Consider the following 113,232-nt stretch of genomic DNA (forward strand, 5'->3'; position numbering starts at 1 on the left):
CGCCAGAACCTGACCCAGCAGCCGCGCACCGCAGAGCAGCTGGCGAACGTGTACCGCGGCGGCTACGTGCTGAAAGACTGCGCGGGCACGCCGGACGTGATCCTGATTGCCACCGGCTCTGAAGTGGGCATCACGGTGGAAGCGGCGGACAAGCTGACCGCAGCGGGCCGCAAGGTGCGGGTGGTGTCGATGCCGTCGACCGACGCGTTCGACAAGCAGGATGCGGCGTACCGCGAGTCGGTGCTGCCGGCGGCGGTGACGGCGCGTGTGGCGGTGGAAGCGGGTATCGCGGACTACTGGTACAAGTACGTGGGGCTGAACGGCGCCATCGTGGGCATGACCACCTTCGGTGAGTCGGCGCCGGCGGAGCAGCTGTTCGCCGAGTTCGGCTTCACCGTGGACAACGTGGTGGCGAAGGCGCAGGCGCTGCTGAAGTAAGCGGTCTGGCGCAAGCCGATAAAAAAGCCGGTCATCATGACCGGCTTTTTTTATGGGCGGAAATCGCGCTTACGACGCGGCATTGGCGCTTTCGACGCCGCGCAACCGGTCGTAAGCCGCCGCCAGCAACAGCACCAGCAGCGTAGGCTGCAGCCAGACCAGCCCCTGTTCGGCCAGCGGCAGCTTATCGAACCAGGCGGGCAGCAGGCCGCTGAAGCTGGAAGCCTTCAGGCCGTCGGCCAGGCCAAACACCAGGCTGGTGGCGATCACCGGCGCGAAGACGCGCCTGGCGCTGCGCCAGCGGTTCTGGCTGAAGCTGAGCAACACCAGCGCGATGCAGGGCGGGTAGATCGCCGTCAGCACCGGCAGCGAGACCCGGATCAGATTGGCCAGCCCCATGTTGGAGACCAGCATGGCGAAGAGGGCGAGGATGACCACCAGCGTGCGGTAAGAGAGCGGCAGGTAGCGGGAGAAGAAGTCCGCGCAGGCGCAGGTCATGCCGACCGCCGTCACCAGGCAGGCGATGAACATCAGCACCGCCATAAAGACGCTGCCCAGATCGCCGAAGGTGTGCTGTACATAGGCGTGCAGGATTGCCGCGCCATCCTGAGCGCCGTTCTCGATCAGGCTACCGCTGCCGGCGCCGAGTTTGAACATGCAGATATAGACCAGCGTCAGGCCGACGCCGGCGATCAGGCTGGCCCACAGCGTATAACGCAGCAGCAACCCGCTGTCGCTGACGCCGCGTGAGCGGGCGGCGGTAACGATAATCGAACCGAACATCAGCGCCGACAGCGTGTCCATGGTTTGATAACCCTGTACGAAGCCGGTGGAAAACGCCGAGGCTTGATAGCTGCCGACGGCGGAGAGCGGCGCGCCTGCGGGCCAGACCAGGGCGGCGATGCCGAGCGCGGCCAGCGCCAGAATTTTCAGCGGCGCCAGAATATGGCCGACGTTATCGAGCAACCGTCCGGGATAAAGCGACACAATCATCGCCAGGGTAAAGAACAGCAGGCTGTAGATGAACTGCGGCAGGGCGCCGTCGCCGGTGAAAGGCGCAATGCCGAGGGCGAAAGAGACATTGGCGGTTCGCGGCGTGGCGAATAACGGGCCAAGCGCCAGATAGCAGACGGTCGCCAGCAGCAAGCCGGCGGTGCGGCCGATGGGGCCGGTCAGCAGGCTGATGCTGCCGCCGACGCGCGCCAACGCGATCACGGCGATCACCGGCAGGGCGACGGCGGTCACCATAAACCCGATAGCGGCCGGCCACAGATGTTCGCCGGACTGCAGTCCCACCAGCGGCGGGAAGATGATGTTGCCGGCGCCGACAAACAGGGCAAAGGTCATAAAGCCCAGGGCGATAATGTCTTTCGGGGATAAACTCTTGGTCATAACGGTATGGCACTGCCTGTATTCATGAAATAAACGGCCTGCCTGCAGAGGGCTGGCGCGTGGGGCAGCGAGCGCCCGCAAAAATTTTCGTCCGGCAGGATATAATAATTCGGCGACAAAAACCTGATTAATCCAGCGCTGTTTATCCTTGCGTGAACCGGCCGCACAGATGAATCCTGGCGGCCGGCCCGGCAGCGCGTTAGCTCGCGCGCGCCACCATGTCTATCGACAGCGGGATTTCGATATGCGGTTTAAAAGAGTCATACGCGAAGGAGACGTGGCCGTCTTCGACCGGTTTTCGGGTGAAAAAGATCAGCATATCGCGGGTTGAATTCTTACGTTTGTCCTGCGCTTCCACCGGTGAGAGGCTGTGTTTGCGTTCATGGTCGACAATCAGCAGGGTATCGAGGAAATGCCGATGCTGTATTGCGCCCAAAATCCATTCCGGCCGGGCCCGATCGAATTTGATCCCGCTGGTTTCGCGCATATCGTGAATAAAGGTCTTGGCGCTGTCGTCGGTCATGTTGTCGCAGCCGAGGAAGGTCGTCATGGTGTGGTCGACGCCGTCGCTGTGCACGCCTTCCAGCGCCGGTTCGCCCAGCATCTGCGGCGTGGTGACGGTGCGCAGGTTGAACACCGTGCAGACGAACTTGTTGATCTCCTGATTAAGCCGGGGGCGCGGCGTCACGCTCACGCCATCGATCACGTAGGCTTTGAATTTCATCAGCGCCTGAAATGCCGTATTCAACTGCAGATCGTCGTTGATGCCGCGGAAATGGCGCACCTTTCCCGAATCGTAGCGGATGAAGTCTTCCTCGACCGAGAGCACGAAAGGCTGGAACTCCAGCCGCTCAATCCGGGCGCGATCGAAGTCGAAACAGAAACGGCCGTTTCTGGACTTGCGGAAAGGCAGCGTGGGATCGTCCGCCAGATTGGCGCTGACCTGCTGCAGCCTGGCGAAATCTTCCGGCCGCGCGCCCAGCGCCAGCAGGATTGCCTGCATGGTAGCGCCGGGGATAAAGGCTGAACGGTGTTCCTGGTATGCCTTCTTAACTTCATCAAGCAGAGATAACTGTCGCATTTCTCGGAGGCCTCACGAATGATGGGGCGATTATAAAATCTTGCTGCCGATCTCCACGTCGAAATCGGGTTTCAGCAAGACGGTGCCTTGATCCCTGGTGACCGCGGCAAGAACCAGCACTTCGGATTTAAATCCGGCAACCCGCCTGGCGGGGAAATTAACGACGGAGATGACTTTTCTGCCAAGCAGATCATCTTCCTGATAGTTTTCGCATAATTGCGCCGAACTGTTTTTAATGCCAATTTCCTCGCCGAAATCAATGCGCAGCTTATAGGCGGGTTTTAACGCCTTGTCGTTATATTCCACGGAAATAATTTCGCCAATACGCATATCCAGTTTCATAAAATCAGTGATTTCGGCCATGAGTCAGTCCCGTTAATTAAATGGCTTCAGAAAGGCTAGCAAAGGGGAATTATCCCGACAATGTCGCCGATAGGGGAATATTTATACCTGATGTAGCAATTAATTTACATTATCGTAACGTAGCGCAATTAATTATAAGCTCGATGAATTATATGAAATTGAAACTTCATTATTCACCGGTAATTATGTGCGCCACCTGAACTTGGGCGTTCGCTCGGCACTGTTAAGCCCGTGTTAAATTGGTTAGTATGCCCTCATTCATCAACCGCATTCTTTCAGGTAGTGATATGGAAATAACCCCGCGTGAAAAACGCGATCGGCGAAAGGCATTTATCGCGCCGTTTTTCCTGATATTAATTTGGTCGACGGGTTTTATTGCCGCGCGTGCGGTGGCGGATCATGCCGATCCCAACCTTTTCCTGACCTTTCGCTTTTTGATCGCCGCCGCGGTATTCGCTTTGCTGGCATTGCATTGCGCCTGGCCCAAGGGGCGGCAGTTCGTGATGCACCTGCTGACCGGCATGTTGATGAATGGCGTTTATCTCGCTGCAAGCTGGTGGGCGGTGGCGAACGGCCTGGCGGCCGGGGTGATGTCGCTGATCGGCGGATTGCAGCCGTTGTTCACCGCGCTGATTTTCGCGTTGGTGCTGCGCAAATCGATAGGGTTACGCTCCTGGGCCGGGCTGGCGGTCGGTTTTATCGGCGTTGCGCTGGTGCTCTCCCCTCGACTGACCGGTATCGACGTCGGCAATATGGCGCTGTTGCCGATCCTGATGGGGTTTGGCAGCATCGTCGCGCTGACGATCGGCATCATGGTGCAGAAGTCTTCGCTGGCGGCGGCCGATCTGCGGGCGGCGGGCGCCATTCAGCACCTCGGCGCCGCGATCGTGACCGGCGCGTTGGCGGCCGTGATGGGCTCCGGCGCCTGGGACAATTCGCCGACGCTGTGGTTCTCGCTGCTGTGGTCGGCCGGCGTGTTGTCGCTGGGCGGCACCGCGCTGTTTATCTGGATGGTGCGCCACGGCGATTTGACTCGCATTACCGCGCTGATGCTGCTGGTGCCGCCGGCGGCGGCGCTGCAGGCTTACGCGCTGTTTGGCGAGGCGCTGTCGCTGGTGCAGTTGGCGGGGTTTGCCCTGACCCTGCTGGGGGTCGCCATCGTACAGCGAATTCGCCTGCTGCGGCGTTCTCGCCTGGCCGAATAGTTTGCGACAGGAAGCGCCGTAAAGCCCGCGCTGCCGGGCTTTTTTATTGGCTGAAAAACGTCCAACCTCACAAAACCGAAAGATAACAAAGCAACGCCGTTGCCTCGTCACAGTTATTAACTATATGTTAATTTTTAGTTTATTAAATGTGATCAGGGGATGGATGATGATGATGAAAAAAATCAGCGCGACCGTAGCGGCAATCACTTTGCTAGGCTCCGTTTCCGCCTATGCGGCCTTCCCGGCGGGCTACCCCGCCGACTACCAGAAACTGGTCGACGGCGCGAAGAAAGAAGGCAAGGTGGTGATTTACTCGACCACCGACACCAAGGCGGCGGCGCCGCTGATCCAGGGGTTCGAGGCGTTGTATCCGGGCATCAAGGTCGAATACAACGACATGAACAGCACCGAACTGTATAACCGCTTTATCAGCGAGCAGGCGGCCGGCGGCACCAGCGGCGACGTGGTGTGGAGTTCGTCGATGGACACCATTTTGAAACTGGCGGGCGATTACGCGCAGGAATACGCCTCTCCCGAGCAGGCTCAACTGCCAAAATGGGCGGTATGGCAAGATAAGGTGTATGGCACCACCTATGAGCCGGTGGTGTTTATCTATAACAAACGCCTGATCCCGCAAGGCGATGTGCCGGATTCGCATGCGGCGCTGGCCAAGCTGATCGCCGGCCAGACGGACAAATTCAAGAAGAAAGTCACCACCTACGACATCGAAAAATCCGGCGTCGGCTTCATGCTGTCGGTGCAGGACTTCAAGGCCGATCCTAACTACTTCAAAACGTTGGCCGACGTGGCCAAGGGTGGCCTGGCGGTGCAATCCTCCACCGGCACCATGATGGAACGCGTTTCCTCCGGTGAAAACCTGATCGGCTTCAATATCCTCGGTTCATACGCCGAGGCCCGCGCCAAGAGCGACTCGTCGCTCGGCATCGTCTATCCGAAAGACTATACCCTGGTGCTGTCGCGCGTGAGCTTCATCGGCAAAGAGGCCGGCAACCCTAACGCCGCCAAGCTGTGGTTTGACTATGTGCTGTCGGAGAAAGGGCAAAATATTCTCGCCAATCAGGCGGATATCCCCTCGATCCGCAACGACATCGAAGGCAAGAACGACATCGATGGCATGACCAAGCTGTTGGGTAACGCGCTCAAACCGATCCCGGTCGATGACAGCCTGCTGGAATATCTGCAGCCGGCCAAGCGTCTCGACTATATCAAACAATGGCGCGCCGCCGCGGCGAAATAACAGGGACTGCATTCGGACGCGCGCCTGTCGCACGGGCGCGCGCCCTTTGGTCGTCGTTTACAACCATAGGGAGCATTTATGCAAGCATGGCGCAGAAAGTGGCAGAGTCTGCCGCGCGGCCTGGTGGTGTTGATAACCGCGCTGGTTATCTATGTCCCCCTGTCGTTTATCATCATTCAAAGCTTCCTCTCGGCACCGTTTTTCTCTCCTTCCAAGGTTTTCAGCCTTGAGGCCTTCGAGTTCATCTTTACCGATCCGGATTTCTACAAGGCGCTGAAAAGCGGCTTTATTTTGGCATTCGGCCTGGTGATTATCGCCATCCCGCTCGGCGGTGTTTTGGCCTTCCTGATGGTGCGCACCGATCTGCCGGGGCGGCGGATCATCGAACCGCTGATTCTGGTGCCGATCTTCGTGTCGCCGATGGTGCTGGGTTTCGGTTACGTGGTGGCGGCGGGACCGGTAGGTTTCTTCTCGCTGTGGGCGGAGGCGCTGCTGGGTTTCGTGCCGTGGAACATCTACTCAATGGCCAGCATCGTGGCGATAGCCGGATTGACGCACGTGCCTCACGCGTATCTGTACATCTCCTCGGCGCTGCGCAGCGTGGGCTCCGACGTTGAAGAAGCGGCGCGCACCGCCGGCGCCACGCCGCTGCAGGTGATGACCGCCGTCAGTCTGCCGATGGTGCGGCCGTCTATCTTGTACGCCGGGGTGCTGTTGTTCTTCCTCGGGCTGGAAGTGTTCGGCCTGATGCTGGTGTTGGGCGATCCGGAAGGCAACCTGGTGCTGGCGACCTACCTGTACCAGTTGACCAACAAGCTGGGCACGCCGTCTTACCATCTGATGGCGGCGGTGGCGGTGGTGCTGATTTGCATCACTATTCCGTTGGTGATGCTGCAGCGCCGGCTGATGCGCACCGCCAATCGCTTTGTCACCGTCAAGGGCAAAGCCTCGCAGGCCCGCGCGCTGCCGCTCGGCAAATGGCGCTGGGTGGCTGGCGCGGTGGTGGTGTTCTGGCTGACCGTGACCATCGGCGTGCCGCTGATCGGCGTGGTGCTGCGCGCCTTTATCTCTAACTGGGGCGTGGGCGTGTCTGTCTGGGACGAGCTGTCGATCAACACCTTCCGCACCATCTGGGCGCAGCCCAACCTGCTGCGCGCCATCGTCAACTCGATGGCGATCGGGGTGATCGGCGGGGCGCTGGCGGTGGCGTGCTACCTGTTTATCGGCATCGCCATGCACCGCAAGCCGGATGGCGCCACGCGCTTCCTCGACTACAGCGTACTGGTGCCGCGCGCGGTGCCGGGGCTGTTGGCCGGTCTGGCATTCCTGTGGGTGTTCCTGTTCTTGCCGATGTGGCTGGACAAATCGCTCAAGGAGGGCTGGCTGTCGGCGTTGCCGATGGCCGAGTGGCTGCGTGCTAACTGGATTGTCTGGCTGCGTTCGCTGCGCAGCACTATCTTCAGCGTCTGGCTGGCTTACACCGTGGTATGGATGGCCTACGGCCTGAGGCTGATCTCTTCCACGTTGCTGCAGGTGGGGCCGGAGCTGGAGGAGGCGGCGCGCAGCGCCGGCGCCAGCCGCGGCCAGATCACCCGCCACGTCACCATTCCGCTGTCGCGCTATGGCCTGATCGGCTCTTGGCTGCTGATGTTCCTGATTTTTGAACGCGAATATTCCACCGGGGTGTATCTGCTGTCTCCGGGCACGGAAACCATCGGCTCGATGCTGGTTTCTCTGTGGGCCGCGGGCGCTATCGATATCGTCGCCGCGCTGTCGTTCATCAATATCCTGCTGGTGGTGCTGGGGTTGGGGATCGCCTTGCGCTTTGGAGTGAAATTACATGATTGAACTTTCGGTAGAGAATCTGCATTTGACCTATGGCGACAACCCGGTGCTGAAAGGGGTGTCGATGGATCTGAAACGGGGCGAGGTGGTCTCGCTGCTGGGCCCGTCGGGCAGCGGCAAAACCACGCTGCTGCGGGCGGTGGCCGGGCTGGAGAAACCGAGCCAGGGGCGGATCGTCATCGGCAATAACCCCGTGTACAACGGCAGCGCGCGCAGCGAAATTCCCGCCGAAGAGCGCAACCTGGGGCTGGTGTTTCAGTCCTATGCCCTGTGGCCGCATAAAACGGTGTTTGAGAACGTCGCTTACCCGCTGAAGCTGCGTAAGACCGCCTCGGCGGAAATCGCCCAGCGGGTGCAGGCGGTGCTGGATCAGCTCGGGTTGGGGCATCTGGCCAAGCGGCACCCGCACCAGCTTTCCGGCGGCCAGCAGCAGCGCGTGGCGATCGGGCGTGCGCTGGTCTACAACCCGCCGGTGATCCTGCTGGATGAGCCGCTGTCCAATCTCGACGCCAAGCTGCGCGAAGAGGCGCGGGTATTCCTGCGCGAGCTGATCATCAAGCTCGGTCTGTCGGCGCTGATGGTGACCCACGATCAGAACGAGGCGATGGCCATTTCCGATCGCATCCTGCTGCTCAATAACGGCAAAATCGAACAACAGGGCACGCCGCAGGAGATGTACGGTTCACCCACCACGCTGTTCACCGCCGAGTTCATGGGCAGCAACAACCGCTTGCCGGGCAAGGTTGTCGCGCGGGAAGGCGACCGGGCGCGCATCGAAGGCAAGGATTGGGCGCTGTGGGGCAAAGCGGGCGCCGGCGTGCAGGTCGGGCAGGAGGGCACGGCGGTGATCCGCGTGGAGCGCGTACGGTTGGGCGAAGATCCGCAGGGCAACCAGCTTGAGCTGCCGTTGCTGACCAGCATGTATCTCGGCGATCGCTGGGAATACCTGTTCCGCACCGTGGCCGAAGATTTCGTGGTGCGCGCCTATGGCCAGGAGGCGCGCGATCGGGCGCTATGCCGGCTCTCCCTGCCGGCCGATCATCTGTGGATATTCCCGAAAGCCTAATCAGGACGCCCGCTGATGCGGGCGTTCCGTTTACAGAGTTAAACCGTTAGCGGCGATCTTTTCCGAACTGTATACGTTTCCCGGCTGGCAACGTCGGCGAAAGTGCGGGTGACGGTCGAATTTTTGCGCGACTATTTCCGCGAGCACTACGGCGAAACGGGGCCGGCGAGCGAAAATCCACCGCGGCCTTAAGGCCAAAAATGTGCGCCAGATCATCTTATGCTCGTAAAACTCCCCTCCGTTACCTGAGGAACTGTTGCACCTGTTTCTTTTGCCAAAACTTTGGTTTATGCTCAGCTGAAGCGTTTCAGTTGAAGCACTCTTCGACAGAAATGCCGATGTGACGGCGGCGAAAAGCCGCTGAAGCGCGGGAATAATGCAAACTCGGCGATTCACAGCGGGCGGTGCGATCCACTACTCTATGCGGGTTAGTGAGACAACCAGTCAGCGCCGGGCGGCGCCGGTGAGTCACCCGGCGTGGACGGCCCTTTTTCAGGAGCAGCATGACCATCCGCATAGCGATAAACGGCTTTGGCCGCATCGGCCGCAGCGTATTGCGCGCACTGTACGAATCGGGACGACGGGCGGAAATCTCCGTGGTGGCGATCAACGAGCTGGCGAACGCCGAAGGCATGGCCCATCTGCTGAAGTACGATTCCAGCCACGGTCGCTTCGCCTGGGATGTGCGGCAGGAGTGCGACACGCTGAGCGTCGGAGACGACGCGATTCGCCTGTTGCACCAGCCGGCGGTGGAGCAGTTGCCCTGGGGCGAGCTGGGCGTCGACGTGGTGTTGGACTGCAGCGGCGTGTACGGCAGCCGGGCGGATGGCGAAGCCCATCTGGCGGCGGGGGCGAAGAAAGTGTTGTTCGCCCATCCGGGCGGCAACGATCTGGACGCCACCATCGTGTTCGGCGTCAACCATCAGACGCTGCTGGCGGAACACCGCATCGTGTCCAACGCCTCGTGCACCACCAACTGCATTATTCCGGTGATCAAGCTGCTGGATGACGCCTACAGCATTGAATCCGGCACCGTGACCACCATTCACTCGGCGATGAACGATCAGCCGGTGATCGACGCGTATCACGCGGATTTGCGGCGCACCCGCGCGGCGAGCCAGTCGATCATTCCGGTCGATACCAAGCTGGCTGCGGGCATCACCCGTATCTTCCCGCAGTTTTGCGATCGCTTCGAGGCGATCTCGGTGCGCGTGCCGACCATCAACGTGACGGCTATCGATCTCAGCGTCAGCGTGAGCGCCGCGGTGAAGGTGGCTGAGGTCAACCAGCTGTTGCAAAAGGCCGCACGGGAATCATTTCGTGGTATAGTTGACTACACGGAATTACCATTGGTCTCGATCGATTTTAACCATGACCCGCACAGCGCTATCGTCGACGGTACGCAGACTCGGGTCAGCGGGCAGCACCTGATAAAGACCTTGGTCTGGTGCGACAATGAATGGGGCTTTGCCAATCGGATGTTGGATACAACACGGGCAATGGCCGCCAGCGGTTTCTAGTACGGCGGCGCCGGCGTGATTGGCGCGCTGCTCAGGCAATTTTATAGAGATTCAATAAAGAGGGTTCACCATGTCTGTAATTAAGATGACCGATCTGGATCTGGCGGGTAAACGTGTACTGATCCGCTCCGATCTGAACGTGCCGGTAAAAGACGGTAAAGTGACTTCCGACGCGCGTATCCGCGCTTCCCTGCCGACTATCGAAGCTGCGCTGAAGCAAGGCGCCCGCGTGATGGTAACCTCCCACCTGGGTCGTCCTACCGAAGGCGAGTACAACGAAGAATTCTCCCTGCTGCCTGTGGTCAACTACCTGAAAGAACACCTGAAATCCCCAGTGCGTCTGGCGAAGGATTATCTGGATGGCGTCGACGTCGCCGAAGGCGAACTGGTGGTGCTGGAAAACGTCCGCTTCAACAAGGGCGAGAAGAAAGACGACGAAACCCTGTCCAAGAAATACGCGGCGCTGTGCGACGTGTACGTGATGGATGCATTCGGCACCGCGCACCGCGCGCAGGCTTCCACCCACGGCGTGGGCAAGTTCGCGCCTGTCGCCTGTGCCGGTCCGCTGTTGTCCGCCGAACTGGAAGCGCTGGGCAAAGCACTGGGCAACCCGGCCCGTCCGATGGTCGCCATCGTGGGCGGTTCTAAAGTGTCCACCAAACTGACCGTGCTGGATTCCCTGTCCAAAATCGCCGATCAGCTGATCGTCGGCGGCGGCATCGCCAACACCTTCGTGGCGGCGCAGGGCAACAACGTGGGCCAGTCCCTGTACGAACCTGACCTGATCCCGAACGCGCAGAAACTGCTGGAAACCTGCGACATTCCGGTGCCGACCGACGTGCGCGTAGCGACCGAGTTCTCCGAAACCGCAACCGCGACCGTGAAGCAGGCCAACGAGATCCAGGACAACGAGCAAATTCTGGATATGGGCGACGTCTCTGCCGAGCGTCTGGCCGTTATCCTGAAGAACGCCAAGACCATTCTGTGGAATGGCCCGGTTGGCGTATTCGAGTTCCCTAACTTCCGTAAGGGCACCGAAATTGTCGCCCGCGCGATCGCCGATAGCGACGCTTTCTCTATCGCTGGCGGCGGCGACACTCTGGCAGCCATCGATCTGTTCGGTATCGCTGACAAAATTTCCTACATCTCCACCGGCGGTGGCGCATTCCTGGAATTCGTTGAAGGGAAACCGCTGCCTGCAGTCGTGATGCTGGAAGAGCGCGCTAAGCAGTAATTCAGACAACGGGAGGCGAAAGCCGCCCGTTTGTTTTATACCGCGCGGCTAACGCTGCGCGGCGTGAAAACATCGATTTACATCCATCTACGGCCGACGAAACAGGACAAAGTAACATGTCTAAAATTTTTGATTTCGTAAAACCGGGTGTCATCACGGGTGATGACGTTCAGAAAGTCTTCGCAGTTGCTAAAGAGAACAACTTTGCGCTGCCAGCGGTAAACTGCGTGGGTACCGACTCCATCAACGCAGTGCTGGAAGCCGCGGCTAAAGTGCGCGCGCCGGTCATCGTTCAGTTCTCCAACGGCGGCGCCGCGTTCATCGCCGGCAAAGGCGTGAAGACCGATGTGCCTCAGGGCGCAGCGATTCTGGGCGCCATTTCTGGCGCACACCACGTTCACCAGATGGCTGAACACTACGGCGTGCCGGTGATCCTGCACACCGACCACTGCGCGAAGAAACTGCTGCCATGGCTGGACGGCCTGCTGGACGCCGGCGAGAAGCACTTCGCCGCTACCGGCAAACCGCTGTTCTCTTCCCACATGATCGATCTGTCTGAAGAGTCTCTGGAAGAAAACATCGAGATCTGCAGCGCCTACCTGAAGCGCATGGCCAAAATCGGCATGACGCTGGAAATCGAACTGGGCTGCACCGGCGGTGAAGAAGACGGCGTGGACAACAGCCATATGGACGCTTCCGCACTGTACACCCAGCCGGAAGACGTGGCTTACGCGTACGAAAAACTGAACGCCATCAGCCCGCGCTTCACCATCGCAGCTTCCTTCGGTAACGTGCACGGCGTGTACAAGCCAGGCAACGTTAAGCTGACTCCGACCATCCTGCGCGATTCTCAGAAATACGTTTCCGAGAAATTCAACCTGCCGCATAACAGCCTGAACTTCGTGTTCCACGGCGGCTCCGGTTCCAGCGATGCGGAAATCAAAGAGTCCGTCAGCTACGGCGTGATCAAGATGAACATCGATACCGATACCCAATGGGCGACCTGGGACGGCATCCTGCAGTACTACAAAGCGAACGAAGCTTACCTGCAGGGCCAGCTGGGCAACCCGAAAGGCGCCGATCAGCCAAACAAGAAATACTACGATCCACGCGTATGGCTGCGCGCAGCGCAGACCAGCATGGTGACGCGTCTGGAGCAGGCTTTCAAAGATCTGAACGCGGTAGACGTTCTGTAATCTTCGGCACCTGTTGCACGATGCAAAAGGCTCCCTGCGGGGAGCCTTTTTTGTTTTCAGCCCAGCAGGCCGGCGCCGACGTTGATCGACAGGCCCAGGATCAGCATGTTGAACACGAACGAAATAACTGACTGCACGAGTGCGATTTTACGCACCTCCGCGGCGCCGACCGCCACGTCGGCGGTTTGCGACGCGACCGCGATGGTGAAGGAGAAGTAGGCGAAGTCCAGATAGGTCGGCTCGGTGAGATTGCCGGGGAACAGCAGCGGCAAAGGATCCCGCTGTGCGCCCTGACGATAAAACTGATGGGCATAGTGCATGGTGAAGGCGGTCGGCAGCAGCAGCCAGGAGACTGCCAGCGTTGCGCCGGTTAACGCCAGATGTAGCGTTTTCAGCGAGTCGCTGGCCTGTTTGGCGCTGCTCAATTCGAACAGGATCGCCAGAATGCTCACCAGACAACCGAAACTGACCAGCGCTAACACCGTGCTGGCGCTTTCATCCTGTCGCCGGGCGATCTGGCGAATGTGCTGCGGCGTGCTGACCAGCATCAGCCGCCAGAGAAACAGCAGATAGAGCCAGGCCAGCGTATTCCAGCCGATCATCAGGCGCTGCAGCAACGAGAGCTGGGCGGGCAGCAGCAGAAAGCACAACAGCCCCGCGCCGACGGAAAACAGCAGCCTGGGCCGCACTTGCCAATAGTGTTTGAGCGAAGAGCGAATGTGCATGAAGAACGGATCTCTTGTCGTGAAATGGCCAACGCGCTGTTTTCAGCATAGAAGAAGCGGCGGGCGGTTTCGGCTATTTTTAACGCTGACGGTTGGCATGAGCCTTTAATGTTGGTTACCCTTAGGCGGTGGTTTCCTACTGGCTGCCGAAGCCAGTGTATTTTTGCGAGTTTCTCCCGTTAGGGACTGAGTTAGGACGACACGAATGAAAGATTTGAATGTAGTAGACGGCATCAACGGTGCCGGCGACTGGTTGGTGAAGAACCAGGATCTGTTGATCCAGTACGCGGTGAATATCGTCGCCGCCATCGTTATCCTGATCATCGGTTCGATCGTGGCCCGCGTGGTCGGCAATGCGCTGAACCGCGTGATGAAACTGCGCGGCATCGACGCCACGGTAGCTGACTTCCTGTCGGCGATCGTACGTTACGGCGTGCTGGCGTTCACCTTCATCGCGGTGCTGGGGCGCGTCGGCGTGCAGACCACCTCGGTGATCGCCGTGCTGGGTGCCGCCGGTTTGGCCGTCGGTCTGGCGCTGCAAGGCTCGCTGTCCAACTTCGCCGCCGGCGTGCTGCTGGTGATCTTCCGCCCGCTGCGCGTGGGTGAGTATGTCGATCTGGGCGGCGTGGCCGGCACCGTCGATCAGGTGCAGATTTTCTCCACCACCCTGCGCACCGCAGACAACAAAACCATCGTGGTGCCGAACGGTAAAATCATCGCCGGCAACATCATCAACTACTCCCGCGAACCGAACCGCCGCGTGGATATCGTGGTAGGCGTGGCCTACAACGCCGATATCGACGTGGTGAAAAAGGTGTTGGGCGACGTGATCGCCGCCGACAAGCGCATCATGCACGCTAAAGGCGTGACCGTGCGTCTGAACGAGATGGCGCCATCTTCCCTGAACTTCGTGACCCGTTCCTGGACCACTAACGCGGAATACTGGAACGTGTACTTCGATCTGATGGAAAACTTCAAGCGCGCGCTGGATGCCCACAACATCGGCATTCCGTTCCCGCAGATGGACGTGCACCTGTATCGCACCGAAGACGCTTCCGCCAAGGCGGAATAACACAGAAGGGGGCCTTGGCCCCCTTTTTTATTGCGGGCCGAGACGCTACCGATGGCGTCTCGGCCTTTTATTTCCGCGAGTTCAGATGCCGGCCGCCGGTTCGGTCAGCGGCGCGCGGCGGCGCAGGCTGAGGCGATAAAGCAGGAAGATGGCGGCTGCGCCCAGCAGCGCCGGCAACGCCAGCCAGAGGAAGAACACTTCTGGCGATCCGGCGGCGGTCATCATCCAGGCGCCGAGCATCGAGCCGACGATCGAGCCGAAGCGGCCATTGGCCATGGCCCAACTGACGCCGGTGACGCGGGCTGCGGTCGGGTAAAGGGTGGCGGAAACCAGGTTCAGGCCGTTCTGCGCGCCGGCCACGCCGAAGCCGATAAGGAACACAATGGCGGCCAGCGTGTAGACGTCGCCCATCAGATACCCGGTCGCGCCGATCACCAGCGCGGCGCCCAGGTAGGAGACGGCCAATACGCGGTAGGGCCCGACCCGATCCATCAGCAGCGCCATGAGGATGGCGCCCAGAGTGCCGCCGAGCGGCACCATGGCTCCGATGCGCGAGGCGTGGGCGATATCGTAACCGGCGTCTTTGAGTATCGTCGGCAACCAGCTGGTGAGCAGGTAGAACACGAACAGCGAACAGAAGAACGCCGCCCACAGCAGCAGGGTGCGCACGGCGCGCCCTTCGATAAACAGATGCGAGATCGGCGATTTGACCTGCGCCGGACGCTCGTCATCGACAATCGTCACACCGGCCCAACGCTGGCCGGTGATGCGCTCGACCACCCGGCGCAGCCGATCGGCATGTTTGGCGCTGGCGGCCATAAAGCGTACTGATTCGGGCATCTGCCAGGCTAACAGCGGCAGCAGCGCCAATGGCGCAATGCCGCCGACCACCAGCAGGCCGCGCCAGCCAAATGCAGGAATGATCTGCCCGGCCAGCAGGCCGCCCAAGGCCAGCCCGGCGGTAAAGCCGCTCCAGCTCAGGGTGACCATCAGCATGCGCCGGCGCGCCGGTGAGTACTCAGAGCTGAGGGTGATGCAGGTCGGTATCGCGCCCCCGAGGCCAATGCCGGTGATGAAGCGCAACAGGGTCAGGGATTCGATCGAATGCGCATAGGCCGAAGCCAGGGTGCAGCCGCCAAACACCAGCACCGCGACGAGCAGCACGCGTTTGCGGCCGATGGCGTCGGCGAGCGGCCCGAACAGCAGGCTGCCGATCAGCAGGCCGAACAATCCCGCACCGAAGGCGGGGGAGAGCTGCGCTGGCTGCAGGCCCCACTCTTCGCGCAGCGCCGGGGCGATATAGCCGATGATGGCGGTATCGAAGCCGTCCAGCAGGGCGATCAGGAAACACAGGGCGAGGATGAGAATTTGATAAGGCGAGATCTTGGCGCGATCGATAATTTCGCTGATGCGAGCGGTATCTGGGCTCATGAGGGTTCCACTGTTATTAAGCCGGTGTGGGCTGGCTGAGGGGCCGTTCAGGCCGCTTTGGCTGGCATCGCGTAGAAATCCGAGTATACACCAGAGCGGGAGCGTTGCGGGGAGGGGGAGTCGATGATAATCGCCCGCCGCAGGAGGCTACTGCGGCGGGCGCTGGCGCGGTTATTTGGCCAACAGTTCTCGGCGCACGATTTCGGCGCCTGCGCTTAAGGCATTCAGCTTGCCGCTGGCGACCTGACGGGGCAGGGGAGCCATGCCGCAGTTGGTCGACGGATAGAGCTTGTCGGCATCGACAAACTGCAGCGCTTTGCGCAGCGTAGCGGCTACTTCCTCCGGCGTCTCAACGGCATGATTCGCTACGTCGATGGCGCCGACCATCACTTTTTTACCGCGAATCAGTTCAAGCAGATCCATCGGCACGTGCGAGTTATGGCACTCCAACGAGATAATATCGATAGTCGACGTTTGCAGCTTGGGAAACGCCTCTTCATATTGCCGCCACTCAGAGCCCAGCGTCTTTTTCCAATCGGTATTGGCCTTAATGCCGTATCCATAGCAGATATGTACGGCCGTTTCACACTTAAGCCCTTCAACGGCTCTTTCCAGGGCGGCGATGCCCCAGTCATTCACCTCGTCAAAGAACACATTAAATGCGGGCTCATCAAACTGAATAATGTCGACGCCGGCGGCCTCAAGCTCTTTGGCTTCCTGATTGAGGATCTTGGCGAACTCCCAGGCCAATTTCTCGCGGCTTTTATAGTGGTTGTCATAAAGCGTGTCGATCATGGTCATCGGCCCCGGCAGGGCCCATTTAATCGGCTGCTTGGTCAGCTGGCGTAAAAATTTGGCGTCTTCAACGAAAACGGGTTTTTGGCGCGAGACCGCCCCCACAACGGTTGGCACGCTCGCTTCGTAGCGATTGCGGATTTTAACCACTTCGCGTTTCTCGAAATCGACGCCGCTGAGGTGCTCGATAAACGTCGTGACGAAGTGCTGACGCGTTTGCTCGCCATCGCTGACGATATCGATGCCGGCCTGTTGTTGCTCTGCCAGCGACAAACGCAAGGCGTCCTGTTTCCCTTCGATTAATTCTTCATTCTGCAATTTCCAGGGCGACCACAGGGTTTCCGGTTGGGCCAGCCAGACAGGTTTGGGCAAGCTGCCGGCGGTCGACGTAGGGAGCAATATTTTCATGATAGATGACCTGTATTTGAGTGAATCAAAGCGCGTAGTGAGCAGACCATTGCTCAAGAAGAGGTTTGTAGGGTTTGATAAATTGCTCTTCCGTAAATTTCCCCTGCTCAATCGCCAACTGGCTACGCTCTTCGCGATCGTAAACAATCTTGGTTAATGAATGATCCTGGTTATTCAGGCTGGGCTGATAGCATTGCCCCGCCGCCGAGTTGGCATTGTAAATTTCAGGCCGATAAATTTTCTGGAAGGTCTCCATCGTGCTGATGGTGCCGATCAGTTCCAGATCGGTGTAATCGCTCAGCAAATCCCCGGGGAAATAAAACGCCAGGGGCGCGACGCTATTTTTCGGCATGAAGTAGCGCACCTGCAGGCCCATTTTTTTAAAATACCGGTCGGTCAGCGAAGCGCCGTCTTGCCGATACTCGTCGCCCAACACCGGGTGTTGATTGCCCGTCCGATGGTAGGTGTCTTTGCTGGACACGCTGAGGCAAATCACCGGCGGTTTGCTGAAATTTTCATGGTATTCGTTTGAATTGACGAAGTGCTTAAAGATATTGCCGTGCAAATCGCCGAAATCATCCGGAATGGTAAATTCCGCCGTGTTTTTATTGTGCGCCGGCAGCAAGACGCTAAAGTCGTAATCGCGCACGTAAGAGGAGAAATTGTTCCCAACGATGCCCTCGATACGCTTTTGCGTTTTTTTATCAAGGATGTTGGTTTTCAGGATTTCGATCACCGGGAAGCTGGCGCCCTGATCTTCAATGCGCATCTCAACCGAGATGATTTCAAGCTCGACCGAATAGCGATCGGCCTTGGGGTTATCCCAATGCGCCAACGTATTGAAGCGATTGTTAATCATCACCAGCGTATTGCGCAGGTTCTCCCGGCGATTTTCCCCTCTGGCCAAATTGGCGAAGTTGGTGGTGATACGCGTACTTTCAGAAGGGTTATAATCTTCATCGAAAGAACTGCTCTTAATCGTAAAGGTAAAGTCTCTATTCATCGTCTTATAGCATCCTGTTATATGATATGAAGGCTGTATTTATCCATTTATTTCAATGGTTTGTTTTTCTCTTTTTTCATTCAGCCGATTTCATATTGTCTGTCGTTAATGAGGTCTATTTTTGCCAGAGTCCCGGTGGGAGTGAAAGAGACTTAATTTCATTACCACATGAGCGGTATTCATGATCTGGCGTTCGGGGCGGTTTACCGCCGTTGCCCTGCGGCGCAAACCGCCGGTGGGTTGGGCCGGCAACCTGGTGCAGCCTGAAAAATTACGGGTATAATCCCTCCATGATCCCACGGCTTCAGACACGAACATGACAAAACTCACCTTACAAGAGCAGATGCTCAAAGCGGGCTTGGTAACCAGCAAGAAAATGGCCAAAGTCCAGAGAACGGCTAAAAAATCACGCGTTCAGGCCCGCGAGGCCAGAGAAGCGGTGGAAGAGAATAAAAAGGCGCAGCTTGAGCGCGATAAGCAGCTGAGCGAGCAGCAAAAGCAGGCCGCGTTGTCCAAAGAGTACAAGGCGCAGGTGAAGCAGCTGATCGAGATGAACCGCATCGTCCTGGCGAAAGGCGATATCGGTTTCAACTTCACCGACGGCAACCTGATTAAAAAAATCCTGGTGGATAAGGCGACGCAGACGCAGCTGATCAATGGCCGCCTCGCCATTGCCCGCTTGGTGGTCGAGAATCGGGAAGAGTGTGAATACGCGATTATCCCCGCGAGCGTCGCCGATAAAATCGCGCAGCGCGATGCGGCCAGCATAGTGCTGCACAGCGCGCTGAGTCAGGAAGAACAGGATGAAGACGATCCGTACGCCGACTTTAAAGTGCCCGACGATTTGATGTGGTAAGCCGCGTTCAGAACGGCGCTGCGTGACGAGCGGTTATCCGCTCTCCGCTGATGGGGTGCACAAAGTCCAGCTCGCTGGCGTGCAGCATCAGCCGCGGCGTCTGTTCGGTACCCGGCAGCAGGCGCCCGCCATACAGATCGCAACCTAAAATAGGATGGCCCAATTGCCGGCTGTGAATACGCAGCTGGTGGGTGCGTCCGGTCTCCGGGGTGAGCTGCACCCGCGTCAGCGGCAGCGAGATCCCGCCTTCCATTTCACGATAAAAACGTTCGACGACCCGATAGCGGGAGCGGGCGGGCTTGCCGTGGAGGGCGCAAATCGACATCAGCGGGAACAACGCCGGATCTTTGGCGATCGCCGCGTCTATTACCCCTTCGTTATCCGCCAGATGGCCGCAGAGCAGCGCGCTGTACACTTTGCCGACGGTGCGTTCGCTGAACTGCCGACAGAGCGCGGCGTTGACGGCCTTGTTGCGGGCCACCACCATCAAACCGGACGTGCCGAAATCCAGGCGGTGCGCCAGGGCGCAGCCGGGGAACCTCTGTACCAGGCGGTGGTGTACCGAATCGAGATTCTGCGGATTCTTGCCCGAGAGGCTGAGCAGCCCGGCCGGCTTATTGATCAGCGCCAGATGATCGTCCTGATAGAGGATCTCTATCTGGTCATGGCATGGCGGGGCGATAAAGGTATCGGTGATCGTAGACATCGGGCGGCCGGCTGGAGGGTGGGTGCGGATGATAGCGAATTTTTCGCCGATGGGCGAATGCGGTTTTCGCTACACTGCGCCTTATGCCCGTTGGCACCCGATGCGGCAAAGCATCGGGTGCCACGGTTAAAGCCCCGGCGCGCTACTGCCCGTAGTAGGCGTGTTGGCCGTGTTTGCGCAGGTAGTGTTTGTCCAACAGTTCGCGCTGCATGCTGTGAATGCCCGGCGTCAGCTGGCGCGAGAAAATGCCCATGTAGGCAATTTCTTCCAGCACCACCGCATTATGCACCGCATTGTGGGCGTCTTTGCCCCAGGCGAAGGGGCCGTGGGCGTTGACCAGTACCGCCGGGATCGCGTTGGGATTGATATCGCGCCGGCGGAAGGTTTCGATAATCACGTTGCCGGTTTCCAGTTCGTAATCGTGCTCAATTTCATCCTGGGTCATCAGGCGAGTGCAGGGGATCGCGCCATAAAAGTAGTCGGCGTGGGTGGTTCCCCAGGCGGGGATGTCCAGCCCGGCCTGCGCCCAGATGGTGGCGTGGCGCGAATGGGTGTGCACGATGCCGCCGATATCGGCGAATTCGCGGTACAGCGCCAGATGGGTGGCGGTGTCCGACGACGGTTTTTTTACCCCCTCGACGGTGCGGCCGCTGGCCAGATCGACCACCACCATATCCTCCGCCGTCATATGCTCGTATTCAACGCCGGAAGGTTTGATCACCACCAGGCCGCGTTCGCGATCCACCGCGCTGACGTTGCCCCAGGTAAAGGTCACCAGCTTATGGCGCGGCAGATCGAGATTGGCCTCCAGCACCTGTTGTTTTAACTGAGTCAGCATGTCATGCCCCCTTGTTGCATTTTCTGTTCGATCCAGCGGCGTGCCTGAACGATCTCGGCCACCGGCTCCTCGGCTTTTTCGGTCCACATCTCAATCAGGAATGCGCCGCGGTAATTGAGGCGCTGCAGCGTGCGAAACACCTCGACGAAGTCGACGCAGCCTTCGCCAAACGGCACGTCGCGGAATTGTCCCGGCGAAACGGCGGTGACCGGGTAGGTGTCTTTCAGGTGAATGGCGGCGATGCGGTCGATGCCCAGCTCCAGCTCGCGCGGCACGTCATTGCCCCAGGCGCTGAGGTTGCCGACGTCCGGATACACCGTGAACCACGGCGAGGCCAGCAGGGCGTCCCAGGCTTTCCATTTACCGATCGAGTTCATAAAGGCGGTATCCATGATTTCCACCGCCAGCATCACCTGGGCGGCGGCGGCACGCTCTACCGCCCACTGCATGCCTTCGCTAAAGCGCGCCAGCGTCCCCTCGTCCTGCTCTTCGTAATACACGTCGTAGCCGGCCAGCTGGATGGTGCGGATACCGACGTCTTTGGCCAGCTGAATGGCCTGTTCCATCACGTCGAAGGCGCGCTGGCGCAGCGCCGGATCGTGGCTGCCAAACGGAAAGCGCCGGTGGCCGGAGAGGCACATCGACGGGATGCGGATGCCGGTTTCCAGCATGGCGTCCACCAGCGCCAAGCGCTGCGCCTTGCTCCAGCTCAGGCGCGCCAGGCGTTCATCGCTTTCGTCCACCGACATTTCGACGAAGTCGAAGCCGCAGGCCTTGGCCAGCGCCAGGCGCTCGGGCCAGCTCAGGTGTTTCGGCAGCGCTTTCTCGTAAATTCCCAACGGGTGCTGACGCATATCATGATCTCCAGATGTCATCGATGGCGGCGCGGAACTGCCTGGCGGCCGCCGGCGGATCGCCGGCCTCGGCCAGCGAGCGGCCGGCGATAAAGGCGGTGACGGCGATCTCTTTAAACAGCGGCAGGTCGGCGGGCGTGATGCCGCCGGTCACCGACAGCGCGATGCCCAGATCGGACAGCGCCTTCATCCGATCCAGATCCTGCCGGCCCCAGGTTTGCCCGCTGGCCTGCGCGTCGCGGCCGCGGTGATAGATCGCCTGGCGAATGCCAAGGCCGCGCCATTGCCGCGCATCCTCCAATGTCCAGCGGCCGAACAGTTCGATCTGGATTTCGCCGCCGTGACGCTCGGCGACCTCCCGCGCGCTGGCCATGGTGGCCAACGGCGCGGCGCAGATCACCGTCATCCAGTCCGCGCCTTGGCCGAAGGCCTGCTCGGCCAGCGTCGCACCGGCGTCGGCCACCTTGAGATCGGCCACCAGCGTGTGCTGCGGACAGCGCTCGCGCAGCGCGCTAACCGCCTGAATGCCGGCGCTGATGCACAAAATGGTACCGGCCTCGATGATGTCCACATGGGGGCTGAGGGGCTCGGCGGTGCGCAGCGCCGTATCCAAACGGGTTTGATCGAGCGCCAGCTGCAGGCGCGGTTTCGTGCTCATGGGGCCTCCTTGTTGGCGGGCTGCAGATTTTGCAATGCAGCAATCAGCGCCTGATAACGTTGGTGTTTGTGGTTGTAAGCTTCGGCGGCGGCCGCATCAGGCAGCAGCCGCTCGATACGCGGCGCCAGCCGGCGCTGGGCGGCGGTAAAATCGCTGAAGACGCCGCTGCCGACCATGGCCGCCATCGCCGCGCCCAAACAGCCGGTTTCCTCCACCTGCGGCAGCTCAACCGGCAGGCCGCTGACGTCGGCGAACATTTGCATCCAGGGGAGGGATTTGGCGGGACCGCCGGTCACGCGCAGCGCCTGCGCCTCAGGGAAACGCCGGCGCATGCGGTTAAGGTGCGTCATGTGGCAGAACACCACGCCTTCGTAGATCGCCTGCACCAGGTGCTCGCGTTGGTGGAAGGCCTGCAGGCCGTAGAAGCTGGCGCTCAGCCCCAGGCCGGCGTTGGAGCCATACAGGAAAGGGGCGAACAGCAGATCGCCGGCGGCTTTCGGCAGGGCGGCGACCCAGCGGTTAAGCTGGTCGTAGTCCTGCAGCCCCCATTGGTGACAGAACCATTCCAGGTTGGCGGCGGAAGTGGGGCTGGCTTCGTGCACGATGTATTGGCCGTTTTCGGCGTGGCGGCCATAGACAAAGGGATGATCGAAACCCTCGACGATGGCGTCGGTGATGCCGCTGGTGACCGACCAGGTCCCCATCACCGCGTTGAGCCGGGTTTCGTCCTGCAGGCCGGCGCACAGCGCGGTGGACACCACGTCGAACAACCCGCCGACCACCGGGGTGCCGATTTGCAGGCCGGTAATGGCCGCGGCGTTTGCCGCGACGCGTCCGGCGATGTCGGCCGAACCGACAATCGTCGGCAGGGCGGGCATGATGTCGCCGATGCCCAGCAGCTGCGCCAGCGCCGGGTCATAGCGTCCGCTGCGCATCTGATACAGGTTGGATTCGGAGATATTGGTTTCTTCGCAGGCCAGCTCGCCGGTCAGGCAATAGCGCAGGTAGTCGTGCGCCATCAGCACGCTGCCGATGCGGGCGTAACGTTCAGGCTGATGCCGCTTCAGCCAGCGCAGCAGTGAGACCGGGTGCCCGGTCCACAGCGTTTGGCGCGTTTGCGGATACAGCGCCTGCGGCACGCCCTGCTGTTGCCATTCCTGCACCAGCGCCAGCGCGCGCTGATCGGAAGAGAGCATGGCGTTGCCCAGCGGCTGCCCCTGCTTATCCAGCAGAAACGCGCCCTTGCCCTGCGCCGAGATGCCGATGGCCTGGATGGCGCCGGCGGCAACGCCGCTGGCGGACAGCACTTCACGAATCACGTCGGCGGCGGTGCGCCACAGCGATGCCATATCGCGCTCGGCCCAGCCGGGATGCGGCGCGACGATCGCCAGATTGCGCCGCGCAACGCCGTGTTCATGGCCCCTGCGGTCGTATAAACCCGCCTTGATGAAGGTGCCGCCGCAGTCGAGCCCCAGCCAATATTCCATCATTCGCTCCTCGTACTGTGGTCGCATTTATTGGGCAGCATCAACGCCAGCACGGAGGCGATCGCCAGCGAGGCAGCCAGGCTGTAGACACCGACATCCTTGTTGAACAGGCTGATCAGGACGCCGACCATATACGGGCCGCAAAAGCCGCCGAGGTTGCCCAGCGCATTGATCACGCCGCGCGCGCCGCCGGCCACTTCGGCGTTGAACAATTTGGGCGGGATGGTCCAGAACACCCCGGCCGCCGCCTGAATAAATACGCCGCAGCCGACCAGCGCAGCGTAAGACCACCAGACGTGATCCTTCAGCAGCACCGACAGCGCCATGCAGGCCGCAAAGCAGGCCAGCGGCAGGGCGACGAAGATTTTGCGCTTGCCGGTGCGATCGGAGAGGGTGGAGATGATCAGCATGCCGAAGATGGCGCCGATATAGGGCAGGATAGCCAGCAGGCCCACTTGCTCCATATCGCCGTGGGTCAGCCCTTTCAAAATGGTCGGCAGCCACAGGGTGTAGCCGTAGATACCGGTCTGGTAGAAAAAATTCACCAGGATCAGCTGCCACATGATCCGGTCGCCCAGCACCCGGCGCAACGAGGCGTTGCGCACCGTTTTTCCTTTGATCAGCAGTTGTTCGTCGTGCAGGGTCTTTACCAGATACTCTTTTTCCGCCTGCGAGATCCATTTGGCCTCCTGGGGGCGGTTGCTGATGGTGAAGTACCACAGCGCCATGACTACCAGCGACAGAGCGCCCTCCACCAGAAACAGCATGCGCCAGTCCCAGGCGGTGATGATCCAACCCGACAGCGGGGCGGTGAGAATGCCGGCGATCGGCACGAACATGATGACGATGGCGTTGGCGCGGCCGCGCTCCTTATCCGGGAACCAGTTGCTGATCATGGTCAGCACCACCGGCAGCATGCCGCCTTCGGAAACGCCGAGGGCGAAGCGCAGGAACAGCAGCTGATACTGGTTGGTGACCAGCCCGGTCAGCACCGAGATCACCGCCCAGGCCAACAGTGACCAGCCGATGAATTTCTTGCCGTTGCCGTATACCGCCAGCTTGCCGCCGGGCACCTGCAGAAACAGGTAACCGATGAAGAAGATGCCGCCGGCCAGCCCGGCCATCGAGGCGGTGATGCCGAGTTCGTCATCCATGCCGCCGGGCATGGCGAAGGCGATGTTGACCCGGTCCATGTAAGAAATGATGCAGGTGATGAGGATCGGCGGCACGATCCTCAGCCAGCGGAGCTTGGGGATCGCCTGGCTTTGGCTGACGGAAACGGAGGCTGTATTCATAAGGACCTCTTTCGATGTTCGCTTTTTTGTAGGGTCGGGCGTTATTGTTTTGCTTGATTTGGGCGCAGGGGCGCCCGCACAGGCCCATGGACCGGTGTTGTTATCGTTACGGGTGTGGCGGCTATCAGGCGCTAAACGACGCCAGCGGTATCTTCACCACCACCTTGCGTATCGCGCTGGGGCGTTGGTTAATACAGGCCGGGCGATGCACGTCCTGTGGGAAAAATACCGCGAAGTTGCCGGGCCGCATCGTGAGCCAGGATTCGTCGGCCACGTCCTGATAAAACAGGATGTCGCGCTGCGCCAGCAGCTCCTGATGAACGACGTTGTCGCCGTTGTCCGCCGCTACGCCGATAAGTTCGGTGCCGCTGACCAGAAACTGCACGTCGACGTTTTGCCGGTGGACTTCCGGGCGCAGCGCGTCCGGTGGTTGGGTATGCAGATCCAGCACCTGCACCACGTAGCCGGTGGCGGGATCTTCATAGCGCCCTGCGGGCAAGACGCTGAAATCGGTGCGCTGCAAATAGGCGACGGCGTTGGCGACCGGCGTCGGGTACTGCTCGGGCGCGGTGTTGGCGATGTGGCCGAATATCATGATGATCCTCCCGTTACAGCGCCTGAATGCGCGCCCAGACTCGTTCGTCGACCGGAATGCCGTCGCGCAGGTTCTCTGCCAGAATGCGCGGGAACTTGTGGCCTGGCAGGCGAATGGCGACGTCGGGGTTGTCCCGTTCGGCGCTGGTGACGTAATCCATGATGCGCTGCAGTTTTTGATCGCGGCTGTCGCCGTCGATCAACCGGTCTATCTCAATCGCGATGAACACCTGCGAGATGCCGTATTCGTCGCGGTGATCTTCCGTCACTTCCGCCACCGAGGCGCCGCCTGACAGCAGGGTGGCGATCATGTCCAGCACGATCGACAACGCCGATCCTTTCCAGTACCCCATCGGCAAAATGCGCCGATTCTCTTCGATGGTGGCCGGATCGCGGGTCAGATGGCCGTCGTTGTCGAAGCCGCCGTCCACCGGCAGGGTTTTGCCCGCAAGCCGGTTCAGCTCCAGCGCGCCGTAGGAAAACATCGACATCGACATGTCCACCATAGTGATCGGGTTGCCCGGCACGGCGACGATCAAAGGGTTGGTGCCGATACGGCACGTTTTGGCGCCCCACGGCGGCATCACGGCGATCGAGTTGGTCCAGCAAATGCCGATATAGCCTTTCTCCGCCGCCTGCCAGCCGTAACCGCCGCCGCGCATCCAGTGGTTGGCGTTGCGCAGCGCCACCAGGCCGATGCCATGATCGTCGGCCAACTGCATGGCGCGATCCATCATGCGGCGGGCGGTAAGGTTGCCGATACCCTGGTGCGCATCCCATTGCTCGATCGCCCCCAGAGACAACAGTTTGCTGGGTTCAGCGTCTGGCACGATATCGCCGGCGTCCAGCTGCTGAATAAAGCGCGGAAAGCGGTTAACGCCGTGGGAGTAAACGCCGCTGGCGGTGGTGTCGGCGAACATGCCGGCGCAGTCGTCGGCGAGATGTTCCGCCACGCCGCGCGCCAGCAGCACGCGTTTGAATTGCTGTTTTAATTCGCTGTAACTCACTCTCATGCCGGTTCTCCGCCTGTGCGAATCGTCTGTTTTTGGTTCGCTAAATTTCAATATGCGAAATTGCATTTCAAATAAATGCTATCCCGGCGATTCAGGGAAGTCAAAGCAAGGGGGAGTAAAATTATTCATGAAAAACATGACGTTAAAATTGAGTGGTGATTTTGTGATCGTCGCCACATTTTGGTGGAGATGGCGTGCTTCAGACGTGGCAAAGCAGGGCGGGTCGAAACCCACCCTGCGTCTTGCAAGACCCCGGCTAACCGCGGGTGTTCAACACCATGCGGTAGAGCGAGGTGGTGGCGGTGATATAGAGCTCATCGCCGTTCGGGCCGCCGAAGGTGCAATTGGAGACGCGTTCCGGCACGCTGATTTTGTCGATCTGTCGCCCCTCTGGATCAAAGACCAGCACGCCGTCGGCGCAGCTGCAAAACAGATTGCCGGCCCGGTCGACGCAGAACCCGTCCGGGAAACCGGGCTCCACCGTGGCGAAACGGCGGCCGGCTTCCAGCTTGCGGCCGTTGACCGCATAGACGCGCAGCTCGCGGCGGCCCAGCGTCGGAAAATCCACGATCGACATGTCCGCCACGTACAGCCATTTTTCATCCGGTGAAAACGCCAGACCGTTCGGGCGCTGCAGGTCGCAGGCGGCGATGGTCAGCGAACCGTCGCGCGGATCGAAGCTGTAGAGGTAACAGCCGATCACCTGGCTTTCCGATTTGTAACCCTCTTCGTCGCCGATGATGCCGTAGGGCGGATCGGTGAACCACAGGGTGCCGTCGGAACGCACCGCCACGTCGTTCGGCGAGTTAAAGCGCTTACCGTCGACGCGGTCGATCAACAGGCGCACTTCGCCATCGCTTTCGGTGCGGCTGATGCCACGCCGCCCGTGTTCGCAGCTGACCACGCGCCCCTCGCCGTCGCGCGCATTGCCGTTGGCGTAGTGCGACGGCGAACGGTATAGGGCCAGCTCACCCCGGCGTGACCAGCGGAACATGCGATTGCCTTTCACGTCGCTGAACACCACCGCATCCTCCTGCGGTAGCCAGACCGGCCCTTCGGCCCAAATCGCCGGTGAGCACAAGCGCTCGAGCTGAGCGTGCGTGCGCAATGAATGCCGAATGCCGCCGTTCACTTCACGCCCCAGATCGCTTTGTAATGGCCCTGATAATCATTTTGCGGGTCATACAGGTTATTGGCGCCGCCGTCGGCGGCGATATTGTCGCGTGTCACCAGGTGCGCCGGCGTGACGTAGCCGGAAGGCGGCTGCTTGGCGAAGGCGCGGTTGAATTCGTCCAGCAGTTGCCAACCGTGCAGCTTCAAGGGCTCCGGCACCGTCGCCGACTGGCTGTCGCCTGACCGGATACGCTGGTAAGCGGAGATCGAACCGTCGCCGGCCGACACGTTGTAAGGCGCGTTCTTGCCGCCTTTGCCGGCGGTCTTCAGCGCCGGGGCCATAAAGTCGAAGTACAGATCGTTGATCGCCAGCGCATATTGGAATTTGTCGCCGTACTTCTGCAGCAGGCTGAAGGTCATCGCCGGCATGCGGTTGGCGGTATCGGCCAGCGGCGTGTCGATGAATTCCAGCAGCGTGCAGCCGCTGCATTTGGCGATCTCTTCTTTCATGACGTTGGCCTTGTCCAACGCGATTTGGTACAGCGAGTCGGTGAAGATCAACACGCTCGCCTTGCCGCCGGACTGAACCACCGCGTATTGCGCGGCGATGCGCGCCACTTCGTTGGAATCCGACGTGACGTTATAGAACACGTTGTATTTGGCGATGGGGCCCGGTTCCGGCACCGCGTGCCAGGCGGTCAGCACGATGCCCTGCTGTACGGCCTTTTTCAGCGGGATCTTGGCGACGTTAGGGTTCCAGCCGCCGATCACGATGCCGTCCGGTTTCTGGGCGATGGCCTGATTGAGCGATGCCAGCTGATCTTTCACCGAGCCGCCGCCGTCGAGCGTTTCCAGCTTCCAGCCGGCGGCTTTCGCCGCTTCGCTCAACCCCTGTTGCACCCCTTGCACGCCGCCGTTCTTCATGTCGGAGGCGATAAAAATGATCTTCTTGTTGGCCTGCAGCTGCGGGCCGCTGGTGGGGCCGTCCCACTGGGTGGCGCTGGCGGTGGCCTTCGCGACGGCGGCGGTGGCCTGATCGAGATAGGCGTCGGCCCAGACCGGCGATGCGGCGAGCAGCAAGGTCGTGAACCCCGGTAACAGCCAAATGCGTTTCATGGTGTGCTCCTGGTTTAAGGGTGGGTCGCTGTCTGATTGTTGTTGTCAGCCGGCGTCGCCTGGCTGCGTTGTACCGCTTTCTGATTGAGCAGCCGACGGCGTTGGGCATAGCCGGCCAGGGTGATCGACAGCAACAGCGTCGCGCCGTTGAACAGCGGTTCGACCCAGAATTCGCCGCCGAACTGCTGAATGCCGGCGATGCCGATTGCCAGAATGGCGATGCCGACCACGGTGCCCCAGACGTTGACGCGCCCTGGGCGAATGGTGGTGCTGCCGAGGAAGGCGCCGACCAGCGCCGGCAGCAGATAGTCCATGCCGACGCTGGCCTGGCCGACGCCCTGTTCGGCGGCGATCAATACGCCGCTGAAACCGGTGAGCACGCTGGAGGCGATGAAGGCGCCGATGGTAAAGCGATTGACCGAGATGCCGTTCAGGCGCGCCGCCGCCGGGTTGCCGCCCACCGCATACATGCAGCGGCCGAGCGGGGTGTGTTCGGTGATGAGCCATAGCACCACCGCGACGATCAGCACGTAAAATGCCACGATCGGAATGCCGGCGATCTCGGTGTGGTGCAGCGCGATGAAGGCATCCGGCAAGTCGCCGACGATCTGCCGCCCGCCGGAGTGCCACAGGGCAATGGCATACAGTACGGTGCCGGAGCCGAGGGTGGCGACGAAGCTGTCGATATCGGCCAGCGCCACCAGAATGCCGTTCAGCAACCCGTACAGCGCCGAGATCGCCAGCACCGTCAGCACCGCCATCTGCCAGGAGAAGCCATATTCCACCTGCAGCGTGATCGCCAGAATGTGCCACAGCACAATGCCGAAACCGACGTTAAGATCGATCTTGCCCACGATCATCGGGATGGTCGCCGCCAGCGCCAACAGGGCGATTTTGGCCTTGCTCGACAAGATAGCCTGCAGCGTCAGCATCGATGCGAAGGAGGGGGTGAGCAGTGAGAAGAGCACGACCAGCGCGATGCACAGCAGCAGCAGGCCATAGCGGGTGAGAACCTGCATCAGCCACGGGCCGGCGCCGTCCTGCGCCAGACTGACGCGCTGCTCCAGCGCGGTTGATTTAACGGATGTTTTAGACATGGCCTACCTCGGATTCTGACGTGATTGCGACGCTTTCCCCGGTGCTGGCTGAGGCCAGCTCCAATAAATTGGCGAATGACACCTGCTGATTTTTCAGCTCGCCGACCACTTTCCCGCGGTTGAATACCAGTGCGCGGTTGCAAATATGGGCGATCTCCTCGAAATCGTTGGAGATAACCAGCACCGCCACGCCTTCCGCCAGGGATTTATTCAGCAGGTGGTAGATTTCCGCTCGCGCGCCGACGTCCACGCCGGCGGTGGGATCTTCCAGGATCAGCAGCGGCGCCCCCAGATGCATCCAGCGCGCCATCACCACCTTTTGCTGGTTGCCGCCGGACAGTGCGCTGATATCGATATTGACGTCCTTGGGGCGTACGTCGAACAGCTGCACCTTCCACCAACTGGCGCCGATCTCCGCTCGCCGTCCGTAGCGGGAGAGCAGCCGGTGGCCGCTGGCGCAGGGGTTGATAAACAGGTTTTCACGCACGGTCATCGACATCACCAGGCTTTCGCCGGTGCGATCGCCCGCCACCAGCGAAACGCCGCAGGCCATCGCCTGCTGCGGGGTGCTCGCCTGATAGGGTCGATCGCGAAACCGAATCGTGCCGCCGTCGGCCTGGCGCAACCCGAACAGCAGCCGGCCAATTTCTTCTTGTCCGGCCCCGCGCAGGCCGGCCAGCGCCAGCATCTCGCCCGGCTGCAAGTCGAAGCTCACCGGGCCGATATCGCCCACCGTGACGCTATCGAGCTGCAGCACCGGCGGACGATGTTCCGGCAGCGGTTCGCGCTGGTCGTCCGCCATCGCTTCGCCGACGATGGTTTGCACCAGATCGCGCAGCGAGTAGTCGGCGGTGCGGCCGCCGGCGACATAGCGCCCGTCGCGCATCACGCAGATCCGGTCGGCGATTTCGATCACTTCGTCCAGGCGGTGGGTGACGTAAATCATGCCGACCTTTTTGGCGCGCAGCCGGTTGATCACGGCGAACAGATGACGCACGTCGTTGGCGGGCAGGGAGGCGGTCGGTTCATCCAGCACCAGCAGCTCGGCATTGACCGCCACCGCGCGAGCGATCGCCAGCAGCGATTTTTCGGTGCGCGACAGTTCGAAAACGCGCGCATCGGGATCGAGTGCGATGCCGACGTCGTGCAGCGCCTGCGCCGCACGGCGGCGAATGGCGCGCCAGTCGATCAACCCAAAGCGGCGGGGAAACCCCATCACCAGCGCCATGTTTTCCGCCACCGTCATCCATTCGATCAGGCCGAGATCCTGATGAATAAAAGCGATCGGCTGGCGGCTGGCGCTTTTTATCGCGGCGGCGGAGGCGATGCTTGCGCCCTGAAAGCGAATATCGCCGCCGTCGCGCGGGTAGACGCCCGCCAGCACTTTGATCAGCGTCGATTTACCGGCGCCGTTTTCGCCCAGCAACGCCAGAACCTCGCCCGGCATCACCTGTAGGCTGACGTCGTTGACCGCCACGTTGCCGCCAAATCGTTTGACGATGTGGTTGAGGGTAAGGATGGGTTGTGCCGCATTATCGATAGTCATGTGATGCGCCCCTGGTGTTGCGCCCGTGCGAAGATGCCGGGCAAATCAGCTAAACCGCTGGTGAGTATCTGGCCTTTAAATTTCAACATGCGAAATTCAATTTCAAAAATAATATGACGTTCGTTGCGCTAAATCAAAGGCGATGAGGTTTTAATTGTTGTTATTAAACAATGAGTTATTTTTTACTTTGCGGAAATGTGATCGATGGCTCACTTCAATGTGGGGGAAATATTGCGGATTTTTGGCCCGCTGCGGACAATGAAACGGCGTTCCGTCTTCACCTGATGCGGGCCTTGGGGTAACATGCCCGGCAAAGAGCCTGCTGACTTCGCCGCAGCGCCGGTTGGCGGTTCGACACTGGAGAGATTTTCGCTATGAGCCTGAAAGCCGTCGACGAGAAAGATGACAAGAAAGACAAACCGTTGGGCAGCCAAAGCCTGTTCCGCGGTTTGCAGTTGATTGAGATCCTGAGCAATTTCCCCAACGGATGTCCGCTGGCGCATCTGTCCGAGCTGGCCGGCATGAACAAGAGCACGGTGCACCGCTTGCTGCAGGGGTTGCACACCAGCGGCTATGTGACCCAGGCGCCGTCGCCGGGCAGCTACCGCCTGACCACCAAGTTCATTTCCATCGGCCAGAAGGCGCTGTCGTCACTCAACATCATTCACGTGGCCGCGCCGCATTTGGAACAGCTGAACCTGGAAGTGGGCGAGACGGTCAACTTCTCCAGCCGCGAAGACGACCACGTCATCCTGATCTACAAGCTGGAGCCGACCACCGGCATGATGCGCACCCGCGCCTATATCGGCCAGCATATGCCGCTGTACTGTTCGGCGATGGGTAAAATCTTCATGGCTTACGGCAACGATGATTACCCGGCTCACTACTGGCAGACTCACCAGCAGGAGATTCAGACGCTGACGCGCAATACCATTACCGAGCTGCCGAAGATGTATGAGGAGTTGGCCGATATTCGTCAGCGCGGCATGGCGATGGATCGCGAGGAAAACGAGCTGGGGGTCTCCTGCGTGGCGGCACCGGTGTTCGATATTCAACAGCGCGTGCCTTATGCGGTGTCGGTTTCTCTGCCGACCGCCAAGCTGCAGCAGATCGGCGTCAAAAGCCTGATCAAACCGGTGCTGGCCACCGCGCAACGCATCTCTCAGGAGCTGGGGTTCGTCACGCCGATTTAAGTATTAGCATCTCTGATACTAGATTAGAAACATCAATTTCACCTAATGATCGCTTCCTCGTATGATGCGCGTGTTGACCGACACGCGCCTTCGTCCGGCGCCTTTTATCATTCGAGGAATCTCCCATGTTAGCCGTCTTCCTGCAGGGGTTTGCCCTGAGCGCCGCCATGATCCTGCCGCTGGGCCCGCAGAACGTATTCGTGATGAACCAGGGCATTCGCCGCCAGTATCATTTGATGATTGCCTCACTGTGCGCGCTGAGCGATATCGTGCTGATCTGCGCCGGGATTTTCGGCGGCAGCGCATTGCTGACCCGCTCGCCGCTGCTGCTGGCGCTGGTCACCTGGGGCGGGGTGGCGTTTCTGCTGTGGTACGGGTGGGGCGCGTTCCGTTCCGCCTTCAGCCCGCAACCGGCACAGGCCGCGGCGCAGGAGCTGGCGCAGAGCCGCTGGCGCCTCGTGGTCACCATGCTGGCGGTCACCTGGCTGAACCCGCACGTCTACCTGGATACCTTTGTGGTGCTCGGCAGCCTGGGCGGGCAGCTGACGGCGGACGTGCGCTCCTGGTTCGCGCTTGGCGCGGTCAGCGCGTCGGCGGTGTGGTTCTTTGGCCTGGCGCTGCTGGCCTCCTGGCTGGCGCCGTGGCTGAACACGCAGCGGGCGCAGCGCATCATCAACGCGCTGGTCGGGCTGGTGATGTGGGGCATCGCGCTGCAGCTGGCCTGGCAGGGGGCAAATTTATAAGAATTTGTCACTAATCCGAATTCAAAACGCCGTGCGATATGCTACGTTTGATGCCAGGAATCCGGCGGTTCTCACAGGGAAAAGCCGGCGATCAGAGACAGCCTGTCATTAAGGAGACACTGTGAAGCTAAAAGCATTGGCTATGGCCGCAATGGTCGGATTAGGGACGTTACCGATGGCGCTGCAGGCGGCTGAAGTGCCTGAAGGGCCGCACGTCGTCACCTCCGGCACCGCCAGCGTGGACGCCACGCCGGATATCGCCACCCTGGCGATCGAGGTGAGCGTTTCCTCCAAAGACGCCGCTCAGGCGAAGAAGCAGGTAGACGAGCGCGTGGCGCAGTACTTTGATTTCCTGCAGAAAAACAACATCGAGAAAAAAGACATCAGCGCCGCCAACCTGCGCACTCAGCCGGAATACGACTACCTGAAAACCGGCGAGTCGGTGCTGAAGGGCTACCGGGCGGTGCGCCAGGTGCAGGTCACCCTGCGCCAGTTGGACAAGCTGAACGAGTTGCTGGACGGCGCGCTGAAATCCGGCCTGAACGAGATCCGCGCGGTGGAGCTGGGCGTCGCCAAACCGGACGTATATCGCGAGCAGGCGCGGCAAAAAGCGATCGAGAACGCGACTCAGCAGGCCGAATCCCTGGCCAAAGGCTTCCACGCCAAGCTGGGGCCGGTGTACAGCATTCGCTACCGGGTCGCCAACTATCAGCCGATGCCGGTGGCGCGGATGTATAAGGCGGCCGGCGCGGCGGCGGAAAACGACGCGGCGCAAACCTATGAACAGCAAAGCATTCACTTCGACGATCAGGTGGATGTGGTGTTTGAGCTGCAGCGCAACGCCGCGCAGTAAGGGCGTTGTATTGAAGAAAAGGTTCGCGACGGCGAACCTTTTTTCGTTTTAATCCTGGCGCAATACCTGGTGGCCGTGTTCCAGCAATGCGTCGGTCACTTTTCGCATCATGCGGCTTTCCGGCGCGAAGCGGTGCCAGTACAGCATGCGGCGCTGGTACAGCCCCGGCGTCAGATCGATCAGTTCACCGGATGCCAGCTCCTTTTCGATCTGCAGATGCGGGATCATGCAGCAGGTGGTGCCCTGACGCGCCAGCTGGACGAAGGCTTCCGATGAGTTCACGATGTGGCAGGGCACGCTGCCCGGCGACAGATCGAAGTTCTGCTGCAGGAATGCCTGGTGCATGTCGTCGAGATGGTCGAAGGCCACCGCCGGCGCTTTCAGCAGCGCGGAACGGGTGACGCCGTTCGGGAAATAGCGCTCGGCGAAGCCGCTGGAGGCCACGAACAGGTAGTCCAGCGCCCCCAGCCGATCCACCAGGCAGCTCGGCAGCGGCTGCGGCTGAATACTCACCGCGCCCACCACCTCACCGCGGCGCAGCCGCTCCTGGGTGCGGGTTTCATCTTCCACCTGCAGATTCAGACGAATGGGGGAGTCCGCCAGCACCGGCTTCAGCGCCGGCAGCAGCCAGGTCGCCAGACTGTCGGCGTTGACCGCCAGCGACAGCAGCAGCGGCGTATCGACGCCGGTGTCATTGCCGAGCCACTCTTCTTCCAGCAGCTCCACCTGATGCAGCAGCGCCAGCAGCTTTTGCCCTTGTTCGGTCGGGCGCGGCGGCACGGTGCGGACTAGCAGCGGTTGGCCGAACAGGTTTTCCAGCTGTTTGATGCGTTGGGATACCGCCGATTGCGTGATACAGAGTTTTTGCGCGGCGCGCTCGAAGCCGCGCTCACGGATCACCGCGTCCAGCGCTTGCAGCGTACGATAGTCTGGGCGTTTCATCGGAAAGATATCCCTTAAATTAGAATGATACCGGCACTATGCCACATTTTACGCATGGCGCAGGTGGAAAAATCACGCCCCCAGCTCGCCGCCAAGCGGGTAAAAATGCGGGCTGCGGTAAATAAGTGTGATCCTGCCGGCGTGAAAAACAGCGTTTTACCCTATAATACGCACACGTTTTCGTACAGAGGCAAGGGACATATTATGACGCAGGATGAACTGAAAAAAGCGGTGGGCTGGGCGGCGCTGGAATACGTGACGCCGGGCACCATCGTCGGGGTCGGCACCGGCTCTACCGCCGCCCACTTTATTGACGCGCTGGGCTCCATCAAGCACCAGATCGAAGGCGCGGTGTCCAGCTCCGATGCCTCCACCGCCAAGCTGAAAAGCCTCGGCATCCACGTGTTCGACAGCAACGAAGTGGACTCGCTCGATATCTACGTGGACGGCGCGGACGAAATCAACGGCCATATGCAGATGATCAAGGGCGGCGGCGCGGCGCTGACGCGCGAGAAGATCATTGCCGCCATCGCCAAGAAATTCATCTGCATCGTCGACGCCAGCAAGCAGGTGGACGTGCTGGGCAAGTTCCCGCTGCCGGTGGAAGTGATCCCGATGGCCCGTTCCTATGTGGCGCGTGAGCTGGTGAAACTGGGCGGCCTGCCGGAGTATCGCCAGAACGTGGTGACCGACAACGGCAACGTGATCCTCGATGTGCATAACCTGAGCATCACCGACGCCGTGGCGCTGGAGAACAAGATCAACGGCATCGCCGGCGTGGTGACCGTGGGGCTGTTCGCCAACCGCGGTGCGGACGTGGCGCTGGTCGGCACCCCGGAAGGCGTGAAAGTGGTCAAATAAACTTCTGCCGGCTGTGGCCCGGCAGTGCCGGGCCGCATAATTCTTCGGTTAAAATATCTTTTCTGAAAAACGGCAAATTTGGTGACTTATGTCACATTGTGAAAACTGACTCCCCAAAGCTTCTGCCGAAAACTTTCCCTATGGCATTTTCTGCCGTAAACCGCCATCAACGCTGCGCCTTGTCCTGCCGGGCAGGCAATCGTTTGTATTGCCGCCCGCGTTATTTTTGTTATGTTGGATGGGAGCTGTGTCGTCACAGCCGCTTCTGAAGTCTGAACATAGGGTCGGGTAAATGGCAAAAGTATCATTGGAGAAAGACAGGATTAAATTCCTGTTGGTGGAAGGGGTTCATCAGAGCACGGTCGATAATTTGCGTGCCGCCGGTTATACCAATATCGAATACCACAAGGGTGCGTTAGACACCGAATCGCTGAAGGCCTCCATCCGCGATGCGCACTTCGTCGGCATCCGATCGCGCACGCATCTGACCGAAGAAGTGTTCGCCGCCGCAGAAAAACTGGTTGCGGTGGGTTGCTTCTGCATCGGCACCAACCAGGTTGAGCTGAAAGCGGCGACCAAACGCGGTATTCCGGTCTTCAACGCCCCGTTCTCCAATACCCGATCCGTGGCCGAAATGGTGCTGGGCGAGCTGCTGTTGATGCTGCGCGGCATTCCGGCCGCCAACGCCAAGGCGCACCGCGGCGTGTGGCACAAACTGGCCGTGGGCGCCTATGAGGCGCGCGGCAAAAAGCTGGGCATCATCGGCTACGGCCATATCGGCACCCAATTGGGCATTCTGGCCGAAGGGCTGGGCATGAAGGTGTTCTTCTACGACATCGAGAACAAGCTGCCGCTGGGCAATGCGCAGCAGGTGCGCCATCTGTCCGATTTGCTCAATATGAGCGACGTGGTGACGCTGCACGTGCCGGAAACACCATCGACCAAAAATATGATGGGGGCGGAAGAGCTGGCGCTGATGAAACCGGGCGCCATTCTGATCAACGCCTCGCGCGGCACCGTGGTCGATATTCCCGCGCTGTGCGACGCGCTGGCCAGCAATCACCTGGCGGGCGCGGCGATCGACGTCTTCCCGGAAGAGCCTGCGACCAACAGCGATCCGTTCAACTCGCCGCTGTGTGAGTTCGACAACGTGCTGCTGACGCCGCACATCGGCGGTTCCACGCAGGAAGCGCAGGAGAACATCGGCGACGAAGTGGCCGGCAAGCTGGCGAAATACTCCGACAACGGATCGACTCTGTCCGCCGTCAACTTCCCGGAAGTGTCGCTGCCGGCGCATGGCCCGAACGCCAGCCGCCTGCTGCACATCCACGAAAACCGTCCGGGCGTGCTGACGCAGATTAACCAGATCTTCGCCGAAGAGGGGGTTAACATCGCCGCGCAGTATCTGCAAACCGGGCCGGAAATCGGCTATGTGGTGATCGACATCGAAGCGGAAACCGCGCGCGCCGACGCCGCGCTGCAGCGCATGAAGGCCATCGACGGCACCATCCGCGCCCGCCTGCTGTTCTGATTCGGCGGCATGCCGCAACGAAAAAGGCCGGAGCGATCCGGCCTTTTGCTATTTGGGCTCATGCCACGCCCAGCTGCAGAGCGGGGTGAGGATTTCCGGCAGCGGGATATCCCAATGTTCGGTCGGCAGGTGCTCCACCTGCTGGCAATCATGGGCCAGGCCGATGGGATAGGGGCCGCCGCTGCGCCAGTTTTGCAGGGTGCGATCGTAAAAGCCACCGCCCATGCCCAGACGCTGCCCGGTATGATCGAACGCCACCAGCGGTGTCAGCACGACGTCAAGTTCACCCAGCGGCAACACCTGGCGCACATCGAGGCGCGGTTCGAGAATATTGAAGCGGTTGCGCACCAGCGGCGTTTCCGGCGCATAGCGCAGGAACAGCAGGTGGCCTGGGCTGAACGGATGCAGCACCGGCAGGTAAACCCGTTTGCCGAGCGTCCACAGCCGCTCGATCAGCGGCCCGGTATCGAGTTCGCCGTCAAACGACAAAAACACCGCGATGCTGTGCGCCGCCTGAATGCGTTCATGCGCGACGAGGCGTTCGGCTATCTTGTCTGCGGCAAAGCGTTGCTGGCCCAGCGTAAGCTCGCGCCGACGTTGGCGAATGAGTTGACGAATGGCTTGGCGCTGCTGCGCGAATTGGGGTTGAAAAGACATCGTATCAGGCTTGCTCAGTGTGGCGTTCAGCACACATAAACCGCTGAGAAGGGGAATCTCCGAGATGCCGTCGCAGGCTGTAACCCTTGAACCCATGGTTCAAGGTGAACGTGCCGTCGCAATCTTAAGGCTTCTCGGCGCACCGAGCGTGCTCACCGATCGCGGAGCAACACATTCTGTTTGTACTAAATATCGGCTCAGGGGACTGGCCCGCTGGCGAACATCTCAGAGAAATTTTGTACTCGTTGCCGAAACTTTGATTTCAACAACTTAAGTTATTCGAATTGTGCATCCTGACGTTCAGAGATGCGACCTTGTTCAAGCAGCGCTTGTTCAATGGTCTGCTGCAGCATCCGTATGCGTTGTTCCATATTGGACGCATAGTCACGGGTTTTCAACCGTTCTTGAGCAAGTTCGTGACAGACGTTCAATGCCGCGATGAAAACCAGTTGCTCAGTATTGGAGACTCTAGTGCGAACTTTAAGATCTTGCAACCGCTGGTTAAGATCGTCCGCCGCCATATTCAACGCATCTTGTTGTTCTGGCGGGCAATTGACTCTTAACGAGCGGCCAAAAATTTGAATATCTACCGGTTGTGCAGACATGCCACCTTCCTGCCTAAATTTCGCGCCAGCCTTGTCCGCCCTGGCCGGGCCGTCAAAGCGGGCGCCACTATATATACCTCGGTACCAAGATACAACCCCTTTTTCAGTACCTGGTTGTAATCTACTGTGGCGCACATTGCCAGTCAAAAAAGGGTTTCAAAATGCGTATTTACCGCACTTTCGCCCCCCGCCGGCGCAGTGTGAAACCTGCCACATCGCGATTATAACTAGCCACTGAGGTGTCGCGCTTATCTGGTATAGCGACGGACCTTGGTGGTAGCATAACACGAACTTATCCTGCCAACGATGACGAATGCGCATGTCTATACAGAATACATTTCCAAGTTACCAATCTTTAACCGTGGCCCTCAACCAGCAGTCGGTGGCGTTGACCGCGGCAGAAATGCACGGCCTGATCAGCGGCCTGCTGTGCGGCGGCAGCCGTGACGCCGGCTGGCAGGCGCTGGTGCACGATCTGACCAACGAAGGCGTCGCCTTCCCGCAGGCGCTCAGCCAACCGCTGCAACAGCTGTATGAAGCGACGCGCGACACGCTGGAAGATGACGAGTTCCTGTTCCAACTGATGCTGCCCGAAGGAGAGATCGTCAGCGTGTTCGATCGCGCCGACGCGCTGGCCGGTTGGGTCAACCACTTCCTGCTCGGGCTGGGCATGATGCAGCCGAAGCTGGCCCAGGTGAAAGACGAAGTCGGTGAAGCGATCGACGACCTGCGCAACATCGCGCAACTGGGCTACGACGAAGACGAAGATCAGGAAGAATTGGAACAGTCGCTGGAAGAAGTGGCGGAGTATGTGCGGGTCGCCGCCATCATGTGCCACGGCGAATTCGCCCGTCACAAGCCGACGGCGCCGGAAAACATCAAACCGACGTTGCACTAAACGTTTTATCGCCCCTCCGCCGGCGGTGCGGATGGCATGATTTCAGGAGAAGGCAATGACTCAGCAGGAATTCAACAACCGCCGCCAGGCGCTGTTGGCGAAAATGGCGCCGGCCAGCGCGGCGGTTATTTTCTCTGCGCCGGAAACGACGCGCAGTGCAGATTCAGACTATCCCTACCGGCAGAACAGCGACTTTTGGTACCTGACCGGCTTCAATGAGCCCGAAGCGGTGCTGGTGCTGATTAAAAGCGATGAAACGCACAACCACAGCGTGTTGTTCAACCGGGTGCGCGATTTGACGGCGGAAATCTGGTTTGGCCGCCGCCTGGGGCAAGACGCCGCGCCGGCGAAGCTGGGCGTGGATCGCGCGCTGCCGTTCGATGAAATCAATGACCAACTGCACCTGCTGCTCAACGGCCTGGATGCGGTCTACCACGCGCAGGGCGAATACGCCTATGCCGATCAGATCCTGTTCGGCGCGCTGGACAAGCTGCGCAAGGGGTTCCGCCAGAATCTGCAGGCGCCGGCCACCGTTACCGACTGGCGGCCGTGGCTGCACGACATGCGCCTGTTCAAATCGCCGGAAGAGCTGGCGGTGATGCGCCGCGCCGGTGAGATCAGCGCGTTGGCGCATACCCGCGCGATGGAAAAATGCCGCCCGGGCATGTTCGAATACCAGCTGGAAGCGGAAATTCATCATGAATTCACCCGCCTCGGCGCCCGTTATCCGTCTTACAACACCATCGTCGGCAGCGGCGAAAACGGCTGCATCCTGCACTACACCGAGAACGAGAGCCAGATGCGCGACGGCGATCTGGTGCTGATCGACGCCGGTTGCGAGTACCAGGGGTACGCCGGCGACATCACCCGCACCTTCCCGGTCAACGGCAAGTTCAGCCGGCCGCAGCGCGCGGTGTACGACATTGTGCTGGCGTCGCTGCAGCGCGCTTTGGAACTGTTCAAACCCGGCACCAGCATCCGCGAAGTCAATGACGAAGTGGTGCGCATCATGGTGGTCGGGCTGGTGGAGCTGGGCGTATTGAAAGGTGAAGTCGATCAATTGATCGCCGAGCAGGCCCACCGTCAGTTCTTTATGCACGGGTTGAGCCACTGGTTGGGGCTCGATGTGCATGACGTCGGCCACTACGGCACGCCGAGCCGCGATCGGCTGCTGGAGCCGGGCATGGTGCTGACCGTGGAACCGGGGCTGTACATCGCACCGGATGCGGACGTGCCGGAGGAATACCGCGGCATTGGCATCCGCATCGAGGACGACATCGTGATCACCGCCGACGGCAATGAAAACCTGACCGCCACCGTAGTGAAAGATGCCGATGCCATCGAAGCGTTGATGGCGGCGGCAAGGTCATAGCATGAGCGTAATTATCGTTGGCGGCGGTATGGCGGGCGCGACGCTGGCGCTGGCTATCTCGTCACTTACTCAGGGAAGAATGGCGGTGGATCTGGTCGAGGCGACCCGGCCGGACGACCGCAGCCATCCTGGTTTTGACGCCCGCGCCATTGCTTTGGCGCAGGGCACCTGCCAACAGCTGGCGCGCATCGGCGTTTGGCCGGCGCTGCGCGACTGCGCCACGCCGATCACTCAGGTGCACGTCAGCGATCGCGGTCACGCCGGTTTCGTTAATCTGCAGGCGCAGGATTATCAGGTCGATGCGCTCGGGCAGGTGATCGAACTGCACGACGCCGGGCAGCGGCTGTTTGCGCTGCTGGCGAAGGCGCCGGGCGTCACGCTGCACTGCCCCGCGCGGGTGGTGGACGTGATCCGCACCGCGGAGCGGGCGGAAGTGCTGCTGGACAACGGCCAGCGTCTGCGCGGGCAGCTGCTGGTGGCGGCCGACGGTTCGCGTTCGGCGCTGGCGCAGGCCTGCAACGTGCAGTGGCGGCAGGAGGACTATCCGCAGTTCGCCACCATCGCCAACGTCACCACGGCGGAAGATCCGCAGGGGCGAGCTTTCGAGCGCTTTACCCGTTATGGGCCGCTGGCGCTGTTGCCGATGTCGCAGGGGCGCAGTTCGCTGGTGTGGTGCCATGCGCGCGAAGATCGCGCCCGGGTGGATGCCTGGGACGACGCGCGTTTTATCGCCGAGCTGCAACAGGCTTTCGGCTGGCGGCTGGGGCGCATCCTCAAGGCCGGTAAGCGGCACAGTTATCCACTTGGCCTGCTGACCGCCGATCGCCATGTCAGCCACCGGCTGGCGCTGGTGGGCAACGCGGCGCAGACGCTGCATCCGATCGCCGGGCAGGGGTTCAATCTTGGTCTGCGCGACGTGATGTCGCTGGCGGAAACGCTGGCGGAAGCGGCAGACAGCGGCGAAGACGCCGGCGGTTACGCATTGCTGAGCCGCTATCAGCAGCGGCGGCAAAACGATCAGCAGGCGACGATCGGCGTGACCGATGGGTTGATCCACCTGTTCGCCAATCGTTATAGCCCGCTGGTGGTCGGCCGCAATCTGGGGCTGATGGCGATGGCGCGTTTGCCGGCGGTGCGCGACGCCTTCGCCAAGCGTACGCTGGGCTGGGTGGAACGTTAGACACAGAATCGGGCGCCCTGTGGCGCGCCCAAAAACGCGGCGCGGCAAGGCGTCGCGCGTTATTTAAGGAAATCGAGCAGCATGCAATCATTTGACGTGATTATCGCCGGTGGCGGTATGGTGGGGCTGGCGTTGGCCTGCGGCTTGCAGGGCAGCGGGCTGCGCGTGGCGGTGCTGGAGCAGCGCCAGCCGGAGATGACGCCGCCGTCGGAGCAGCCTGCGCTGCGCGTCTCCGCCATCAATGCCGCCAGCGAGCGGTTGCTGCAGCACATCGGCGTGTGGGACGACATCCTCCAGCAGCGCGCCAGCGCCTACAACGCGATGGAAGTGTGGGATCGCGACAGCTTCGGCAAAATCGCCTTCCGCGGCGATGAGTGCGGCTTCAGCCATCTCGGCCACATCATCGAAAATTCGGTGATCCAGCAGGCGCTGTGGAAACGCGCCGAAAGCCTGTCGGACATCACGCTGATTACCCCGGCCGCGCTCAAGCAGGTGGCGTGGGGCGAGAATGACGCCTTCATCACGCTGGAGGACGGCCGTATGCTGACCGCGCGGTTGGTGATTGGCGCCGACGGCGCCCAGTCGTGGCTGCGCCAGCATGCCGATATCCCGCTTACCTTCTGGGACTATCGCCACCACGCGCTGGTGGCTACCATCCGCACCGAAGAGCCGCATCAGGCCACGGCGCGGCAAATTTTCCACGGCGACGGCATTCTGGCGTTCCTGCCGTTCAGCGATCCGCATTTGAGCTCCATCGTCTGGTCGGTCGCGCCGGAAGAGGCCGAGCGTCTCAAGCAGTTGGAGCCGGAACAATTCAACCGCGAACTGGCGATGGCCTTCGATATGCGTCTGGGCGCCTGCAGCCTGGAAAGCGAACGGCTGGCGTTCCCGCTGACCGGCCGCTATGCGCGCAGCTTCGCGGCGCACCGCCTGGCGCTGGTGGGCGATGCGGCGCATACCGTGCATCCGCTGGCCGGACAGGGCGTGAACCTGGGCTTTATGGACGCCGCCGAGCTGATTTCCGAACTGCGTCGCCTGCAACGGCAGGGCAAGGATATTGGCCAACACCTCTATCTGCGCCGCTATGAGCGCCGCCGCAAACACGGCGCGGCGGTGATGCTGGCCAGCATGCAGGGTTTCCGCGAACTGTTCGACGGCAACCACCCGGCCAAAAAGCTGTTGCGCGACGTGGGGCTGCGGCTGGCGGACAGCCTGCCGGGCGTCAAACCGAAGCTGGTGCGTCAGGCGATGGGCCTGAACGATCTGCCCGAGTGGCTTGCCTGACACCTGCCTTCTGCGAGCCCGCAGCGGGCTCGCGCTTCTCGCCTTATGCCATCGCGTTTCCTTATATAACCCCTCATTTGAAATAATCTAATTTCAGCCGCTTTTTATCATTACTTTTTCTAATTCCATGTTCGGTTATCAAAAGTCCGGATCCCATGTGCGGCCATAGGTTTGTTATATAAGTTCGGTGTTTTGCCGCTTTAATTGTTAATTTTGTGCCTTAAGGCGCATTTTTCCAGTGAAAAACTCTGCACACTAGCCCGGCGTTTTACCGCCCGGGAACGGCGATGAGCCTATTTTAACTTATGGTTAATGTGGTCGTTCGGTGATAAGTTCGAGGGAAAGGTATCGTTTGCGTCACGGCGGTTGCACGCAGTTTCCGCCCGTCCCGGCGCAGCATTTGTGTTGAGCAGTCAGTGCGCCATGGCGATCGGGCCGCGAGCCAGTCTCCGCCGCATTGCGTGGCAGCACCCTAACTTCTAGCGACGAGTGGAAAGAGGGAAAAGATGGCAAAGCAAACCCCACTGTACGACCAGCACGTGGCGTGCGGTGCGCGCATGGTAGACTTTCACGGCTGGATGATGCCGCTGCACTACGGCTCGCAGCTCGATGAGCACCACGCGGTGCGTCAGGATGCCGGCATGTTCGACGTGTCTCACATGACCATTGTGGATCTGCACGGCGCCCGCACCCGCGAGTTCCTGCGCTACCTGCTGGCGAACGACGTCGCCAAACTGACCCAACCCGGCAAAGCGCTGTACACCGGCATGCTGAATGCCTCCGGCGGCGTGATCGACGACCTGATCGTTTATTTCCTCACTGAAGACTATTTCCGCCTGGTGGTGAACTCCGCCACCCGCGACAAAGACCTGGCCTGGATCGAAGAGCACGCCGCGCCGTATGGCGTCGCGCTGACGGTGCGCGACGATCTGGCGCTGATCGCGGTGCAGGGCCCGCAGGCCAAAGAGCGCGCCGGCACCCTGTTCACCCCGGAGCAAAAAAGCGCGGTCGAAGGCATGAAGCCATTCTTCGGCGTGCAGGCCGGCGAGCTGTTCATCGCCACCACCGGTTACACCGGCGAGGCCGGCTATGAGATCGCGCTGCCGAAAGAGCAGGCGGCGGATTTCTGGCAAAAATTGCTGGCCGCGGGCGTCAAGCCGGCCGGTCTGGGCGCGCGCGACACCCTGCGCCTGGAAGCGGGCATGAACCTCTACGGGCAAGAGATGGATGAAGGCGTTTCGCCGCTGGCCGCCAACATGGGCTGGACCATCGCCTGGCAGCCGGAAGATCGCCGTTTCATCGGCCGCGAAGCGCTGGAACAACAGCGCGAGCAGGGCACCGAGCAACTGGTCGGCTTGATCATGACGGAAAAAGGCGTATTACGTAATGAGCTGCCGGTGCGTTTCACCGACGCGGCGGGGCAAACCCACGAAGGCGTGATCACCAGCGGTTCGTTCTCCCCGACGCTGGGCTTCAGCATCGCGCTGGCGCGTGTGCCGGCGGGCATCGGCGAGCAGGCTATCGTGCAGATCCGCAACCGCGAGATGCCGGTTAAAGTGACCAAGCCCGGTTTCGTTCGCGCCGGCAAGCCGCTGGCAAATTAATTTCTATTGATTGATTTTTTATTTCTTCGAAGGAGTAACCGGCGATGAGCAATGTGCCAACAGAATTGAAATACGCATCCTCCCACGAGTGGGTTCGTTCAGAAGGTAACGGCGTTTACACCGTAGGCATCACCGAACACGCGCAGGAACTGCTGGGCGATATGGTATTTGTCGATCTGCCTGAAGTGGGCCGCACAGTCGCCGCCGGTGAAGATTGCGCCGTGGCAGAATCCGTCAAGGCGGCGTCGGACATTTACGCACCAATCAGCGGTGAAATCGTGGCGGTGAACGGCGAGCTGGAAAGCTCCCCGGAGCTGGTGAACAGCGAACCTTACGGTGACGGCTTCCTGTTCCAGATTAAAGCCTCCGACGAAGGCGAGCTGGCGAACCTGCTGGACGCCGCGGCTTATCAGGCCTCGATCGACGAGTAATCGTGCCCACGCCCCAGGCCTTTCGGCCGGGGCGTTTTAGTTACCGTTCAAGCTATATCCCGTATCACGCAAGCATTCAGGAATTTGTAGCAATGACTCAGACACTCAGCCAACTCGAACACAGCGAAGCGTTCATCGAACGCCACATCGGCTCTTCTGCGGAACAACGCCAGGAGTTGCTGGCAGCGGTGGGCGCTCGCTCGCTCAGCGCGCTGATCCAACAGATCGTGCCGGCGGACATTCAGCTGCCGGGGCCGCCGCCGGTTGGCGACGCGGCGACCGAACACCAGGCGCTGGCTGAGCTGAAGGCGATCGCCTCGCAGAATCAGCGCTACAAATCCTATATCGGCATGGGCTACAGCGCCGTGCTGACGCCGCCGGTGATCCTGCGCAACATGCTGGAAAACCCGGGCTGGTACACCGCTTACACCCCTTATCAGCCGGAAGTGTCGCAGGGCCGTCTGGAAGCGCTGCTGAACTTCCAGACCGTGACCCTCGATCTGACCGGCCTGGATCTGGCCTCCGCATCGCTGCTGGATGAAGCCACCGCCGCCGCCGAGGCGATGGCGTTGGCCAAACGCGCCAGCAAGCTGAAAGACGCCAACCGTTTCTTCGTGGCTGACGACGTGCATCCGCAAACGCTGGACGTGGTGCGCACCCGCGCCGAAACCTTCGGCTTCGACGTCATCGTCGATAAAGCGGAAAAAGTGCTGGAGCTGGACGGCGTGTTCGGCGTGTTGCTGCAGCAGGTGGGCACCACCGGTGAACTGCACGACTACAGCGCGCTGCTGGCCGAACTGAAATCGCGCAAAATCATCACCAGCGTGGCCGCCGACATCATGGCCCTGGTGCTGCTGACCGCGCCGGGCAAGCAGGGCGCCGACGTGGTGTTCGGCTCCGCGCAGCGCTTCGGCGTGCCGATGGGCTACGGCGGCCCGCACGCCGCCTTCTTCGCCTGCCGCGACGAGTTCAAGCGTTCGATGCCGGGCCGCATCATCGGCGTTTCCCGCGATGCCGCCGGCAACACCGCGCTGCGCATGGCAATGCAGACCCGCGAGCAGCATATCCGCCGCGAGAAGGCCAACTCGAATATCTGTACTTCGCAGGTGCTGCTGGCCAACATCGCCAGCCTGTATGCGGTGTATCACGGCCCGCAAGGGCTGCAGCGCATCGCCGGGCGCATCCATCGCCTGACCGACATTCTGGCCGCCGGGCTGCAGAAGGCCGGCCTGACGCTGCGCCACAACACCTGGTTCGACACCCTGACCGTTGAAGTGAAAGACAAGGCCGCCGTGCTGGAACGTGCGCTGAGCTTCGGCATCAACCTGCGTACCGACATCCACGGCGCCGTGGGCATCACGCTGGATGAAGCCACCTCGCGTGAAGACGTGCAAACGCTGTTCGCACTGCTGGCCGGCGACAATCACGGTCTGGACATCGACGCGTTGGACGCGGCGGTGAGCAAAAACAGTCAATCGATCCCGGCCGCCATGCTGCGCCAGGATCCGATCCTGACCCACCCGGTATTCAACCGTTATCACAGCGAAACCGAGATGATGCGTTACATGCATCGCTTGGAGCGTAAGGATCTGGCGCTGAACCAGGCGATGATCCCGCTGGGTTCCTGCACCATGAAATTGAACGCCGCGGCGGAAATGATCCCGATCACCTGGCCTGAATTCTCCGAACTGCACCCGTTCTGCCCGCCGGAGCAGGCTGCCGGTTACCAACAGATGATCGGCCAACTGTCTCAGTGGCTGGTGCAGCTGACCGGCTATGACGCGGTGTGCATGCAGCCGAACTCCGGCGCGCAGGGCGAATACGCCGGCCTGCTGGCGATCCGCCGCTACCACGAAAGCCGCAACGAAGCGGGCCGTCACGTCTGCCTGATCCCGAGCTCGGCGCACGGCACCAACCCGGCCTCCGCCCAGATGGCGGGCATGAGCGTGGTCGTGGTCGCCTGCGACAAGAACGGCAACATCGATCTGCACGATCTGCGCGTTAAGGCGGAGCAGGCAGGCGAAGAACTCTCTTGCATCATGGTGACCTACCCGTCGACCCACGGCGTGTATGAAGAAACCATCCGTGAAGTGTGCCAGATCGTGCATCAGTTCGGCGGTCAGGTGTATCTGGACGGCGCCAACATGAACGCCCAGGTGGGCATCACCACGCCGGGCTACATCGGCGCGGATGTTTCGCACCTCAACCTGCATAAAACCTTCTGCATCCCGCACGGCGGCGGCGGCCCGGGCATGGGCCCTATCGGCGTGAAAGCGCACCTGGCGCCGTTCGTACCGGGCCACAGCGTCGTGCAGATCGACGGCGTAACCACCCAGCAGGGCGCGGTCTCCGCGGCGCCGTTCGGCAGCGCCTCCATCCTGCCGATCAGCTGGATGTACATCCGCATGATGGGCGCGGAAGGCCTGAAGCAGGCCAGCCAGATGGCGATCCTGAACGCCAACTACATCGCCACCCGTCTGAAAGACGCCTATCCGATTCTGTATACCGGCCGCGATCACCGCGTGGCGCACGAATGCATCCTCGACATTCGTCCGCTGAAGGAAGAGACCGGCATCAGCGAAATGGACATCGCCAAGCGCCTGATTGACTTCGGCTTCCACGCGCCGACCATGTCGTTCCCGGTGGCGGGCACGCTGATGGTCGAGCCGACCGAGTCGGAAAGCAAAGTGGAGCTGGATCGCTTTATCGATGCGATGCTGGCGATCCGCAGCGAGATCGACCGCGTCGCCAAAGGCGAATGGCCGCTGGAAGACAACCCGCTGGTGAATGCGCCGCACGTGCAGGCGGAACTGGTCAACGACTGGCAGCACCCGTACAGCCGCGAGCTGGCGGTGTTCCCGGTGGCCGGCGTACGCGAGAACAAGTACTGGCCGAGCGTTAAGCGTCTGGACGACGTGTACGGCGACCGTAACCTGTTCTGCTCTTGCGTGCCGATGAGCGATTACGAATAACACGTTCGGCAAAGTTTGTGTTCGGGGGACACCGCATCATGCGGTGTCCCTTTTTATTTTATAGCGGCCTATTCTTTCCTGTACGTTCCCACGATTTGAGGAGTCACCATGCAAGCGGCAATCGTAACAGCGCTGGGGCAAGCCCCGGTTTTCGGCACCTTTGAGGAGCCCCAGGCGCAGGCGAATGAAGTGCCGATCGACGTTCTGGCGGCCGGCATCAAACAGCTGGATCGCGCCACCGTCGCCGGCACCCACTATTCCAGCCCGAAGCAATTGCCGATTGTGCCCGGCACCGACGGCGTGGGCCGTACGGCGGACGGAAAACGGGTGTACTTTGCCTCCTTCCGCCGCCCTTACGGTGCGATGGCTGAGCGCAGCGTCGCGTCATGGACGGTGCCGGTGCCGGAGGCGGTGGACGACGCCACGGCGGCAGCGCTGATCAATCCGGCCTTCGCCGCCTGGCTGCCGCTGCGTTGGCGGGCGGATCTGCAGCCCGGTGAAACGGTGCTGATCATCGGCGCCACCGGCACCTCAGGCAAGCTGGCGGTTGCCGCGGCGCGTCAGGCAGGGGCAGGGCGTATCGTTGCCGCCGGCCGTCGGCTGAGCGTGCTGGAAGCGTTGGGCGTGGATGCCACGGTGGATCTGAGCCTGCAGGGCGAGGCGCTGACGCAGGCCTTCGCGGCGGCGGCGGGGCCGGGCGGTTATCAGGTGATCGTCGATTACATCTGGGGGCCGGCGACCGAAGCGCTGCTCGCGACCCTCAATAATCACGATCTCTCGTCTTACGCCGGCGGACGCGGCATTCGCTTGGTCAACGTCGGTTCGATGGCCGCGCCGGACATCCGGCTGCCGGCGGCGGTGTTGCGCAGTAATCAGCTGCAGATCCTCGGCAGCGGCACCGGCAACTTCCCACCGATCCCGGAAATGCAGCGCTACGCGATCGAGATTCTGGCGCTGGCGGCGACCGGAGCGCTCACTATCGAGACGCAGGAACACGCGTTGGCGGAGATCGCCGAGGTGTGGGATCTGAACAAGAAAAGTGACGTGCGTTCGGTGATGCGCATCGCCCGTTAAGCCCCGGCCGTTAGCGGCAAGGGCAGACCAGATGAATATCCTCCGGCTCACGGGCGAACAATTCCGTATCCGGCTGTTCGATGAGTCGGCACCCTTGCGCCAGATAGAAGTCTACGGTGCTTTTATTGGGGATGGAGGAGACATACAGCCCGGCGGCGCCTTCTTGCGCCGCCTGACGCAGGCAGAGCTGGAACAGCTGCCTGCCTAACCCCTGGCCGCGTTTGTGCGCGCTGACATAAAAGAACAGCAGCTGGCGCAGATCCCGCTGTGGGCCGCGCGGTTCGGTGTCCAGCGCCGCCGCCGCCGCGATCTCCTCGCCTTCGAACAGCGCGAAGAACGCCCCGCCGCGATCGAAGCACGCTTCGTGGATCGGCGTATAGGTTTCCCGATCGTGCGGATCCCAGCCGCGCACATCGTAGTAGTCCGGGTAGGGGTGCAACTTGCCGTCCTGCAGGCGATACAGAGTGTCGATAATTTCGCTGCGGTCGATATCCCATAGCCGGTCGAGTTGCTGCCGTTGTAGCAGAACAGGGGCAATCATGGTCGTTGTTCACTCTCAGTCTGTGGCCGGTAACTTTCCGGCAAATCGATGATGAAGCCGATGCCGCGATCGTCGAGGCCTTCGGTGACGCGCAGCTGCGCGCCGATTTTGTCGGCCAGGTTGCGGGCGATGGCCAATCCGAGCCCGCTGCCGGTTTGCTGCGTGCCGGGCACGCGGTAAAAGCGCTCAAACAGGCGGGAACGGTGTTCTTCGCTTACTCCTGGGCCGTTGTCGCGCAACGTAATATAGCAGCCGAGCGGCGCCAGCGAGCGGATATTGGCTTCGATACGGCTGCCGGGGGGCGCGTACTTGAGCGCATTGTCCAGCAGATTGGTGAAGATGGCGATCAGCGCACGGCGATCGGTGCTCACCACCACATCCTCGCTGCCGTCGAGCGACAGTTCCACATCCTTTTCCAATGCATAGGGAACGTGCTGCGCGATGCATTTGCCAATTTCGGCGTAGATGTCCACCGCCTCAATCTTCAGCGGAAAATCTTCCGCCTCCAGCTTGGCCAGGTTGATCAGCTGGCGTGACAGCGACGCCGCGCGATCCAGCCCTTGTTGCATGTCGCCGATGATCTCCCGGCGTTCCTGCTGCTCGGTGACCTGGGTCAGCAAATGCAGCTGCGCCAGCACGGCGGCGATCGGCGTGCGCAGTTCGTGCGCGGCGTCGGCCATAAACCGTTTCTCGCGCTGATTGGCGGCGTCGATGCGGGCCATCAGTTTGTTGACCTCCATCACCACCGGCCGGATTTCCTGATACTGCTCGCTGACGTTGATCGGCGACAGGTTGCCAGGCTGGCGATCGGAGATGGTGCGGGCGATCTGGCGCAGCGGCCGCAGGCTGAAATAGGCGGTAAACAGCAAGGTGACGATGATGGCCGCCAGAATGCCCAGCAGCGGTACAGCGGTGCTCTCCGCCGGATTGCCGAACAGCGTGGTGCGATCGTTGAACGATTCGCCGACGATCACCCGGTACTGGCGCTTTTCGCTCCAGCTGCCGGCGAGATGCCAGTTGGCGCCGGCGTAATTGACGGAACCGGACAGCACCGAAGGCGGCAGGCGCAGCGGCTCTCCCTGCGTTTGCGAACTGTAAAGCACCCGGTTGTCTCGATCGTAAACCACAAACAGCGGGTGATAGTCGATTTCATCCTGCATGCCGTTATTGATGGAATCAATGTACATGCCTTCAATAGTCTTGATGATGCCGCGGTAATCGATATTGTCAGTGCCTGTTTCGTCGAGAATATTGGCGATGCCTGCAGCGACGATGCGTTGCTGGTTATCGAAATATTTCTCCATGTCGGGGTAATACCAATATTTCACCCAGGCGACGAGGAGCCCCCACAATAATAAAATGGCCAGCACCTGGAAAATAATGGTGCGCATAAAGAAGGATTTGAAACCGATCATTCCGCTACTCTTTCTTCAGCAAATAGCCAATGCCGCGTACGGTAATCACTCTTTCTTTACCGATCTTGCGCCGTAAATTATGCATGTGCACTTCCAGCGAGTTGCTTTCCACGCTGTCGCCGTGGCCGAACAGCCGCTGTTCCAACACCGCTTTGCGCACCACGGTGCCGGCGCAACGCATCAGTTCGTGCAGCAGGTGATACTCTTTTTTCGACAGCATCAGCAATTCGTTATCCAGCATGACCTGATGGTTGACCGGATCGAGATACAGCGCGCCGAGGCTCCAGGTTTGTGACGCGAAGCCCGCCATGCGCCGGTTGACCGCCTTGACGCGCGAGATGAGTTCGGGCAGCGCAAAGGGTTTGGCCAGAAAGTCGTCCGCGCCGGAGTCCAGGCTGTTCACCAGGCTTTCAATGCGGTCGCGGGCGGTCAGGATGATGATCGGGATATTTTGCCCGGCGGCGCGCCAGGCGATCAGCTTCTGCAAACCGTCGCCGTCCGGCAGCGTGAGATCCAGCAGCATCAGATCGAATCCGCCGGATGAAAGTTTATTTTCCGCGTCGGCGATCAGGCGCACCCAGCACAAATTAAAGCCGGCCAGCTCCAATGCGCGGCACAGCGCCTTGCCTAATTGCAGGTCGTCTTCCACCAACAGTATGTTCACGTTATTTCCGCTGAGATCCTTGAGTCGCGCTTATCTAACTATAACGCTGACGGGAAGACAACGGGGAAACCTGCTCGGCCTGCGCGTTCTTAAGCAAACCTTAATCTGGCTTTAATCTCGCGTTAAGGGAGCACGGAAGAATTTCAGTTATTTTGCTGCCATTCGAAATCATGGCTGGGGGAGCGAAACATGCAGACTGAAGGTTTCCCGAACGCGGGCGCCTCGCGGCGGCTGATGTATTCAAGCGTGGCGATGCTGCTCGTTCTGTTGCTGTTGTCTTTTCGCGGTGATGCGCAGAGCCATAGCCACGGCGGCCATCATGCTTCCGCTTTGCAGCGGGTGCATCAGGCGGCGGCGACGGATGCTTACGGCTGCGCCAAGTCGCGCATTAAAAAGCAGCTGCGCCGCCTGGCTCAGCTTTGAAGCGGTTTTTAGGATGCCGCTCTATACTCTGACGGGCATACGGGGCGCCTGCGGGCAGGCCGCTGTGTTGATATCGTTAACCAGAGAAAAAACAGTATGACGAAAGTGGCATTGGTAACCGGCGCAAGCCGGGGGATTGGCCGCGCGACCGCTCTGCTGCTGGCCCGGCAGGGCTATGCGGTGGGCGTGAATTACCTGCGTGACGAAAATGCGGCGCGCCAGGTGGTGGCGGAGATCGAGGCGCAGGGCGGCAAGGCGTTGGCGCTGCAGGCCGACGTGGCCGATGAAGCGCAGGTGATGGCGATGTTCAGGGCGCTGGATGCCGGGCTGGGCACGCTCAGCGCGCTGGTCAACAACGCCGGCATTCTGTTCCGGCAGGCGAACATTGAACAGTTGACCGCCGAGCGCATCAATCAGGTGCTCGGCACTAACGTCACCGGTTACTTCCTGTGTTGCCGCGAGGCGGTGAAACGTATGGCGCAGCGTCATGGCGGGCAGGGCGGCGCTATCGTCAATGTGTCTTCCGCCGCTTCTCGTTTAGGCGCGCCGGGGGAGTACGTGGATTATGCCGCCTCGAAAGGCGCCGTCGATTCGTTGACCATCGGGCTATCGCTGGAGGTGGCGGCGCAGGGCATCCGCGTCAACGGCGTGCGGCCTGGACTTATCTATACCGAGATACACGCCAGCGGCGGCGAACCCGGCCGGGTGGATCGCGTGAAGGGCAGTTTGCCGATGCAGCGCGGCGGCCAGCCGCAAGAAGTGGCGGAGGCGATCGCCTGGCTGCTGTCTGACGCCGCGTCTTACGTGACCGGCACCTTTATCGAGGCCGCAGGCGGGCGTTGAACGCATTCGGAGAATTTTGACATCCCTTCGGAGGTGAGGTATTTTGATTAAATAACAACCAAAATGTAGTTACAAAAATGTATGTTTATTTTGAATGGAATCAGGATAAAAATCACAGTAACCAGCGCAAACACCATGTCAGTTTTGAGATAGCGCACAGGTTTTTCTGGATCCCAACCATTTGGCTGTGCTGGAAAGGATCGAGGATGGAGAAGAACGTTGGCAAACGATCGGTATGGTCGGATCCTGTTTGCTATTGCTGGTGGCACATACGACGATCGAAACGGATGTCGAAGGCGATACAGTAGAGATCGTGCGTATCATTTCAGCACGCAAGGCCGATGCCAAAGAGAGGGGAAGAGATGAAGCGCAAAAATTCCGCCAAAAATCTGGCCCATAGCGTACTCCCGCCGTTGACGGAGGAGCAGAAAGCGCAAATTGCTTCACTGAGTGCGTTGCCGGACGAGGACATCGATTATGCCGATGCGCCGGCACTGGATGAGGAAAAGTGGCAGGCTGCGGTTCAGGGGCGTTTTTATAAACCGATGAAAGTATCGAAAACCATCCGCATCGATGCGGATGTGTTGGCCTGGCTTCAGCGGCCAGGCAAAGGCTATCAGAAACGCCTGAACGCCGTGTTGCGTGAGGCGATGTTGAAAGAGCATGAACACGGGGAATAATGTGTGCCAGGCGGCTAACGATCCGGTGAGGTTCTCACCGGATTTTTTTTGCTGTTTTTTCAGGTAATGCGTTATCAACGCCGGCGGTCTAATTGCGGCGCTCGGTCAAAACCACACAAACGGTCATTAACGGTCATGCTGCGGAGCGTGGAATTGTGACCGTTTACCGTTTCTCTCCTGTTTACCTCAGGCGTACGCGCATCATAACTGCCTGTTACTCCACACTTTCGTAATTATTCATTTCATTTCCTTCCCGATTTTTTTGACAACTATCACATCGCGATCGTTGACCGATCGCAGGGCGATGCGCTTTGCGTCCGCGCGCAAAACGCGACGCGGCAAATCGATATCGTAATCAACGTTGTGGAGGAGAAAAGAAACATGCTGCCTGTAGAACGTCATCGCTTTATCACCGAAGTCTTGAGCCAGCGCGGCCGCGTGATGGTGCAGGAGGTGGCGCAGCTGTGCCACATCTCTATCGAGACGGCGCGGCGTGATCTGGCCTTGCTTGAACGGCGCGGCCTGCTGCTGCGCAGCCACGGTGGCGCGGTGTTCGTCGAGCCGCCGGCGGCGGAGAAAACCTATGTGCCCGCCGAGATAGACCAGGGGGAATCTTTCCGCCAGCGCAGCAACGAGGCGCCGGAGCAGAAGACGCGCATCGCCAAACGCGCGCTGGAGTTTATCGCGCCGGGGGATTGCCTGCTGTTGGACAGCAGCTCTACCAGCTGGTTTTTGGCGCGCCAGCTGCCGGATATCTCGCTGGTGGTGCTGACCAACTCGCTGCACATCATCCAGACGCTGGCCTGCAAGGCCAACGTGCGCACCATCGGCCTGGGGGGCGAGTATTCCGCCAAGTACGAGGATTTTATCGGCGTGCTGGCGGAGCAGATGCTGAAAGAGTTCGTGATCAACAAGCTGTTCTTCTCCTGCCACGGCATTTGCCAGGACGGCGGCATCCGCGAGAGCAACGAGCACCATGCGCGGTTGAAGCAACAGATGCTGCTGGCCTCGGAGCGCAAGTTTCTGCTGGTGGACAGCAACAAGTTCGGCCGCCGCTCGTTCGCGCGTATCTGCCACTACCGGGAGATAGATACCTTAATCACCGACAGGCTTGGCGACGACGAATTTCGTCAGGAACTGGCCTGGAACAACGTCGACGTGATTGAAGTTTCACCCGCCGCGAAAAGGGCGGCGCGATAACAACAACGAAAACCCTTTATTACAGCCAACACTTGTGGAGAGAGAACAATGAAAAAATCCGTACTGGTCGGTCTGTTTGCCTCGCTGCTGCTGTCGGTCTCCGCGCAGGCGGCGGACAAGCTGAAAATGGGCGTGGTGGTGAAGATCGGCGGCATTCCCTGGTTCAACGCCATGGAGGCCGGCATCAAAAGCGAGAGCGCCAAACGCGGCATCGACGCCTGGATGGTCGGGCCGACGGCGGCGGATCCGGCGCTGCAGGTGCGCGCCATCGAGGATCTGATTGCGCAGAAGGTGGACATCATCGGCGTGGTGCCGAACGACGCCCGGGTGCTGGAGCCGGTGCTCAAGCGCGCGCAGGAAGCGGGCATCAAGGTGATCGTGCACGAATCCCCCGGCCAGAAGTACGCCGACTGGGATTTTGAGCTGGTGGACGCCTCGCAGCACGGGGTCAACCACATGAAAGCGCTGGCCGCCTGCATGAAAGAGCAGGGCAAGTACGCGGTATACGTCGGCAGCCTGACGGTGCCGCTGCACATCACCTGGTCGGACTCGGCCATCAACTACCAGAAGCAGCACTACCCGAACATGCAGCTGGTGGGCGACAAGTTCGGCGTGGGGGAGTCGCTGGATGACAGCGTACGCACCACCAACGATCTGATGGCCAAGTATCCCGATCTGAAAGGCGTGCTGGCGTTCGGTTCGCAGGGGCCGATCGGCGCCGGGCGTGCGGTGCTCAACCGCGGCAAAAGCAACGATATCTGCGTCATCGGGCCGTTCAGCCCGGGGCAGGGCGCTTCGCTGGTCAATCGCGGCGCCATCAAGGGCGGTTATATCTGGAATCCGATGGTGGCGGGCGAAGTGTTCGTGCGCATCGCCGACATGATGCACAAGGGCGAAAAAATCACCGATGGCATGACCATCGAAGGCATGGGCAAGGTGCAGGTGGATGCGCAGCAGCACACCATTCTCGGCAACGCCACCGAAAGCCTGGATAAGCAAAACTTGCCGAAGCTGGTGAAGATGGGGCTGTAATCATGGCGATTTCCGGCAATACGGCAATGCAGGGCGCGCCGCTTATCGAACTGCAACAGCTGTCGATGACCTTTGGCGGGCAGCGCGCGCTGAACGATATTTCATTGGCGCTGATGCCGGGGGAGGTGCACTGCCTGGCCGGCACCAATGGCTGCGGCAAGAGCACGCTGATCAAGGCGATCGCCGGCGTGTATCAACCGGATGATGGCAGCCGCATTACTCTTGATGGGCAAACCTTCGGCCGACTGTCGCCGGATCAGGCGCGCGCCTTCGGCATTCAGGTGATCTATCAGGATCTGTCGCTGTTTCCCAACCTGACGGTGGCGGAAAACATCGCCTTTGAGCACAACCTGCGCGGGCTGTTGGGGTGGCACCGCCCGGCCAGGCTGCGGCGCGCCGCCGAGCGCCTGCTGCAGGCGCTGAGTTTTAATCTGGATCTCGACAAACGGGTGGCGGAGCTGCCGATCGCCCAGCGCCAGCAGGTGGCGATCTGCCGCGCGCTGGTGGCGGAAGCGCGGCTGGTGATCATGGATGAACCGACAGCCTCGCTGACCCGCACCGAAGTCAACCAGCTGCTGCGTACGGTGGACTATCTGAAAGCGCAGGGCATCTGCGTGGTGTTCGTCAGCCACCGGCTGGACGAAGTGCTGGAGATCTCGGATCGCGTCACGGTGATCCGCGACGGTAACAAAGTCGGCACCTGGCCGGCGGCGGAGATCACCGGCGATCGTCTGACCGAGCTGATGACCGGCTTGAAGCTGGATTATCGCCTGAAGTCACCGAGCATGAATAAGGATCGGGTGATGCTGGAGGCGGATCGTCTCAGCCGCGCCGGGCAGTATCAGGATGTGAGCTTCCGGCTGCATCAGGGGGAGGTGCTCGGGCTGTGCGGGTTGCTCGGCTCCGGGCGCACCGAGCTGGCGCTGAGCCTGTTCGGCATGACCCGGCCGGACAGCGGCAAGCTTTACCTCGACAGTAAACCGGTGCGCTTTCGCGGCCATGAGGACGCGATCAAGGCCGGCATCGGCTACGTCTCGGAGGATCGCCTGACGCTGGGGCTGGTGCAGCAACAGTCGGTGGCGGATAACGCGGTGCTGACCATTCTCGATAAGCTGCGCGGGCGCTTTCGCCTGATCGACGACTACCGCAAGAATCGCATCGTCGCGGAGTGGATCGCCAAGCTCGGCGTGCGGGTGGCGGATCCGGATCAGGCGGTTTCGACGCTGTCCGGCGGCAATCAGCAAAAGATCGTGCTGGCCAAGTGGGTGCTGACCCAGCCGCGGATCCTGATCCTCGATTCGCCGACCGTCGGCGTCGACGTCGGCGCCAAGGCCAGCATCTACCAACTGATCCATCTGCTGGCGCAGGAGGGGATCGCCATTTTGCTGATCTCCGACGAGGTGCCGGAGGTGTATTACAACTGCGATCGGGTGCTGCACTTCAGCGGCGGCAGCGTGATCGGCGAATACCTGCCGGGGCAGGTGAGCCAGCAACAGCTGGCGGAGGCGGTCAATGCGTAGATTCAGTTTGAAACCGCGCGGCAACGAAGGCTATCTGGCCTGGGTACTGCTGCTGACGGTCATCGTCTTTTCACTGCTTAGCGATCGTTTTTTGACGGTGCAAAACCTGCTCGATCTCAGCGAAAGCTACGCGGTGAGCGGCATATTCGCCCTCGGCCTGTTTGTGGTGCTGGTGACCGGCGGCATCGATATCTCCTTCGCCGCGGTCGCCTCGGTGGTGCAATACCTGATCGCCACGCTGGCGACGCACTACGGCCTGGCCAACCCGGCGGGCAGCATTTTGCTGGCGTTGGCGTTCGGCGCCGCGCTCGGCATGGTCAACGCGCTGCTGATCTACTGCCTGCGTATCGTCTCGATCATTGTCACCATCAGCATGCAGGCGTTGTTGTTCGGCATGCTGATGTGGTTGACCAACGGCCGCAGCCTGTACGCATTGCCGGACTGGTGGACGTTGCCGCGCAGCGTGCTGCCGTTCCAACTGGGTGAACAGAGCTATCAGCTCGGTTTGCCGACGCTGGTGATGCTGGCGGTGGCGCTGTTGACCTGGCTGCTGCTGAACAAAACGCACCTCGGGCGCCAGCTGTTTGCCGTGGGCGGTGATGCGGAGTCGGCGCGGCGCATCGGCATCCGCGTCGGCCTGCTGCATCTGTTCGCCTATGGCTATCTGGGCGCGATGGCGGCGATCGGCGGCCTGGTGCAGGTGTATCGCATGGGGGAAGTGGTGCCCAACGCGTTGGTGGGCGGGGAGCTCGACGTGCTGGCGGCGGCGGTGCTGGGCGGCGCCAGCCTGAACGGCGGCAAGGGCAGCGTGGTCGGCACGCTGATGGGCGTCTTCCTGATCGGCGTGCTGAAAAACGGCCTCAACCTGATCGGCGTGTCCAGCTACTTCATGAACGTGGTGATCGGTCTGGTGATCGTCGCGGCGATCACCGTCACTCACTACAAGAAACGCAAAGAAACCGACGTTGGTTTCGCCTGAGGAGCGCCTGATGGGCAACAACCTGAAATTTCGTCCGGACGGGGTCGCCGTCGGTCTGCTGGCATTGCTGCTGGCGGTGGTGCTGGCCTTTAGCCTGCTGATGCCGGGGCGCTTCTTAAGCGGCGCCACCTTCACCAGCGTGGCCTTCCAGCTGCCGGAGCTGGGCCTGCTGACGCTGGCGATGTTCATTCCGATCCTCAGCGGCGGCCTGAACCTGTGCATTATCGCCAGCGCCAACCTGACCAGCCTGCTGATGGCCTGGCTGTTCATCAGCTATCTGCCGGCGGACGCCGGGCTGGGCTTGCAGGCGCTGTGGCTGGCGTTGGCGCTGGCGGCGGCGATGCTGCTGGCCGGGCTTATCGGCGCGGCGACCGGCGCATTGGTGGCCTACGTCGGCGCGCATCCGATTCTGGTGACGCTGGCCACCATGACCACGGTCAACGGCATCGGCATCTACCTGACGCGCGGCGCGGCCCTGAGCGGCATGCCGGAGATCGTGCGGTTTATCGGCGCTGAGCGCGTGCTGGGCGTGCCGGTACCGCTGTGGATCTTCCTGGCGGTCGCCGCCTTGCTGGCGTTGTTCTTGCAGAAAACCCGGCTCGGCAAATGCATCTACATGAGCGGCAGCAACATCAACGCCACCCACTTCAGCGGCGTGAATACCCATCGGGTGCTGATCGCTATTTACACCCTCTCCAGCCTGCTGTGCGTCATTGCCGGGCTGGTGATGATGGCGCGCTTCAACTCGGCGCGCATGGGTTACGGCGACTCCTACCTGCTGCTCACGGTGCTGGCGATCATTCTGGGCGGCACCGATCCGTTCGGCGGTTTTGGCCGGGTCAGCGGCGTGGTGTTGGCGCTGATCGTGCTGCAGGTGATCGCGACCGGTTTGAACCTGATGAACGTCAGCCCGCATTTCAGTCTGGCGATGTGGGGCGCGGTGCTGATTGCGGTGCTGGCGATGAAGTTTTTCCGGCATCGCTATCGGCAGCGGCGGGCGATGCGCCGCAGCGCGGCCCAGGCCAGAACCGCGGCGGGCCACTGATCCCTTTTCCCTTTTGCGCAGGATAACGCTAATGAAATACCAGATTTCACCTTCACTGATGTGCATGAACCTGATGGATATTCGCCAGCAATTGGCGGTGCTGAATCGCCGCGCCGATATGCTGCATATCGACATCATGGACGGGCACTACGTTAAAAACATCACGCTGTCGCCGTTCTTTATCGAACAGATCCGCCCGCACACCTCGTTGTTGCTGGATGTGCATCTGATGGTGGAGAACCCGACCGATTTCATCGACCCGATCGCCCGCGCCGGCGCGGACTTTATCTGCCCGCACGCCGAAACCATCAACCGCGACGCGTTTCGGGTGATCAATCAAATCCGCGCGCTGGGCAAAAAAGTGGGGGTGGTGCTGAACCCGGCCACGCCGGTGGAGTTTATCCGCCACTACCTTCACCTGCTGGACAAGGTCACGGTGATGACCGTCGATCCCGGCTATGCCGGGCAGCCGTTCATTCCCGAAATGCTGGACAAGATCCGCCAGTTGCGCGATCTGAAAAGCCAACAAAATCTGCGCTATCTGATCGAGATCGACGGATCCTGCAATCAGCGCACCTACCGCGATCTGATGGGCGCCGGTGCGGAGGTGTTGATCGTCGGCAGCTCCGGGTTGTTCAACCTCGATCCGGATCTGGAGACGGCATGGGAAAAAATGCTGGATCAAATGCGGCAGGCGGCCTGAGGCGGGGGATATGATGCGGCATTTTCTTGGCGTTGACGTTGGCGGCACCAATACCCGCCTGCTGTTGATGGATGATGACGGCGAGTTTAGCGCTTACCGCAAGATAGCGACCGCCGACTGGGCGCGGCAGGCCGATCCGCTGGCGGCGTTGGGCCGCCTGATCGCCGGGCATAGCCAGGATCGTCAGGTGGCGCAGGTGATGCTTGGGTTGCCGGGGATCCTCAGCCGCGATCGCTCGCGGGTGCTGTCGCTGCCGTTCATTCCGGCACTGGACGCCCAGCCGGTGGCGGCGCTGTTGGCCGATTTGCTGGCGCTGCCGGTGCGAATGGACAAGGATGTCAACCATCTGCTGTGGTGGGATTTGCAGCAGTTGCCGGCGCTGCCGCAGGTGGCGGTGGGGCTGTATCTGGGCACCGGCATGGGCAACAGCCTGTGGCTTAACGGCGACTTTTACCACGGGGCGCACGGCGCCGCCGGCGAGTTGGGGCACATTCCCTGGCCGGGCCATCTGGGCGAGTGCCCGTGCGGCAAACGGGGCTGCGTCGAGAGTTTGACCTCCGGCCATTGGCTGACCGGCTGGGCGCGCGCCAATGCGGCGCAAACGCCGTTCGACCGGCTGTTCGAGCGCCATGGCGATCATCCGGATTTGCAGCGTTTCGTCGAACGATTGGCGCAGACCATCGCCATCGAAATGAACGTGATCGACCCCCAACGGCTGATCCTGGGCGGCGGCGTGATCGCCATGCGCGGTTTTCCGTTGGCGCGGCTGGAGCAAGAGATCCGCCGTCATCTGCGCGGGCCGCAGCCGGCACAGGGGCTGGCGATCTCCATCAGCCGCCTGACCGATGAAACCGGCAGCAAAGGCGCCTGTCTGGCCGCACGGCGCCACTTCCAATTAAGCAGGGAGTACCAGCAATGAAAGGCAAAGTCTGCGTGTTCGGTTCGTTCAACCTGGATATCGTCGCCGGCATGGCGCGGTTTCCGCAGCCTGGCGAATCGCTGATCGCCCGTAACAGCATGATGGGCGCGGGCGGCAAGGGCGCCAACCAGGCCACCGCCGCCCTGCGCGCCGGGGCGCGGGTACATTATATCGGCAAGGTGGGGCGCGACGACTTCGGCACCTTCGCCCGGCGCCATCTCGCCGCGGCCGGTTTCGATGCGGTGACGCTGTTCTCGACCGGCGATTGCCCGACCGGCAATGCGCTTATCTACGTTGCCGGCGAGGATGCGGAGAACATGATCGCCGTCGATCCCGGTGCCAACCTGACGGTCAGCGAGGACGAGGTGCGCCAGTGCCGCCCGGCGATCGCCGCGGCGGATATTCTGTTGACCCAACTGGAGAACAACCTGCCGGCGATCGAACAAGTGATCGCCATCGCCCGCGAGGCGCGGACGTTCATCATTCTCAACCCGGCGCCGTTTCAACCGGTGCCGGACAGCCTGTTGGCGCAGGTCGATCTGCTGACGCCCAACGCCACCGAATGCACATTGCTGAGCGGCGTGCCGGTGCGGGATGTGGCTTCGGCGCGCCAGGCGGCGCAGGTGCTGCACGCCAAGGGCATTCGTTTGCTGATCGTGACCTTGGGCACGCAGGGGGCGTTGTTCTCGGATGGGGAACACAGTGAGCTGATCCCGGCGTTTCCGGCGCAGCCGAAAGACACCACCGGCGCGGGGGATGCGTTTAACGGCGCCCTGGCGGCGCAGTTGGCGAATCAGGTGCCGTTAGCCGATGCGGTGCGCTTCGCCGCCGCCTACGCGGCGGTCTGCGTGGAACGCGCCGGGGCGGCGGGGTCGATGCCGAGCTATGAGGAAGCGTTGGAACGCCAGCAGGCGTTCGCGTGACAAAGACGGGCTGCGGCCAAGAGGCGGCAGCCCGGTTCCCTTACTTCAACCAGCCTTTGCGCTGCGCGTCCCGCAGATGTTGCTCCGTGTTCCTGCCATAAAGCGGTGAAATACTCATACAGTGCGCCTGGCAGCATGCCCAATAGATGGCGCGCCACCGCTACTCATCACTGAACCGTTTCTGTCCCGGGTACGTTATGCCGGGCCGTCGCTGGCCTGCATTCGGGGGGCGGTGATTGCCGCGAAGGAGAGGGCGCACAAACCGTAGTAACTTTCACGCCGGGTTAAAGCCCGGCGTGAAAGTTACGCATGATAAATAACAGCTATGCAGCGACGGCATCGTGAGTAAAACTGCCAATGCCATTAACTTCCAGAACAGGTGAATCGTAATGGGCCATTTTGAAGGCATTGTCGTTTGTGAGACCAAAAATAATGTCATCGTTGTCCAAACTGTGATTCAGGTTCTTATCCACCATCACAAAATAGGATCCATTCAACGATAAGGCGCTGACTTCGCTCAATGTATTCTGACTGTGGCCTTGAGTGACTTTAGAGACCAGTTCAATGAACAATTGTTGCGGAGTCGTATTCGTCTGAACATTCATTCCGGAGAGTAGCACTGTCAGGTCATTCAGGGATAAACTGCCGACGAGATCGATAGTCTTGCTGCCACCTGCGGAAAAGAGCCACTGCCGATCGACATCACCGACGACAATGTTGTCGCCTTCGACCCATGATGCATTTTGCGCGCTGCTGTTTTCGTAATCGTTAAAGGTGACCATGTTATCAATGGTACTGTGGCTGAATACCACCGTATCCGCGCCTTGGCCGGTTGCCAGACTCGTATTGCCCATTACGTTGTAGAGATGATTAGCCTGGATGCCGTTGGTCGTGGGGGCGTCGTTAGCGATCGACAGTTGGTAACCGGCCATTTGGGACATGATGGTAGCGTATCCCGTCAGTCCGTCTAATTGTTTTAGCACCTGATAGAACAACCCGCCGCCGGTCCCCCCTTGTTCCAAGGTCAAATTCAGTGGTGTGCTATTAGCCATGTGACTGGTGATAGATTTCAATTCTTCGCTGAAATTGTTTTTGATGGTGAGGTTAAGCGCCTTATCGCCAGTAATGTTAATTTCACTGATATGGTTGTCATGGCCCTCAAGGCGTAGGGTATTTTCCGCATCCCCTTTAGATGATATTTCCAAAAACTCTCTGACCTCCGGAATGTCAGAGTCAATATAGACAGTATCGGTTTTGAACGATAAGGTACCGGCATCAGCGTGAGTGATATTCTTTGCATCAAAAGTGATGGTCATCACTGGCGAAAAGTTTTTATAGCGGTAATCGGGAGCGTACTCAAAGGTAATATGGCTGTTTTCACCGGCATTACCGGTGATTTCCAGGGCGCGTTGGCTAAAAGGGGCATCCATAAATGAATCTACCGGCACATTAATCACCGTAACGTTATCGGCAAAGCCAGACAGCGTAAAACCGTATGAACCCGTAAAGCCGTTTGGCATTCCCCACGCAGGATCCCAAAGTTCGGGGGCTTTCAGGTCGGTGACATGCGTATAATCCTTGTTGTGTATATTAGCGATAGAGAGATCGGCCAAGAGACCTATATCAAATACGTGCCTGCCCTCGTTGCCGACTAATTGTCCGTCAACGTAGATAGAACCCGTACCTCGATAGCCCGCCAAATCGAGCTGGGGAAAAAGCGTAAAGTTACCTACATTGGTGGCAATCGTGCCGGAAAGCGCACCATCGACACCCGTAGTGAGATAAACATTCTTGGTGATAAGGTTAGCCGCTAATACCGAGCCTTGGTCATACCCCTTAATTTTGAACGTATCGCTGACGCTATTGGCGCCGTCATTGATGCTATTGCCTTGCCATTGCACATTGATATTTTTTGCAAAGTTGAATCGAAGCTCACCGGTGGCATGCGCCATATCAGCATCTGCTGTGATGATGATATTTTGATTGTTTCCAGTAATAGGGTTTACCAAGGTGACATTCGGGTTTTTCAGGAATATATCAATATTATTGAGCGCTTGAGCGAACAACTTCAGCAAAACACTTTCAGTACCGTCGATGGTAAGAGTATGCCACCCACTCAATTGACTAATATCGATAGTGCCTGATGTTACGACGTTCAACGTAATGTCATTCAGCATGGATAACTCAGCGTTGGAGATAATATGTTCGACGCCATGATTATTTATTATCCCCGTTAACTCTCCGTTTTCACCACTTTTTGTCAGTACGCCCTGTTTGACATAGTTTAAGTTGGCCCCGATCTTTTGTTCGAATTGTTGGACTGCATAACTGCCTGGTGCTCCGCCATTGCCTGCAATAATACTCTCATTAGCACGGAAGTGCGCCAATACAGCCAGTGTCGCCTTCAGTGCATCGTTGCCACTTTCGTTCATAATTGCGACAGACTCGGCTGTCGTCATGGGTCTTCCCCATAGGTTATTGAATATTATCTGGTACGAGGCGGCTTTGGCGAAAGCAGGTTGCTTAGAGAACATGGCGAGGATGTCACTCTCGGATCGCCCAGCGGCTAATTGCTTACTGTAGGTATCCAATGCATTGGCATCAATATAATAACCGGCAATGCTCAAGTATATTGCAGTGATGGCTTCCTGATACTCCGGTGCGGGTAACTCTCCAGCAGCATAAACATGCGTGTTAGCCAAAAAAATTGCTTTGGCATCAGCATGAACGCTGGTTTCATCATTGCGGATATCATTAATCATGCGTACTATGACATCACCACGGCTTTCTGTATTGGTATTTAACCCGGTAGTATATTTTTGTAGTTGGTCGTTATCGGGGGCTGATCCAAAAATATTTTCATAGATTTTGAGGACGAAATCCTTGTCGCTAAGGTTCGACAACGTTTTTTTACCTTCGACAAACTTTTGTGCAATCAAATTTAACTTTTCAGGGTGACTATTTATCACATTACCCCAATAGTTTATCCCATCGGACGTCATCGTGGATTTCACTGCATAATAAAAACCTTGCACCCATTCAGCCCCGTCTGATACTGAGCTGTTAAAAGAGGGAAATAGCGTTTGATTAACGGTTTCAATCAACGCAGCTTGTTGTTCTTGCAAGAGGGCATCTTGCCCGGAGTAGTGCAGAAGATCGTTGCTCATGTAAGCGGCAAGGCTACCGAGATCACCGCTCTTCTCCAATCGACTGAGAAGATAAGTGAGAGTTTCTTCCGATGCGTCGGCACCATGAATATTGTGGTAAATAAACTGTATTTTCTCACGTTCATTTAACTCTGACAGGCGTGCTTGACCTAATTCAGAATTGATTAATTTATTTGCTAATGTAGAAAAGGAGAAATTTTCTTGCGTTGATTTTTTTGAAAAATAATCAATGTCCTTGATGTCGGCTTTTTTCCCTATGATGGCATAAAATAATGCGGCGACATCGCGTTGAACGAAGATTGAGCTCATGACTTTTCCCAGAGAAATAGATTCGCAAAAGGTAAGTAAAGAAGAGAATTTGGGCTTAAGCAAGTATGAGACAGGCTACGTGTCTGGCTAGGGAGCAGTGGCTTTGCCTTGAACTGACCGCTACGATGGCGGCTAAAAGCAAGCTATGGCGCCTCTGGAGATGAGGCGGCACTGTGAAATCAATAGGCTGCAGTGTACTCACTGCAGCAGATACAATTACTTCAACCAGCCTTTGCGCTGCGCGTCCCGCAGATGTTGCTCCATATGGTGCCACAGCTCGGGGTGTACGTCGGCGATCGACGCATTGCGCGCCAGCACCTGCTCCAGGCTGATGCCGTTTTCCACCCAGCTCTGGCCTTCGTTGTGCAGATTCATCAGCATCGGCATGGTGCGATCCAGCAGCAAGGCGAAGCGCGCATCGGCGCTTTCGCCATCTTCATACTCCTGCCATAAAGCGGTGAAATACTCGCGCTGAGCCTCCGGCAACATGCCGAACAGACGGCGAGCCGCCGCCACTTCCTGATCGTGGATCGCCGCGCGGGCCGCCAGATCGTAGACCAGCACGTCGCCGGCGTCGATTTCCACGATGTCATGCAGCAGCGCCATCTGGATCACGCGCTGAATGTCTACGTCATCACCGGCGTAGGGCGCCAGGCTCATGGCGGCGATGGCGAAGTGCCAGCTGTGTTCGGCGGAGTTTTCCTGGCGTTGGGTGCCCAGTACCTTGGTGCGGCGTTGTACGCCTTTCAACTTATCGATTTCCATCAGGAACTGGATGGTCTGGGTCATTGAACCGAAATCTAACGCGGGTACAGCGGATGACATGGTGTAAACCTCAAGATGGGTGGGTTGAAGCCTGACGATTGTAGACCAGCGGGCGGGGGATTTCGATGGTTACACGCGTTCACATTTTTATTTTAGCGTACACGTGTACACTGGAATTATTCTCAGTTAAGCTGCTTTGCGTTAATTTCGCACAAAGCAGGGCATTTTGAGGGGTTGCGCGTTATGGGGAAAACGGACGTAGTGAAAGCCGGAAGCAATAAGATGGTCGCCGCGGCTTATCCGTGGGCGGAAGAGATCGCCAACAGCATCAGTCACGGTATCGGGCTGGTGTTCGGCATCGTCGGCCTGGTATTGCTGTTGGTGCAGGCGGTGAATACCGGCGCCGATGCGACGGCCATCACCAGTTACAGCCTGTACGGCGGCAGCATGATCCTGCTGTTTCTCGCTTCCACGCTCTACCATGCGATCCCGCATCAGAAGGCCAAGCATTGGCTGAAAAAATTTGACCACTGCGCCATTTATCTCCTGATTGCCGGCACTTACACCCCATTTTTACTCGTGGGACTGGATTCGCCGCTGGCGAAGGGCCTGATGGCGGTAATCTGGGGATTGGCGCTGCTCGGCGTGCTGTTCAAACTGGCCTTCGCCCACCGTTTTGAAGCCCTGTCGTTGGTGACCTACCTGACGATGGGCTGGCTGTCGCTGATCGTGATTTATCAGCTGGTTACGCGGCTGGAGGCCGGCGGCGTCACGCTGCTGGCGATCGGCGGGGTGGTCTATACCCTGGGCGTGATTTTCTACGCCTCCAAGCGCATTCGCTTTGGCCACGCCATTTGGCACGCCTTCGTGCTCGGCGGCAGCGCCTGCCATTTCATGGCGATCTACCTCTACGTCTAAGCGTTCACGCTACGTCTGAATGCGTATTGAACTGGCGCCTCTTTTGTTTTAAAAAAGAGGCGCTTGCTTCTTTCGGGTATCCAGCAAGCCCGTTCCTTCATTTCTGAGCCCGCATACCGTTTCTTTAACCTCTGTTCAGGACTCACCAAGATGATCGTTCGCTTATCCAAAGCGCTGCTGGTCTGCGCTATCGCCTTGTTCGCTTCGCTGGTCGCCTTCGGCAACATCACCGACTACGGTTCCAACTTCGCCTTCGTGCGCCACGTCTTTATGATGGACACGATTTTCCCCGACGCCACCATCGGCTACCGCTCGATACAGACGCCGTGGCTGCATCACGCCGGTTATATTTTCATCATTGCGCTGGAGAGCCTGACCGCGCTGCTGTGCTGGATTGGCGGCCTGCGCCTGCTGTGTGGCCTGAAACTGCCTGCGCACGCCTTTAACGGCCGGAAAAAGCTGGCGGTAGTGGGGCTGACGCTGGGCTTCCTCACTTGGCAGGTCGGCTTTATGTCGATTGGGGGCGAGTGGTTTGGCATGTGGATGTCGAAGCAGTGGAACGGCGTGCCGGATGCGTTTCGCTTCTTCGTCACCATCATTCTGGTGCTGATTTATCTGGTGCAGCGCGACGGGGAATTGGACGAGTAATGAAGATGGCCGCAGGCAGGGGGCCTGCGGCCGACGGATTATTTCTCTTCGGCCAGCGAGTAGGGCAACGGTTTGATCGCCAACTGGCTGGCGGCATCGTCGCGCACCCGCAGCTGGCTGTCGGCATCCAGATCGTTGTTCATCACCACCTGCACCCACAGCGTGCCGTCGGCCAACTGACTCGACGCCAGTACGGTGCCGGTGCGGCGCCAGTTTTCCCCCAGCTGCAGCTCCAGATCCTCCGCCGCCTGCGGGGCGCGGGCCGCTTTACCTTCCAGCCAGTAGAGCGCACGCTTGTTGGCGCCGCGGAATTTGGCGCGCGCCACCATCTCCTGACCGGTATAGCAACCCTTGCTGAAGCTGATGCCTTCCAGCGCCTGCAGGTTGGTGGCCTGCGGGATCAGCTGCGCGCTGTTGGCGGCGTCGATAACCGGATAACCGGCTTCGATCTCCAGCGCCAGCCATTGGCTGCTGTCATTCAGTTCCGCCTGGTCATGCAGTTTGCCGATCAGCTGTTCGGCTACGGCGGGGCGGGTCACCAGCAGAAAACGTTCCGCCGGTGCAGCGAAGTGCAGAATCGTGGTCTCGCCGTCCTGCACCACCGGGTGCTCGGCGCTCGGCAGCGTGGCGAACAGGCCCGTCAGCGCGGCGCGCGCCTGGAAACCGGCGACGCCCAGCAATACCGCGTCATTATCGGCGGCGATAGTGACTTTGGAGAACACCGCGTATTTTTTGATTTCCGCCAGTTGGCTGTCCAGCACGCTGCGGCGTTCCAGATAGGCGAAGCCTTCGCCTCGGTGGAACAGACGCAGGTTGCTCCACATTTTGCCCTTGGCGTCGCAGTGGGCGCACAGCACGTGTTGATCGGCCGCAAGCGCGTCGATGTCCGCCGTCACCTGGCCCTGGAGATATTTCACCGTGTCCGGCCCGTTCAGCGTCACCAGCGCCCAATCTTCCAGCGAGATCAGCGTCAGGGGCAGATGGGTGGAAGCGGAGGGCTGACGGGGTGGGAATGGAATGTTATGCGCCATAGTAAGTTCCTGCTCAACGTTTAGCTTACCTGAAGGGTATTGAGCCCATGGTAAAAGAGGCGGCGGGCTTTGCAAACTGTTATTCGCGCCGTGGCGCCGGGGTGCGCTTTTTTTGGCATTTTGCGCTTTATTGCGTTTTCCGCAGCAAAGCGCCTTCCCGGCGTGTATGTCAAATTGTTACTCTATAGGCTTGCGGCCAGGGCACCCTTGCAGACAGATCCCCGGCTGATGGAATTATATTGCGACGGCGTTGCCATACAGTGTGTCATTTGAACCCTGCGCTGGCGCTGCCGCGCTGAAAAGAGGTGAGTCATAACAACATGGATATTAACAACAAAGCACGTATTCACTGGGCTTGCCGTCGTGGCATGCGCGAGCTGGACATCTCCATCATGCCGTTCTTCGAATACGAATACGACAGCCTGAATGACGCGGACAAGGCGCTGTTTATCCGCCTGCTGGAGTGTGACGATCCCGATTTGTTCAACTGGCTGATGAATCATGGCGCGCCGCAGGACGGCGAGCTGCAGAGAATGGTGACCCTGATCCAAACGCGAAATAAAGACCGTGGCCCAGTGGCGATGTGATATCCGCATTTCCTGGCGCACCCAGCTGTTTTCACTGTTGACCCACGGCGTTCTGATCCTGCTGATCCTGATTTCGCCCTGGCCTGAGGGCTTTGGCCCGCTCTGGCTGGTGCTGCTGACGCTGGTGGTGTTTCAGTGCATTCGCAGCCAGAAGCGCATCGCCGCGGTGCAGGGCGAGCTGCGGCTGCTGGCGGACAGGCGTTTCAGCTGGCACGGCCGCGAGTGGCGGCTGGCGAAAAAACCGTGGATGCCGGGTTACGGCATGCTGTTGACGCTGCAGCCGATGGAGGGCAAAAAGCGTCGCCGGCTGTGGCTGGCTTCCGACTGCATGAGCAAAGAGGAGTGGCGCCACCTGCGGCAGCTGTTGCTGCATCCGCCGGCGGGTAACGGCGAGGAACCCTGATGAAACCCGTACTCTGGTTGGTGGAGGATGAACCCAGCATTGCCGATACGCTGGTTTACACGCTGGAGAGCGAAGGCTTCGAAGTACGCTGGTTCGAACGCGCGGAGCCAGCGTTGCAGGCGCTGGCGCAAGAAGGCGCGCCAGCGCTCGCTATCCTCGATGTCGGTTTGCCGGATATCAACGGCTTTGAATTGTGTCGCCGCCTGCTGGCTCAGGCGGCCGACCTGCCGATTCTGTTTCTTACCGCCCGCAGTGATGAAGTGGATCGCCTGATCGGGCTGGAGATCGGCGCCGACGACTATGTCGCCAAGCCGTTCTCCCCTCGCGAGGTCAGCGCCCGGGTGCGCACCATTTTGCGCCGCCTGCATAAGCAGCAGCGCCTGCAACAGAGCGCGCGCTACCATTTCGGCGCTTTCGCCCTCGACGAAGACGCGGCCACCATCTCCTACCATCAGCGGCCGCTGCCGCTGACCCGTTACGAATACCTGCTGCTGAAGACGCTGTTGTTGGCGCCTGGACGGGTGTTCTCGCGGCAGCAACTGATGGAAAGCGTTTGGGCGCAGGCGGAAGAAAGCCTGGATCGCACCGTCGATACCCACATCAAAACCCTGCGCGCCAAGCTGCGTGCGGTGGATCCCGGTGAGCCGCCGATCCACACCCACCGCGGATTGGGCTACAGCGTGAGCCGCCAGCCATGAAAATTGGCCTGCGCCTGCTGCTGGGATATTTTCTGATCGTGGCGGTGGCCGGGTACTTCGTGCTGAGCATTTTCGTCCAGGAAGTGAAGCCCGGCGTGCGGCGCGCTACCGAAGGCACGCTGGTGGACACTGCCAACCTGCTGGCGCAGATCGCCCGTCAGGACATGCAGCGCGGCGATGCGGCGCATGGCCAACTGGCGCAGGCGTTTACGCAGCTGAACCAGCGGCCGATCGGCGCCAATATCTCCGGCATCCGCAAGGATCGCAGCGAATACCACGTCTATCTTACCGATGCGCGAGGCAAGGTCATCTTCGATTCCGCCGGCCGCGCGCAGGGGCAGGATTATTCGCGCTGGAATGACGTTTATCGGACGCTGCGCGGCCAGTACGGCGCCCGCAGCACCCGCAGCGACCCGCAGGATGAAAACAGTTCGGTGATGTATGTGGCCGCGCCGGTGATAGAACAAGGGCGCATTATCGGCGTGCTTACCGTGGGCAAACCCAACAGCACCATGGCGCCGGTGATCAAACGCAGCGAACGGCGCATTTTGTGGGCCGGCGCATTGCTGCTGGGGATCGCGCTGCTGATCGGGGCGGCGTTCGTCTGGTGGATCAACCGTTCCATAGGCCGTCTGGTGCGTTATGCCGACGGGGTGGCGCAGGGAGAAAACGCGCCGTTGCCCAAAGTGGGCGGCCGGGAATTGACGCAGCTGGCGCAGGCGTTGGAGAGCATGCGTCTGAAGCTGGAAGGCAAAGCTTATATCGAACAGTATGCACATACCCTGACGCATGAGCTGAAAAGCCCGCTGGCGGCGATCCGGGGGGCGGCGGAACTGTTGCAGGAGCTGCCACCGCCGGAGACCGCCCGGCGTTTTCTCACCAATATCGAACAGCAAAGCGCACGCATCCAGCAACTGGTGGATAAACTGCTGGTGCAGGCGCGGCTGGAGAGCCGGCCAGAAATGGAGACCGCGCCCATCGCGATCGCGGCGCTGATCGGCCAGACGATGGCGGGCAAAGAGGCGCAGGCGACGCAGCGCGGCGTCAGATTGCAACTGGAGGCGTTGGCGGAGGTGACGCTGAACGGCGATGCATTGCTGATCAGCCAGGCGCTGACCAACCTGCTGGACAACGCGATCGACTTTACCCCGCCGGGCGGTTGCGTCAGCGTGCGAGGCGAACGGCGGGAACAGCATTACTGCATCAGCGTCTGTGACGACGGCAGCGGCATTCCGGACTATGCGCTCGATAAAGTGTTCGAGCGTTTTTATTCGCTGCCGCGCGCCGAACGGCCTAAAAGCAGCGGGCTGGGCCTGAACTTCGTGCAGGAGGTTGCCCGTCTGCATCATGGCGGCATTCGCCTGCGCAACCGCCGGCCGCACGGGGTGGAAGCGACTTTCATGTTATCGCTGTGACTTCACCTTCCCTTCACATAACCACATTCTGATTTCACCTGCGGGTTTTATCGTGGCCTCATTACCTACGAGGAGCGAGCATGATGAAATCGGTACTTTTCTGGAAAATAACCACGTTGCTGGGATTGATGGTGGTGATGTTGATCCCCATCGCCCAACTGATGAGCGTGATCGACGAACGCAGCGGCTATCGGCAAAGCGTGGTCGGGCAGGTGAGCGAAAGCACCAGCGGGGCGCAGCGCGTGCTCGGCCCGTTGATTGTCATTCCCTATATCGAACGCGAAGAGAAGAAAGACGAGAAAGGGCAAACGGTGGTGCAGCGGGTGCAGCATTACCGCTATTTGCTGCCGGAGTCGCTTCAGGTGCAGGGCGCGCCGAAGGTGGAAGTGCGCAAGCTAGGCATCTATCAGACGCAGGTTTATCAGGGGCCGCTGAACTTCAAGGTGCGTTTCGGCCAGCCGGAGCTGACGGATTTGCAGCGCGCCAACGTGGCCGTCGGCCAGCCGTTCCTGCTGGTGGCGCTGAGCGACTCTCGCGGCATCAAGCGCATTTCCCCGCTGGCAACACCGCAGCCGGTGGCGTTTGAGCCGGGCACCGGCGTGGGTTCGTTGCGCCAGGGGATCCACGCACCGCTGACGCTGGCGGCGTTGCAACAAAAAGAGGGGCTGAACGCTGACTTCACCCTGACGCTGGCGGGCACCAGCAGCCTATCGCTGGTGCCGCTGGGGCGCAGCAGCGAGCTGCAACTGCAAAGCAACTGGCCACACCCGAATTTTCTCGGCAACTTCCTGCCGGACGAACGTAAGGTGACGGATCAAGGGTTTAGCGCTCGCTGGCGCAGCACCTGGTTCGCCAACAACATTAACAGTGCGTTCCATTACGACGATGGCATTATCGACGAGGACAAGCTGCCGGCCTTCAGCGCCAGCCTGGTCGAACCGGTCGATCACTATCAGCTGACCGAGCGTGCGGTCAAATACGCGCTGCTGTTTATCGGGCTGACGTTTATGGCGTTTTTCCTGTTCGAAACCCTGACCGGGCTGCGGGTGCACCCGATTCAGTACCTGCTGGTCGGTGCGGCGCTGGTGTTGTTCTACCTGATTCTGCTGGCCTTCTCCGAACACCTGGGATTCGCTCTCGCTTACCTGGCGGCCAGCATCGCCTGCAGCGGACTGATCGGCTTCTATCTGAGCGCCGTGCTGCGCGGCAAGCTGCGCGGTGCGCTGTTCGCCGCGAGCCTATTGCTGTTGTACGGCGTGCTCTATTTGCTGTTGCAGTCGGAGGACAATGCGTTGGTGCTGGGGGCGGGGCTGCTGTTCGCCATTCTGGCGGGCATTATGCTATTGACGCGCAAGCTGGACTGGTATCAGGTGGCCGATCCGGCGCGTTTGACCAAGGAAACGCCGGCCGGGGAAGACGAGCCACGCTTTCGTCTGTGGAAATAAGTGAGGGAAATCGGGCGCGTTACGCGCCCGATAGCGGCTACAGCAGCGGCTCCATCTCCAACAGGATCTGTTCGCACCATTGCTGCAGGCGCTCTTCGCTCAGATCGTATTGGTTGACCTCATCGAGCGCCAGGCCGACGAAATGTTTGCCGTCGGCGCTCAGCGGTTTGGGGCTGGTGAACTCGAAGCCCTCAGTTGGCCAGAAGCCGATGAACTGTACGCCCAGCGGCGCGATGTGATCGTGCAGCATGCCCAGCGCGTCGAGGAACCACTCACCGTAACCGAGCTGATCGCCCATGCCGTACATGGCGACGATTTTGCCTTTCAGATCCAGCGCCGCCAGCTGCGGCCAGATCGCTTCCCAGTCTTCCTGCAGTTCGCCGAAATCCCAGGTCGGGATGCCGAGGATCAGAATGGAATAGTCCTCCATCAGCTTGGGCGAGACGTCTTTCAGGTTGTGCAGGTCGACCAGGTCTTCACCCAGAATCTCACGGATTTTTTCTGCCGCCATTTCGGTGTAGCAGGTGCTGGAGCCGTAAAACAGACCAATCTTCATGTGTAAACCGTTACGTTGCTGTTTAGAGAATTGCAGCGAGTATACCTGATTTGCTCCGGCTTAAGGCATAATGGCGCGGGTGGAAATGCAACAAAGAGAGGACCGCGTGCAACAGCAAGACAATGCGCTGATTGAACAATTCCTGGATGCGCTGTGGCTTGAGCGCAATCTGGCGGAAAATACGCTGGCCTCCTATCGGCTGGATTTGCAGGCCCTGGGCGCCTGGCTTGGCCAGCAGAAGACCGATTTGCTGCAGGCGCAGGCGTTGGATCTGCAGGCGTTTCTCGCCGAGCGGGTGGATGGCGGTTACAAGGCCACCAGCTCCGCGCGTTTGCTGAGCGCCATGAGGCGCCTGTTTCAATATCTGTACCGCGAAAAGCTGCGCGCCGACGATCCCACCGCGCAGCTGGCGTCCCCCAAACTGCCGCAGCGCTTGCCGAAGGATCTGAGCGAGGCGCAGGTCGATGCGTTGCTGCAGGCGCCCTGCGTCGATCAGCCGCTGGAGCTGCGCGACAAGGCGATGCTCGAAGTGTTGTACGCCACCGGGCTGCGGGTTTCAGAGCTGGTGGGGCTGAACATCAGCGACGTCAGCCTGCGTCAGGGCGTGGTGCGGGTGATCGGCAAGGGCAACAAGGAGCGGCTGGTGCCGCTGGGCGAAGAGGCGGTCTACTGGATCGAAAATTATCTGGAGCACGGGCGCCCGTGGCTGGTCAACGGTCAGACGCTGGATGTGCTGTTCCCCAGCACCCGCTGCCAGCAAATGACCCGACAGACGTTCTGGCATCGCATCAAACACTATGCCATCCTTGCGGGCATCGACAGCGAGCGTCTGTCGCCGCACGTGTTGCGGCACGCGTTCGCTACCCATTTGCTGAACCATGGGGCCGATCTCCGTGTCGTACAGATGTTGTTAGGGCACAGCGATCTCTCGACCACGCAAATTTATACACATGTAGCGACCGAACGACTGAAACAGCTACATCAACAGCATCACCCGCGCGCCTGAGCGGCGGGTTCGAAAGGATTGGAACAATGAAAAAAGGTTTAATGCTGCTCTCTCTGCTGGTGGCTTCGGTGGCCGGCGCCGCCCATGCCGATGACGCGGCGATCAAAAAAGCGCTCGCCAGCCTGGGCATCCAGCAGGCGGACGTGCAGCCTTCGCCGGTCAACGGCCTGAAAACCGTGCTGACCGACAGCGGCGTGCTGTACGCCTCCGAAGACGGCAAGCATATCCTGCAGGGCCCGCTGTTCGACGTCAGCGGCAAAGAGCCGGTCAACGTGACCAACCAACTGCTGAGCAGCAAGATGGACGCGCTGAAAGATCAGATGATCGTTTACAAAGCGCCGAAAGAGAAACACGTGATCACCGTGTTCACCGATATCACCTGCGGTTACTGCCACAAACTGCATCAGCAGATGAAAGAGTACAACGATCTGGGTATTACCGTGCGTTATCTGGCATTCCCGCGCCAGGGGCTGGCTTCCCAGGCTGAAAAAGACATGCAGTCGATCTGGTGCACCGCCGACAAGGCCAAGGCGTTTGACGCCGCCATGAAGGGCGACGCCGTTTCTCCGGCGACCTGCAAAACCGACATCAGCAAGCATTACGAGCTGGGCGTGCAGTTCGGCATTCAGGGCACGCCGGCCATCATCCTGGAGAACGGCATGATGATCCCGGGCTATCAGGGGCCGAAAGAGATGGCCGCCATGCTGGATGCGCACCAGGCCGCCACCAAAGCCGGTGGTTAATCGCCGGTGAGTATCAAAACGCAACTACGCCGCCGCCCGGCGGCGGACGACACGCATCTGCCCGCCAGTTTGCCGCCGCTGCTGCGTCGGCTTTACGCCCTGCGCGGCGTGCAGGCTGAGCAAGAGCTGGAACGCGGCGTCAAAGGCATGCTGCCCTGGCAACAGCTGGACGGCATCGACGACGCCGTCGGCCTGCTGCAGCAGGCGCTGGCCGACGGCCGCCGCATCATGGTGGTGGGCGATTTCGACGCCGATGGCGCCACCAGCACCGCGCTGACGGTGTTGGCGCTGCGCAGCATGGGCGGCGCAGCCGTCGATTATCTGGTGCCTAACCGTTTCGAAGACGGTTATGGCCTGAGCCCCGAAGTGGTGGAGCAGGCGGCGGCGCGCGGCGCAGAACTCATTGTCACCGTCGATAACGGCATCTCCTCCCACGCCGGCGTCGACGTGGCGCACGCCAAGGGCATGCAGGTGCTAGTGACCGATCACCACCTGCCGGGCGAGACCCTGCCGGCGGCCGAAGCGATCGTTAACCCCAACCTGCGCGGCTGCGCCTTCCCGTCCAAGTCGCTGGCGGGGGTAGGCGTCGCGTTCTACCTGATGCTGGCGCTGCGCGCCCGCCTGCGGGACAGCGGCTGGTTCGAGCAGCGCGCGCTGGCGATGCCCAATCTGGCGGAGCTGCTGGACCTGGTGGCGCTCGGCACCGTGGCCGACGTGGTGCCGCTGGACGCCAACAACCGCATTTTGGTGTATCAGGGATTAAACCGCATCCGCGCCGGCAAATGCCGACCGGGCATCCGCGCGCTGCTTGAGGTGGCCAACCGCGACGCCCGTCAACTGGCGGCCAACGATCTCGGTTTTGCTCTCGGGCCGCGGCTCAACGCCGCCGGCCGGCTGGACGACATGTCGATCGGCGTGGCGCTGCTGCTGAGCGACGACATCGCGCAGGCGCGCATGCTGGCCAACGATCTCGATGCGCTGAACCAGACGCGACGCGAGATAGAGCAGGGCATGCAGGTGGAAGCCCTGCAGCTGTGCGATCAGCTGGAGCGCACCAGCACCGAGCTGCCTTACGGATTGGCGATGTATCACCCGGAATGGCACCAGGGCGTGGTGGGCATCCTCGCTTCGCGCATCAAAGAGCGTTTCCACCGCCCGGTGATCGCGTTCGCGCCGGCGGGTGACGGCATCCTGAAAGGCTCCGGCCGTTCGGTGCCCGGCCTGCACATGCGCGACGCGCTGGAGCGGCTGGATATGCTGAACCCCGGGCTGATGATGAAGTTCGGCGGCCACGCGATGGCGGCCGGGCTGTCGCTGGAAGAAGCCAAATTCGACGAGTTCCGCCAGCGTTTCGGCGAGCTGGTGGGCGAATGGCTCGATCCGGCGATGCTGGAGGGGGTGATCTGGTCCGACGGCGAACTGGCGATGCAGGAGCTGTCGCTGACCACGGCGGAGCTGCTGCGCGAGGGCGGCCCGTGGGGCCAGGCGTTCCCGGAACCGACCTTCGACGGCAAGTTCCGCATCCTGCAGCAGCGGCTGGTGGGCGAGAAACACCTGAAGCTGATGGTGGAGCCGCTCGGCGGCGGCCCGCTGCTCGACGGCATCGCGTTCAACGTGGATACCACGCTGTGGCCGGACAGCAGCGTGCGCGAAGTGGAACTGGCCTACAAGCTCGACGTCAACGAGTTTCGCGGCAACCGCAACGTGCAGCTGCTGATCCAGCATCTTTGGCCGCGCTGAGGCGAAATTGAACACAATTCGGGGATTGGGCTCTCCAATCCCCGGCAACCTTCCCGATCGCCACAAAAACTGACCAACTCGCTATAAACTGCCGCCCGGATCCGTTAGAATTAGCGGTTCCAATGGCATTCCGCCATCGACGACATCAACGTAAAAGAACGAAACCATGTTTGAAATTAACCCGGTAAAAAACCGAATTCAGGACCTGTCCGAGCGGACTGCGGTTCTTAGGGGGTATCTTTGACTATGATGCCAAGAAGGAACGCCTAGAAGAAGTCAACGCCGAGCTGGAGCAGCCGGACGTTTGGAACGAGCCGGAGCGCGCACAGGCGCTCGGTAAAGAGCGCGCCGCGCTGGAAGCCATCGTTGAAACCATCGATCAGCTGGAGCAGGGCGGCGAAGACGTTGGCGGGCTGCTGGAACTGGCGGTGGAAGCCGACGATGAAGAGACCTTCAACGAAGCGGTCGCCGAGCTGGATCAACTGATGAGCAAACTGGATCAGTTGGAATTCCGCCGCATGTTCTCCGGCGAATACGACAGCGCCGACTGCTACCTGGATATCCAGGCCGGTTCCGGCGGCACTGAAGCGCAGGACTGGGCCAGCATGCTGCTGCGCATGTACCTGCGCTGGGCCGAAGCCAAGGGCTTCAAGACCGAAGTGATCGAAGAGTCCGACGGCGACGTCGCGGGCCTGAAATCGGCCACCATCAAGATCATCGGCGACTACGCGTTCGGCTGGTTGCGCACTGAAACCGGCGTGCATCGCCTGGTGCGCAAGAGCCCGTTCGACTCCGGCGGCCGTCGCCACACCTCGTTCAGCTCGGTGTTCATCTACCCGGAAGTGGACGACGATATCGATATCGAAATCAACCCGGCGGATCTGCGTATCGACGTGTACCGCGCCTCCGGTGCGGGCGGTCAGCACGTCAACAAAACCGAATCCGCCGTACGTATTACTCACCTGCCAACCAACATCGTGGTGCAGTGCCAGAACGATCGTTCTCAGCATAAGAACAAGGATCAAGCGTTTAAACAGCTGCGAGCCAAGCTGTACGAGTTTGAGATGCAAAAGAAAAATGCTGATAAGCAGACGATGGAAGACAACAAGTCCGACATCGGCTGGGGCAGCCAAATCCGTTCTTACGTGCTGGATGACTCCCGCATCAAGGATTTGCGCACCAACGTCGAAACGCGTAACACGCAGGCCGTACTGGATGGCGACCTGGATAAATTCATTGAGGCAAGTTTGAAAGCCGGGTTATGAGGAATAGAAATGTCTGAACAACAAGTACAGGGCGCCGATCAGGCGCTGGATCTCAATAACGAACTGCAGTCCCGCCGCGAGAAACTGGCCGGCCTGCGTGAGAACGGCATTGCGTTCCCGAACGACTTCCGTCGCGATTCCACCTCCGACAAACTGCACGCTGCGTACGGCGATAAAGACAACGAAGAGCTGGAAGCGCTGGGCGTAGAAGTGACCGTCGCCGGCCGCATGATGACCCGCCGCATTATGGGCAAGGCATCCTTCGTCACGCTGCAGGACGTGGGCGGCCGCATTCAGCTGTACGTCGCGCGCGACGATCTGGCTGAAGGCGTGTACAACGAGCAGTTCAAGAAGTGGGACCTGGGCGATATCCTCGGCGCGCGCGGCAAGCTGTTCAAAACCAAGACCGGCGAACTGTCGATCCACTGCACCGAACTGCGTCTGTTGACCAAAGCGCTGCGTCCGCTGCCGGATAAATTCCACGGCCTGGCGGATCAGGAAACCCGTTACCGCCAGCGTTACCTGGATCTGATCGCCAACGAAGAATCGCGCAACACTTTCAAAGTGCGTTCGCAGGTGATGTCGGCTATCCGCAACTTCATGGTGGAACGCGGCTTCATGGAAGTCGAAACCCCGATGATGCAGGTGATCCCGGGCGGCGCGTCCGCGCGTCCATTCATCACTCACCACAATGCGCTGGATATCGACATGTACCTGCGCATCGCGCCGGAACTGTATCTGAAGCGTCTGGTGGTCGGCGGCTTTGAGCGCGTGTTCGAAATCAACCGCAACTTCCGCAACGAAGGCGTTTCTCCGCGTCATAACCCAGAGTTCACCATGATGGAACTCTACATGGCTTACGCGGATTACAAAGACCTGATCGAGCTGACCGAGACCCTGTTCCGCACCCTGACCGAGAAAGTGCTGGGCACCTCTCAGGTGCAGTACGGCGATGAAGTGTTCGACTTCGGCAAGCCGTTCGAGAAGCTGACCATGACCGAGGCGATCAAGAAATACCGTCCGGAAACCGATCTGGCTGACCTGGCCGACATGGGCAAAGCGGTGGCCATCGCCGAATCCATCGGCATCAAGGTTGAGAAGAGCTGGGGCCTGGGCCGCGTCGTGACCGAGATCTTCGAAGAAGTGGCGGAAAGCCATCTGATTCAGCCGACCTTCATCACCGAGTACCCGGCTGAAGTGTCGCCGCTGGCGCGCCGCAACGACGTGAACCCGGAAATCACCGACCGCTTCGAGTTCTTCATCGGCGGCCGTGAAATCGGCAACGGCTTCTCCGAGCTGAACGACGCCGAAGACCAGGCGCAGCGCTTCGCCGATCAGGTGAATGCTAAAGACGCTGGCGACGACGAAGCGATGTTCTACGACGAAGACTACGTCACCGCGCTGGAGCACGGCCTGCCGCCGACCGCCGGTCTGGGCATCGGCATCGACCGCATGGTGATGCTGTTCACCAACAGTCACACCATCCGCGACGTGATTCTGTTCCCGGCGATGCGCCCACAGAAATAATCCCGTTTAGCGTGCAAAAACCGGTGCAGGCGACTGCGCCGGTTTTTTTTCGTCTACGGGACTTAACCGCTTAAAACATCGGCAGTTACGCGCCATCTCCGCTTGCCCGCCGCCGATAACCGGTTATAATGCCTGTCGCACACCGATGCGGGTGTAGTTCAATGGTAGAACGGCAGCTTCCCAAGCTGCATACGAGGGTTCGATTCCCTTCACCCGCTCCAAAATCTCCCTATGCATCACCCCATTGAGTTATAACCGTTTTCAGAAAAGCTGATTCTCAACGATGCATCACCGTTTGGTGCGGGTTGACGTGTGAGTCGCTCAAGCCATTGGCCTGGCATTTAACCGCGATAACACAACGCGCCGCCCAATCCTGATGCGGGTGTGAGCCGCCGTCGCTGCCCACACCGCGTTATTGCCGCTTAACTCCATTTCTGTTTGGCCCCGGATGGCAGGCGGTTATCCGCTTCTTCGCAGGTGCGATCGCATTCTTTCGGCAGCAGGAAGGTGATACTTCCCGCCAGCAGCAGCGATGCCGCCAGCGCGCAAACCGCGACGTTCTGTCCGTACAGATAAATCATGACGCCGACCAGATAGGGGCCGCAAAACCCACCGAGGTTGCCCAGCCCGTTGATCACCCCGCGTGCGCTGCCCGCCACTTCCGCCGCCGCAATGCGTCCGGGAATTGACCAGAAGGGGCTGGTCGCCGCTTTAAGGAAGAAGCCGCACACCACCAACGCGATATAGGCGGCCACCACATGCTCATGCAGGATCACCGAGGCTATCAGCGCCGCCGCAAAACAGTACAGGGAGATCCTGACCCACAAACGGCGTTTACCGCTGCGATCGCTGAACATCGAAATCACATAAATCCCCGCCAGAGTGGCAACAAACGGCAGAATCGCCAATACCCCAACATTGGCCATGCTGCCACCGGTCAGGTTTTTCAAGATGGTGGGCAGCCACAACGTATACCCATAGTCCCCGGTCTGGTAAAAGAAATTCAGCACGACCAGGCGCATCAATCCCTTGTTGCGAAATACCGCTTTTAACGGCGCTTTGGCCGGCGGCGCCATCCCTTCCCGCGCTTTGCGCTCCCGGGCCAGTTCGGTCAATAAATAGTCGCGTTCCTTCGCCGGCAGCCAACGCGCTTCTTCCGGGCGGTCACTGATCACCAGCCACCAAATGGTCAACACCACGATCGACAATAAGCCTTCGATAATGAACAGCCAGCGCCAGTCGAGGGCGGCAATAATTGCGCCGGAAACCGGGGCGGTCAGCATCCCTCCTAGTGGGGCAAACATCATGACAAAGGCATTGGCCCGGCCCAGTTCTTTTTCCGGGAACCAATTGCTGACCATGGTCAGCACAACGGGCAACATTCCCCCTTCGGAGATCCCGAGAATAAAACGCAGCACGAGCAGTTGATATTCATGGGTGACGAACCCGGTGGCGATAGAGACAACCGCCCAGGCCACGAGCGACCAGGCGATAAAACGTTTCCCGCTACCGTAAACCGCAAGTCGTCCGCCAGGGATTTGCAGAAATAAATAACCAATAAAAAAGATACCGCTGGCCACGCCAGCCATCTGGCTGGTAATGCCTAAATCCTGTTCCATGCCGCCCGGCAGAGCAAAGCTGATATTAACGCGATCCATAAATGAAATAATGCAGGTGATAAGGATCGGCGCGATAACCCGCAGCCAGCGAGTTCCTGGTATTTTATCGGTCATAATAGCGTCTCGATGATATCCGCCATTCACAAAGGATATTGTGTCGGCGGATAAAATGATCATTCGTAACTCAAACGATCATTTTTATTGAATTAACCCAGGTATATCCTGATGTGAAAAATAACCTGCCAGATTATCCAAAACGGATTGGCTCATTCCCTGACGAGTTTCTACGGTAGCGCTGGCCACATGGGGTTGAAGCAGAACATTCTCGAGCGCAAAGAACGCTGTCGGGACATGGGGTTCGTTTTCAAAGACGTCCAGAGCGGCCCCGGCGATAACATGATTTTGTAACGCCGTTATCAGCGCCGTCTCATCGACCAGGCTGCCGCGGGCGATATTGATAAGCCAGGCGCGTTCGGGCATGGCGTTAAATACGCTGGCATCAACAATCCCGCGGTTTTCCGCACTGCCGGATGCCGCGATCACCAGGAAATCACTCTGTGCTGCGAGCGTGTGCAGATCGGCGCACCACTGGTAATCCAGGCCGTCTTTGCGCTGGCGGTCAGTATACAGGATGGTCATATCGAAGCCTTTCGCCCGGCGGGCGATGGCTTGGCCAATATTCCCCATGCCGAAAATACCGATGCGTTTACCGCTCACTTTGGTCGCCAGCGGTGGCGGCGTCGTTTCCCAGCGGCCTTCACGTACAAATCGGTCCCCTTGGCAGAGGCGGCGGCTGGCGGACAGCATTAGCCCCAGAGCCAGATCTGCCACATCATCGGTCAGCACGCCGGCGGTGATCCCGACGCTGATATGGCGTTCCCGGGTGTAGTTGAGATCGATAGCGTCAGTCCCCACGCCAAAGACGGCAATCATGCCCACCTGCGGCAGCTGTTCCAGCGTCTCCCGGGTTACCCCCACATCACCACGGGTGACCACCGCCTGAACGTCTGCGCCATGGCGAACCAGGAAGGCTGGAATATCTGATTGTTCATAGAGACGGAATACCCGGTAACGGGCGTCCAACGCGGCCTGTAAAGCATCCATCACCGGCGCGATAAGCAAAATGGTAGGTTGAGTGTCAGTGTGCATCGTTGCGATCCTGTCTGAAAAATAGGGGATACCCTGTATCAGACGTTTTTTTACCGCTTATTTTTGCGATCTGCATCACGCCAAAGAGTGTTAAAAAAGCATGTTACTGCTGGCGTGATCTCGTGTGCAATTTCATGGCTTCTGTCAGTGACTATCGGGGCAAATAACCCATTATGCCCGTAGGAGGAGAATGCGAAATCGATCGATTTTGGCGAGAGCGGTGAATAACCAGTGATTTTCTGCCGTGGATCACAGGATAAGTAACGTTGTTTCGTAACACTTAATTAAGTGACTTTTGTCACAGTTTTAAGCGGCTAAAAACCGTGAGATAGGCCATGACTTATTTCACCATGCCGAATAGCCTTTCAGGTGGAGTTTACTCACAGTGGAGATAGGTTGTAAATATTAGAAACAAAGCGGTTTGCTTTGTTGCTTATTCATAGTGGCGCCCGTAGAGCGAACTAATAGCGATTCTACCGTAATTACGCCGAGATTGCGTGTTGTCATAAAACTACCCAGTCATTGTTTTTGTCGGTGAAATACCGAGCCGATATTGACCAGAGAAAATATTATGATAATTGATGCCTTAACCACTGCCGTAAATAATAGATTCTATCCGGCAGCCATTCGAAAAATGCTGGCCAGCATTATTGAAAGTGAGCCGTACAATTTACCTATCGGCCACTATCAGGTGCAGGGTAAACAGATGTTCTTTAACGTCGTTGAAGGGGAAACCAAACTATTGTCCGACCAGAAGCCGGAGTTTCATCGCCAGTATCTGGATATCCATCTTGTCCTGGAAGGGAGAGAAGTGATTGGCGCCGGGGTTCTGGGGCTGCCTTTGCCCCTGAGTGAGCCATTTAACGAGGCGCACGACCTTGGGTTTAGCCCGGCGATCCCCGGTGAGACTCTCATCCACCTGCAACCCGGTGAACTTGCCGTTATCTTTCCGGGGGAGCTGCATCGCCCGATGAGTACCTGCACAACACCGGCAGTTCTGCGCAAAATTGTGGCGAAAATCGACGGCGCCCTGCTGACGTAGCAAGACGTTCAGCGGCGGCTGGTATCGCTACTTCAGGCTGCCCGGCGGAAAGCCTCGCTCATCCGCCGTCTGCCGCGATTCCGAAGAATACGCCTTTCCCGTCAACGCCATAGCCCCTAACTTTTAAAAATTGAGTTGGGTTGAATAAATTTACGGCAGAGATTACGCCGTATTATTTACAGGGATATTTGCTTCAGGTTCAGATTACATCATTAAAGGCCGTGAGTTTACCTCTGTCGTAGATGTAGCCAATCTCATAACGCCTTGATCTTTTAATGCGATTCCTCCCCATTAGCACAATTTTTTATTTTGGTTTGCCTGCGTTCTGATAGATATTAAAAAAACTATATAAAAATAAATTATTTCGGAGCTAATAATGTCGTTGCAAATCGTGCTTACCCGCAGGGAGGCGCTGGGGAAAATGGTGGGCGTCATCGTCGCCGCCAGCCTGTTGCCTTATTCAAATATAACCTATGCCGAACGGGCGCAAATTGCCGCCTCGCCCGTTGAGTACGCGCAATTTTTACAAATTTCGAGAAAAATTACCGAGTTTGATGATTTGGACGTCACACTCTCCGCCCGCTATTTTTCCGCACTGCGCGAACATTTTCCTCAGTTGAACTCGCAACTCAACGCCCTGTTCATCCTGAGCCAGCAAGCCACCGATGCGGAAACCTTGAACCGACATGCGATTGAACAGGGGCAAAGGGAGCTTATCCAGGCGATCGTGACCGCGTGGTATACCGGAACCGTAGATCCTTCAAGCGCCGAGCAGGGGCAGTTGATTAGTTATAAAGAGGCGCTGATGTATCGCACGGTTCAGGATGCCCTGATTGTGCCGACCTGGTGTAATTTTGGCCCGCTGTGGTGGACCGGCTTGCCGCCGGGCGTTACCCGCCAACCTTCCATTCCCGCAACAGATTTGCCTGCCGTAGCCGATAAAAAATATGAGGATCGCGTGTGAAAAGCCCAATAATTAATGCTTCCGGCGATGCAGAGGCCGATGTCGTCATTGTCGGTTCCGGTATTGTGGGCGGTCTGATGGCGGATGCTTTGGTGAGCCAGGGCTACTCGGTGCTGGTACTTGAGGCAGGCCCGCGCATTGAGCGCGCACAGGCTGTGGAAAACTGGCGCAATATGCCACTGCACAATCGTGCGGGGTCGGATTTTCAGGGGCTTTACCCGCAATCGGAGTACGCCACCGCGCCGCTCTATTTCCCGGAGAACGACTATATCAAACTGACCGGCCCCAATGGCTCAGGCTTTAAACAGGGCTATTTGCGTGTGGTGGGGGGAACCACCTGGCACTGGGCCGCTTCTTGCTGGCGCAACCATCCCAATGATTTTCGCATGAAATCCCTCTATGGCGTGGGGAGAGACTGGCCTATTTCCTACGAAGATATCGAACCGTGGTACGCGAAAGCCGAAGAGGAAATAGGCGTTGCCGGCCCGAATAATCCGGAGTGGCAGTCCCCTGCGGAACGCAGCGGGCCTTACCCGATGGACATGGTGCCCTGGGCCTACGGCGACAGACGCATTGCTGAGATTGTTAATCCTCACGGCTTTAAATCGGTGCCCATTCCGCAAGGCCGCAGCACCCGGCCCTGGAATGGACGGCCCACCTGCTGCGGCAATAACAATTGCCAGCCGATTTGCCCGATCGGAGCCATGTACAACGGCATTCACCACGTTGAACGGGCCGAACACAAGGGGGCGAAGGTGATCCCCGAGGCGGTGGTGTACAAAATTGACACCGACGACAATAACCGCGTCACCGCCGTTCACTGGTACGACACGGCGCATAACTCCCATCGGGCGATCGGTAAAGCGTTCGTTCTGGCCTGTAATGGGATTGAGAACCCGCGCTTACTGCTGCTGGCGGCCAACGAAAAGAACCCGAACGGCATCGCGAACAGCTCGGATCAGGTGGGGCGCAACATGATGGATCACTCTGGCCTGCACTGCTCCTTCCTGGCGCGAGAGGCCCTGTGGGTTGGCCGCGGCCCAGCGCAGAGCAGCTGCATGGTGGGGTATCGTGACGGCGCGTTCCGCAGCGACCACTCCGCCAACAAGATCATCATCAACAACATCAACCGGGTGATCCCCTCCGCCCTTGAAGTACTGAAATCGGGCAAGGTCGGCAAGGCGCTGCAGGATGAAGTGCGCGATCGCGCCAGCCGCTCGGTGGATCTCTCCATTAGCCTGGAACCGCTGCCGGATCCGAACAACCGTCTTACTCTGAGCTCCACCCGCAAAGACAAGCATGGCCTGGCCTGCCCGGACATCCACTACGACGTCGGCGATTACGTGCGCAAAGGGCTGGAAGTGGTCAAAACCCAGCTACGGCAGATTGGCGACTTGTTCGATGCGCAAGAGTTTGTGATTAACGACAAGCTGAATGCCAACAACCACATTATGGGCGGCACGATCATGGGCAGCGATCCCACGAACTCGGTGGTGAACGGCAATTGCCGCGCCCACGATCATGACAACCTTTGGATCCCGGGTGGAGGCGCCATGGTTTCAGCCAGCGTTGTCAACACCACGTTGACGATGGCGGCGCTTGGACTCAAGGCGGCCAATGACGTACTGCGCGCCCTGGAGAGCAAATGAATAAAATCACCCATTCGTTGGCAGCGACGCTGCTGCTGGGAAGCGGCTTCGCGGCGCATGCCCAGGACGGCGATCTGATCGCTAAAGGGCAAGCGCTGGCTATCGCCTCGGACTGCATGGCCTGCCATACGAATACGCAGCAGCAGGGCAAGCCTTTTGCCGGGGGGTACGGCATTGCTTCTCCCATGGGCACTATCTACGCCACCAATATAACCCCATCGGTAAAATACGGCATCGGCGGCTATTCCGAAGCGGCGTTTGCCGACGTTCTGCGCTCGGGGATCCGGCAAGATGGGACGTATCTCTATCCGGCAATGCCCTACACCGCCTACACCCGTCTGAGTGATGACGAGATCCACGCGTTGTATACCTATTTCATGCATGGCGTTGCCCCGGTCGATGAGCCAGCCAAGCGCCAAACCGATCTGCCGTTTCCGTTCAACATCCGCCTCTCCATGGCGGTGTGGAACATGCTTTATTTGGATAATCGGCGTTTCACCCCGGATGTGACGAAAGGTGAGGCGTGGAACGAGGGGGCCGCGCTGGTGCAGGGGCCGGCTCACTGCGGAACCTGTCATACGCCGCGTAATGTGCTGATGGCGGAAGACAATTCGCGCTTCCTGATGGGGGCATCGCTGGGTTCTTGGTACGCGCCGAATATCACCGCCGATCGCCAGGAAGGGATCGGCGACTGGAGCGAGCAGGAGTTAGTGAACTATCTGAAAACCGGTCGGGCGGAAGGGCGCGCACAAGCTGCGGGGCCAATGGCTGAAGCCGTTGAGCACAGCTTCCAATACCTGACCGACCGGCAGCTGCAGGCGATTGCAACTTACCTGAAGACCGTGCCGTCACAGGGCGAGGGGCGCCAGGGCAATGGCCTCAGTCAGTCGCACTACAACGTTGAGCACCATCTCCGCGGCATGAATTCGCCCAACGCCAACCACACGCTCAATAGCGGCGAGGCGCTCTACAGCGGCTACTGCGCCAGTTGCCATCAGCCGGACGGCAGCGGCAGTTTGAACCAGGCTTACCCTTCGCTATTCAACAACTCCACCACGGCCGCGAACAACCCGTCAAACCTGATTGCCGCCATTTTGCAGGGGGTTGATCGCCGGGTTGACGGTAAGCACGTCCTGATGCCGAGCTTTGGCGCCGGTTCCTATGTCGGAGAACTGACGGATAAGCAAGTTGCCGATATCGCTAACTTCGTGCTGCAGAAATACGGCAACAGCACGCTGAGCGTGAGCGAGGCCGACGTGAGTGAGGTGCGCGCCGGGGGGCCGAAACCGCTGTTGGCGCGCGCACAGCCGATGATTCTGCCTGGCATGGCCACCACGGCGGTCGTCATTATTCTGCTGATCCTATTCTGGCTCCGGCGCCGCAAGGCACGTTGAGGGGGCATTCGGTCAGGTGGGTGACGCCATCTGGCCGAATTTCTGGCCGGGATAGCGAGTGATGTTCTTCTGACGACGCGGGCAGCTATGGCCAGTGATGAAGTCACTGGCGGGGAACGCTATATTGTCTCCCCCATTGACAGGCGGAAGTGGAGATCGACATGTTCAATGGTCGGCAGCCCTTTAATTTTTTTTATTATGATCTCTGTCGCCACTTTCCCCATCTCATACCGTGGCGTCAGTACGCTGGCTAACCGGGGGGTAATGATCTGCCCGATCTCAAGACCGTGAAATCCGGCAATGGCAATTTGCGCTGGAACGCCGATACCGTTTGCCAGGCATTCCTGTAACACTCCCACGGCCAGATCGTCGTTGGTACAGAGAATACCGTCCATATCCGGATACATTTGGCTCGCAAGCGTCATCATGCCTGTCCCAATCGAAATGGAAGAGATCTTATTGGGGGAAATGCGACCGGTAGGCAAATCATGGTTAGCCATTGCCTGACAGTATCCCGTGTAACGCTGTTCATCGCGGATATCAGACATTGAACCAAAATAGATAATGCGTTTTTTACCGCTGGCCAGCAACATGGTGGTCATATCGTAGCCGGCTTTCACATTATCAAAACCCACGTTAATTCGATCTGCATTGCCTGACAGCCCCATGATTTCAGCAACGGGTATTTTTGCCGCCTTCAGGAGTTTTTCCGCCCGCAGGCTATGGACCGACTCGGTCAGCAGCAGCCCTTTAATCTTAAAAGCCAGGATCGCGGCAATTTGCTCCTCTTCGCGTTTGCTGTTGTAGTCATAATTGACGACCAGCGTCTGATAACCCTGTATAGACGTCACGGATTCAATGCCGGCGAGGACATCAGCAAATATCAGATTGTTAAAAGAAGGAACCAGAACGCCGATGAGGGGAGGGCTATTGGAATAGAGGGCGGGATTGTCGGGATCGGCCTGATAGCCGACTTCCTCGATCACGGCGGCGATGCGCGCAGCCGTTTCCGGTTTAACCCTGTCCGGCGTGCGCAGATAGCGACTGACCGTCATTTTGGTGACACCAGCCAGTACAGCAATGTCATTTAACGTAATTCGCTGCGACTTCACCATTCATACTCATCTGACCCAGACCGTGTTTGTCATTATGCCCACTGCTGAGCCAAAAGAGAATGCGCGCAATGCGCTGCCCCGGCCGTATCGGGTGACAACCGCACGATGCGCCGATCCCGGCCTCTTTTCCCGTTCCGGCATTATATGTCCGTTATCTCCGCATTTCGTAACGCGGGGAAAGAAAGGCACGCATCTGCGTGCCGTGGACGCGGTGGAAGAAAAGACGGGCAGTTTGATACCTTATTCGGCCTGCCCAATAAGATGAACGGGCCGATATGGCCGGGTTAACTGAGAATATCTTCGGCGATCACGTTGAACAGCGTATCGATCTCGCCCTGAGTGTTGTAGTGCATCATGCCGATGCGCAGCACGCCGCCGTCCTGCAGCCCCAGCTGTTGCACCAAGCCCAACGCATAGAAATGCCCGCTGCCGGCGCAGATGTTGTGCTGCCCCAGGCGGCGGGCGATCGCGTCAGGCGTATGGCCGCTGAAGGTCAGGGCGAAGGTTGGCGTGCGGCGCGCGCTGTCCGCCTGGGGATTGCCGTAGAGCCGCACGCCGTCGAGTTGCTGCAGCCGTTGCAAAAAGTGACTGCACAGCGCCTCTTCATGCCGGTGGTAGGCGGCGAAGCTCTCCTGCAAGCGCTGCCTTAACGGCGCTCCGGGCGCGCCCCACTGCGCCAGATACTCGATAGCGGCCGCGACGCCGGCCAGCGCCTCGAAGCTTTGCGTGCCGGTCTCGAAACGGCCGGGGCCGACGTCGGTGGCCGGCTCGACTTTGTACGGCCGCAGGCGCTGCAGCCACTGCGGCGCGATGTAGGCCATGCCGACGTGCGGGCCAAAGAACTTGTAGGCGGAGCACACCAGGAAGTCACAGCCCAGCGCCTGCACGTCGATCAGGTTATGCGGCGCGTAATGAACGGCGTCGACATACACCTGCGCGCCGACCCGATGCGCGGCTTCAACGATGGTTTTGATATCGACGATGCCGCCGGTGACGTTGGAGGCGTAGCTGACCGCCACCAGACGGGTGTTGGCGTTGATGCGCTCACACACTTTCGCGGCATCCAATGCGCAGTCGGCGCTCTCCAGCGGTATCTGATGTACCGTGGCCCCTTTGTCGGCGGCGGCCTGCTGCCAGCTGGAGACGTTGGCGTAGTGATCCAGCGCGGTGACGATGACTTCATCGCCGGCCTGCCAGTCGCGGCTGATGATGCGGCTGAGATGAAAAGTCAGCGTGGTCATGTTCATGCCGAAGACGATGTTGTCGGGCGACGGCGCATTTAACAAGGCGCGCACCGATTCCCGCGTCTGACCCATCACCTCGCCGGTGACCCGGCTCGAGAAATAGTGGCCGCCCAGGTTGGCGTTGTACCTTCCCAGGTAGTCGGTCATTTTTTCCAGCACGCCCCGTGAAACTTGCGCACCGCCGGGGCCGTCGAAAAAGATGGCCGGTTTGCCGTCGATCTGCTGTGACAGGGCGCTGAACTGGGCGCGGGCGAGCTCGGGGGTAAAGGTCATGCTTTCTCCCCCCGCGCGGTGAGGACAAAGAGATCCAAATGACCTTCTTCTTCCGGGCTCACGGCGTTGATCGGCGTGGCGTTGTGCCACAGTTTGCTGTCCGCCAGCAGCACGGCCTCACCGTCCGCCAGCGCTTTTTTAAAGAAAGGATCGTGGCGGCTGTCGTCATACAGCATGATTTCACCGCCGACGATGTTGTGCCGGTGAATGGCGATCATCGCGATATGGTCGAAACCGTCCTGGTGTATGCCTTCCGGCGCCACCTGGGTGTCTTTCTCGATAGCGACCACGCGCATCTGGTGGATCTCTATCTCGGCGCCTTCCGGCAGGTCGTTGCTCTCTGCAAACAGGTTGCACATCTCTGCCATGCCGGCGCTCTGCAACACGGCGCTGTCGATAGGTTCGAAGCGGCGCACCACATTGCCCTGGAAGTGGTTGATCTGATCCGACTGCATGAAAGTGCGCGGCCCTACTTCGGCGACGTTGGGGTTGAGGTATTTAACGACCGAATAACGGCGCAGGCGATATTTGCCGTCGGCGTGTTGCGTGTGGGGCAAGAAGGAGAACGATGGCATCAGCTGTTGGGTGGCTTGCGGGCTTAGTACAGTCATACTTATTACGTTTTCGTGTTTCTGTAACATAATCACCTCTAATAATAATAATTTCTGATGTTGTAGGGGGTAATTCGATTGAATTGTAGACGACTCTATAACCAACGCAATTTAGCGGTGGCGAGGTGTGACGGCGGTCGTAAAGTGGGATGAACAGCAGAGAGGATGAGCGGAAGGGAATGCTGGTATGAAGCCGTCATTCAGCAAAATAAGCGCTAACGGGGGAGAATTCATGCGCAAGCATAACGTGACCAAGGTTACGCTTTCAGGGATAACTCTCATGAATATGAGGTGCTTTACTATAATTCCGGGACAGAGTGACCGCAGTGGCATTGCCTGGTTGTTGAAAGAACAATCTTCAATTCCCCCTGAATAAGGACTCCGATCATGCAGCATGTCAGAAAATTCGTCATTTCCTGCCTGTTTGCGTCGATAATGTTCCCCGGCATGGCCTTCGCGGAAGATCCCCCCGTGACACCGTTGGCTACCGGGATCGTCAGCAGCGGCGTAGCCGAAGCGCAAGTGACCGAGGCCGTGCGCCACGGTGAAATCCTGACCATCAAAGTGCGTTTCAAAGGGTTGAAAGACAACCTTAATGGACAAGGCTTGTATAGCAGTCTGGATAAAAGCAGTCTTGAGAAATCCTTCTATATTCTGGTGGGTAATAAAAAATACCTGCTGCTTACCGATAGCAATAATGTCCCACTGGCCTCTCCCAGCGTGTCATTCAGCTCAAGTTCAGGCATTCCCTATGTCGCCACCTGGTTTGGCAGCTTCCCTGCGCCTCCACCTGATGTGAAAGAGGTGTACCTGACGATCGCCAATGTCGAGCCGCTCGGGCCGATAGCCATTACGGATCGTTGAGCGATGAACGGCCTCAGGAAAGCCGCCTGTGTGGGGGGGATGTTAGCCTTTGGGTTGGTGTCATTGGGTTCATGGGCTGACAGCGGAGAGCCGGCATCCGTGGGGAAACCGGTGATACTCGATCTTAAGGCCACCCGGCTGGATTTGGTTGGTTTGCCTTCGGGGCTGAATGCCGGCGTCCTTGATCTGCAGAGTAAGGCAGCGGATTTGGCTAAACAATCCGCCGACATTTCCGTCAGAGACAGCAAAAATGCCGTAACGTTATCGATGCGCAGCGATGTGCTGTTCGCCTTCGACAGCGATGCGATTGCTGCTAAAGCGGAGCCTGCGCTGCAACAGGTGGCGCAATTTATCGCGGCCGAACCGGTAGGGAACGTGGTGATCGAGGGGCATACCGATGCGGTGGGCAGCGATAAATATAATCGGGATCTGTCGCTGCGACGCGCACGTGCGGTGGCTGTTTGGCTGATCGCACATGGGGTAGAAAAATCTCGTCTGAGTGAACGGGGAAAAGGGGAGGCTGAACCGGTGGCTTCCAACGACACGCCGACGGGCCGGGCCAAGAATCGGCGGGTTGACTTCGTGTTGCCGAAAACCGCTGCCGCCGGTTAATCCCGCGCCGGTGGACGTTTCCTTTGCCAGAGCCGCTTTTAAACGGGCTCCTCCCGCTGACTGCTCGCGGAGTTCAGGCTGTATGACGTGGAGCCGGTGACGTTAATGATTGATGAACATAATCGCGTCGCCAACAGCCTGTATCTCGCTTTCGGTTTTCGCTTTAGCGGCCCCGATAAAATGCGGGGTCAGAACGTCTCGAAATACAGCTCGCGCAACAGCCAGGATATTTCGTTATTGGTGCGGTTCAGGACGTCTATTCTGTGAACCCCTATCGCTTCTGCGCGCAGATCGAGCAGCAAGTTGCGAATCTGCCGGAATAACGGGGTTTGCGGGTTGGGTTTGGCCAACTGCTGGCCGCACAGTTTGATACCGGCGTCGCAACCGGTGGCGATGTCCGTCAGGCAGCACGGGCAGGTGGTATTTTGGCGCGCCATATTGCGGCATTGTTGCCCGATTACCTGATTGAAATGGCGTAATTGCAGGCAGACTTCCCGCGAGTTCAACGGGGTGGAATGGGTTGTCATCGGTTTCAGCTCCCTTGTCTGCGCCTATATTGGCACTTACCGATGAAGATAACCACGGACAAGCCGAGGGGGTATCGCCTTGTTGTGTCTGGAAGCGACGAAATCGATGAGGCCCGCGATGGCGGGCCGGTAGAGTCAGGCGCGTTTAAACAGATTCGCCGCCTGGAACAGCGCAAAGGAGCTGACCAGCATTTCGATGCCGACGATCGCCGTCACCAGCGTGACCGACGCCGCCGGGCCTGAACCGATCAGCATCCAGGCGATGATCAAATCGAGCACGCCGATAACGAACTGCAGCCAGTTGCCCGGCAATCCGCGGCGCATATAGCCGGACGCCAGGCGCGCGATGCCGCCGAGCGCGAACAGCACGGCAAGGTACACCGCCAGCGCCAGAATGCCCGCCAGTGGGCTGGTGATGAACACATAGCCGATAATCAGGTAAGCCACGCCCAGCAGAATGCCGCCGATCATCGGCCAGGTATTCTGCGCCCGGTTGGCGATCATGGCGATAATCAGCCCGGCGCCGCTCAACAGCAGCAGGACGCCGACCACGATGCTCAGCGCCGCGCCGGAGGCGAAAGGGTTGACCAGGCACAGTATGCCGCCCGCCAGCAGCAGGAAGGCGATGATCAGCAGGGTGGTGCGTTGCTTTTTGAGCAGTTCTTCGCTCAGGAGGGGCAGATTATTGCGATCAAGGTTTAGCATGTTACAGCTCCATTCTCTTTGTTGCGATCCTCGGGGGCACTCTATTTTTTCCGAGCGCTCTATTATAGTAGTCACTTTTTAATCGCTGCGGTAAATCCGGCGTGGCGTTTATGCTTGGAAGCGGCGTGTTATTCGGCCAGTTCATCAACGATGAAATCAATCAGCGCCCTTACCGAAGGGGGGAGTCCTTGTCTGGAAGGGTAAAACGCGACAATCTTGTGTTGTTCCAATGTCCAGTCGTCGAGCAGCGTTTTCAGGCTGCCGTCGAGCAGTTCCTGGCGGGCTAATTTCAGCGGCAGACAGCCAACGCCGACGCCTTTTACGATCGATTCCTTGATCAGGCGAATGTCATCGCACACCATGCGCGACTCGTTGTTTATTTTGACTTCGCGATCGGCTTGTTGAAACGTCCAGGCGGCCTGAAGATGGGTCGATAACCACCCGACCGTTGGCAAACTGGAGAGATCTTCGGGCGTATTTATACTTTGGTACTGAATAGCTGCAGAGGGGGCGACCATAAATGCGGTGGGCACAGCGCAAATTCGACGCATCACCAAATTGCTGTTTTTGGGCTCATCGGCGATGAGTTTTAATGAGAGGTCATACCCTTCAGAAATAATATCCACGTTGCGATTAAATATTTTCACATGCAAATTGACCTTGGGATATTGCAGCATGAATCTCGCCAGCACTTCCGTTAGGCCAAGATCCAGGAGAATGTTTGAGCAGGTCAGTTTTATTTTTCCAGTGGGTTTTTCGCTTTTGTTAATAATAAGGCATTCCGCTTTCTCTGCGGTGCTAATCATCTGCAGGCAGTACTGAAAATATTCTTTTCCTATATCGGTGACCATGAGGTTTCGCGTTGAGCGCTGAATAAGCCTGACATTAAGCCTTTTTTCCAAATTGGATATTCGTCTTGATAGCGTCGATTTGGGTATACCAAACTTCTTACTGGCGGAAAGAAATTCACCGCATTCAACTACTCTGGCAAACATAACCATCTCATTGAAATCTATCATATAAAATTAACCTTCCCAGTGGTGAAACACTCATTCCCAATAATCGTGCTATTTACCCGGCTGGTTCATTGCTAGCCTGATGTCGGAGCGTTTGAAAGCATGCTACATGCTTGGAATGCATGGGGCGATCGGAATTTGATGATTTTGATGATAAAGGAGAAGGGAATGACTTTTAAATATAACCGATTAGATAAGACACAGGCCGCCGTTTTATTAGTCGATCATCAGACGGGGCTACTGTCCCTGGTTAGAGATCAGGATCCGGATAAATTCAAAAATAATGTTTTGGCGCTGGCCGATCTGGCTAAATACTTCAATTTACCGACGATACTGACCACGAGTTTTGAAAACGGACCGAACGGCCCTTTGGTGCCAGAGCTAAAGCAAACTTTCCCTGACGCCCCCTATATTGCTCGTCCCGGCAATATCAATGCCTGGGATAATGAAGATTTCGTCAAGGCGGTAAAGGCCACGGGCAAGAAACAACTGATCATCGCCGGCGTGGTGACCGAGGTTTGCGTGGCGTTTCCTGCGCTCTCTGCGCTGGAAGAGGGGTATGAGGTTTTCGTCATCACCGACGCATCCGGCACGTTCAATGCGATTACGCGCGATGCGGCTTGGGATCGCATGTCCCTGGCCGGCGCGCAGCTGATGAGTTGGTTTGGCGCGGCGTGCGAATTGCACCGCGATTGGCGAAATGATATCGAAGGGTTGGGGAACCTGTTCTCTCAACATATTCCTGACTATCGCAATCTGATGACCAGCTTCAGTTTGCTGACCTCAGGTAAACAGTAATCCCGACATCGCTGCATGGTTTGGCGCCTTATGGCGCCATTTTCCTCCCGCCGATCGCGCCGCAGCGGCCTCCGTGCCCGCTGTTTTCCGATAGTTGCCTCTTTCCCGCTTTTTGACTGACCCGGCGCAAATGTTACACTGTGCGGCTGAGGCGTATCAGAACCGAAAAGACGATTGGGGACAGGATTTGAGCACAGGAAGCAAGCTGGCGAGGTGGCGCCGCATCGCGGTGTGTCTGACATTGGGGCTATTGTTGGCCGGGTGTTCGGGTAAAAATACCTACAACCGCGACTACGACAAACTGCCGAAGGGCAGCTACACCGGCAAGTCCTACACCGTCAAACGGGGCGATACGCTGTACTACATCGCCTGGATCACCGACAGCGAAGTCAGCGATCTGGCCAGAATCAACAAGATACGCCCGCCTTATAGCCTGGAAGTGGGGCAAAAGCTGCGGCTGAGCGGCAGCGCGCCGACCAAAACCGCCGCCACGCGCCGTAAAACGTCTTCCTCCGCGATCGCCAAGCAAACGCCGCCGCCGGGCGCCGCCCGCTGTTGGCGCTGGCCGGCCAGCGGCCGGATCGCGCAGGCGTACTCCAATGCCGATGGCGGCAACAAGGGCATCGATATCGCCGGTAAACGCGGCCAGCCGATCTATGCTTCCGCCAAGGGCAAAGTGGTGTACGTCGGCAACCAACTGCGCGGCTACGGCAACCTGATCATGATTAAGCACGGCGAAGACTTTATTACCGCCTACGCGCACAACGACACTACGTTGGTGCGCAACGGCCAGGATGTGAAAGCGGGGCAGAAGATTGGCACTATGGGCAGCACCGGCACCGATTCGGTGTTCCTGCATTTCCAGATCCGCTATCGCGCCACCGCGCTCGATCCGCAGCGCTATCTGCCGCCGCAGGGTTCGTCGCCGTCCTGTTAACGTCAATCCGGCTCCTTGCGGAGCCGGATGTCAGCTATTTCAGCGGCAGATAAAGATCGGTCACCAGTTCATATTCCGCCACCTCGTGCACGAAGTTGTGGTAGTGGAAATAGAGCGGAAAATCGCGCAGCTCCTCGCCGCTGGCCGGCAACCACTCGCTGTAAAGATAGCGGGCGCTTTCCGAGAGCCCATCCAGCGATCCGAGATGGCGCAGCACCGCACAGCGCCCGGCCGGCAGCGTGCCGTTCACCACGCCGAAGGCGTTGTCCTCCGGGATCGGCGCAGTGACCTCGCCGCAAATGAAGAAGCGGAAGTCCTGCGCTTCGGTGGTGGCCGGATCGTGCGGTGCGATACCGTAAGTGCGGCTGCTTCTGACCGGCGACAGGCCACTGGTTTTGCGCCACTCGATAAAGCGTGCGGCGGTTTCGTTGACCAGCGCGGACGGGCCGCGATGTTCGATCATCGCCACCGGCGTGGCCGGGAAGTCGACAATGTCTACTTTCATGGGTTGTTTCCTTTTGTGTTTCGGCTCGGGAAAGCGCTGCTGCCAATCGATCCAGGCCGGCCGTTTGCGAAACTGGCTTGGCGTTTGGCTGAACGCCTGTTTGAAGGCGCGGCTGAAGGACTCCGGGTTTTGAAAACCGGCGTCCAGCGCGATGTCAATCACCGGCTCCAGCGGGTTATACGCCAGGCGGTACGAGGCGCGTTTGAGCCTCATCCACTGGATATAACGCCACACCGAGATGCCACAATACGCGCTAAACTGGCGTTGAAAGTGAAAGCGCGAAAAGTGGGCCACTTCGCTCAGTTTTTCGACGGTGAGCGCCTCGTCCAGGTGGCGGTCGATATAGTCAAAGACCAGCGCAAAGCGCTTTGCATACGTCTGGGTCATGTGATTGTCTCCTCCATGCCTGAACTTTGCCCGAGCCGCCGCCGCTTCTCCTGACGGATGATGCTGAGTTGTCGCCGCAGGAAAATGGGAGGGTGCGGCGTTCGCCGTCGGCCAGGCCAAACTCATAACCCCGCGCGGCTGTGCGCCGCGATCCCGATCGAGAAGATGAATATTACATGATGGATCGTTCCCGTTTGCTGAAATTCCTGCTGCCCTATCTGTGGCCGAAAGACAACCCGCGGCTGCGGGGGTATCTGGTGGTGGCCTTCGTGTTCATGGTGGCGGCCAAGGTCAGCACCACGCTGGTGCCGCTGGCTTATAAAGCGATGGTCGATGCGCTGAGCGGTGAGACGGCGAAAATGCTGGCGGTGCCGCTTGGGCTGATCGTCGCCTACGGCGTGGCGCGGGTGGGCGGCGCGCTGTTTGAGGAACTGCGCAACGTAATGTTTATCCACGTCAGCCAGAACGCCACGCGCCTGTTGGGCGTGCGGGTGTTCCGCCAGCTGCATGCGCTGAGCCTGCGTTTCCATCTGGAGCGCCAGACCGGCGGGTTGTCGCTGTCCATCGAGCGCGGCACTCAGGCGGTGTCCACGGTGCTGTCGCGGCTGCTGTTCTCCATCGTGCCGATCCTGTTCGAGCTCTCGCTGGTCACGGCGATCATGTGGCATATGCTGAACGGCTGGTTCGCGCTGGCGATCCTGACGACGGTCGGCTGCTACATCCTGTTCACCGTGTTGGCGGTCAGCTGGCGCACCCGCTTTCGCCGCGAGCTCAACAAGGCCAACGCCGACGCCAACAGCAAATCCATCGACAGCCTGCTGAACTATGAAACCGTGAAGTACTTCGGCAATGAAGAGTTCGAGGCCGAGCGTTTCGACCTCTCGCGCCGGCTGTACGAATACGCCGCCATCAAGAACCAATTCAGTTTTACGGCGATCAACCTGGGACAAACCGCCATTATTTCGATCGGACTGATCGTGATGATGACCATGGCGGCGCAGGGCATTACGCAGGGGACGATGACGGTCGGCGACTTCGTGCTGGTCAATGCCTATCTGCTGCAGCTGTATCAGCCGCTGAACTTCTTCGGCTTTATTTATTCCGAGGTGCGCCAGGCGCTGATCGACATGGAGAACATGTTCGATCTGCTGCAGGAACCGCGTGAGATCGTCGATAGCCCGGATGCGCAGCCGCTGCGCCTCGATCGCGGAGAAGTGAAGTTCGACGCGGTCAGCTTCGGTTACGACACGCGTCGGCCGATCCTCAAGCAGGTGAGCTTTACCATTCCGGCGGGCCACACGGTGGCGGTGGTCGGCGCCTCCGGCGCGGGCAAGTCCACGCTGTCGCGCCTGCTGTTTCGCTTTTACGACGTGCAGGGGGGCGCCATTACCCTCGACGGCCAGGACATTCGCCAACTGACCCAGGCCAGCCTGCGGCAGGCGATCGGCATCGTGCCGCAGGATACGGTGCTGTTCAACGATACGTTGCGTTATAACATCGGTTACGGCAAAACCGGCTCCAGCGATGAAGAAATCGAGCGGGCGGCGCGGCTGGCGCATATCCATGATTTTATCGTCGGTCTGCCCGACGGTTATGACACCCGGGTGGGTGAGCGCGGGCTGAAGCTGTCGGGCGGGGAAAAGCAGCGGGTGGCGATTGCGCGCACCATTCTGAAAAATCCGGCCATCCTGGTGTTTGACGAGGCGACCAGCGCGTTGGATACCCAGACCGAGCGCGAAATCCAGGGGCACCTGCGCGAGGTGAGCCGCAACCACACCACGCTGGTGATCGCTCATCGGCTCTCCACCGTGGTGGACGCCGATGAAATTATCGTGCTGGAGGCGGGGGAGATCGTCGAGCGCGGGGGGCACGAGGCGTTGCTGGCCGCGAACGGCCGCTACGCCGCCATGTGGCAAACCCAGTACAGTGAAGAGCAGGAACCGCACTGATGGAGCCACCGTTCACGTTCATCCCTGCTGCTGGGCGGCGTTGAGCCGCTGCGCCACGTAGTCGCAGGCGATGCGGCAGTCCTGTTTTAGGTCTGTCTCGTCGCCGGCCAGGCTGCCGCGCAGCCAAAGCCCATCGATCATCGCCGCCAGCCCGCGCGCCGCGTCGCGCGCCTGCTGCAGCGGCAGCTCGCGGCGGAACTGGCTGCAAATATTGGAATAGAGCCGCCGATCGTTGGCGCGCTGCAGGCGGCGCAGCACCGGCTGATGCATGCTGGCGGCCCAGAAGTCGAGCCAGGCGCGCATGGACACGGCGTTGGTTTGGCTGGGGTGGAAGTTGCCCTGGATAATGGCGAACAGCTGTGACTGGCTGTCGCTCGCCGCTTGCGCGCGGCACTCGGCCACCGCGTCGCGCAGATCGCGCAGGATCTTGCGCATGGTGGCGCTCAGCAACCCCTCTTTATCGCCAAAATAGTGGCTGACGATGCCGGTCGACAGCCCGGCTTCTTTCGCCACCTGAGACAGGGTGACGCCGGCCAGCCCGACGACGTTTATGGTCTCGAAGGCGGCGTTAATCAACTGCTCCTTGCGCTGCTCAGGAATGTCTCTGCGGTACATATTTTCCCCAACTGATAGGCAAATCACACTTTGAATTTGATTGATTGAACGGTCAATCAATACTCTATATGCTGCGAAAATGTCAAATAAATGACGATAGAATGTTAATTAAAAGTTGCATTTAAATCGTCTGTCTTTCGCATCATGGAAGCCTGCCAATGACAACAAAAACTCCTCCATCGCTTGACGAAGAACCTGTCAGATTGAATGTTCCGGTATTTTTCGGCTCGGCGGCGGTGATCCTGCTGCTGGGATCGCTGGTCGTGCTGTTTCCCGCCGCCAGCAAACAGTGGTTGAACGCCGCGCAAAGCTGGGTCGCCGACGTGTTCGGCTGGTACTACATGCTGTTGATGGTCGCCTGCATGGTGTTCGTCTTCTGGCTGGCGCTGTCGCGCTTCGGCCATATTCGCCTCAGCCAGGATGACGAACCGCCGCAGTTCAGCTATCCCTCGTGGGTGGCGATGCTGTTCTCGTCGGGCATCGGCATTGCGCTGGTGTACTACGGCGCCTACGAACCGCTGGATCACTTCTTGTCGCCACCGGAAGGCAGCGGCGGCACCGTGCAGGCGGCGCGGCAGGCGATGGCGCTGACCTTTTTGCACTGGGGGCTGCACGGTTGGGCGCTGTATGCGCTGATCGCCACCGCGCTGGCCTATTTCGCCTATTGCCGCGGCCTGCCGTTGGCGCTGCGCTCTGCGTTATACCCGATCTTCGGCGAGCGCATCCACGGCGGCGCCGGCCATCTGGTGGACAGTTTCGGCATTCTGGTGACGGTGATTTCGATGGTGACCAACCTGGGGATCGGCGCGCTGCTGGTGAACTCGGGGCTGTTTTATCTGTTCGACATTCCGCAAAGCACCGGCGTGCTGCTGGCGCTGATCGTGGTGATGATGGTGGTGGCCACGCTGGCGGCGGTCACCGGCGTCGAGAAGGGCATTGCCATGCTGTCGAACATCAACGTCGGCTTCCTGTGCCTGTTGCTGCTGTTCGTGTTTCTGGCCGGCCCGACGCTGAATCTGCTCAACGGCATGTTGCAGAACCTTGGCGATTATCTCACTTCGCTGGTCAGCCGCAGCTTCGATATGTATCTGTACGGCAAGGCGCGCCAGTGGCAGGGCGCCTGGACGTTGTTCTATTGGGCCTGGTGGGTGGCGTGGGCGCCGTTTGTCGGGCTGTTCATCGCGCGCATTTCCAAAGGGCGCACCATTCGTGAGCTGATCTTCGGCGTGTTGCTGATCCCGTTGGGCTTCACGCTGGCGTGGCTGTCGATCTTCGGCAATACCGCCATCAGCCTGGTGTTGGAAGGCGGGCAGGCGATCCTCGGGCAGGTGGCGCAAAGCGATCCGCCGATGGCGGTGTTCAAGCTGTTCGAATACCTGCCCTATACCCAGCTGACCGCCGGTTTTGTGGTGGCGATCAGTTTCGTGCTGTTCCTGACGCCGGTCGATTCCGGCACGCTGATGATAGCGAACCTCTCCTGCCAGGGCGGTTCCGCCCACGATGACGCGCCGGCCTGGCTGCGGGTATTTTGGGCGGCGGTCACCACGTTGATCTGCGCCGGGTTGCTGTACGCCGGCAGTTTCAGCGCGATGCAGACTGCGGTGGTGCTGTGCGGCCTGCCGTTCTCGGCGGTGATCGTGTTGTACATGGTCAGCCTGCGCAAGGATCTGCGCGGTTACGCCATGACGCCGGCGCTCCCCTGAGGCGGTTTATTCGTCCGCGCGCGGCCGGTGATGCACGTATTCGATAATCGTGCCGTCCGGCAGGCGGGCATTGAAACAGGCGCCGGTGGGCACTTCCACCGGGCCAAAGAAGATATCGGCTCCGGCGGCCAGCAGCCGCTGATGGTAGGGATAAATGTCATCGACCAGCAATGTGCCGACGGTGCTGCGGAAAGGGCGCAGGCTTTCTTCCGAGCCTTCCAGGATCAGAAACGGCCCCACCGCCGCCAGCACCAGCCGATGCGCGGGAAAGTCGAAACGCATATCCGCTTCCACGCCGTGCAGCTGCTCGTAAAACGCGATGGCGCGGTCGATCTCGCCTTCGTCGACGTAGACCCGGATCAGCACGCGCGGCACGCGCAGCGATGAAGAGTCGGCGGTTTTGCGCCAAAAGCCCGCTTCTGTCAGTTTTGCCGTCATTGCTCATTCCCCATGGTGGCTCGTTTCCCCGTCATCATGCCGCAGTTTGGCCGCAGGGATTAGACTGAGTTGTTATGAATCAGCAGCGGCGGAAATAAAAAAGCCCCGGTAACGGGGCAAAGACCAGCTCAGGTCGGAATAGCGGGCTAAAGCGGGCGTCAGGCGCGATGGAATTCCGGCAACACCAGTTGACCGATCTCCTGCATCGTCTCTTCCAGCGGCCGCTGGTTACGGCGGAAATGCAGGCCGATGTGGTTGACCCCGGCGTCACGCATGGCGCTCAGTTCCTGAATCAATCCATTACGGCCGCTCTTGATGCCGAAGCGATGGCGCTGAATCGGCGCGTCGGCGTTATCGGTGAGGTCGAGATGAATAAAGCTGACGTAGGGCTTGTCACCGGCTACGTTACGCCAGAGTTTGACTCGCGAAACGTGGTCCGCAGGCGTGCCGGGATACGACAGCCAGCCATCCATATTTTTGCCCACCCACTCGGGCGTTTGCTGCGCCAACCCGGCGACCAGCAGCGGCGGCGGCGGCGTGGCCGGCAGCAGGCGCAATCCAGGCTGGAGCGCGCTGTCGGCTTCCCCTTTGAGAATGCCGACGCTGGTGCGGAAGTTTTCACCGCGCGCGGCGTAATCGGCGCCGAACAGCGGGTACTCCACGGGGCGATCGCCGCTGGCGACGCCGAGCAGCAGACGATCGCCGCTCAGCGTTTGCAGCGTGGAAGCCGCTTTGCGCACCAGCCACGGCTGGCGCAGCGGCAGCACCACGGCCGCGGTGCCCAGCAGAATATTGCGCGTCAGGCTGGACAGGTAGCCGAGGTAGGTAAAGGTCTCAAACACCTGCGCGGCGTCGCCGAAGTCCGGATCGTACAGCGGCACGTCGCGAACCCAGGCGGCGCGAAAGCCGAGCTCATCGGCCAGCTTGATGCGCGCAGCGTGTTCGCTCATGTCCGGCACGCCGAACGGTCGCCCGTCCTGCTGGCGTTTCAGCTGCCCGCTGGTGGACCAATCGTTGTCCAGCGGCAACTCGATGCCGATGGAAAGCGGCTCCCGGGTTAGTCTTTCGATGCTCATGTGTCACTCCGTCTCAGGCCTTGCGGCGCGGTGTCGAACGATGGCCCGAAGTGTTGCATGGCGCTAATTTGAGATAAACAGCCCTAATCGCAATAGATAATTGCTGTTGCGAGCATAATTGCTTTGCAGGATACGGCATGATTGCCGTGATTTACGTCACGCTCTGCGCTTTTGCTATTGTCCAGATGAAATTATGTAACCCTGCCAATAGCCTTTCCCTCATAAGAGTTAGTTTGTTGTGCGGAAATAAAATAAAACTAAATGATTCAATAGATAAAAGTAAAACTGAATATTCCCCAGCGTTCATTCAATACGGATAAAAAATTAATAAGCCTGAAGAGTGATCGTTGAGATTATTCGGGAATGGCGTGGAAATAGGCATTTTTAACCGAAGAAAAATACCCGTTATTATTTTATTGTCTGTAAAAACAGAGGGGTAAAATATCTTTTTGTGATAATGCGATTTTGAAATAGTACCGAATAAAAACTTCATTCGTCTCTAAGAAAGCGCCGGTTGACAGACCGCCGGCTTACGATAATTTTATGTCATTAACATGTTAATGAGTTGTTGTCGTGACGGAGGGCCAATATCTCTCTTGGCCGTGCGCTTAACACACTTATGCCATGGCGGCTTGCCATTCATAAGTTAACTTATGGACACATGACGCTATGAATACATCGCCAGAGCCTCGCAGTGCATTAAGTGAAGAGAACCGGTTGCTGATTATTTTATTTTTCGTTTTCGGCTGCGTGTTCGTCGATCGTCTGACCATCTCGTTTCTGTTTCCGATGATTGCCGCCGACCTCAAGCTCAGCAACGTGCATCTCGGCACCCTGTCGGCGGTGCTGGCGTTAACCTGGGCGCTGTCTGGCGCCGGGCTGGGGGCGATAGCCGATCGTTTTAATATCCGTAAACCGATGCTGATCTTGTCGATCCTGGTGTTTTCGCTGTTCTCCGCGCTGTCGGGGTTGGTCAGCGGCTTTGCCATGCTATTGATCTTCCGAGCGTTGATGGGGATCGCCGAAGGGCCGGTATTGCCGATCGCACAGTCTTTGATGGTGGAAAAATCGCAGCCGCAGCGCCGCGGTTTCAACATGGGATTGATCCAGGGCGCGGCGCCGGGGCTGCTGGGAGGCATTATCGCGCCGCCGCTGATCATCTATCTGGCGCAGAAGTGGGGCTGGAGCATGGCGTTTCACCTGACCGCCGTACCGGGCATCATTCTGGCGTGGCTGATCTATCGCTATGTGAACGGCAAGAAGGATCCCGCTTTCAGCGCCCCGCCGGCGGTCGACAAGGCGGCGAACAAAGGTGCTTACGGGGAGCTGTTCAAAATCAAGAACGTGGCGCTGTGCATTCTAATCTCCTGTGTGTTCGTCACCTGGTTCATGATCATCATTACCTTCACCCCCAACTTTTTGGTGACCGACCGCGGCTTCGGCGAAGGCACGATGGGCGGCATCATGAGCGCCATCGGCGCCGCTTGGGTATTCTGGGGCGTGGCGGTGCCGGCGATCTCCGATCGCTTCGGCCGCAAGCCGACGCTGATCTTCTTTTCGCTGCTGGCGGTGTGCTGCCCGCTGTTTCTGAGCTACGTCGATAATCCGTGGCTGCTGGGCGTGCTGGTGTTCCTGTCTTATACCGGCCTTGGCTGTTTCACGCTGTTTATGGCCACCATCCCGTCTGAAACGGTGTCGCCGGCCCGCATCGCTACCGCGTTGGGGCTGGTGATGGGGATTGGCGAGGTGATTGGCGGCTGCCTGGCGCCGTTTATCGCCGGGCTGATCGCCGATCGCTACGGGCTGGTCAGCGTGATGTGGCTCGCGGCCGCCGGCGCCGTGTGCGCCGGGGTACTGAGTTGTTTTCTCGATGAAACCGCCCCTGCCGTGGTGAACCGCCGAGCGGTGAAACCGGCGGGCGTCGCCGACGTCTGAGGCGGTTTTCATCCCATTCAATCAAGGAGAGCGAAGATGTCAGCAGAACCATCCGTACTGAATCAAAATGCCGAACCGGACTGGAAGAATTACGACGATTTCGCGCGCGGCATCGACACCAACCGGCTGCCGGGCACTCAGGACTGGCGCGGCAAAACGTTGCAGATCGCCTTTGAAGGCGGCGGGGAAATCACGCTGCGTTTCAGCGCCGATCGGCAGCGGGTGCTGTGGGCCTGGGGCGGGGAGAGCGGCGAGGACGCTTACGAAGAGGTGCAAACCTCCGCCGCGCGCTATTTCTTCAATATTCCGCTGCAGACGCCGGGCAACGAATGCCTGACGCTGGTGCTCAACCGCGACAGCGGCCGGGCGCTGCTGGTGCGCAGCACGTTGCTGCCCGAGCAAACGGTGGAAAAGGGATCCCGCCTCAAGCAAAGCTTCCACGTTGGGCTGATTGCCGGCGTCACGCCGGGCGGCGTCGCGCCGCATCTGACCCGCGAGCTGATCGGTTATCGCACGCTGAACGTCTACAGCCCCAACCACTATTACGAACACTTCTACGTCAACACCGAGCGCTACGCCTGGCAAAACCTGCGCGGCGAACAATTCGGCCACGGCGACATGGACTACGCCACTTACTACAAGTTTGAGGACGAGATGTTCCTGTTCACCTTCCGGGAAAAGATTATCCCGGTGTGCTCGGTGTTCTTCTTCGACTTTGTCTCCGGGCGCTGCACCGGCACCTTCCTCGGGTTGGACGCCGCCGGCCGAGTGTTGGTGTCACCGGCCGGGGCGTTCATCAGCAAGATGAGCTACAACGCCTACCCGGAAGGGGTACAGCCGCTTTGATTCAGGCGTTTCTGACCAGCGATCCGGCGTTGATCTCCGCAATGGTTTTCGCGCCGGTGAGCGTCATGGCGACGCGCATCTCTTTGTCGATCAGATCCAGCAAGTTAGCCACCCCGGCTTCGCCGGCCGCCGCCAGCGCATAGACGAAGGCGCGCCCCAGCAGCACGCTGTCGGCGCCCAGCGCGATCATGCGCACCACGTCCAGGCCGCTGCGGATGCCGGAGTCGGCCAGCAGGGTGATGTCGCCTTTCACCGCGTCGGCGATCGCCGGCATGGCGCGCGCGGTCGACAGCACGCCGTCCAGTTGGCGGCCGCCGTGGTTGGAGACGATGATGCCATCGGCGCCGAAGCGCACCGCGTCTTTGGCGTCTTCCGGATCCAGAATGCCTTTGATGATCATCGGGCCGTCCCAGAACTCGCGGATCCACTCCAGATCTTTCCAGGAAATCGATGGATCGAAGTTGGCGCCCAGCCAGCCGATGTAATCTTCCAGGCTGGTCGGTTTACCGCGGTAGGCCGAGACGTTGCCCAGGTCGTGCGGCTTGCCGAACAGGCCGACATCCCAGGCCCACTGCGGATGGGTAAACGCCTGCAGCACGCGGCGCAGGGCGGCGTTGGGGCCGCTCATCCCCGAGTGGGCGTCGCGGTAACGGGCGCCGGGCACCGGCATGTCGACGGTAAACACCAGCGTTTTCACGCCGGCGACTTTGGCGCGCTCCAGCGCGTTGCGCATAAAGCCGCGATCTTTCAGCACGTAGAGCTGGAACCACATCGGCCGATCGATCGCCGGCGCCACCTCTTCGATCGGGCAGACCGACACGGTGGACAGCGTGAACGGGATGCCTTTTTTGGCCGCGGCGCGCGCGGCCTGCACTTCGCCGCGGCGGGCGTACATGCCGGTCAGCCCCACCGGCCCCAGCGCCACCGGCATCGCCAGCTGCTCGCCGAACAACGTAGTCTCCAGGCTTAGTTCGGACATATTGCGCAGCACGCGCTGGCGCAAGGCAATATCGGCCAGATCTGCGGTATTGCGCTTCAGCGTATGCTCCGCGTAGGCCCCGCCGTCGATATAGTGAAACAGAAACGGCGGCAGTTTGGCCTGGGCGGCGGCCCGGTAGTCGGTTGACGCGGAGATGATCATAGTGTTTACCTTCTTGTCTTGCTTGCGATAACGAGTGTTCGGTCAGAGCGTGAGGATCGTTGCCATACCGGCCGCAATCCCGCCGTACGCCAGCATCGGCAGTACGGTCTTTCTGATGATTTTGCCTTCGGCGTTGCCGATCCCGAGGATCGAACAGACCGCGATAATGTTGTTCAGGCACACCATGTTGCCCATGGCGCCGCCGACGGACTGCAAGGCCAGCGTCAGGTTGACATCAAGACCGCTGCTCTGGGCGATCGACTGCTGAATGCCGCCGAACGTCAGGTTCGAAACGGTATTGGAGCCGGAGAAGAACGAGCCCAGCGCGCCAAGGAACGACGAGAACAGCAGCCAGCTGTCGCCGGTCAGCGCCGCCAGCGCTTTACCGATCAGGATCACCGGCGCGTTGTCGCCGCCCTGCATCATCAGGTTAACCATCACCAGCGCGCCGAACAGGGCGATAAAGGGCCGCGCGATGCGCCCGCCGGTTTCGCTGAACATTTGCCGCACCTGGCCGCCATTCAGACGGAACAGCGGAATACACAGCAGCACCACCAACAGGAACGGGATCAGCGCCGGGACATACAGCGTTTTGTAGCCGGCGGCGGCGGCGGTGCCCAGCACCTGCTGCAGTTCGACGATCAGCGCCCGGCTGATGCGCAGCTCCCCGAGCCAGCCGAGGTTTTCCTGCCACAGCAGCGCGGTGTTGTTGAGCAGCTCCTTGAGGCCCAACTGGTGGACGCGCGTCACTATCAGAATAGCAATCAGCAGCAGGGTCGGGGTCATGGCCTTGACCACCTGCATGAACGGCACCGCCTGCGCGGCACTCTGCGGTTTGTCGCCGCGGGCGAGGCCGATGCCACCGCGCGCCAGCAGCACCGACAGTGCCAGGCCGATCGCGCCGCCGACCAGCGCAGGGAACTCATAGTTCACCTGGGCCAACAGCAGATAGGGCAGGGTGCAGCTCAGCACGCTGAGCAGGATAAACGGCAGGTTGCGGCGGATATCCTGCCAGGAAACGATAAAGCGCAGCGCCAGCAGAGGAATGACGAAGCCGGCGACAACGTGGATCAGCGCGGTTTGCCGGCCGATATCCAGCAGGCTGGCGTCCGACAGGCCGAGGTTGGCAAAGCCGAACCAGGTGGGGGTGCCTACGGCGCCGAAGGAGACCGGCACCGAGTTCATCACCAGCGTCAGCAGGGCGACGCGCAGCGGGTTGAAGCCCAGCCCGACCAGAATCGGCGCGGCGATGGCGGCCGGTGTGCCGAAGCCGCTGGCGCCCTCGATCATAAAGGCGAACGCCCAGCCGATAATCATCAGTTGGGCCACGGGATTGGGGCTGATGGTTTCCAGCCAGCGGCGCACCACGTTTTCCGCGCCGCTTACCTGCATCAGTTTGTTGAGCAGGATGGCGCCGGCAATGATGGTGATCGGCGTCAGCGTCGACACCAGCGCGGTGATGATATTGGCATGCAGCAGCCGCAGCGAGGCATCGAACCACAGGAGCTGTACGGCATACACCACGGCGGCCGTCAGCGGCAGGGCGAGGTAAGAGGGCACGCCATTCCTTTTAGTCATCATCCAAATCAGCAGGATGATGGGCGCAATACTGAAAAGCAGGGGCATAAGATCCTCAGGGTTATTATTTTTATGGGCAGAGAGATGTAGCTGAAAGGTTAATTACCGCAACATTTTCATTCTAATCACAACGTTGGCGATGATGCCATGCGGTAATTTTTTAACATCGGCGAACGGCGTCGGCGCAGGGAAAAACGCCGGTAGAAGGGGTTAAATTAATTGATTTAAAATCAGCATGATAGGGAGTGTTGATGTGCGATAAGTGCGCGAGCTCACATTAATTAGGCGGTAATGTTCAATAGATTATGTCCAAAAATGCCGTAATCCCCGCGGTCTTTCGCGGTAGCGGGGAAATAATCCGAGAGGAAAACTCAAAAATAATGGCTGATATTTTGGTAGGAACCGATGATATGTTCGATCAGCAGACGGGTTTTTAACGGCAGATTGCGGGTGTAAGGATAAACGGCGTAAATGCCCAGCACTTTGCCGCAGTGGCCGGCCAGGATCTCCGTCAGTTTACCGTCCTGCAAATCTTCATACACCATGCAGCGCGGCACCATGGCGATGCCGTGGCCGCCGATCACCGCTTTGCGGATCGCCCGCGCATTGTTGGCCGACAGGTTGCCGTTAACCTGCAGCTCGTAGATGTCGTTGCGCCCCGGCCGCTTCATCAGCCAGTTGGCGGTGCCGCTCTCTTGGTAGGTGTAGGTCAGGCAGTTGTGGCTCAGCAGATCGTCGGCGCTGCGCGGTTCCGGGTGGCTTTCCAGGTAGCCCGGCGAGCAGACGATCACCCAGCGGGAATCGAAGATAGGCCGGGCAATCAGGCTGGAGTCCGGCATGGTCCCGGTACGGATCGCCAGATCGATGCCTTCTTCCACCAGATCGACGAAGCGGTTTTCCAGCCGCATTTCGACCTTCAGGCTGGGATGCAGGGCGCAAAATTCCGCCACGCTTTCGCTCAGCAGCAGCTCGCCCGAAATGGTCGGCACCGACATGCGGATGGTGCCGGTCAACTCTTCGCTCTTTTCGCTGACGGCGTACAGCGCCTCCTGCACTTTGGCGCCGATCTCTTTGGCCTGTTGGTAGAGCGCCTGGCCGCTTTCGGTCAGCGTCAGGCTGCGGGTGGTGCGGTACAACAGGCGGGCGCCCAGCGATTTTTCCAGCCGCCCGATGCGTTTGCTGACCACCGAGCTGGTGATGCCGGCGCTCTCCGCGGCTTTGCTGAACGAGCCGCAGTCGACAATCAGGGCAAACAGAATCAGGTCGTTGGCGTATTCGTGAGTCGCGAGCATAATCGGCTGTTCCCTTCAGCGGCAAGTGGCGCCAGTGTAAGTCTCTCGTTTCAATAAGCAATCATCAAAATGCCCTTGGCGTCGAAATCAGAGGCTGCGCGAGCAATGAGAATTCGTCTTGATCTCATTCTCGCGCCGCTTACAATGCCTGCCAGATCGCGACTTCAGAGGTTTTTTCATGGAACTGCTACGGGTGGTTTATCACCAGTATCGTTGGCCATTTCTGGCGGTTATGGCATTGACCATGACCAGCGCCGGCTTGGGCATCGGTATCATTGCGTTTATCAATCAATACCTGATGGACGCCGGCGGCGATGCATTGGCTGTGCTGCCGATGTTTCTCGCCCTGCTGGCATTGCTGATGGCGGTCACGCTGGGATCGCAATTGGCGCTGACGACATTGGGCCATTACTTCGTCTACCGCCTGCGCGGGCAGTTAGTGAAGCGCATCCTGGATACCGATATTGAACGCCTTGAACAGTTAGGCAGCGCCTCATTGTTGGCCAGCCTCTCCAGCGATGTCCGCAATATCACCGTCGCCTTCGTGCGCTTGCCCGAACTGGTGCAAGGGGTGATTTTAACCCTGGGGTCGGCGGCCTATCTGGGGTGGCTATCGCCGAAAATGCTGGCGGTGACGGCGGTGTGGGTCGCCGTCACCGTGGTGGGCAGCGGCTGCCTGGTCTCGCGGGTTTATCGCCATATGGCCAGTTTGCGCGAGTCGGAAGAGCGCCTCTATCATCATTACGAATCGGTGATTGACGGTCGTAAGGAACTGACGTTAAACCGCAAGCGAGCGCAGGCGCTGTACGAACAGACCTATCAACCCGATGCGCAAGCTTACCGCCACCATATCATTCGCGCCGATACCTTCCATTTGAGTGCGCTCAACTGGTCAAATATCATGATGTTGGGGGCGATCGGACTGGTGTTCTTTATGGCTAACAGCCTGGGATGGGCGGACTCGGCGGTGGCCGCCACGTATTCCCTGACGCTGCTGTTCTTGCGCACGCCATTACTGCAGGCGGTCGGGGCGTTTCCGACGCTGGTCAGCGCCGAAGTCGCCTTCAACAAGCTGAAGACGCTGCGCCTGGCCGAGTACCAACCGGCGTTTCCTGCCGCCGCAGGCCGTTCCTGGCAGACGCTGGAGCTGCGCGACGTGGTTTTTCACTATGCCGATACGGCGCAACAGCCCGGTTTTGCCGTCGGGCCGCTTAATCTGACGCTGCGGCGTGGCGAGCTGGTCTTTTTGATCGGCGGCAACGGCAGCGGCAAGTCAACGCTGGCGATGCTGTTGACCGGGTTGTACCGGCCGGTGAGCGGGCACATCGTTCTGGATGGCGTCGCACAGACCGCGGCGGATATGCCGGGCTATCGTCGGCTGTTTTCGGCGATTTTCACCGATTTTCATCAGTTCGATCGTTTGCAAGGGCCGGAAGGCGGCGAGCCCGATGCGGAACTGGTCGCCGGCTGGCTCGAGCGGTTGAATATGAAAAGCAAACTGCAGTTCGACGGCGCCAGGGTGACCAACCCGCAACTGTCGCAGGGGCAGCGCAAGCGTCTGGCTTTGCTGCTGGCCGTGGCGGAACAGCGCGATATCTTGCTGTTGGATGAATGGGCCGCGGATCAGGATCCGCAATTCCGGCGCATTTTCTATCGCGAGCTGTTGCCAGAACTGCGCGCGCTGGGCAAAACGGTGTTTGCCATCAGCCATGACGATCACTATTTCGAACACGCCGATCGGCTGCTTGAGATGCGCTCGGGTCATTTACGTGAGCTGACCGGCAGCGAGCGTGAACACGCCAGCCGGGATTCCGTCAGCAGAATCGGTTAACTCACACCGGCCCGAGCGAGACTAAAGCGGGCCGGTGCTTCTCTCCGCATGATCCCAGTACGTCGCTTCATTTTATCCCCCGCCTTCAGCGCTGTCTGTTGCCGATTTGGCTTATGGCCAGTCAAGTAATTGATAGTTGAATTATTTACCAGTGGTTTAATTTTGACCTTTAAAGATATGGCACACTGCACGTTCGTTCGCCTATCAATTCAAGTTATCGCCTGCCGATAACAGTGATATCCACGGTGCCGTTCTTACTGAGGCGGTGATGCAGGTCTATGGCTAGCAGCTGTTTTTTAAATTTCCATAGGAAAAAACGACTTTATCGATCGTTAAAACAGATCGATAATTGTGGTTTGAATGGTTTAATCTATTGGTTGAGGGCGCTGTGGTGAGCAAGGATGGATCTGATATCAAACGTAGAGCATGGCTGTGTGTGTTTATCGGTAGCGGGCTGTTCTGGCTGTTAACCGCCGCCGTGATTTATTGGTTACTGAGTTAGCAGGTTAAGCAGGAAGGCGATTCGTGAACAAAAAGCAGGCTAAAAACCGTGAGGGCGCTGAGCGTCGCGCACAGTCCAAAATTCCGCCGTCATGGGTGCTGAGCGATGAGCAGCGCGCCTTTATTGAAGATTTATGGCAGGACACCGACTCTGAGCCGGCGCGGCCCCCATTGCGCCGCAGCGTTAGCTGATCACGCGGCTGCGGCCGGCCAGCGCGCCGAACAGCATTTGCAAGACGGTCAGGCCCAGCAGGGCGATCAACGGCAAGCGCCAGCCTTCCGTCAGATCGTGCAGCAGGCCGAATAGGGTGGGCCCCAGCGCCGCCAACAGATAACCGACGGATTGCGCCATACCCGACAGCAGCGTCGCCTGATGATGATGCTGACTGCGCAATCCAAAG

The 113,232-nt window shown here is 59.5% G+C and carries 105 protein-coding genes, 1 tRNA gene, 1 other RNA gene and 2 pseudogenes (1 of these 109 only partly in view); 63 read left to right on the forward strand and 46 right to left on the reverse strand.

All coding sequences use genetic code 11. The features are described from left to right. Nucleotides 1–438 (forward strand): transketolase-like TK C-terminal-containing protein (locus tag ACJ8PL_RS22460; protein WP_326830661.1); only part of this gene is annotated, 438 nt, incomplete at its 5' end. Nucleotides 439–507: 69 nt separating this feature from the next. On the opposite strand, the gene brnQ is transcribed toward ACJ8PL_RS22460, so the two are convergent. The 3 genes from brnQ to ACJ8PL_RS22475 all read right to left on the reverse strand — a co-directional run bounded on the left by brnQ (nt 508) and on the right by ACJ8PL_RS22475 (nt 3,274). Next, on the reverse strand, nt 508–1,830 hold the full coding sequence (gene brnQ / locus ACJ8PL_RS22465; RefSeq protein ID WP_016930038.1) for a branched-chain amino acid transport system II carrier protein: 1,323 nt from the start codon (nt 1,828–1,830) through the stop codon (nt 508–510). Between the two features lie 199 nt (nt 1,831–2,029). Further along, nucleotides 2,030–2,911 (reverse strand): 2OG-Fe dioxygenase family protein, encoded by an 882-nt coding sequence (locus tag ACJ8PL_RS22470; protein WP_028127702.1) that lies wholly within the window; start codon nt 2,909–2,911, stop codon nt 2,030–2,032. Nucleotides 2,912–2,941: 30 nt separating this feature from the next. Continuing rightward, the gene (locus tag ACJ8PL_RS22475) at nt 2,942–3,274 is read right to left on the reverse strand and encodes a tRNA-binding protein (protein ID WP_004931561.1); all 333 of its coding nucleotides are present in this window, start codon (nt 3,272–3,274) and stop codon (nt 2,942–2,944) included. A 287-nt stretch (nt 3,275–3,561) separates the two neighbouring features. Between ACJ8PL_RS22475 and ACJ8PL_RS22480 the strand changes: the two genes are divergently transcribed. From ACJ8PL_RS22480 to fbaA, 8 genes and pseudogenes are all read left to right on the forward strand, one after another. Then, on the forward strand, nt 3,562–4,479 hold the full coding sequence (locus tag ACJ8PL_RS22480) for a DMT family transporter (protein WP_016930036.1): 918 nt from the start codon (nt 3,562–3,564) through the stop codon (nt 4,477–4,479). Nucleotides 4,480–4,648: 169 nt separating this feature from the next. Continuing rightward, on the forward strand, nt 4,649–5,737 hold the full coding sequence (locus tag ACJ8PL_RS22485) for an ABC transporter substrate-binding protein (protein ID WP_028127701.1): 1,089 nt from the start codon (nt 4,649–4,651) through the stop codon (nt 5,735–5,737). A gap of 78 nt (nt 5,738–5,815) precedes the next feature. Continuing rightward, nucleotides 5,816–7,585 carry an ABC transporter permease gene (locus tag ACJ8PL_RS22490; RefSeq protein ID WP_016930034.1) on the forward strand — a complete coding sequence of 590 codons (1,770 nt, stop codon included), beginning with the start codon at nt 5,816–5,818 and terminating at the stop codon, nt 7,583–7,585. Then, nucleotides 7,578–8,648: an ABC transporter ATP-binding protein gene (locus ACJ8PL_RS22495; RefSeq protein ID WP_016930033.1), complete on the forward strand. Its 1,071-nt coding sequence runs from the start codon at nt 7,578–7,580 to the stop codon at nt 8,646–8,648. The genes ACJ8PL_RS22490 and ACJ8PL_RS22495 overlap by 8 nt, the downstream gene beginning before the upstream one ends. A gap of 69 nt (nt 8,649–8,717) precedes the next feature. Continuing rightward, a pseudogene (locus ACJ8PL_RS22500) lies at nt 8,718–8,840 on the forward strand (LysR family transcriptional regulator); the annotation flags it as partial. A gap of 311 nt (nt 8,841–9,151) precedes the next feature. Next, the gene (gene epd, locus ACJ8PL_RS22505) at nt 9,152–10,168 is read left to right on the forward strand and encodes an erythrose-4-phosphate dehydrogenase (protein WP_004931582.1); all 1,017 of its coding nucleotides are present in this window, start codon (nt 9,152–9,154) and stop codon (nt 10,166–10,168) included. A 70-nt stretch (nt 10,169–10,238) separates the two neighbouring features. Then, entirely contained in the window at nt 10,239–11,402 is a 1,164-nt protein-coding gene (gene pgk, locus ACJ8PL_RS22510; protein ID WP_028127700.1) for a phosphoglycerate kinase, read from the forward strand. Nucleotides 11,403–11,518: 116 nt separating this feature from the next. Beyond that, the gene (fbaA, locus tag ACJ8PL_RS22515) at nt 11,519–12,598 is read left to right on the forward strand and encodes a class II fructose-bisphosphate aldolase (RefSeq protein WP_004931586.1); all 1,080 of its coding nucleotides are present in this window, start codon (nt 11,519–11,521) and stop codon (nt 12,596–12,598) included. Between the two features lie 56 nt (nt 12,599–12,654). On the opposite strand, the gene ACJ8PL_RS22520 is transcribed toward fbaA, so the two are convergent. Continuing rightward, the gene (locus ACJ8PL_RS22520; protein ID WP_016930030.1) at nt 12,655–13,323 is read right to left on the reverse strand and encodes a DUF1345 domain-containing protein; all 669 of its coding nucleotides are present in this window, start codon (nt 13,321–13,323) and stop codon (nt 12,655–12,657) included. Nucleotides 13,324–13,528: 205 nt separating this feature from the next. Between ACJ8PL_RS22520 and mscS the strand changes: the two genes are divergently transcribed. Continuing rightward, entirely contained in the window at nt 13,529–14,395 is an 867-nt protein-coding gene (mscS, locus tag ACJ8PL_RS22525; protein ID WP_015378992.1) for a small-conductance mechanosensitive channel MscS, read from the forward strand. An 81-nt stretch (nt 14,396–14,476) separates the two neighbouring features. Here the strand turns inward: mscS and ACJ8PL_RS22530 are convergent, their stop codons facing one another. The 3 genes from ACJ8PL_RS22530 to ACJ8PL_RS22540 form a co-directional block, all read right to left on the reverse strand. Then, the gene (locus tag ACJ8PL_RS22530; protein ID WP_016930029.1) at nt 14,477–15,826 is read right to left on the reverse strand and encodes an MFS transporter; all 1,350 of its coding nucleotides are present in this window, start codon (nt 15,824–15,826) and stop codon (nt 14,477–14,479) included. Between the two features lie 171 nt (nt 15,827–15,997). Then, on the reverse strand, nt 15,998–17,029 hold the full coding sequence (locus tag ACJ8PL_RS22535) for a methionine synthase (RefSeq protein ID WP_028127699.1): 1,032 nt from the start codon (nt 17,027–17,029) through the stop codon (nt 15,998–16,000). Between the two features lie 25 nt (nt 17,030–17,054). Next, nucleotides 17,055–18,032: a DUF1852 domain-containing protein gene (locus ACJ8PL_RS22540; protein ID WP_016930027.1), complete on the reverse strand. Its 978-nt coding sequence runs from the start codon at nt 18,030–18,032 to the stop codon at nt 17,055–17,057. A gap of 316 nt (nt 18,033–18,348) precedes the next feature. Between ACJ8PL_RS22540 and ACJ8PL_RS22545 the strand changes: the two genes are divergently transcribed. Continuing rightward, nucleotides 18,349–18,888, forward strand: a complete 540-nt coding sequence (locus ACJ8PL_RS22545; RefSeq protein ID WP_025160208.1) for a DUF2058 domain-containing protein — start codon at nt 18,349–18,351, stop codon at nt 18,886–18,888. A 7-nt stretch (nt 18,889–18,895) separates the two neighbouring features. On the opposite strand, the gene ACJ8PL_RS22550 is transcribed toward ACJ8PL_RS22545, so the two are convergent. The 12 genes from ACJ8PL_RS22550 to ACJ8PL_RS22605 form a co-directional block, all read right to left on the reverse strand. Beyond that, nucleotides 18,896–19,594 (reverse strand): RluA family pseudouridine synthase, encoded by a 699-nt coding sequence (locus ACJ8PL_RS22550; RefSeq protein WP_079452421.1) that lies wholly within the window; start codon nt 19,592–19,594, stop codon nt 18,896–18,898. Nucleotides 19,595–19,736: 142 nt separating this feature from the next. After that, nucleotides 19,737–20,432 (reverse strand): L-ribulose-5-phosphate 4-epimerase, encoded by a 696-nt coding sequence (gene araD, locus ACJ8PL_RS22555; protein WP_079452420.1) that lies wholly within the window; start codon nt 20,430–20,432, stop codon nt 19,737–19,739. Beyond that, nucleotides 20,426–21,286 (reverse strand): L-ribulose-5-phosphate 3-epimerase, encoded by an 861-nt coding sequence (locus ACJ8PL_RS22560; RefSeq protein ID WP_016930022.1) that lies wholly within the window; start codon nt 21,284–21,286, stop codon nt 20,426–20,428. The genes araD and ACJ8PL_RS22560 overlap by 7 nt, the downstream gene beginning before the upstream one ends. A gap of 1 nt (nt 21,287) precedes the next feature. Further along, nucleotides 21,288–21,944 carry a 3-keto-L-gulonate-6-phosphate decarboxylase UlaD gene (ulaD, locus tag ACJ8PL_RS22565; RefSeq protein ID WP_079452419.1) on the reverse strand — a complete coding sequence of 219 codons (657 nt, stop codon included), beginning with the start codon at nt 21,942–21,944 and terminating at the stop codon, nt 21,288–21,290. Continuing rightward, nucleotides 21,941–23,431 carry an FGGY-family carbohydrate kinase gene (locus tag ACJ8PL_RS22570; RefSeq protein WP_079452418.1) on the reverse strand — a complete coding sequence of 497 codons (1,491 nt, stop codon included), beginning with the start codon at nt 23,429–23,431 and terminating at the stop codon, nt 21,941–21,943. The genes ulaD and ACJ8PL_RS22570 overlap by 4 nt, the downstream gene beginning before the upstream one ends. Further along, nucleotides 23,431–24,726, reverse strand: coding sequence for an MFS transporter (locus ACJ8PL_RS22575; RefSeq protein ID WP_016930019.1), 1,296 nt, complete (start codon nt 24,724–24,726; stop codon nt 23,431–23,433). Before ACJ8PL_RS22575 ends, ACJ8PL_RS22570 begins: the two co-directional genes overlap by 1 nt. A 124-nt stretch (nt 24,727–24,850) precedes the next feature. Next, entirely contained in the window at nt 24,851–25,321 is a 471-nt protein-coding gene (locus ACJ8PL_RS22580; protein ID WP_016930018.1) for a YhcH/YjgK/YiaL family protein, read from the reverse strand. A gap of 13 nt (nt 25,322–25,334) precedes the next feature. Continuing rightward, complete coding sequence (yiaK, locus tag ACJ8PL_RS22585; RefSeq protein WP_079450565.1) at nt 25,335–26,333, reverse strand: 3-dehydro-L-gulonate 2-dehydrogenase; 999 nt, start codon at nt 26,331–26,333, stop codon at nt 25,335–25,337. A gap of 256 nt (nt 26,334–26,589) precedes the next feature. Next, entirely contained in the window at nt 26,590–27,465 is an 876-nt protein-coding gene (locus ACJ8PL_RS22590; protein ID WP_176167144.1) for an SMP-30/gluconolactonase/LRE family protein, read from the reverse strand. Then, nucleotides 27,462–28,562 (reverse strand): ABC transporter substrate-binding protein, encoded by a 1,101-nt coding sequence (locus ACJ8PL_RS22595; protein WP_016930015.1) that lies wholly within the window; start codon nt 28,560–28,562, stop codon nt 27,462–27,464. The genes ACJ8PL_RS22590 and ACJ8PL_RS22595 overlap by 4 nt, the downstream gene beginning before the upstream one ends. A gap of 14 nt (nt 28,563–28,576) precedes the next feature. Continuing rightward, the gene (locus ACJ8PL_RS22600; RefSeq protein WP_016930014.1) at nt 28,577–29,659 is read right to left on the reverse strand and encodes an ABC transporter permease; all 1,083 of its coding nucleotides are present in this window, start codon (nt 29,657–29,659) and stop codon (nt 28,577–28,579) included. Continuing rightward, nucleotides 29,652–31,205 (reverse strand): sugar ABC transporter ATP-binding protein, encoded by a 1,554-nt coding sequence (locus ACJ8PL_RS22605; protein ID WP_230490958.1) that lies wholly within the window; start codon nt 31,203–31,205, stop codon nt 29,652–29,654. Before ACJ8PL_RS22605 ends, ACJ8PL_RS22600 begins: the two co-directional genes overlap by 8 nt. Nucleotides 31,206–31,579: 374 nt before the next feature. On the opposite strand from ACJ8PL_RS22605, the gene ACJ8PL_RS22610 reads away from it, so the two are divergent. The 3 genes from ACJ8PL_RS22610 to ACJ8PL_RS22620 all read left to right on the forward strand — a co-directional run bounded on the left by ACJ8PL_RS22610 (nt 31,580) and on the right by ACJ8PL_RS22620 (nt 33,994). After that, the gene (locus tag ACJ8PL_RS22610) at nt 31,580–32,398 is read left to right on the forward strand and encodes an IclR family transcriptional regulator (RefSeq protein ID WP_025304160.1); all 819 of its coding nucleotides are present in this window, start codon (nt 31,580–31,582) and stop codon (nt 32,396–32,398) included. Nucleotides 32,399–32,523: 125 nt separating this feature from the next. Then, a complete protein-coding gene (argO, locus tag ACJ8PL_RS22615; RefSeq protein WP_025304159.1) occupies nt 32,524–33,141 on the forward strand; it encodes an arginine exporter ArgO in 618 nt (205 codons plus the stop codon). A 121-nt stretch (nt 33,142–33,262) separates the two neighbouring features. Further along, nucleotides 33,263–33,994 carry an oxidative stress defense protein gene (locus ACJ8PL_RS22620; RefSeq protein WP_004931607.1) on the forward strand — a complete coding sequence of 244 codons (732 nt, stop codon included), beginning with the start codon at nt 33,263–33,265 and terminating at the stop codon, nt 33,992–33,994. A gap of 48 nt (nt 33,995–34,042) precedes the next feature. On the opposite strand, the gene ACJ8PL_RS22625 is transcribed toward ACJ8PL_RS22620, so the two are convergent. After that, nucleotides 34,043–34,936, reverse strand: a complete 894-nt coding sequence (locus ACJ8PL_RS22625; protein WP_004931613.1) for a LysR family transcriptional regulator ArgP — start codon at nt 34,934–34,936, stop codon at nt 34,043–34,045. Nucleotides 34,937–35,140: 204 nt separating this feature from the next. Here ACJ8PL_RS22625 and rpiA point away from each other — a divergent pair, with 204 nt between their 5' ends. Beyond that, a complete protein-coding gene (rpiA, locus tag ACJ8PL_RS22630) occupies nt 35,141–35,797 on the forward strand; it encodes a ribose-5-phosphate isomerase RpiA (protein ID WP_004931614.1) in 657 nt (218 codons plus the stop codon). 292 nt (nt 35,798–36,089) lie between these two features. Next, nucleotides 36,090–37,328, forward strand: a complete 1,239-nt coding sequence (gene serA / locus ACJ8PL_RS22635; protein WP_239442463.1) for a phosphoglycerate dehydrogenase — start codon at nt 36,090–36,092, stop codon at nt 37,326–37,328. Between the two features lie 48 nt (nt 37,329–37,376). Here serA and ACJ8PL_RS22640 read toward each other — a convergent pair whose 3' ends face one another. The 3 genes from ACJ8PL_RS22640 to zapA form a co-directional block, all read right to left on the reverse strand. After that, nucleotides 37,377–37,985 (reverse strand): 5-formyltetrahydrofolate cyclo-ligase, encoded by a 609-nt coding sequence (locus ACJ8PL_RS22640; protein WP_240293695.1) that lies wholly within the window; start codon nt 37,983–37,985, stop codon nt 37,377–37,379. 52 nt (nt 37,986–38,037) lie between these two features. After that, nucleotides 38,038–38,220, reverse strand: a non-coding RNA gene (ssrS, locus tag ACJ8PL_RS22645) — 6S RNA. Between the two features lie 40 nt (nt 38,221–38,260). Next, nucleotides 38,261–38,590 carry a cell division protein ZapA gene (gene zapA, locus ACJ8PL_RS22650; protein WP_004931621.1) on the reverse strand — a complete coding sequence of 110 codons (330 nt, stop codon included), beginning with the start codon at nt 38,588–38,590 and terminating at the stop codon, nt 38,261–38,263. A gap of 319 nt (nt 38,591–38,909) precedes the next feature. On the opposite strand from zapA, the gene ACJ8PL_RS22655 reads away from it, so the two are divergent. From ACJ8PL_RS22655 to ACJ8PL_RS22690, 8 genes are all read left to right on the forward strand, one after another. After that, on the forward strand, nt 38,910–39,488 hold the full coding sequence (locus tag ACJ8PL_RS22655; protein ID WP_028127696.1) for a YecA/YgfB family protein: 579 nt from the start codon (nt 38,910–38,912) through the stop codon (nt 39,486–39,488). A gap of 55 nt (nt 39,489–39,543) precedes the next feature. Then, nucleotides 39,544–40,860 carry a Xaa-Pro aminopeptidase gene (gene pepP / locus ACJ8PL_RS22660; protein ID WP_016930007.1) on the forward strand — a complete coding sequence of 439 codons (1,317 nt, stop codon included), beginning with the start codon at nt 39,544–39,546 and terminating at the stop codon, nt 40,858–40,860. A gap of 1 nt (nt 40,861) precedes the next feature. Beyond that, on the forward strand, nt 40,862–42,040 hold the full coding sequence (ubiH, locus tag ACJ8PL_RS22665) for a 2-octaprenyl-6-methoxyphenyl hydroxylase (RefSeq protein ID WP_028128314.1): 1,179 nt from the start codon (nt 40,862–40,864) through the stop codon (nt 42,038–42,040). Nucleotides 42,041–42,121: 81 nt separating this feature from the next. Next, a complete protein-coding gene (gene ubiI, locus ACJ8PL_RS22670; protein WP_016930005.1) occupies nt 42,122–43,324 on the forward strand; it encodes an FAD-dependent 2-octaprenylphenol hydroxylase in 1,203 nt (400 codons plus the stop codon). 506 nt (nt 43,325–43,830) lie between these two features. Next, entirely contained in the window at nt 43,831–44,928 is a 1,098-nt protein-coding gene (gene gcvT / locus ACJ8PL_RS22675) for a glycine cleavage system aminomethyltransferase GcvT (protein ID WP_016930004.1), read from the forward strand. Nucleotides 44,929–44,972: 44 nt separating this feature from the next. Continuing rightward, nucleotides 44,973–45,359 carry a glycine cleavage system protein GcvH gene (gcvH, locus tag ACJ8PL_RS22680; protein ID WP_016930003.1) on the forward strand — a complete coding sequence of 129 codons (387 nt, stop codon included), beginning with the start codon at nt 44,973–44,975 and terminating at the stop codon, nt 45,357–45,359. A gap of 92 nt (nt 45,360–45,451) precedes the next feature. Continuing rightward, nucleotides 45,452–48,331: an aminomethyl-transferring glycine dehydrogenase gene (gcvP, locus tag ACJ8PL_RS22685; RefSeq protein ID WP_004931634.1), complete on the forward strand. Its 2,880-nt coding sequence runs from the start codon at nt 45,452–45,454 to the stop codon at nt 48,329–48,331. A 108-nt stretch (nt 48,332–48,439) separates the two neighbouring features. Beyond that, nucleotides 48,440–49,405: a quinone oxidoreductase family protein gene (locus ACJ8PL_RS22690; protein WP_016930002.1), complete on the forward strand. Its 966-nt coding sequence runs from the start codon at nt 48,440–48,442 to the stop codon at nt 49,403–49,405. A 10-nt stretch (nt 49,406–49,415) separates the two neighbouring features. Here ACJ8PL_RS22690 and ACJ8PL_RS22695 read toward each other — a convergent pair whose 3' ends face one another. The 3 genes from ACJ8PL_RS22695 to ACJ8PL_RS22705 are packed head-to-tail and all read right to left on the reverse strand — an operon-like array spanning nt 49,416 to nt 52,025. Next, nucleotides 49,416–49,943 carry a GNAT family N-acetyltransferase gene (locus ACJ8PL_RS22695; protein WP_049300399.1) on the reverse strand — a complete coding sequence of 176 codons (528 nt, stop codon included), beginning with the start codon at nt 49,941–49,943 and terminating at the stop codon, nt 49,416–49,418. Then, the gene (locus ACJ8PL_RS22700) at nt 49,943–51,361 is read right to left on the reverse strand and encodes an ATP-binding protein (RefSeq protein WP_016930000.1); all 1,419 of its coding nucleotides are present in this window, start codon (nt 51,359–51,361) and stop codon (nt 49,943–49,945) included. Before ACJ8PL_RS22700 ends, ACJ8PL_RS22695 begins: the two co-directional genes overlap by 1 nt. Before the next feature lie 4 nt (nt 51,362–51,365). Further along, the gene (locus ACJ8PL_RS22705) at nt 51,366–52,025 is read right to left on the reverse strand and encodes a response regulator (RefSeq protein WP_016929999.1); all 660 of its coding nucleotides are present in this window, start codon (nt 52,023–52,025) and stop codon (nt 51,366–51,368) included. Nucleotides 52,026–52,214: 189 nt separating this feature from the next. Between ACJ8PL_RS22705 and ACJ8PL_RS22710 the strand changes: the two genes are divergently transcribed. The 12 genes and pseudogenes from ACJ8PL_RS22710 to rbsK all read left to right on the forward strand — a co-directional run bounded on the left by ACJ8PL_RS22710 (nt 52,215) and on the right by rbsK (nt 62,292). Beyond that, the gene (locus ACJ8PL_RS22710; protein ID WP_016929998.1) at nt 52,215–52,448 is read left to right on the forward strand and encodes a hypothetical protein; all 234 of its coding nucleotides are present in this window, start codon (nt 52,215–52,217) and stop codon (nt 52,446–52,448) included. Nucleotides 52,449–52,544: 96 nt separating this feature from the next. Then, the gene (locus ACJ8PL_RS22715; RefSeq protein ID WP_048797029.1) at nt 52,545–53,291 is read left to right on the forward strand and encodes an SDR family oxidoreductase; all 747 of its coding nucleotides are present in this window, start codon (nt 52,545–52,547) and stop codon (nt 53,289–53,291) included. Nucleotides 53,292–53,368: 77 nt separating this feature from the next. Continuing rightward, nucleotides 53,369–53,691, forward strand: a pseudogene (locus ACJ8PL_RS22720) (BrnT family toxin). Beyond that, the gene (locus tag ACJ8PL_RS22725) at nt 53,654–53,971 is read left to right on the forward strand and encodes a BrnA antitoxin family protein (RefSeq protein ID WP_004931651.1); all 318 of its coding nucleotides are present in this window, start codon (nt 53,654–53,656) and stop codon (nt 53,969–53,971) included. The pseudogene ACJ8PL_RS22720 and the gene ACJ8PL_RS22725 overlap by 38 nt, the downstream one beginning before the upstream one ends. A 381-nt stretch (nt 53,972–54,352) precedes the next feature. Then, nucleotides 54,353–55,171, forward strand: coding sequence for a DeoR/GlpR family DNA-binding transcription regulator (locus ACJ8PL_RS22730; protein ID WP_016929989.1), 819 nt, complete (start codon nt 54,353–54,355; stop codon nt 55,169–55,171). Between the two features lie 48 nt (nt 55,172–55,219). Continuing rightward, nucleotides 55,220–56,203, forward strand: a complete 984-nt coding sequence (locus ACJ8PL_RS22735; protein ID WP_025304134.1) for a substrate-binding domain-containing protein — start codon at nt 55,220–55,222, stop codon at nt 56,201–56,203. A gap of 2 nt (nt 56,204–56,205) precedes the next feature. Next, nucleotides 56,206–57,723, forward strand: a complete 1,518-nt coding sequence (locus ACJ8PL_RS22740) for a sugar ABC transporter ATP-binding protein (RefSeq protein ID WP_028127692.1) — start codon at nt 56,206–56,208, stop codon at nt 57,721–57,723. Continuing rightward, entirely contained in the window at nt 57,716–58,702 is a 987-nt protein-coding gene (locus ACJ8PL_RS22745) for an ABC transporter permease (RefSeq protein WP_016929986.1), read from the forward strand. The genes ACJ8PL_RS22740 and ACJ8PL_RS22745 overlap by 8 nt, the downstream gene beginning before the upstream one ends. A gap of 10 nt (nt 58,703–58,712) precedes the next feature. After that, the gene (locus tag ACJ8PL_RS22750; protein WP_016929985.1) at nt 58,713–59,747 is read left to right on the forward strand and encodes an ABC transporter permease; all 1,035 of its coding nucleotides are present in this window, start codon (nt 58,713–58,715) and stop codon (nt 59,745–59,747) included. Between the two features lie 31 nt (nt 59,748–59,778). Continuing rightward, complete coding sequence (gene alsE / locus ACJ8PL_RS22755) at nt 59,779–60,450, forward strand: D-allulose 6-phosphate 3-epimerase (protein ID WP_079450556.1); 672 nt, start codon at nt 59,779–59,781, stop codon at nt 60,448–60,450. A 10-nt stretch (nt 60,451–60,460) separates the two neighbouring features. After that, the gene (gene alsK / locus ACJ8PL_RS22760) at nt 60,461–61,369 is read left to right on the forward strand and encodes an allose kinase (protein WP_016929983.1); all 909 of its coding nucleotides are present in this window, start codon (nt 60,461–60,463) and stop codon (nt 61,367–61,369) included. Then, nucleotides 61,366–62,292, forward strand: coding sequence for a ribokinase (gene rbsK / locus ACJ8PL_RS22765; protein WP_337040135.1), 927 nt, complete (start codon nt 61,366–61,368; stop codon nt 62,290–62,292). Before alsK ends, rbsK begins: the two co-directional genes overlap by 4 nt. 323 nt (nt 62,293–62,615) lie before the next feature. On the opposite strand, the gene ACJ8PL_RS22770 is transcribed toward rbsK, so the two are convergent. Continuing rightward, a complete protein-coding gene (locus ACJ8PL_RS22770; protein ID WP_442531400.1) occupies nt 62,616–65,768 on the reverse strand; it encodes a DUF4214 domain-containing protein in 3,153 nt (1,050 codons plus the stop codon). 216 nt (nt 65,769–65,984) lie between these two features. Beyond that, nucleotides 65,985–66,593, reverse strand: a complete 609-nt coding sequence (locus ACJ8PL_RS22775) for an HD domain-containing protein (RefSeq protein WP_028127691.1) — start codon at nt 66,591–66,593, stop codon at nt 65,985–65,987. A 183-nt stretch (nt 66,594–66,776) separates the two neighbouring features. Here ACJ8PL_RS22775 and trhA point away from each other — a divergent pair, with 183 nt between their 5' ends. Both trhA and ACJ8PL_RS22785 read left to right on the forward strand, forming a co-directional pair. Beyond that, complete coding sequence (gene trhA / locus ACJ8PL_RS22780) at nt 66,777–67,451, forward strand: PAQR family membrane homeostasis protein TrhA (protein ID WP_028127690.1); 675 nt, start codon at nt 66,777–66,779, stop codon at nt 67,449–67,451. Between the two features lie 150 nt (nt 67,452–67,601). After that, complete coding sequence (locus tag ACJ8PL_RS22785) at nt 67,602–68,099, forward strand: DUF2165 family protein (protein WP_079452406.1); 498 nt, start codon at nt 67,602–67,604, stop codon at nt 68,097–68,099. 38 nt (nt 68,100–68,137) lie between these two features. Here ACJ8PL_RS22785 and ygfZ read toward each other — a convergent pair whose 3' ends face one another. Next, entirely contained in the window at nt 68,138–69,130 is a 993-nt protein-coding gene (gene ygfZ, locus ACJ8PL_RS22790; RefSeq protein WP_016929977.1) for a tRNA-modifying protein YgfZ, read from the reverse strand. Nucleotides 69,131–69,450: 320 nt separating this feature from the next. Here ygfZ and sdhE point away from each other — a divergent pair, with 320 nt between their 5' ends. The 5 genes from sdhE (at nt 69,451) to creD (ending at nt 73,678) form a co-directional block, all read left to right on the forward strand. Beyond that, nucleotides 69,451–69,717, forward strand: coding sequence for an FAD assembly factor SdhE (sdhE, locus tag ACJ8PL_RS22795; protein ID WP_004931679.1), 267 nt, complete (start codon nt 69,451–69,453; stop codon nt 69,715–69,717). Next, nucleotides 69,698–70,120: a protein YgfX gene (locus ACJ8PL_RS22800; protein ID WP_016929976.1), complete on the forward strand. Its 423-nt coding sequence runs from the start codon at nt 69,698–69,700 to the stop codon at nt 70,118–70,120. The genes sdhE and ACJ8PL_RS22800 overlap by 20 nt, the downstream gene beginning before the upstream one ends. Continuing rightward, entirely contained in the window at nt 70,120–70,818 is a 699-nt protein-coding gene (gene creB, locus ACJ8PL_RS22805; RefSeq protein WP_016929975.1) for a two-component system response regulator CreB, read from the forward strand. The genes ACJ8PL_RS22800 and creB overlap by 1 nt, the downstream gene beginning before the upstream one ends. Further along, entirely contained in the window at nt 70,815–72,233 is a 1,419-nt protein-coding gene (gene creC / locus ACJ8PL_RS22810) for a two-component system sensor histidine kinase CreC (RefSeq protein ID WP_016929974.1), read from the forward strand. The genes creB and creC overlap by 4 nt, the downstream gene beginning before the upstream one ends. Before the next feature lie 80 nt (nt 72,234–72,313). Next, the gene (creD, locus tag ACJ8PL_RS22815; RefSeq protein WP_016929973.1) at nt 72,314–73,678 is read left to right on the forward strand and encodes a cell envelope integrity protein CreD; all 1,365 of its coding nucleotides are present in this window, start codon (nt 72,314–72,316) and stop codon (nt 73,676–73,678) included. 37 nt (nt 73,679–73,715) lie between these two features. Here the strand turns inward: creD and fldB are convergent, their stop codons facing one another. Beyond that, a complete protein-coding gene (gene fldB, locus ACJ8PL_RS22820; protein ID WP_004931683.1) occupies nt 73,716–74,234 on the reverse strand; it encodes a flavodoxin FldB in 519 nt (172 codons plus the stop codon). Nucleotides 74,235–74,340: 106 nt separating this feature from the next. On the opposite strand from fldB, the gene xerD reads away from it, so the two are divergent. The 6 genes from xerD (at nt 74,341) to ACJ8PL_RS22850 (ending at nt 80,736) form a co-directional block, all read left to right on the forward strand. After that, entirely contained in the window at nt 74,341–75,240 is a 900-nt protein-coding gene (gene xerD / locus ACJ8PL_RS22825) for a site-specific tyrosine recombinase XerD (RefSeq protein WP_004931685.1), read from the forward strand. Between the two features lie 26 nt (nt 75,241–75,266). Next, nucleotides 75,267–75,983: a bifunctional protein-disulfide isomerase/oxidoreductase DsbC gene (dsbC, locus tag ACJ8PL_RS22830; RefSeq protein WP_004931688.1), complete on the forward strand. Its 717-nt coding sequence runs from the start codon at nt 75,267–75,269 to the stop codon at nt 75,981–75,983. Nucleotides 75,984–75,989: 6 nt separating this feature from the next. Continuing rightward, the gene (gene recJ / locus ACJ8PL_RS22835; RefSeq protein ID WP_016929971.1) at nt 75,990–77,723 is read left to right on the forward strand and encodes a single-stranded-DNA-specific exonuclease RecJ; all 1,734 of its coding nucleotides are present in this window, start codon (nt 75,990–75,992) and stop codon (nt 77,721–77,723) included. Between the two features lie 166 nt (nt 77,724–77,889). Next, a protein-coding gene (gene prfB, locus ACJ8PL_RS22840; RefSeq protein WP_096242572.1) for a peptide chain release factor 2 occupies nt 77,890–78,988 on the forward strand; the annotation gives its coding sequence in 2 pieces (ribosomal slippage) (nt 77,890–77,964 and nt 77,966–78,988; 1,098 coding nt in all). A gap of 9 nt (nt 78,989–78,997) precedes the next feature. Further along, entirely contained in the window at nt 78,998–80,515 is a 1,518-nt protein-coding gene (gene lysS, locus ACJ8PL_RS22845; RefSeq protein ID WP_004931697.1) for a lysine--tRNA ligase, read from the forward strand. Nucleotides 80,516–80,662: 147 nt separating this feature from the next. Beyond that, nucleotides 80,663–80,736, forward strand: a tRNA-Gly gene (locus ACJ8PL_RS22850). 201 nt (nt 80,737–80,937) lie between these two features. Here the strand turns inward: ACJ8PL_RS22850 and ACJ8PL_RS22855 are convergent. Continuing rightward, nucleotides 80,938–82,248 (reverse strand): MFS transporter, encoded by a 1,311-nt coding sequence (locus ACJ8PL_RS22855; RefSeq protein WP_079452405.1) that lies wholly within the window; start codon nt 82,246–82,248, stop codon nt 80,938–80,940. Between the two features lie 84 nt (nt 82,249–82,332). Further along, nucleotides 82,333–83,283, reverse strand: a complete 951-nt coding sequence (locus tag ACJ8PL_RS22860) for a 2-hydroxyacid dehydrogenase (RefSeq protein ID WP_079452404.1) — start codon at nt 83,281–83,283, stop codon at nt 82,333–82,335. A gap of 571 nt (nt 83,284–83,854) precedes the next feature. Between ACJ8PL_RS22860 and ACJ8PL_RS22865 the strand changes: the two genes are divergently transcribed. From ACJ8PL_RS22865 to ACJ8PL_RS22880, 4 genes are all read left to right on the forward strand, one after another. Further along, entirely contained in the window at nt 83,855–84,325 is a 471-nt protein-coding gene (locus ACJ8PL_RS22865) for a YhcH/YjgK/YiaL family protein (protein ID WP_016929962.1), read from the forward strand. 376 nt (nt 84,326–84,701) lie between these two features. Continuing rightward, entirely contained in the window at nt 84,702–85,289 is a 588-nt protein-coding gene (locus tag ACJ8PL_RS22870) for a sugar dehydrogenase complex small subunit (protein ID WP_004931706.1), read from the forward strand. Next, nucleotides 85,286–86,938: a GMC family oxidoreductase gene (locus ACJ8PL_RS22875; RefSeq protein WP_048794587.1), complete on the forward strand. Its 1,653-nt coding sequence runs from the start codon at nt 85,286–85,288 to the stop codon at nt 86,936–86,938. Before ACJ8PL_RS22870 ends, ACJ8PL_RS22875 begins: the two co-directional genes overlap by 4 nt. Continuing rightward, entirely contained in the window at nt 86,935–88,332 is a 1,398-nt protein-coding gene (locus ACJ8PL_RS22880; protein WP_442531401.1) for a c-type cytochrome, read from the forward strand. Before ACJ8PL_RS22875 ends, ACJ8PL_RS22880 begins: the two co-directional genes overlap by 4 nt. 119 nt (nt 88,333–88,451) lie before the next feature. Here ACJ8PL_RS22880 and ACJ8PL_RS22885 read toward each other — a convergent pair whose 3' ends face one another. The 3 genes from ACJ8PL_RS22885 to ACJ8PL_RS22895 form a co-directional block, all read right to left on the reverse strand. Further along, nucleotides 88,452–89,444 carry a LacI family DNA-binding transcriptional regulator gene (locus ACJ8PL_RS22885; protein WP_004931713.1) on the reverse strand — a complete coding sequence of 331 codons (993 nt, stop codon included), beginning with the start codon at nt 89,442–89,444 and terminating at the stop codon, nt 88,452–88,454. Nucleotides 89,445–89,731: 287 nt separating this feature from the next. Beyond that, nucleotides 89,732–90,964 (reverse strand): cysteine desulfurase-like protein, encoded by a 1,233-nt coding sequence (locus ACJ8PL_RS22890; protein ID WP_442531402.1) that lies wholly within the window; start codon nt 90,962–90,964, stop codon nt 89,732–89,734. Then, the gene (locus tag ACJ8PL_RS22895; RefSeq protein WP_227944643.1) at nt 90,961–91,575 is read right to left on the reverse strand and encodes a 2OG-Fe dioxygenase family protein; all 615 of its coding nucleotides are present in this window, start codon (nt 91,573–91,575) and stop codon (nt 90,961–90,963) included. Before ACJ8PL_RS22895 ends, ACJ8PL_RS22890 begins: the two co-directional genes overlap by 4 nt. A 387-nt stretch (nt 91,576–91,962) precedes the next feature. On the opposite strand from ACJ8PL_RS22895, the gene ACJ8PL_RS22900 reads away from it, so the two are divergent. Both ACJ8PL_RS22900 and ACJ8PL_RS22905 read left to right on the forward strand, forming a co-directional pair. Continuing rightward, nucleotides 91,963–92,439, forward strand: a complete 477-nt coding sequence (locus ACJ8PL_RS22900; RefSeq protein WP_004931717.1) for a hypothetical protein — start codon at nt 91,963–91,965, stop codon at nt 92,437–92,439. A gap of 3 nt (nt 92,440–92,442) precedes the next feature. Further along, nucleotides 92,443–93,051 (forward strand): OmpA family protein, encoded by a 609-nt coding sequence (locus ACJ8PL_RS22905; RefSeq protein ID WP_016929955.1) that lies wholly within the window; start codon nt 92,443–92,445, stop codon nt 93,049–93,051. A gap of 188 nt (nt 93,052–93,239) precedes the next feature. Here ACJ8PL_RS22905 and ACJ8PL_RS22910 read toward each other — a convergent pair whose 3' ends face one another. The 3 genes from ACJ8PL_RS22910 to ACJ8PL_RS22920 all read right to left on the reverse strand — a co-directional run bounded on the left by ACJ8PL_RS22910 (nt 93,240) and on the right by ACJ8PL_RS22920 (nt 95,302). Next, nucleotides 93,240–93,578, reverse strand: coding sequence for a hypothetical protein (locus ACJ8PL_RS22910; RefSeq protein ID WP_110147354.1), 339 nt, complete (start codon nt 93,576–93,578; stop codon nt 93,240–93,242). A 135-nt stretch (nt 93,579–93,713) separates the two neighbouring features. After that, complete coding sequence (locus ACJ8PL_RS22915) at nt 93,714–94,283, reverse strand: HdeD family acid-resistance protein (RefSeq protein ID WP_110147353.1); 570 nt, start codon at nt 94,281–94,283, stop codon at nt 93,714–93,716. A gap of 128 nt (nt 94,284–94,411) precedes the next feature. Then, complete coding sequence (locus ACJ8PL_RS22920) at nt 94,412–95,302, reverse strand: LysR substrate-binding domain-containing protein (protein WP_442531403.1); 891 nt, start codon at nt 95,300–95,302, stop codon at nt 94,412–94,414. A 165-nt stretch (nt 95,303–95,467) separates the two neighbouring features. On the opposite strand from ACJ8PL_RS22920, the gene ycaC reads away from it, so the two are divergent. Next, complete coding sequence (gene ycaC / locus ACJ8PL_RS22925) at nt 95,468–96,097, forward strand: isochorismate family cysteine hydrolase YcaC (protein WP_442531404.1); 630 nt, start codon at nt 95,468–95,470, stop codon at nt 96,095–96,097. 187 nt (nt 96,098–96,284) lie between these two features. Next, entirely contained in the window at nt 96,285–97,034 is a 750-nt protein-coding gene (actS, locus tag ACJ8PL_RS22930) for an amidase activator ActS (protein WP_028127683.1), read from the forward strand. A 34-nt stretch (nt 97,035–97,068) separates the two neighbouring features. Here the strand turns inward: actS and ACJ8PL_RS22935 are convergent, their stop codons facing one another. After that, nucleotides 97,069–97,926: an AraC family transcriptional regulator gene (locus ACJ8PL_RS22935; protein ID WP_016929951.1), complete on the reverse strand. Its 858-nt coding sequence runs from the start codon at nt 97,924–97,926 to the stop codon at nt 97,069–97,071. A gap of 179 nt (nt 97,927–98,105) precedes the next feature. Between ACJ8PL_RS22935 and ACJ8PL_RS22940 the strand changes: the two genes are divergently transcribed. Beyond that, a complete protein-coding gene (locus tag ACJ8PL_RS22940; RefSeq protein ID WP_028127682.1) occupies nt 98,106–99,875 on the forward strand; it encodes an ABCB family ABC transporter ATP-binding protein/permease in 1,770 nt (589 codons plus the stop codon). 18 nt (nt 99,876–99,893) lie between these two features. Here ACJ8PL_RS22940 and betI read toward each other — a convergent pair whose 3' ends face one another. Next, complete coding sequence (betI, locus tag ACJ8PL_RS22945; RefSeq protein WP_033639489.1) at nt 99,894–100,490, reverse strand: transcriptional regulator BetI; 597 nt, start codon at nt 100,488–100,490, stop codon at nt 99,894–99,896. A gap of 158 nt (nt 100,491–100,648) precedes the next feature. On the opposite strand from betI, the gene ACJ8PL_RS22950 reads away from it, so the two are divergent. Further along, the gene (locus ACJ8PL_RS22950; RefSeq protein ID WP_033639490.1) at nt 100,649–102,193 is read left to right on the forward strand and encodes a BCCT family transporter; all 1,545 of its coding nucleotides are present in this window, start codon (nt 100,649–100,651) and stop codon (nt 102,191–102,193) included. A 6-nt stretch (nt 102,194–102,199) separates the two neighbouring features. Here ACJ8PL_RS22950 and ACJ8PL_RS22955 read toward each other — a convergent pair whose 3' ends face one another. Both ACJ8PL_RS22955 and ACJ8PL_RS22960 read right to left on the reverse strand, forming a co-directional pair. Then, nucleotides 102,200–102,631, reverse strand: a complete 432-nt coding sequence (locus ACJ8PL_RS22955) for a VOC family protein (protein WP_016929947.1) — start codon at nt 102,629–102,631, stop codon at nt 102,200–102,202. A gap of 158 nt (nt 102,632–102,789) precedes the next feature. Then, nucleotides 102,790–103,707, reverse strand: a complete 918-nt coding sequence (locus ACJ8PL_RS22960; RefSeq protein ID WP_004931740.1) for a TIGR03571 family LLM class oxidoreductase — start codon at nt 103,705–103,707, stop codon at nt 102,790–102,792. Between the two features lie 717 nt (nt 103,708–104,424). On the opposite strand from ACJ8PL_RS22960, the gene ACJ8PL_RS22965 reads away from it, so the two are divergent. Together ACJ8PL_RS22965 and ACJ8PL_RS22970 are read left to right on the forward strand one after the other, a co-directional pair. Further along, the gene (locus ACJ8PL_RS22965) at nt 104,425–105,642 is read left to right on the forward strand and encodes an MFS transporter (protein ID WP_079450546.1); all 1,218 of its coding nucleotides are present in this window, start codon (nt 104,425–104,427) and stop codon (nt 105,640–105,642) included. Nucleotides 105,643–105,678: 36 nt separating this feature from the next. Further along, nucleotides 105,679–106,488 (forward strand): MoaF C-terminal domain-containing protein, encoded by an 810-nt coding sequence (locus tag ACJ8PL_RS22970; protein WP_060445365.1) that lies wholly within the window; start codon nt 105,679–105,681, stop codon nt 106,486–106,488. A 1-nt stretch (nt 106,489) separates the two neighbouring features. Here the strand turns inward: ACJ8PL_RS22970 and lldD are convergent, their stop codons facing one another. From lldD to ACJ8PL_RS22985, 3 genes are all read right to left on the reverse strand, one after another. Next, complete coding sequence (gene lldD, locus ACJ8PL_RS22975) at nt 106,490–107,629, reverse strand: FMN-dependent L-lactate dehydrogenase LldD (protein WP_016929944.1); 1,140 nt, start codon at nt 107,627–107,629, stop codon at nt 106,490–106,492. A gap of 42 nt (nt 107,630–107,671) precedes the next feature. Continuing rightward, nucleotides 107,672–109,255: an L-lactate permease gene (locus ACJ8PL_RS22980; protein WP_442531405.1), complete on the reverse strand. Its 1,584-nt coding sequence runs from the start codon at nt 109,253–109,255 to the stop codon at nt 107,672–107,674. Between the two features lie 323 nt (nt 109,256–109,578). Beyond that, nucleotides 109,579–110,499 (reverse strand): LysR family transcriptional regulator, encoded by a 921-nt coding sequence (locus tag ACJ8PL_RS22985; RefSeq protein WP_016929942.1) that lies wholly within the window; start codon nt 110,497–110,499, stop codon nt 109,579–109,581. Nucleotides 110,500–110,677: 178 nt separating this feature from the next. Here ACJ8PL_RS22985 and ACJ8PL_RS22990 point away from each other — a divergent pair, with 178 nt between their 5' ends. Both ACJ8PL_RS22990 and ACJ8PL_RS22995 read left to right on the forward strand, forming a co-directional pair. Then, nucleotides 110,678–112,330, forward strand: a complete 1,653-nt coding sequence (locus ACJ8PL_RS22990; protein ID WP_028127677.1) for a multidrug ABC transporter permease/ATP-binding protein — start codon at nt 110,678–110,680, stop codon at nt 112,328–112,330. 388 nt (nt 112,331–112,718) lie between these two features. Then, nucleotides 112,719–112,832 carry a YmiA family putative membrane protein gene (locus tag ACJ8PL_RS22995; protein WP_049232362.1) on the forward strand — a complete coding sequence of 38 codons (114 nt, stop codon included), beginning with the start codon at nt 112,719–112,721 and terminating at the stop codon, nt 112,830–112,832. 183 nt (nt 112,833–113,015) lie between these two features. Here the strand turns inward: ACJ8PL_RS22995 and ACJ8PL_RS23000 are convergent, their stop codons facing one another. Then, nucleotides 113,016–113,232 carry the 3' portion of a CynX/NimT family MFS transporter gene (locus ACJ8PL_RS23000; RefSeq protein ID WP_028127676.1) on the reverse strand. 1,004 nt of this gene lie beyond the right edge of the window, so the window shows 217 of its 1,221 coding nt (coding positions 1,005–1,221); the start codon falls outside the window, past its right edge; the stop codon is at nt 113,016–113,018.

Source organism: Serratia sp. CY83965 (assembly GCF_052166375.1).
Classification (GTDB): Bacteria; Pseudomonadota; Gammaproteobacteria; order Enterobacterales; family Enterobacteriaceae; genus Serratia; species Serratia marcescens.

What these genes read in the sequence shown, in the direction of transcription:
- brnQ (WP_016930038.1), bottom strand. Translation starts at nt 1,830, where the DNA reads ATGACCAAGAGTTTATCCCCGAAAGACATTATCGCCCTGGGCTTTATG.
- ACJ8PL_RS22470 (WP_028127702.1), bottom strand. Translation starts at nt 2,911, where the DNA reads ATGCGACAGTTATCTCTGCTTGATGAAGTTAAGAAGGCATACCAGGAA.
- ACJ8PL_RS22475 (WP_004931561.1), bottom strand. Translation starts at nt 3,274, where the DNA reads ATGGCCGAAATCACTGATTTTATGAAACTGGATATGCGTATTGGCGAA.
- ACJ8PL_RS22480 (WP_016930036.1), top strand. Translation starts at nt 3,562, where the DNA reads ATGGAAATAACCCCGCGTGAAAAACGCGATCGGCGAAAGGCATTTATC.
- ACJ8PL_RS22485 (WP_028127701.1), top strand. Translation starts at nt 4,649, where the DNA reads ATGATGAAAAAAATCAGCGCGACCGTAGCGGCAATCACTTTGCTAGGC.
- ACJ8PL_RS22490 (WP_016930034.1), top strand. Translation starts at nt 5,816, where the DNA reads ATGCAAGCATGGCGCAGAAAGTGGCAGAGTCTGCCGCGCGGCCTGGTG.
- ACJ8PL_RS22495 (WP_016930033.1), top strand. Translation starts at nt 7,578, where the DNA reads ATGATTGAACTTTCGGTAGAGAATCTGCATTTGACCTATGGCGACAAC.
- epd (WP_004931582.1), top strand. Translation starts at nt 9,152, where the DNA reads ATGACCATCCGCATAGCGATAAACGGCTTTGGCCGCATCGGCCGCAGC.
- pgk (WP_028127700.1), top strand. Translation starts at nt 10,239, where the DNA reads ATGTCTGTAATTAAGATGACCGATCTGGATCTGGCGGGTAAACGTGTA.
- fbaA (WP_004931586.1), top strand. Translation starts at nt 11,519, where the DNA reads ATGTCTAAAATTTTTGATTTCGTAAAACCGGGTGTCATCACGGGTGAT.
- ACJ8PL_RS22520 (WP_016930030.1), bottom strand. Translation starts at nt 13,323, where the DNA reads ATGCACATTCGCTCTTCGCTCAAACACTATTGGCAAGTGCGGCCCAGG.
- mscS (WP_015378992.1), top strand. Translation starts at nt 13,529, where the DNA reads ATGAAAGATTTGAATGTAGTAGACGGCATCAACGGTGCCGGCGACTGG.
- ACJ8PL_RS22530 (WP_016930029.1), bottom strand. Translation starts at nt 15,826, where the DNA reads ATGAGCCCAGATACCGCTCGCATCAGCGAAATTATCGATCGCGCCAAG.
- ACJ8PL_RS22535 (WP_028127699.1), bottom strand. Translation starts at nt 17,029, where the DNA reads ATGAAAATATTGCTCCCTACGTCGACCGCCGGCAGCTTGCCCAAACCT.
- ACJ8PL_RS22540 (WP_016930027.1), bottom strand. Translation starts at nt 18,032, where the DNA reads ATGAATAGAGACTTTACCTTTACGATTAAGAGCAGTTCTTTCGATGAA.
- ACJ8PL_RS22545 (WP_025160208.1), top strand. Translation starts at nt 18,349, where the DNA reads ATGACAAAACTCACCTTACAAGAGCAGATGCTCAAAGCGGGCTTGGTA.
- ACJ8PL_RS22550 (WP_079452421.1), bottom strand. Translation starts at nt 19,594, where the DNA reads ATGTCTACGATCACCGATACCTTTATCGCCCCGCCATGCCATGACCAG.
- araD (WP_079452420.1), bottom strand. Translation starts at nt 20,432, where the DNA reads ATGCTGACTCAGTTAAAACAACAGGTGCTGGAGGCCAATCTCGATCTG.
- ACJ8PL_RS22560 (WP_016930022.1), bottom strand. Translation starts at nt 21,286, where the DNA reads ATGCGTCAGCACCCGTTGGGAATTTACGAGAAAGCGCTGCCGAAACAC.
- ulaD (WP_079452419.1), bottom strand. Translation starts at nt 21,944, where the DNA reads ATGAGCACGAAACCGCGCCTGCAGCTGGCGCTCGATCAAACCCGTTTG.
- ACJ8PL_RS22570 (WP_079452418.1), bottom strand. Translation starts at nt 23,431, where the DNA reads ATGGAATATTGGCTGGGGCTCGACTGCGGCGGCACCTTCATCAAGGCG.
- ACJ8PL_RS22575 (WP_016930019.1), bottom strand. Translation starts at nt 24,726, where the DNA reads ATGAATACAGCCTCCGTTTCCGTCAGCCAAAGCCAGGCGATCCCCAAG.
- ACJ8PL_RS22580 (WP_016930018.1), bottom strand. Translation starts at nt 25,321, where the DNA reads ATGATATTCGGCCACATCGCCAACACCGCGCCCGAGCAGTACCCGACG.
- yiaK (WP_079450565.1), bottom strand. Translation starts at nt 26,333, where the DNA reads ATGAGAGTGAGTTACAGCGAATTAAAACAGCAATTCAAACGCGTGCTG.
- ACJ8PL_RS22595 (WP_016930015.1), bottom strand. Translation starts at nt 28,562, where the DNA reads ATGAAACGCATTTGGCTGTTACCGGGGTTCACGACCTTGCTGCTCGCC.
- ACJ8PL_RS22600 (WP_016930014.1), bottom strand. Translation starts at nt 29,659, where the DNA reads ATGTCTAAAACATCCGTTAAATCAACCGCGCTGGAGCAGCGCGTCAGT.
- ACJ8PL_RS22605 (WP_230490958.1), bottom strand. Translation starts at nt 31,205, where the DNA reads ATGACTATCGATAATGCGGCACAACCCATCCTTACCCTCAACCACATC.
- ACJ8PL_RS22610 (WP_025304160.1), top strand. Translation starts at nt 31,580, where the DNA reads ATGAGCCTGAAAGCCGTCGACGAGAAAGATGACAAGAAAGACAAACCG.
- argO (WP_025304159.1), top strand. Translation starts at nt 32,524, where the DNA reads ATGTTAGCCGTCTTCCTGCAGGGGTTTGCCCTGAGCGCCGCCATGATC.
- ACJ8PL_RS22625 (WP_004931613.1), bottom strand. Translation starts at nt 34,936, where the DNA reads ATGAAACGCCCAGACTATCGTACGCTGCAAGCGCTGGACGCGGTGATC.
- rpiA (WP_004931614.1), top strand. Translation starts at nt 35,141, where the DNA reads ATGACGCAGGATGAACTGAAAAAAGCGGTGGGCTGGGCGGCGCTGGAA.
- serA (WP_239442463.1), top strand. Translation starts at nt 36,090, where the DNA reads ATGGCAAAAGTATCATTGGAGAAAGACAGGATTAAATTCCTGTTGGTG.
- ACJ8PL_RS22640 (WP_240293695.1), bottom strand. Translation starts at nt 37,985, where the DNA reads ATGTCTTTTCAACCCCAATTCGCGCAGCAGCGCCAAGCCATTCGTCAA.
- zapA (WP_004931621.1), bottom strand. Translation starts at nt 38,590, where the DNA reads ATGTCTGCACAACCGGTAGATATTCAAATTTTTGGCCGCTCGTTAAGA.
- ACJ8PL_RS22655 (WP_028127696.1), top strand. Translation starts at nt 38,910, where the DNA reads ATGTCTATACAGAATACATTTCCAAGTTACCAATCTTTAACCGTGGCC.
- pepP (WP_016930007.1), top strand. Translation starts at nt 39,544, where the DNA reads ATGACTCAGCAGGAATTCAACAACCGCCGCCAGGCGCTGTTGGCGAAA.
- ubiH (WP_028128314.1), top strand. Translation starts at nt 40,862, where the DNA reads ATGAGCGTAATTATCGTTGGCGGCGGTATGGCGGGCGCGACGCTGGCG.
- ubiI (WP_016930005.1), top strand. Translation starts at nt 42,122, where the DNA reads ATGCAATCATTTGACGTGATTATCGCCGGTGGCGGTATGGTGGGGCTG.
- gcvT (WP_016930004.1), top strand. Translation starts at nt 43,831, where the DNA reads ATGGCAAAGCAAACCCCACTGTACGACCAGCACGTGGCGTGCGGTGCG.
- gcvH (WP_016930003.1), top strand. Translation starts at nt 44,973, where the DNA reads ATGAGCAATGTGCCAACAGAATTGAAATACGCATCCTCCCACGAGTGG.
- gcvP (WP_004931634.1), top strand. Translation starts at nt 45,452, where the DNA reads ATGACTCAGACACTCAGCCAACTCGAACACAGCGAAGCGTTCATCGAA.
- ACJ8PL_RS22690 (WP_016930002.1), top strand. Translation starts at nt 48,440, where the DNA reads ATGCAAGCGGCAATCGTAACAGCGCTGGGGCAAGCCCCGGTTTTCGGC.
- ACJ8PL_RS22700 (WP_016930000.1), bottom strand. Translation starts at nt 51,361, where the DNA reads ATGATCGGTTTCAAATCCTTCTTTATGCGCACCATTATTTTCCAGGTG.
- ACJ8PL_RS22710 (WP_016929998.1), top strand. Translation starts at nt 52,215, where the DNA reads ATGCAGACTGAAGGTTTCCCGAACGCGGGCGCCTCGCGGCGGCTGATG.
- ACJ8PL_RS22715 (WP_048797029.1), top strand. Translation starts at nt 52,545, where the DNA reads ATGACGAAAGTGGCATTGGTAACCGGCGCAAGCCGGGGGATTGGCCGC.
- ACJ8PL_RS22725 (WP_004931651.1), top strand. Translation starts at nt 53,654, where the DNA reads ATGAAGCGCAAAAATTCCGCCAAAAATCTGGCCCATAGCGTACTCCCG.
- ACJ8PL_RS22730 (WP_016929989.1), top strand. Translation starts at nt 54,353, where the DNA reads ATGCTGCCTGTAGAACGTCATCGCTTTATCACCGAAGTCTTGAGCCAG.
- ACJ8PL_RS22735 (WP_025304134.1), top strand. Translation starts at nt 55,220, where the DNA reads ATGAAAAAATCCGTACTGGTCGGTCTGTTTGCCTCGCTGCTGCTGTCG.
- ACJ8PL_RS22740 (WP_028127692.1), top strand. Translation starts at nt 56,206, where the DNA reads ATGGCGATTTCCGGCAATACGGCAATGCAGGGCGCGCCGCTTATCGAA.
- ACJ8PL_RS22745 (WP_016929986.1), top strand. Translation starts at nt 57,716, where the DNA reads ATGCGTAGATTCAGTTTGAAACCGCGCGGCAACGAAGGCTATCTGGCC.
- ACJ8PL_RS22750 (WP_016929985.1), top strand. Translation starts at nt 58,713, where the DNA reads ATGGGCAACAACCTGAAATTTCGTCCGGACGGGGTCGCCGTCGGTCTG.
- alsE (WP_079450556.1), top strand. Translation starts at nt 59,779, where the DNA reads ATGAAATACCAGATTTCACCTTCACTGATGTGCATGAACCTGATGGAT.
- alsK (WP_016929983.1), top strand. Translation starts at nt 60,461, where the DNA reads ATGATGCGGCATTTTCTTGGCGTTGACGTTGGCGGCACCAATACCCGC.
- rbsK (WP_337040135.1), top strand. Translation starts at nt 61,366, where the DNA reads ATGAAAGGCAAAGTCTGCGTGTTCGGTTCGTTCAACCTGGATATCGTC.
- ACJ8PL_RS22770 (WP_442531400.1), bottom strand. Translation starts at nt 65,768, where the DNA reads ATGAGCTCAATCTTCGTTCAACGCGATGTCGCCGCATTATTTTATGCC.
- ACJ8PL_RS22775 (WP_028127691.1), bottom strand. Translation starts at nt 66,593, where the DNA reads ATGTCATCCGCTGTACCCGCGTTAGATTTCGGTTCAATGACCCAGACC.
- trhA (WP_028127690.1), top strand. Translation starts at nt 66,777, where the DNA reads ATGGGGAAAACGGACGTAGTGAAAGCCGGAAGCAATAAGATGGTCGCC.
- ACJ8PL_RS22785 (WP_079452406.1), top strand. Translation starts at nt 67,602, where the DNA reads ATGATCGTTCGCTTATCCAAAGCGCTGCTGGTCTGCGCTATCGCCTTG.
- ygfZ (WP_016929977.1), bottom strand. Translation starts at nt 69,130, where the DNA reads ATGGCGCATAACATTCCATTCCCACCCCGTCAGCCCTCCGCTTCCACC.
- sdhE (WP_004931679.1), top strand. Translation starts at nt 69,451, where the DNA reads ATGGATATTAACAACAAAGCACGTATTCACTGGGCTTGCCGTCGTGGC.
- creB (WP_016929975.1), top strand. Translation starts at nt 70,120, where the DNA reads ATGAAACCCGTACTCTGGTTGGTGGAGGATGAACCCAGCATTGCCGAT.
- creC (WP_016929974.1), top strand. Translation starts at nt 70,815, where the DNA reads ATGAAAATTGGCCTGCGCCTGCTGCTGGGATATTTTCTGATCGTGGCG.
- creD (WP_016929973.1), top strand. Translation starts at nt 72,314, where the DNA reads ATGATGAAATCGGTACTTTTCTGGAAAATAACCACGTTGCTGGGATTG.
- fldB (WP_004931683.1), bottom strand. Translation starts at nt 74,234, where the DNA reads ATGAAGATTGGTCTGTTTTACGGCTCCAGCACCTGCTACACCGAAATG.
- dsbC (WP_004931688.1), top strand. Translation starts at nt 75,267, where the DNA reads ATGAAAAAAGGTTTAATGCTGCTCTCTCTGCTGGTGGCTTCGGTGGCC.
- lysS (WP_004931697.1), top strand. Translation starts at nt 78,998, where the DNA reads ATGTCTGAACAACAAGTACAGGGCGCCGATCAGGCGCTGGATCTCAAT.
- ACJ8PL_RS22855 (WP_079452405.1), bottom strand. Translation starts at nt 82,248, where the DNA reads ATGACCGATAAAATACCAGGAACTCGCTGGCTGCGGGTTATCGCGCCG.
- ACJ8PL_RS22860 (WP_079452404.1), bottom strand. Translation starts at nt 83,283, where the DNA reads ATGCACACTGACACTCAACCTACCATTTTGCTTATCGCGCCGGTGATG.
- ACJ8PL_RS22865 (WP_016929962.1), top strand. Translation starts at nt 83,855, where the DNA reads ATGATAATTGATGCCTTAACCACTGCCGTAAATAATAGATTCTATCCG.
- ACJ8PL_RS22870 (WP_004931706.1), top strand. Translation starts at nt 84,702, where the DNA reads ATGTCGTTGCAAATCGTGCTTACCCGCAGGGAGGCGCTGGGGAAAATG.
- ACJ8PL_RS22880 (WP_442531401.1), top strand. Translation starts at nt 86,935, where the DNA reads ATGAATAAAATCACCCATTCGTTGGCAGCGACGCTGCTGCTGGGAAGC.
- ACJ8PL_RS22890 (WP_442531402.1), bottom strand. Translation starts at nt 90,964, where the DNA reads ATGACCTTTACCCCCGAGCTCGCCCGCGCCCAGTTCAGCGCCCTGTCA.
- ACJ8PL_RS22895 (WP_227944643.1), bottom strand. Translation starts at nt 91,575, where the DNA reads ATGACTGTACTAAGCCCGCAAGCCACCCAACAGCTGATGCCATCGTTC.
- ACJ8PL_RS22900 (WP_004931717.1), top strand. Translation starts at nt 91,963, where the DNA reads ATGCAGCATGTCAGAAAATTCGTCATTTCCTGCCTGTTTGCGTCGATA.
- ACJ8PL_RS22905 (WP_016929955.1), top strand. Translation starts at nt 92,443, where the DNA reads ATGAACGGCCTCAGGAAAGCCGCCTGTGTGGGGGGGATGTTAGCCTTT.
- ACJ8PL_RS22910 (WP_110147354.1), bottom strand. Translation starts at nt 93,578, where the DNA reads ATGACAACCCATTCCACCCCGTTGAACTCGCGGGAAGTCTGCCTGCAA.
- ACJ8PL_RS22915 (WP_110147353.1), bottom strand. Translation starts at nt 94,283, where the DNA reads ATGCTAAACCTTGATCGCAATAATCTGCCCCTCCTGAGCGAAGAACTG.
- ACJ8PL_RS22920 (WP_442531403.1), bottom strand. Translation starts at nt 95,302, where the DNA reads ATGATAGATTTCAATGAGATGGTTATGTTTGCCAGAGTAGTTGAATGC.
- ycaC (WP_442531404.1), top strand. Translation starts at nt 95,468, where the DNA reads ATGACTTTTAAATATAACCGATTAGATAAGACACAGGCCGCCGTTTTA.
- ACJ8PL_RS22935 (WP_016929951.1), bottom strand. Translation starts at nt 97,926, where the DNA reads ATGACCCAGACGTATGCAAAGCGCTTTGCGCTGGTCTTTGACTATATC.
- ACJ8PL_RS22940 (WP_028127682.1), top strand. Translation starts at nt 98,106, where the DNA reads ATGGATCGTTCCCGTTTGCTGAAATTCCTGCTGCCCTATCTGTGGCCG.
- betI (WP_033639489.1), bottom strand. Translation starts at nt 100,490, where the DNA reads ATGTACCGCAGAGACATTCCTGAGCAGCGCAAGGAGCAGTTGATTAAC.
- ACJ8PL_RS22950 (WP_033639490.1), top strand. Translation starts at nt 100,649, where the DNA reads ATGACAACAAAAACTCCTCCATCGCTTGACGAAGAACCTGTCAGATTG.
- ACJ8PL_RS22955 (WP_016929947.1), bottom strand. Translation starts at nt 102,631, where the DNA reads ATGACGGCAAAACTGACAGAAGCGGGCTTTTGGCGCAAAACCGCCGAC.
- ACJ8PL_RS22960 (WP_004931740.1), bottom strand. Translation starts at nt 103,707, where the DNA reads ATGAGCATCGAAAGACTAACCCGGGAGCCGCTTTCCATCGGCATCGAG.
- ACJ8PL_RS22970 (WP_060445365.1), top strand. Translation starts at nt 105,679, where the DNA reads ATGTCAGCAGAACCATCCGTACTGAATCAAAATGCCGAACCGGACTGG.
- lldD (WP_016929944.1), bottom strand. Translation starts at nt 107,629, where the DNA reads ATGATCATCTCCGCGTCAACCGACTACCGGGCCGCCGCCCAGGCCAAA.
- ACJ8PL_RS22980 (WP_442531405.1), bottom strand. Translation starts at nt 109,255, where the DNA reads ATGCCCCTGCTTTTCAGTATTGCGCCCATCATCCTGCTGATTTGGATG.
- ACJ8PL_RS22985 (WP_016929942.1), bottom strand. Translation starts at nt 110,499, where the DNA reads ATGCTCGCGACTCACGAATACGCCAACGACCTGATTCTGTTTGCCCTG.
- ACJ8PL_RS22990 (WP_028127677.1), top strand. Translation starts at nt 110,678, where the DNA reads ATGGAACTGCTACGGGTGGTTTATCACCAGTATCGTTGGCCATTTCTG.